The 112,922-nt window shown below is 71.6% G+C and carries 103 protein-coding genes and 1 riboswitch (2 of these 104 only partly in view); of the genes, 66 read left to right on the top strand and 37 right to left on the bottom strand.

The features are described 5' to 3' along the window. Positions 1–1,027 carry the 5' portion of a coproporphyrinogen III oxidase family protein gene (locus IPJ17_17690; GenBank protein QQR76250.1) on the bottom strand. Its footprint begins 11 nt before the window's first position, so only the first 1,027 of its 1,038 coding nucleotides appear in the window; the start codon lies at positions 1,025–1,027; the stop codon falls past the left edge of the window. A gap of 128 nt (positions 1,028–1,155) precedes the next feature. After that, a complete protein-coding gene (gene lepA, locus IPJ17_17685) occupies positions 1,156–2,958 on the bottom strand; it encodes an elongation factor 4 (GenBank protein ID QQR73295.1) in 1,803 nt (600 codons plus the stop codon). A 257-nt stretch (positions 2,959–3,215) separates the two neighbouring features. Here lepA and IPJ17_17680 point away from each other — a divergent pair, with 257 nt between their 5' ends. Then, positions 3,216–4,397 (top strand): glycosyltransferase, encoded by a 1,182-nt coding sequence (locus tag IPJ17_17680; GenBank protein ID QQR73294.1) that lies wholly within the window; start codon positions 3,216–3,218, stop codon positions 4,395–4,397. Next, on the top strand, positions 4,394–5,230 hold the full coding sequence (locus IPJ17_17675; GenBank protein ID QQR73293.1) for a glycosyltransferase family 2 protein: 837 nt from the start codon (positions 4,394–4,396) through the stop codon (positions 5,228–5,230). The genes IPJ17_17680 and IPJ17_17675 overlap by 4 nt, the downstream gene beginning before the upstream one ends. 50 nt (positions 5,231–5,280) lie before the next feature. Here the strand turns inward: IPJ17_17675 and IPJ17_17670 are convergent, their stop codons facing one another. From IPJ17_17670 to IPJ17_17655, 4 genes are read right to left on the bottom strand one after another with little or no spacing between them, the layout of a single operon-like run. Beyond that, positions 5,281–6,459, bottom strand: coding sequence for a glycosyltransferase family 4 protein (locus IPJ17_17670; GenBank protein QQR73292.1), 1,179 nt, complete (start codon positions 6,457–6,459; stop codon positions 5,281–5,283). A gap of 23 nt (positions 6,460–6,482) precedes the next feature. Continuing rightward, positions 6,483–7,841 (bottom strand): glycosyltransferase family 4 protein, encoded by a 1,359-nt coding sequence (locus IPJ17_17665; GenBank protein QQR73291.1) that lies wholly within the window; start codon positions 7,839–7,841, stop codon positions 6,483–6,485. Then, positions 7,838–8,905 carry a glycosyltransferase family 4 protein gene (locus IPJ17_17660; protein QQR73290.1) on the bottom strand — a complete coding sequence of 356 codons (1,068 nt, stop codon included), beginning with the start codon at positions 8,903–8,905 and terminating at the stop codon, positions 7,838–7,840. The genes IPJ17_17665 and IPJ17_17660 overlap by 4 nt, the downstream gene beginning before the upstream one ends. Further along, complete coding sequence (locus IPJ17_17655; protein QQR73289.1) at positions 8,902–9,381, bottom strand: hypothetical protein; 480 nt, start codon at positions 9,379–9,381, stop codon at positions 8,902–8,904. The genes IPJ17_17660 and IPJ17_17655 overlap by 4 nt, the downstream gene beginning before the upstream one ends. 245 nt (positions 9,382–9,626) lie before the next feature. Between IPJ17_17655 and IPJ17_17650 the strand changes: the two genes are divergently transcribed. Genes IPJ17_17650 through IPJ17_17640 form a run of 3 tightly spaced genes read left to right on the top strand, consistent with a single transcriptional unit; the run spans position 9,627 to position 11,324 of the window. Further along, a complete protein-coding gene (locus tag IPJ17_17650) occupies positions 9,627–9,824 on the top strand; it encodes a hypothetical protein (GenBank protein ID QQR73288.1) in 198 nt (65 codons plus the stop codon). After that, positions 9,802–10,044, top strand: a complete 243-nt coding sequence (locus tag IPJ17_17645) for a hypothetical protein (GenBank protein ID QQR73287.1) — start codon at positions 9,802–9,804, stop codon at positions 10,042–10,044. Before IPJ17_17650 ends, IPJ17_17645 begins: the two co-directional genes overlap by 23 nt. A 53-nt stretch (positions 10,045–10,097) precedes the next feature. Then, entirely contained in the window at positions 10,098–11,324 is a 1,227-nt protein-coding gene (locus IPJ17_17640; GenBank protein QQR73286.1) for a YcaQ family DNA glycosylase, read from the top strand. Positions 11,325–11,341: 17 nt separating this feature from the next. Here the strand turns inward: IPJ17_17640 and IPJ17_17635 are convergent, their stop codons facing one another. Genes IPJ17_17635 through hoxE form a run of 6 tightly spaced genes read right to left on the bottom strand, consistent with a single transcriptional unit; the run spans position 11,342 to position 16,625 of the window. Beyond that, a complete protein-coding gene (locus IPJ17_17635) occupies positions 11,342–11,791 on the bottom strand; it encodes a hydrogenase maturation protease (GenBank protein QQR73285.1) in 450 nt (149 codons plus the stop codon). Continuing rightward, positions 11,788–13,209 (bottom strand): Ni/Fe hydrogenase subunit alpha, encoded by a 1,422-nt coding sequence (locus IPJ17_17630; protein QQR73284.1) that lies wholly within the window; start codon positions 13,207–13,209, stop codon positions 11,788–11,790. The genes IPJ17_17635 and IPJ17_17630 overlap by 4 nt, the downstream gene beginning before the upstream one ends. Before the next feature lie 4 nt (positions 13,210–13,213). Further along, the gene (locus IPJ17_17625) at positions 13,214–13,768 is read right to left on the bottom strand and encodes an oxidoreductase (GenBank protein ID QQR73283.1); all 555 of its coding nucleotides are present in this window, start codon (positions 13,766–13,768) and stop codon (positions 13,214–13,216) included. Beyond that, complete coding sequence (gene hoxU / locus IPJ17_17620; GenBank protein QQR73282.1) at positions 13,756–14,472, bottom strand: bidirectional hydrogenase complex protein HoxU; 717 nt, start codon at positions 14,470–14,472, stop codon at positions 13,756–13,758. The genes IPJ17_17625 and hoxU overlap by 13 nt, the downstream gene beginning before the upstream one ends. 13 nt (positions 14,473–14,485) lie before the next feature. Continuing rightward, entirely contained in the window at positions 14,486–16,126 is a 1,641-nt protein-coding gene (locus tag IPJ17_17615) for an NAD(P)H-dependent oxidoreductase subunit E (GenBank protein QQR73281.1), read from the bottom strand. Next, positions 16,107–16,625, bottom strand: a complete 519-nt coding sequence (gene hoxE / locus IPJ17_17610; protein ID QQR73280.1) for a bidirectional hydrogenase complex protein HoxE — start codon at positions 16,623–16,625, stop codon at positions 16,107–16,109. The genes IPJ17_17615 and hoxE overlap by 20 nt, the downstream gene beginning before the upstream one ends. Positions 16,626–16,813: 188 nt before the next feature. On the opposite strand from hoxE, the gene IPJ17_17605 reads away from it, so the two are divergent. The 7 genes from IPJ17_17605 to IPJ17_17575 all read left to right on the top strand — a co-directional run bounded on the left by IPJ17_17605 (position 16,814) and on the right by IPJ17_17575 (position 21,210). Continuing rightward, positions 16,814–17,179: a hypothetical protein gene (locus IPJ17_17605; GenBank protein QQR73279.1), complete on the top strand. Its 366-nt coding sequence runs from the start codon at positions 16,814–16,816 to the stop codon at positions 17,177–17,179. Between the two features lie 198 nt (positions 17,180–17,377). Continuing rightward, entirely contained in the window at positions 17,378–18,013 is a 636-nt protein-coding gene (locus IPJ17_17600) for a hypothetical protein (protein QQR73278.1), read from the top strand. A 105-nt stretch (positions 18,014–18,118) separates the two neighbouring features. Beyond that, positions 18,119–19,006 (top strand): LamG domain-containing protein, encoded by an 888-nt coding sequence (locus IPJ17_17595; protein ID QQR73277.1) that lies wholly within the window; start codon positions 18,119–18,121, stop codon positions 19,004–19,006. Between the two features lie 91 nt (positions 19,007–19,097). After that, positions 19,098–19,397 carry a hypothetical protein gene (locus IPJ17_17590; protein ID QQR73276.1) on the top strand — a complete coding sequence of 100 codons (300 nt, stop codon included), beginning with the start codon at positions 19,098–19,100 and terminating at the stop codon, positions 19,395–19,397. A gap of 66 nt (positions 19,398–19,463) precedes the next feature. Next, positions 19,464–20,318, top strand: a complete 855-nt coding sequence (gene blaOXA, locus IPJ17_17585; protein ID QQR73275.1) for a class D beta-lactamase — start codon at positions 19,464–19,466, stop codon at positions 20,316–20,318. Positions 20,319–20,327: 9 nt separating this feature from the next. Further along, on the top strand, positions 20,328–20,678 hold the full coding sequence (locus tag IPJ17_17580) for a cupin domain-containing protein (protein QQR73274.1): 351 nt from the start codon (positions 20,328–20,330) through the stop codon (positions 20,676–20,678). Positions 20,679–20,757: 79 nt separating this feature from the next. After that, positions 20,758–21,210, top strand: a complete 453-nt coding sequence (locus tag IPJ17_17575; protein QQR73273.1) for an SRPBCC family protein — start codon at positions 20,758–20,760, stop codon at positions 21,208–21,210. Positions 21,211–21,281: 71 nt separating this feature from the next. On the opposite strand, the gene IPJ17_17570 is transcribed toward IPJ17_17575, so the two are convergent. Beyond that, a complete protein-coding gene (locus tag IPJ17_17570) occupies positions 21,282–22,634 on the bottom strand; it encodes a VOC family protein (protein QQR73272.1) in 1,353 nt (450 codons plus the stop codon). A gap of 101 nt (positions 22,635–22,735) precedes the next feature. Between IPJ17_17570 and IPJ17_17565 the strand changes: the two genes are divergently transcribed. The 33 genes from IPJ17_17565 to IPJ17_17405 all read left to right on the top strand — a co-directional run bounded on the left by IPJ17_17565 (position 22,736) and on the right by IPJ17_17405 (position 48,387). Further along, on the top strand, positions 22,736–23,509 hold the full coding sequence (locus IPJ17_17565) for an EFR1 family ferrodoxin (protein QQR73271.1): 774 nt from the start codon (positions 22,736–22,738) through the stop codon (positions 23,507–23,509). Between the two features lie 469 nt (positions 23,510–23,978). After that, complete coding sequence (locus IPJ17_17560) at positions 23,979–25,190, top strand: hypothetical protein (protein ID QQR73270.1); 1,212 nt, start codon at positions 23,979–23,981, stop codon at positions 25,188–25,190. A gap of 5 nt (positions 25,191–25,195) precedes the next feature. Further along, the gene (locus IPJ17_17555) at positions 25,196–25,768 is read left to right on the top strand and encodes a hypothetical protein (GenBank protein QQR73269.1); all 573 of its coding nucleotides are present in this window, start codon (positions 25,196–25,198) and stop codon (positions 25,766–25,768) included. Positions 25,769–26,017: 249 nt separating this feature from the next. After that, complete coding sequence (locus IPJ17_17550; protein ID QQR73268.1) at positions 26,018–26,437, top strand: DUF1801 domain-containing protein; 420 nt, start codon at positions 26,018–26,020, stop codon at positions 26,435–26,437. Between the two features lie 229 nt (positions 26,438–26,666). Continuing rightward, positions 26,667–26,942: a hypothetical protein gene (locus tag IPJ17_17545; GenBank protein ID QQR73267.1), complete on the top strand. Its 276-nt coding sequence runs from the start codon at positions 26,667–26,669 to the stop codon at positions 26,940–26,942. 295 nt (positions 26,943–27,237) lie between these two features. After that, entirely contained in the window at positions 27,238–27,789 is a 552-nt protein-coding gene (locus tag IPJ17_17540; protein ID QQR73266.1) for an NADAR family protein, read from the top strand. A gap of 363 nt (positions 27,790–28,152) precedes the next feature. After that, positions 28,153–28,896 carry an SDR family oxidoreductase gene (locus IPJ17_17535; protein ID QQR73265.1) on the top strand — a complete coding sequence of 248 codons (744 nt, stop codon included), beginning with the start codon at positions 28,153–28,155 and terminating at the stop codon, positions 28,894–28,896. 38 nt (positions 28,897–28,934) lie between these two features. After that, positions 28,935–29,333, top strand: a complete 399-nt coding sequence (locus tag IPJ17_17530) for a hypothetical protein (GenBank protein QQR73264.1) — start codon at positions 28,935–28,937, stop codon at positions 29,331–29,333. Between the two features lie 10 nt (positions 29,334–29,343). Next, positions 29,344–30,150: a DNA alkylation repair protein gene (locus tag IPJ17_17525; GenBank protein QQR73263.1), complete on the top strand. Its 807-nt coding sequence runs from the start codon at positions 29,344–29,346 to the stop codon at positions 30,148–30,150. After that, a complete protein-coding gene (locus IPJ17_17520; GenBank protein QQR73262.1) occupies positions 30,147–30,572 on the top strand; it encodes a hypothetical protein in 426 nt (141 codons plus the stop codon). The genes IPJ17_17525 and IPJ17_17520 overlap by 4 nt, the downstream gene beginning before the upstream one ends. A gap of 129 nt (positions 30,573–30,701) precedes the next feature. After that, the gene (locus IPJ17_17515) at positions 30,702–31,079 is read left to right on the top strand and encodes a hypothetical protein (GenBank protein ID QQR73261.1); all 378 of its coding nucleotides are present in this window, start codon (positions 30,702–30,704) and stop codon (positions 31,077–31,079) included. Further along, positions 31,069–31,659, top strand: coding sequence for an RNA polymerase sigma factor (locus tag IPJ17_17510; protein ID QQR73260.1), 591 nt, complete (start codon positions 31,069–31,071; stop codon positions 31,657–31,659). The genes IPJ17_17515 and IPJ17_17510 overlap by 11 nt, the downstream gene beginning before the upstream one ends. Further along, positions 31,649–31,936, top strand: a complete 288-nt coding sequence (locus IPJ17_17505) for a hypothetical protein (GenBank protein ID QQR73259.1) — start codon at positions 31,649–31,651, stop codon at positions 31,934–31,936. The genes IPJ17_17510 and IPJ17_17505 overlap by 11 nt, the downstream gene beginning before the upstream one ends. Before the next feature lie 128 nt (positions 31,937–32,064). Beyond that, complete coding sequence (locus IPJ17_17500) at positions 32,065–32,337, top strand: hypothetical protein (GenBank protein ID QQR73258.1); 273 nt, start codon at positions 32,065–32,067, stop codon at positions 32,335–32,337. Positions 32,338–32,426: 89 nt separating this feature from the next. Further along, positions 32,427–33,026: a histidine phosphatase family protein gene (locus tag IPJ17_17495; protein ID QQR73257.1), complete on the top strand. Its 600-nt coding sequence runs from the start codon at positions 32,427–32,429 to the stop codon at positions 33,024–33,026. Positions 33,027–33,144: 118 nt separating this feature from the next. Continuing rightward, positions 33,145–33,603 carry a hypothetical protein gene (locus IPJ17_17490; protein QQR73256.1) on the top strand — a complete coding sequence of 153 codons (459 nt, stop codon included), beginning with the start codon at positions 33,145–33,147 and terminating at the stop codon, positions 33,601–33,603. Between the two features lie 73 nt (positions 33,604–33,676). Continuing rightward, complete coding sequence (locus IPJ17_17485; GenBank protein QQR73255.1) at positions 33,677–34,132, top strand: DUF3592 domain-containing protein; 456 nt, start codon at positions 33,677–33,679, stop codon at positions 34,130–34,132. Between the two features lie 116 nt (positions 34,133–34,248). Further along, entirely contained in the window at positions 34,249–34,662 is a 414-nt protein-coding gene (locus IPJ17_17480) for a cupin domain-containing protein (protein ID QQR73254.1), read from the top strand. A gap of 144 nt (positions 34,663–34,806) precedes the next feature. Beyond that, entirely contained in the window at positions 34,807–35,178 is a 372-nt protein-coding gene (locus IPJ17_17475; protein QQR73253.1) for a VOC family protein, read from the top strand. 261 nt (positions 35,179–35,439) lie between these two features. Continuing rightward, positions 35,440–37,458: a hypothetical protein gene (locus IPJ17_17470; protein QQR73252.1), complete on the top strand. Its 2,019-nt coding sequence runs from the start codon at positions 35,440–35,442 to the stop codon at positions 37,456–37,458. Between the two features lie 173 nt (positions 37,459–37,631). Then, positions 37,632–37,787 carry a hypothetical protein gene (locus IPJ17_17465; GenBank protein ID QQR73251.1) on the top strand — a complete coding sequence of 52 codons (156 nt, stop codon included), beginning with the start codon at positions 37,632–37,634 and terminating at the stop codon, positions 37,785–37,787. 564 nt (positions 37,788–38,351) lie between these two features. Beyond that, positions 38,352–40,925 (top strand): TonB-dependent receptor plug domain-containing protein, encoded by a 2,574-nt coding sequence (locus tag IPJ17_17460; protein QQR73250.1) that lies wholly within the window; start codon positions 38,352–38,354, stop codon positions 40,923–40,925. A gap of 214 nt (positions 40,926–41,139) precedes the next feature. After that, entirely contained in the window at positions 41,140–41,781 is a 642-nt protein-coding gene (locus IPJ17_17455) for a hypothetical protein (protein QQR73249.1), read from the top strand. 173 nt (positions 41,782–41,954) lie between these two features. Then, positions 41,955–42,374 (top strand): dual specificity protein phosphatase family protein, encoded by a 420-nt coding sequence (locus tag IPJ17_17450; GenBank protein ID QQR73248.1) that lies wholly within the window; start codon positions 41,955–41,957, stop codon positions 42,372–42,374. A 60-nt stretch (positions 42,375–42,434) separates the two neighbouring features. After that, positions 42,435–42,893 carry a DUF488 family protein gene (locus IPJ17_17445; GenBank protein QQR73247.1) on the top strand — a complete coding sequence of 153 codons (459 nt, stop codon included), beginning with the start codon at positions 42,435–42,437 and terminating at the stop codon, positions 42,891–42,893. Beyond that, positions 42,890–43,504 carry a YdeI/OmpD-associated family protein gene (locus tag IPJ17_17440; GenBank protein QQR73246.1) on the top strand — a complete coding sequence of 205 codons (615 nt, stop codon included), beginning with the start codon at positions 42,890–42,892 and terminating at the stop codon, positions 43,502–43,504. Before IPJ17_17445 ends, IPJ17_17440 begins: the two co-directional genes overlap by 4 nt. 80 nt (positions 43,505–43,584) lie before the next feature. Continuing rightward, the gene (gene can / locus IPJ17_17435; GenBank protein ID QQR73245.1) at positions 43,585–44,286 is read left to right on the top strand and encodes a carbonate dehydratase; all 702 of its coding nucleotides are present in this window, start codon (positions 43,585–43,587) and stop codon (positions 44,284–44,286) included. Between the two features lie 9 nt (positions 44,287–44,295). Next, complete coding sequence (locus IPJ17_17430; GenBank protein ID QQR73244.1) at positions 44,296–45,039, top strand: DJ-1/PfpI family protein; 744 nt, start codon at positions 44,296–44,298, stop codon at positions 45,037–45,039. 46 nt (positions 45,040–45,085) lie between these two features. Further along, a complete protein-coding gene (locus IPJ17_17425) occupies positions 45,086–45,445 on the top strand; it encodes a DUF1304 domain-containing protein (protein QQR73243.1) in 360 nt (119 codons plus the stop codon). A gap of 197 nt (positions 45,446–45,642) precedes the next feature. Continuing rightward, the gene (locus tag IPJ17_17420; GenBank protein QQR73242.1) at positions 45,643–46,089 is read left to right on the top strand and encodes a hypothetical protein; all 447 of its coding nucleotides are present in this window, start codon (positions 45,643–45,645) and stop codon (positions 46,087–46,089) included. A 32-nt stretch (positions 46,090–46,121) separates the two neighbouring features. Beyond that, positions 46,122–46,592, top strand: a complete 471-nt coding sequence (locus IPJ17_17415; GenBank protein ID QQR73241.1) for a hypothetical protein — start codon at positions 46,122–46,124, stop codon at positions 46,590–46,592. Between the two features lie 120 nt (positions 46,593–46,712). Then, positions 46,713–47,621, top strand: a complete 909-nt coding sequence (locus tag IPJ17_17410; protein QQR73240.1) for an EamA family transporter — start codon at positions 46,713–46,715, stop codon at positions 47,619–47,621. 70 nt (positions 47,622–47,691) lie between these two features. Continuing rightward, on the top strand, positions 47,692–48,387 hold the full coding sequence (locus IPJ17_17405) for a VIT family protein (protein QQR73239.1): 696 nt from the start codon (positions 47,692–47,694) through the stop codon (positions 48,385–48,387). A 4-nt stretch (positions 48,388–48,391) separates the two neighbouring features. Here IPJ17_17405 and IPJ17_17400 read toward each other — a convergent pair whose 3' ends face one another. Continuing rightward, a complete protein-coding gene (locus IPJ17_17400; GenBank protein QQR73238.1) occupies positions 48,392–49,114 on the bottom strand; it encodes a YebC/PmpR family DNA-binding transcriptional regulator in 723 nt (240 codons plus the stop codon). A 370-nt stretch (positions 49,115–49,484) separates the two neighbouring features. Here IPJ17_17400 and IPJ17_17395 point away from each other — a divergent pair, with 370 nt between their 5' ends. From IPJ17_17395 to IPJ17_17385, 3 genes are all read left to right on the top strand, one after another. Beyond that, positions 49,485–49,652 (top strand): hypothetical protein, encoded by a 168-nt coding sequence (locus tag IPJ17_17395; GenBank protein ID QQR73237.1) that lies wholly within the window; start codon positions 49,485–49,487, stop codon positions 49,650–49,652. Between the two features lie 116 nt (positions 49,653–49,768). After that, the gene (locus IPJ17_17390) at positions 49,769–50,203 is read left to right on the top strand and encodes an RNA-binding protein (GenBank protein ID QQR73236.1); all 435 of its coding nucleotides are present in this window, start codon (positions 49,769–49,771) and stop codon (positions 50,201–50,203) included. Positions 50,204–50,269: 66 nt separating this feature from the next. After that, positions 50,270–50,944 (top strand): hypothetical protein, encoded by a 675-nt coding sequence (locus IPJ17_17385; GenBank protein QQR73235.1) that lies wholly within the window; start codon positions 50,270–50,272, stop codon positions 50,942–50,944. A 1-nt stretch (position 50,945) separates the two neighbouring features. Here the strand turns inward: IPJ17_17385 and IPJ17_17380 are convergent, their stop codons facing one another. From IPJ17_17380 to IPJ17_17370, 3 genes are all read right to left on the bottom strand, one after another. Beyond that, entirely contained in the window at positions 50,946–52,169 is a 1,224-nt protein-coding gene (locus IPJ17_17380; GenBank protein ID QQR73234.1) for a VWA domain-containing protein, read from the bottom strand. Next, positions 52,166–54,241, bottom strand: a complete 2,076-nt coding sequence (locus tag IPJ17_17375) for a tetratricopeptide repeat protein (protein QQR73233.1) — start codon at positions 54,239–54,241, stop codon at positions 52,166–52,168. Before IPJ17_17375 ends, IPJ17_17380 begins: the two co-directional genes overlap by 4 nt. 62 nt (positions 54,242–54,303) lie before the next feature. Beyond that, the gene (locus tag IPJ17_17370; protein ID QQR73232.1) at positions 54,304–55,995 is read right to left on the bottom strand and encodes a VWA domain-containing protein; all 1,692 of its coding nucleotides are present in this window, start codon (positions 55,993–55,995) and stop codon (positions 54,304–54,306) included. A 106-nt stretch (positions 55,996–56,101) separates the two neighbouring features. Here IPJ17_17370 and IPJ17_17365 point away from each other — a divergent pair, with 106 nt between their 5' ends. The 5 genes from IPJ17_17365 to IPJ17_17345 all read left to right on the top strand — a co-directional run bounded on the left by IPJ17_17365 (position 56,102) and on the right by IPJ17_17345 (position 62,048). Further along, positions 56,102–57,325 (top strand): hypothetical protein, encoded by a 1,224-nt coding sequence (locus IPJ17_17365; GenBank protein ID QQR73231.1) that lies wholly within the window; start codon positions 56,102–56,104, stop codon positions 57,323–57,325. Beyond that, positions 57,322–58,548 carry an HlyD family efflux transporter periplasmic adaptor subunit gene (locus IPJ17_17360; protein QQR73230.1) on the top strand — a complete coding sequence of 409 codons (1,227 nt, stop codon included), beginning with the start codon at positions 57,322–57,324 and terminating at the stop codon, positions 58,546–58,548. The genes IPJ17_17365 and IPJ17_17360 overlap by 4 nt, the downstream gene beginning before the upstream one ends. Then, positions 58,545–59,849 (top strand): efflux RND transporter periplasmic adaptor subunit, encoded by a 1,305-nt coding sequence (locus tag IPJ17_17355; GenBank protein QQR73229.1) that lies wholly within the window; start codon positions 58,545–58,547, stop codon positions 59,847–59,849. The genes IPJ17_17360 and IPJ17_17355 overlap by 4 nt, the downstream gene beginning before the upstream one ends. Beyond that, positions 59,846–61,081: an ABC transporter permease gene (locus IPJ17_17350; protein QQR73228.1), complete on the top strand. Its 1,236-nt coding sequence runs from the start codon at positions 59,846–59,848 to the stop codon at positions 61,079–61,081. The genes IPJ17_17355 and IPJ17_17350 overlap by 4 nt, the downstream gene beginning before the upstream one ends. 82 nt (positions 61,082–61,163) lie before the next feature. Continuing rightward, positions 61,164–62,048, top strand: a complete 885-nt coding sequence (locus IPJ17_17345) for a prohibitin family protein (GenBank protein ID QQR73227.1) — start codon at positions 61,164–61,166, stop codon at positions 62,046–62,048. A gap of 59 nt (positions 62,049–62,107) precedes the next feature. Here IPJ17_17345 and IPJ17_17340 read toward each other — a convergent pair whose 3' ends face one another. Continuing rightward, positions 62,108–63,874 (bottom strand): VWA domain-containing protein, encoded by a 1,767-nt coding sequence (locus IPJ17_17340; GenBank protein QQR73226.1) that lies wholly within the window; start codon positions 63,872–63,874, stop codon positions 62,108–62,110. 67 nt (positions 63,875–63,941) lie between these two features. On the opposite strand from IPJ17_17340, the gene IPJ17_17335 reads away from it, so the two are divergent. Then, the gene (locus IPJ17_17335) at positions 63,942–64,598 is read left to right on the top strand and encodes a lysoplasmalogenase (protein QQR73225.1); all 657 of its coding nucleotides are present in this window, start codon (positions 63,942–63,944) and stop codon (positions 64,596–64,598) included. Here the strand turns inward: IPJ17_17335 and IPJ17_17330 are convergent. Next, positions 64,576–66,312, bottom strand: a complete 1,737-nt coding sequence (locus IPJ17_17330; protein ID QQR73224.1) for a VWA domain-containing protein — start codon at positions 66,310–66,312, stop codon at positions 64,576–64,578. The genes IPJ17_17335 and IPJ17_17330 overlap by 23 nt on opposite strands. A 125-nt stretch (positions 66,313–66,437) precedes the next feature. On the opposite strand from IPJ17_17330, the gene IPJ17_17325 reads away from it, so the two are divergent. Together IPJ17_17325 and IPJ17_17320 are read left to right on the top strand one after the other, a co-directional pair. Then, complete coding sequence (locus IPJ17_17325) at positions 66,438–66,992, top strand: lysoplasmalogenase (GenBank protein ID QQR73223.1); 555 nt, start codon at positions 66,438–66,440, stop codon at positions 66,990–66,992. Positions 66,993–67,020: 28 nt separating this feature from the next. After that, positions 67,021–68,175 carry a pyridoxal phosphate-dependent aminotransferase gene (locus IPJ17_17320; protein ID QQR73222.1) on the top strand — a complete coding sequence of 385 codons (1,155 nt, stop codon included), beginning with the start codon at positions 67,021–67,023 and terminating at the stop codon, positions 68,173–68,175. Between the two features lie 18 nt (positions 68,176–68,193). On the opposite strand, the gene IPJ17_17315 is transcribed toward IPJ17_17320, so the two are convergent. The 4 genes from IPJ17_17315 to IPJ17_17300 are packed head-to-tail and all read right to left on the bottom strand — an operon-like array spanning position 68,194 to position 74,681. Beyond that, complete coding sequence (locus tag IPJ17_17315) at positions 68,194–69,537, bottom strand: hypothetical protein (protein QQR73221.1); 1,344 nt, start codon at positions 69,535–69,537, stop codon at positions 68,194–68,196. 50 nt (positions 69,538–69,587) lie between these two features. Then, positions 69,588–70,412, bottom strand: a complete 825-nt coding sequence (locus IPJ17_17310) for a carbon-nitrogen hydrolase family protein (protein ID QQR73220.1) — start codon at positions 70,410–70,412, stop codon at positions 69,588–69,590. A gap of 59 nt (positions 70,413–70,471) precedes the next feature. Then, on the bottom strand, positions 70,472–72,877 hold the full coding sequence (locus IPJ17_17305; protein ID QQR73219.1) for a transglycosylase domain-containing protein: 2,406 nt from the start codon (positions 72,875–72,877) through the stop codon (positions 70,472–70,474). A gap of 46 nt (positions 72,878–72,923) precedes the next feature. Then, positions 72,924–74,681 carry a FecR domain-containing protein gene (locus IPJ17_17300; protein QQR73218.1) on the bottom strand — a complete coding sequence of 586 codons (1,758 nt, stop codon included), beginning with the start codon at positions 74,679–74,681 and terminating at the stop codon, positions 72,924–72,926. Between the two features lie 133 nt (positions 74,682–74,814). Here IPJ17_17300 and IPJ17_17295 point away from each other — a divergent pair, with 133 nt between their 5' ends. The 3 genes from IPJ17_17295 to IPJ17_17285 are packed head-to-tail and all read left to right on the top strand — an operon-like array spanning position 74,815 to position 78,401. Beyond that, entirely contained in the window at positions 74,815–75,939 is a 1,125-nt protein-coding gene (locus IPJ17_17295) for an EAL domain-containing protein (protein QQR73217.1), read from the top strand. Further along, positions 75,936–77,903 (top strand): protein kinase, encoded by a 1,968-nt coding sequence (locus tag IPJ17_17290; GenBank protein ID QQR73216.1) that lies wholly within the window; start codon positions 75,936–75,938, stop codon positions 77,901–77,903. The genes IPJ17_17295 and IPJ17_17290 overlap by 4 nt, the downstream gene beginning before the upstream one ends. Before the next feature lie 21 nt (positions 77,904–77,924). Further along, a complete protein-coding gene (locus IPJ17_17285; protein QQR73215.1) occupies positions 77,925–78,401 on the top strand; it encodes a hypothetical protein in 477 nt (158 codons plus the stop codon). A 40-nt stretch (positions 78,402–78,441) separates the two neighbouring features. On the opposite strand, the gene IPJ17_17280 is transcribed toward IPJ17_17285, so the two are convergent. Continuing rightward, positions 78,442–79,740, bottom strand: a complete 1,299-nt coding sequence (locus tag IPJ17_17280; GenBank protein QQR73214.1) for a glutamate-5-semialdehyde dehydrogenase — start codon at positions 79,738–79,740, stop codon at positions 78,442–78,444. Continuing rightward, positions 79,737–80,918: a glutamate 5-kinase gene (gene proB / locus IPJ17_17275; GenBank protein ID QQR73213.1), complete on the bottom strand. Its 1,182-nt coding sequence runs from the start codon at positions 80,916–80,918 to the stop codon at positions 79,737–79,739. The genes IPJ17_17280 and proB overlap by 4 nt, the downstream gene beginning before the upstream one ends. Before the next feature lie 276 nt (positions 80,919–81,194). Between proB and IPJ17_17270 the strand changes: the two genes are divergently transcribed. The 4 genes from IPJ17_17270 to IPJ17_17255 all read left to right on the top strand — a co-directional run bounded on the left by IPJ17_17270 (position 81,195) and on the right by IPJ17_17255 (position 84,291). Beyond that, positions 81,195–81,845 (top strand): TlpA family protein disulfide reductase, encoded by a 651-nt coding sequence (locus IPJ17_17270; protein ID QQR73212.1) that lies wholly within the window; start codon positions 81,195–81,197, stop codon positions 81,843–81,845. Continuing rightward, on the top strand, positions 81,842–82,072 hold the full coding sequence (locus IPJ17_17265; GenBank protein QQR73211.1) for a DUF4266 domain-containing protein: 231 nt from the start codon (positions 81,842–81,844) through the stop codon (positions 82,070–82,072). The genes IPJ17_17270 and IPJ17_17265 overlap by 4 nt, the downstream gene beginning before the upstream one ends. After that, the gene (locus IPJ17_17260) at positions 82,063–83,358 is read left to right on the top strand and encodes a DUF3570 domain-containing protein (GenBank protein QQR73210.1); all 1,296 of its coding nucleotides are present in this window, start codon (positions 82,063–82,065) and stop codon (positions 83,356–83,358) included. The genes IPJ17_17265 and IPJ17_17260 overlap by 10 nt, the downstream gene beginning before the upstream one ends. A gap of 102 nt (positions 83,359–83,460) precedes the next feature. Beyond that, positions 83,461–84,291 carry an FAD:protein FMN transferase gene (locus tag IPJ17_17255; GenBank protein QQR73209.1) on the top strand — a complete coding sequence of 277 codons (831 nt, stop codon included), beginning with the start codon at positions 83,461–83,463 and terminating at the stop codon, positions 84,289–84,291. Between the two features lie 222 nt (positions 84,292–84,513). Here IPJ17_17255 and IPJ17_17250 read toward each other — a convergent pair whose 3' ends face one another. The 4 genes from IPJ17_17250 to IPJ17_17235 form a co-directional block, all read right to left on the bottom strand. Further along, complete coding sequence (locus IPJ17_17250; GenBank protein ID QQR73208.1) at positions 84,514–90,423, bottom strand: alpha-2-macroglobulin; 5,910 nt, start codon at positions 90,421–90,423, stop codon at positions 84,514–84,516. Next, positions 90,420–95,813 carry a hypothetical protein gene (locus IPJ17_17245; protein QQR73207.1) on the bottom strand — a complete coding sequence of 1,798 codons (5,394 nt, stop codon included), beginning with the start codon at positions 95,811–95,813 and terminating at the stop codon, positions 90,420–90,422. Before IPJ17_17245 ends, IPJ17_17250 begins: the two co-directional genes overlap by 4 nt. Before the next feature lie 135 nt (positions 95,814–95,948). After that, entirely contained in the window at positions 95,949–98,507 is a 2,559-nt protein-coding gene (hrpB, locus tag IPJ17_17240) for an ATP-dependent helicase HrpB (GenBank protein ID QQR73206.1), read from the bottom strand. A gap of 17 nt (positions 98,508–98,524) precedes the next feature. After that, positions 98,525–100,516 (bottom strand): hypothetical protein, encoded by a 1,992-nt coding sequence (locus IPJ17_17235; GenBank protein QQR73205.1) that lies wholly within the window; start codon positions 100,514–100,516, stop codon positions 98,525–98,527. 133 nt (positions 100,517–100,649) lie between these two features. Here IPJ17_17235 and IPJ17_17230 point away from each other — a divergent pair, with 133 nt between their 5' ends. After that, complete coding sequence (locus IPJ17_17230; GenBank protein ID QQR73204.1) at positions 100,650–101,093, top strand: PadR family transcriptional regulator; 444 nt, start codon at positions 100,650–100,652, stop codon at positions 101,091–101,093. Next, complete coding sequence (locus tag IPJ17_17225; GenBank protein QQR73203.1) at positions 101,090–102,043, top strand: sensor domain-containing protein; 954 nt, start codon at positions 101,090–101,092, stop codon at positions 102,041–102,043. Before IPJ17_17230 ends, IPJ17_17225 begins: the two co-directional genes overlap by 4 nt. Before the next feature lie 71 nt (positions 102,044–102,114). Here the strand turns inward: IPJ17_17225 and IPJ17_17220 are convergent, their stop codons facing one another. Then, positions 102,115–103,227, bottom strand: a complete 1,113-nt coding sequence (locus IPJ17_17220) for a methionine adenosyltransferase (GenBank protein QQR73202.1) — start codon at positions 103,225–103,227, stop codon at positions 102,115–102,117. A gap of 68 nt (positions 103,228–103,295) precedes the next feature. Further along, positions 103,296–103,428, bottom strand: a riboswitch (SAM riboswitch). A gap of 207 nt (positions 103,429–103,635) precedes the next feature. On the opposite strand from IPJ17_17220, the gene IPJ17_17215 reads away from it, so the two are divergent. After that, a complete protein-coding gene (locus IPJ17_17215; GenBank protein QQR73201.1) occupies positions 103,636–105,630 on the top strand; it encodes a cadherin-like domain-containing protein in 1,995 nt (664 codons plus the stop codon). 15 nt (positions 105,631–105,645) lie between these two features. Here IPJ17_17215 and IPJ17_17210 read toward each other — a convergent pair whose 3' ends face one another. From IPJ17_17210 to IPJ17_17180, 7 genes are all read right to left on the bottom strand, one after another. Next, on the bottom strand, positions 105,646–105,906 hold the full coding sequence (locus IPJ17_17210; GenBank protein ID QQR73200.1) for a hypothetical protein: 261 nt from the start codon (positions 105,904–105,906) through the stop codon (positions 105,646–105,648). 23 nt (positions 105,907–105,929) lie between these two features. Continuing rightward, positions 105,930–106,943 carry a glucokinase gene (gene glk / locus IPJ17_17205; protein QQR73199.1) on the bottom strand — a complete coding sequence of 338 codons (1,014 nt, stop codon included), beginning with the start codon at positions 106,941–106,943 and terminating at the stop codon, positions 105,930–105,932. Between the two features lie 71 nt (positions 106,944–107,014). Continuing rightward, the gene (gene lon / locus IPJ17_17200; protein ID QQR73198.1) at positions 107,015–109,489 is read right to left on the bottom strand and encodes an endopeptidase La; all 2,475 of its coding nucleotides are present in this window, start codon (positions 109,487–109,489) and stop codon (positions 107,015–107,017) included. 154 nt (positions 109,490–109,643) lie between these two features. Then, positions 109,644–110,357: a sulfite exporter TauE/SafE family protein gene (locus IPJ17_17195; protein QQR76213.1), complete on the bottom strand. Its 714-nt coding sequence runs from the start codon at positions 110,355–110,357 to the stop codon at positions 109,644–109,646. A 169-nt stretch (positions 110,358–110,526) separates the two neighbouring features. Further along, a complete protein-coding gene (locus IPJ17_17190; GenBank protein ID QQR73197.1) occupies positions 110,527–111,579 on the bottom strand; it encodes an FHA domain-containing protein in 1,053 nt (350 codons plus the stop codon). Between the two features lie 147 nt (positions 111,580–111,726). Then, positions 111,727–112,167, bottom strand: coding sequence for a DUF393 domain-containing protein (locus IPJ17_17185; protein ID QQR73196.1), 441 nt, complete (start codon positions 112,165–112,167; stop codon positions 111,727–111,729). Further along, a protein-coding gene (locus IPJ17_17180) for a hypothetical protein (protein ID QQR73195.1) crosses the window boundary here: on the bottom strand, positions 112,164–112,922 show its 3' portion. The gene runs 36 nt beyond the window's last position; the window shows 759 of its 795 coding nt (coding positions 37–795); its start codon lies beyond the right edge, outside the window; it ends in the stop codon at positions 112,164–112,166. Before IPJ17_17180 ends, IPJ17_17185 begins: the two co-directional genes overlap by 4 nt.

Genomic DNA, 112,922 nt, shown 5'->3' with positions numbered 1-112,922 from the left:
CGCGGAAGCGGCCCGCCAGGCCGTCGGCGACGGCGAGACCGGCGAGCGTCGGACGGAGCCGCTCGCCTTCGCGGCGCAGCAACTCCTGCCGCTCGAGCTCGGCGAGGAGTGCCGGGTTGGCGGCCGCGAGATCGAAGCGGTAGCGACTGCGGAAGTGGGCGAGGTCGATGCCGTCGACGGTGCGCAGGCCGAGGAGCAGCGCTTCCAGCCGCAGCGCCGGCAGATCGAGCGTCTCTTCTCCGGCGAGCGGCCGCTCGCCGCGTTCGACCTTCGCCGTCCAGTGCTTGATCTTCCGCTCGTTCCACCAGCGCCGCGCGCCCCGCTCGCTCCATGCGAACGAGTGGGCGCCGAGGCCGAGCCCGAGGTACGGCGTGTGATTCCAGTATTTCGGGTTGTGGCGGGAGCGGTGCTCGAGGCCGCAGGCGAAATTCGAGACTTCGTAGGCTCCGAAACCAAGACAAGGCAAAGACGTCTGGGTAAGGAAGAAGAGAGAGGCTTTCCGGGGCTCGGCGAGCTCGATGAGCTCGTGGCGTCCGGCTCGGAAGCCGAAGGGTGTGCCGTCGTGAACGGTGAGCTGGTAGCAGGAGAGGTGGTGCGGCGCTAGGGCGACGGCGGTCTCGAGGTTGCGCTGCCAGGAGGCTCTGGTCTGGTCAGGGAGGCCGTAGATCAGGTCGAGGGAGACCCAAGGGAAGCCGGCGGCGCGGGCGAGGCGAACGGACTCGCGGGCCTGCTCGGCGGTGTGCTCGCGACCGAGGAAGCGGAGCTCGGCGTCGTCGAACGACTGGACGCCGAGCGACAGGGCCTGCACGCCGAGCCGTCTCCAGGCGTCGCAGCTCGCGGCGGTGACGTGCTCGGGGTTCGCTTCGAGAGTGATCCAGGCGTCGGGGAGTGCGCCGAGAAGGTCGCGTGCGGCGGCGATCAGGCGGCCGAGGTCGTCGGGCTCGACGAGCGACGGGGTGCCGCCGCCGAAGTAGATCGTGTCGAACGCGGCGTCACGGAATGAGCCCTCGTCGCGCGCCAGCGCCATCTCGTCGAGCAGGCGGTCGACGTGCGCGCGGACGATGGCGCCGCGGCCGGGGAGGACGGCGAAATCGCAGTAGGGGCAGATCCGGGCGCAGAAGGGGAGGTGGAGGTAGAGCCCCGGCGAGGAGATGGCTACTCCTCCTCCTCGTCGGTGCGGAGCACCGCGACGAACGCCTGCTGCGGGATCTCCACCGCGCCGACCAGCTTCATCTTCTTCTTGCCTTCCTTCTGCTTCTCGAGGAGCTTGCGCTTGCGCGAGATGTCGCCGCCGTAGCACTTGGCGGTGACGTCCTTGCGGTAGGCGTTGATCGTCGTCCGCGCGATGATCTGGCCGCCGATGGCGCCCTGGATGGCGATCTTGAACTGCTGGCGCGGGATCGTCTTGGCGAGCCGCTCGCAGTAGCGGACGGCGCGCGGCCGGGCGAACTCGCGATGCACGAGCTGCGAGAGCGCATCGACCTTCTCGGCGTTGACCAGGATGTCGACCTTGACCAGGTCGGCCTCGCGCTCGTCGAGCAGCTCGTAGTCGAACGAGCCGTAGCCCTGGGTGATCGACTTCAGCCGATCGTAGAAGTCGAAGAGCACCTCGGCGAGCGGCAGCTCGCTGGTCAGCTCGACGCGGCCGGCGGCGAGGTAGTGGAAGGTGCTGTTGACGCCGCGCCGCTCGCGGCAGAGCTCCATCACCGCGCCGACGTAGCGCTCGGGGATGAGGATCGAGCCCTTGATGAACGGCTCGAAGGCCTGCTTGATCGAGCCCGGGTCGGGGTAGTAGCTGGGGTTGTCGACCTCGACCTCGCGGCCGTCGGTGAGGATGACGCGATAGCGCACCGACGGGGCGGTGAGGATGAGCGAGAGGTCGTACTCGCGCTCGAGCCGCTCCTGGACGATGTCGAGGTGGAGCAGGCCGAGGAAACCGCAGCGGAAGCCGAAGCCGAGGGCGGCGGACGAGTCTTTCTGGTAGATCAGCGACGCGTCGTTGAGCTTGAGCTTCTCGATCGACTTGGCGAGCTCTTCGTAGTCGTCGGTCGCCATCGGGTAGATCGACGAGAAGACGACCGGCTTGGCCTCGCGGTAACCCGGCACCGGCTCGGCAGCGGGGCGCGCGGCGTCGGTCAGCGTGTCGCCGATCGCCAGTCCCGAGAGGCTCTTCAACCCGGAGATGACGTAGCCGACCTCGCCGGCCCTGAGCTCGGGTGAGGGGATGCGCTTCAGGCGCAGCCGTCCGACCTCCTCGACCTTGTGCTCGACCTGCGAGTGCATCAGGCGGAGCTGCATGCCGGCGCGAATCGTCCCCTCCATCACGCGCACCACCAGCACGGCACCGCGGTAGGCGTCGTACTGGGCGTCGAAGAGGAGCGCGGCGAGGGGGGCGTCCGGGTCGCCGGACGGCGGCGGGAGCTTGGCGACGATCGCCTCGAGCAGGTCGGGGATGCCGGTGCCGTGCTTGGCCGAGACCGAGACCGACTCGAACGGGTCGAGTCCGAGGTCGCGGTCGATCTCCTCCATCGCCCGCTCGACGTCGGCCGAAGGGAGGTCGATCTTGTTGATCACCGGCACGATCTCGAGCTCGTGCTCGGTGGCGAGGTAGAGGTTGGCTACCGTCTGCGCTTCGACTCCCTGGGACGCGTCGACGACCAGCAGCGCCCCTTCGCAGGCCATCAGCGAGCGGCGCACCTCGTGGGAGAAGTCGACGTGGCCGGGAGTGTCGATCAGGTTGAGCTCGTATTGCCGGCCGTCGCGGGCGGTGTAGGGGAGCGAGATGGTGTTCGACTTGATGGTGATCCCGCGCTCGCGCTCGAGGTCCATCGTGTCGAGCACCTGCTCGCGCAGCTCGCGGCGGTCGACCGCGCCGCAACTCTCGATGAGCCGGTCGGCGAGCGTCGACTTGCCGTGGTCGATGTGGGCGATGATGCAGAAGTTGCGGATGTTGTCCACGGTTCGCGCCGGCCACCCCGTCGGGGAGCGGCCGGCCCGTGATGATATCGCCTCTCGCGAGCGGACCGTGCCGCTCCTCTCCGGTGGTCCAGGTCGAATGCGCGTCGGAGCTCGATGGGTCCTCCCGGTGCCGTCCCTCGGAGCTGCATCCCGGGGGAGTTTCGCGGCAACGCCGAGGATGCGGCGCCGCCTGCCGGCGACGACCTTCGCCGCCCGCCCTTGGCGCTTCACCGGCCGAGAGGCTAGCCTTGGCAGCGATGGCATCGCGGGTCGTGCGGGTCGGGGTGGTGGCGTACGAGATGGAGGGGCGGCCCTCCGGGGTGGGGCGCTTCCTCGAAGGACTGCTGTCGGGGCTGGCGGAGCTGGCGGAGGCGGAGGAGCCGGCGCGAACCGACCTCGAGCGCTGGTCGTTCCAGCTCTTCTTCAAGGGCGAGCCGTTCGAGCATCCGCTCTTCGCGGCGCGCGATCGACGTGGGCGACTCCTCTTCGAGCCGATCTTCGATCGCCGGCCGAGCTGGCGGCCGATCGCCTGGGAGCAGCTCCGGCTGCCGACGCTGCTGCGAGCGCACGGGGCCGGGGCGGTCTTCTCGCCGGGCTACAGCCTGCCGCTGCTCTCCGACCTTCCGGGTTTCCTCACCTTGCACGACCTCTCGTTCGAACGGCGTCCGGAGGAGTTCGCTCCGCGCGAGCGCTGGCGTCGACGTCTGCTGGCGCGCTGGGGGGCGCGGCGTGCGGCGCGCGTCTTCGCCAGCAGCCGCTTCGGCGGCGACGAGCTGATGCGGCTCTACGGCCTGGCCAGGCGACGGATCACGCTGCTCTCTGCCGCCGTGGCGCCGCGCTTCGCGGCGCGGCCTGCCGATCCTGAGGGGGAGGCGCTGGCGCTCGCCGGGCTCGGGGTCCGACCGCCCTATCTGCTCTGGGTCGGCACCCTGCTGCCACGCCGCCCGATCGGCTGGGCGCTCGCGGCGCTGGGGCGGGAGCGCGCGCGTCATCCCGAGCTGACCCTGGTGGTCGCCGGCGCGGACCGGATGCCCGGCCACGGCGTGTTCGCCGAGGAGCTGGCGGCGAGCGGTGTCGCCGACGCCGTCGTGCGGCTTCCGTTCGTCCCCGATGCGCTGCTGCCAGCGCTCTACCGCGAGGCCGAGCTGACGCTCTACCCCTCGGCGTACGAGGGGTTCGGACTGCCGCCCCTCGAGTCGCTCGCCGCCGGAACGCCGGCGGTGACCACGCCGGGGCAGGCGCTCGACGACCTCTGGCCCGGCGATCCCTACCGGGCCCCGTTCGAGCTCGAGGGCTTCTGCGCCATGGTGAAGACGGCGCTCGCCGATCGCCGGCGCGATGCCGTCGTGACGGAGGGGCAGGCACGCGTCGCGACCCTCTCCTGGCGCGCCAGCGCCGCGCGGCTGCTTGCCACGCTCGCCGAGGAGCTGCCGGCGTGATCTCGGCGCTGATCGTCAGCTTCAATACGCGCGACCAGTTGCGCGAGACCCTCGGTCGTCTCGCCGCGCTGCCCGACCCGCCCGACGAGGTGATCGTCGCCGACAACGGCTCGCGCGACGGGACGCTCGCGATGGTGGCAAGCGATTTTCCCGCCGTGCGGGCGCTCGATTTCGGCGCCAACCTCGGTTTCGGCGCGGCCAACAACCGGGCCGCGGCGGTGGCGCGCGGCGATCGTCTGTTGCTGCTCAACTCGGATGCCTGGCCGCTGCCCGGAACGCTCTCCCGGCTCTCCGCCGCGCTCTCCGCCGACCCGCGACGGGGGCTCGTCGGCCCGCGCCTGACCTATGCCGACGGCCGGCCGCAGTTCCACTGGGTCCCCGCGACCGGTGTCTTCGGCGAGGCGGCGCAGAAGCTGCGGAATCGCTTCGAGGGCAGCGACTGGGTCCATCGCCTGCGCTGGCCGGGTGGCTGGCATACCGCCGCCTGCGCGCTGGTGCGGCGCGAGGCGTTCGACGCGGTGCGGGGCTTCGACGAACGGTTCTTCCTCTACTTCGAGGACGTCGACCTCTGTGTGCGCTTGCGCCGCGCCGGTTGGAGACTCTCGAGCGTCGACGAGGCGGTGGCGGTGCACGTCAAGGGCGGCTCGCGCACCGGGCTCACCGAGGACCTCGAGTACCGCCGGAGCCAGCTGCTCTTCTATCGGCTGCACCGTTCGTGGTGGGAGAACCTCTTGCTCCGCGCACGTCTGCGCCACCGCGCGCGGCAGCTCGACCCGGCCCTCCGCGACGGCCTTCGGCGTCTGCTCGAGATGCGCGATCACGAGCCGCGCTAGTCCAAGGAGCTCGCCGGGATCCGCGGGGCGGGTGGGGGAGAAACGCGCGGCTAGCCGCGGGCGAGCGCCAGCATCTCGGCGTAGCCGGCCGCCGAGCGCTCGATCGAGTGCTCGGTCGCGCACCAGGTGCGCGCGTTCTCGCCGATCGCACGCCGTAGCGTTTCGTCGCCGAGGAGCGCCTCGAGGCTGGCGGTGAGCATCGGCTCCTCGAAGCTGTCGGCGGCCACCTTGACGCAGCAGGCGTCGGGGATCTCGGCGAACGGCCCACCGTCGGTGACGACGACCGGTTTGCCGAGGCCGAGGAGGCGGACGAGCGTGGCCGAGGTCTCGCCGCCGCTCGGATGACGCAGGTTGACCGCCACGTCGCACGCCTGCATGAAGAGCAGGAAGCGCTCGAAGTCGAGCCTGCCGGTGACTTCGACGCCCTCGGCGAGCGCGGCAGGCGGCCACTCGGCGCCGGCGAGCTCACCGGACGGCTCGCCGACGAAGATCAACCGCGCTTCGGGGCGCCGCCGGCGCCATTGCCGGAAGGCGCGCAGCAGGGCGAACGGCCGCTTCGCCGTGGAGATCACCCCGAACGCGGCGACGAGCGGAACGTCGGGAGCGAGGGCGAGCCGGCGGCGTGCCTCGCCGCGGTCGGGGAGCCCGGACGGCAGGCTCAGGTGGAGATGCACGGTGGCGACGCGTGCACCTGGCCGTCGGCGCAGCAGCTCCGCGCGCGCGAAGTCGCTGTGCACGATCACGCCGAGGCTGCGGTCGACGAGGCGCTCGAAGAGCGGCCAGCGGTACGGGTCGAGCGGCACGCCCGAGGCGACCGCCTGGCGCGCCGCCTCTTCCCCTGCGGCGCCGCCGGCGTAGGCGACCTCGGCGACGTAGGCCGCGGCGTTGCCGCGATGGAGCGTCGAATCGCGCACCAGGTGGTGCAGCGCGAGCTCGTGGAGCACGACGACGCCGGGAAGGGCGAGGGCGCGGCGCCAGATTCCGGCGTGGAAGCGGCTGTTGTCGCCGAGCTGGTAGAGCGGTAGGTCGACGTCGCCCCGGGCGACCGCCGCGGCGAGGTCGGGCGCGCGGCGACGCGGCCAGGCGGCGAGCTCGGCCGCCGGCCGGAACCCTCGCTCGACGACGAGCTCGACGTCGACGTGCCGGGCAAGCCAAGGCAGCAGCTCGGCGGCGTAGTCGGCGATCCCCGACGGTTGCGGCGGCAGCGGGCTGTCGAGGGCGACACGCATCGAGAGGATCGTCGCGCCGCGGGTCAGGTGCGCTCGCCCAGCTCGGCCGCCGCCCGGGAGACGGCGAGGAGCGTGGCGTCGTCGGCGTCGTCGACTCCGAGGTCGGCGAGCTCGCGTCCGGCGCGGCCGAGGACGCGTCCCCAGAGGTCGGTCGGGGTGACTCCGGGAAGCGCGGCCGTTGCGAGCTCCGGCGCGGGAGGGCGCGGGTCGCGCGCCACCACCGCGAGCAGCTCGGCATAGCCGCGCGCCGAGGCGGCCAGGGCATGGCGCCCGCCGCACCAGCGCCGGGCGTTGTCGCCCATCGTGCGCCGGAGCGGCTCGTCGGTGAGCAGAGCGAGGAGCACCGCGGCGAGCGTCTCCGCTTCGGTGATGTCGAGCGGGACCTTGGCGCAGCAGTCGTCGGGGATCTCGGCGAACGACCCGGCCTCGGTGACGACGACCGGCTGTCCCATGCCGAGCAGCCGGACGAGCGTCCCCGAGGTCTCGCCGGCGACCGGGAATCGCAGGTTCACCGCGACGTCGACCGCTCGCATGTGGAGGAGGAAGCGGTCGAGCTCCTGGCGGCCGGCGACGATGACACCGGGTTCGGCGAAGAGCTCGGCGGCGCCGTGGAAGTGCGGCGAGACCTCGCCGACGACCAGCAGCCGCGCCGCGGGCAGCCGCTCGCGCACCGCGCGCAGGGCCTGCAGGAGGACATGCGGTCGCTTGACCGGCGTCATCAGGCCGAAGGCGCCGACGAGCGGCACGTCGAGCTCGAGTCCGAGCGCCTGCCGCGCCTCGGCGCGCGACATCGCGGCCGCCGCGGGGAGACTCAGGTGATGGGGCACCACGGCGATCCGCGCGTGCGGGCGACTGCGCAAGACGCGGTCGCGAGCGAAGCGGCTGTGGACGAGCACGGCCAGGCTGCGATCGACGACACGCTCGAAGAGCGGCCAGCGGAAGGGGTCGAGCGCGGCGCCGGTCTCTCGGGCCCGCCGCGCGGCACGTCCGCCTGCCGGGCCGTAGGCGCGGAGGAGCTCGCGGTCGAGCAGCTGCGGGTCGCCGGCGTCCTGCGCCATGCCGCGCACCAGATGGTGCAGCACGAAGTCGTGGAGCACGACGACTCCCGGTGCGGCGAGGGCAGTCCGCCAGATGCCGGTGTGGAACTCGGCGTTGTTGCCGAGGTGGTAGAGCGCCAGGTCGACCTCGCCCCGGGAGAGTGCGGCCGGGAGCTCGGCGGCGGCGCGTCGCCGCCAGCGGTCGAGCTCGGCGGCGGGCGTCCACCCGGGCTCGACGACGAACTCGAGCTCGTGATGCTCGGCGAGCGCCGGCATCAGCTCGGCGGTGTAGTCGGCGATGCCCGAGCGCTGCGGCGGCAGCGGGCTGTAGACCGCGACTCTCACGCGTCGTCGAGCAGCGCCGCGACCACGCGGTCCCAGGAGATGTCGCGCACCGTCTCGGCACCCGCCGCGCCGAGCCGCTCGGCGAGGGCGCGGTCGCGGTAGAGCCGGTCGAGCCGCTCGGCGAGGTCGTCGATCGCGCCGCTCGAGCTCGGAGGGGCGCAGACGTAGCCGTTCTCGCCGTCGCGCACGAACTCGAGCACGCCGCCGGAATCGGCACAGGTGACGACCGGCCGCCGGGCGCGGAAGGCCTCGACGGTGACCAGGCCGTAGTCCTCGTCGAGCGGAGCGTAGAAGACGGCGAGGGCGCCGGCGTAGAGCTCGATCATCCGCTCGTCGGCGAGCCAGCCGGGGAGCTCGACGCGGTCGGCGACGCCGAGCCGCGCGGCGAGCGCGGCGAGGGCGTCGCGCTGCGGTCCGCGCCCGCCGATGACGCAGCGCACCGGCTCCTTCGTTCGCGCCAGCGCCCGGATGAGCAGGTCGAAGCGCTTCAGCGCGTCGAGTCGGCCGACGGTGAAGACCGTGTCGCCGTAGGCGCCGGCGCGCAGCCGCGTGTCGAGCGCCGGCGGCGGGTAGAGCGCCTTGGCCGGCAGGTCGTTGAAGCGTTGCAGGCGGTCGCGTGTGTTGCCGGAGATCGTGTAGATCGCTCGGGCCTCGCCGAGCGTCCGCCGGTCGATCTCGCGGATCGCCGCCACGAGCGCGGCGTCCTCCGCGTCGCGCTCCGGCCGGTAGTCGCTGTGGTCGCCGCCGAGCAGATCGTAGACCTGCCGCAGTTGATGGACGAGCCAGACGACCTTCCGCGGGTGCCGCACGAGATAGGAGGGGAACTTCGTCGCGATGACGCGGTCGACCGGTCGCCCGCCGGGGGCGGTGAGGTCGACGAGGCGCCAGGCGAGACAGGACTGGAGGAGCCCTTCGCGGGTCGTCGGCCAGGCGAGCGGCAGGCGCACCAGGTCGACCTCGTGGCCGCGTTTGGCGATCTCGTCGCGCAGCGACTCGGCGAGCAGCTCGGCGCCGCCGACCTCGAACGGCAACTGGGCGCCGCAGATGAGGACGCGCTGACTCAAGCGTCGCTCCCCGGTCCGGGCGCCGGGTGGGCCGGTGGCCGCGCCGCGGGCGACTCGCTGGCGATCCCGGCCCGCTCGAGCAGCGCCGCCTGCCGCCGCAGCTCCCCGCGCAGGCGCTCCTCGGAGCGCAACAGCTCCTCGATCAACTGGGCCGCCGTCTGGTTGAACTGGTTCTGCTGCGCGAGCAACGGCCGCACCAGCCACTTCAGGAACAGGTGGAAGGCGGCCTTGCGCGAGAAGACGACGAGTCGTCCGAGCCCCCGCCGCGGCGACACGGGCACCGGCTCACGCACCGTGTCGAGCTCGCGCAGGGCAAGCAGCCGGCTCTGCGCCGCCTCCGAGCCCGGCTCGAGCGTTGCCGCTTCGGCGGCCCGCTGTCGCACGGCCTCGCGCAGGCGCGCGAAGGTGGCGGCGACATCGACGGGCGCCTCGGTGGGACGGTCGCCGGTGGCGACGGATTCGGGGCGGTCTGCCATGCGGGAAGTGTAGCCGTTCGACCCCTGGCGGCGCACGAGGCTGCGGCTGCGGGCACGCATTCCCAGGGTGGCGCTAGGATGGGGAATGGAGGAGCGATGGACTTCGGCGGTTTCCTGAAACGGATCGCGACCCTGAACACTCGGAGTCGTCGCTCGGCAGGGTCGACTTCCTCTACCTCGATGCGGCGACCGCGCGGCAGCTCTTCGACGCGACCCGGGAGCTCGACGGTCCCGGCGGGTGGCGCGTGCGCGTGCCCTCGCCGGAGCACCTGGCGGCGATGAAGGTGGCGGCGATGCCAAGCGATCCGGAGCGCGCCTTCCAGGAGATGGCCGACATCCGTTTCCTGCTGCGGCTTCCGGGGGTGGACCGGGAGCAGGTGCGGCGCTGCTTTGTTCAGCACCATCTCGAGGAGAGGTTCCGTGAGCTCGCCGCGGAGCTCTGAGCCGTTTCTCCTGTTCGGCGTCGTCGCGACGCCGGAGGACGTCCTCGCGCAGCGGCGCATCGCGGCGGCCGGCCGGGCGCGCCCGCTCGTCGACTTCTCGCTCCTCGAGCCGCCCTTCCCGCGCGAGCATCTCCCTCCTCGAAAGACCGCCGAGGGGCGCGAGCCGTTCCGCCTCCCGAGCGCGGGAACGGACGGCGATCGCGACGCCGGAATCACCTGACTTGGCGCCGCCGAGCGAAAGCGGCAGCATCGAACCCGATCGTCTCGGCGGTCATGGCTGAGCGGCTTACCGACGACCTCACGGAGCTTTCGCTCGCCGAAGCGCGGCGGATCGCCCTCGCGGCGCAGGGACTCACCGGGCCGCGACCGAGCGGACCGGTCGACGCGAGCCGCCTGCTCGCCCTCGTCGAGCGTCTGGCCCTGCTGCAACTCGACTTCGTCAACGTCGTCGTGCCGTCGCACTACCTCGTGCCGTGGTCGCGGCTCGGAGACTACGACCGGGGCCTGCTCGACGCCCTCGGTGCCGCGGGGGGAGGGCTCACCGAGCAGTGGGCGCGCGAGGCTTCGCTGGTGCCGATGGATGCCTGGCCGCTGCTCGCGCACCGGCGGGCCGGGCACGAGCCGCGACCCGCGGGCTTCGCCCGTTTTCTCGAGGAGCGGCCCGACTACGTCGAGCTCGTGCGCGCCGCGGTGCGCGAGCGCGGACCGCTCGCGGCGAGCGCGCTGCCGTCGCCGGCGGGCACGCCGCGGCGACTCGACCATGCGTGGTTCGGCAGCGTGCCGCGCGCCGTGCTCGAGGCGCTCTTCGGGCGCGGCGAGTTGGCGATCGCCGGCCGGGGACAGGGCTTCGCGCGCCTCTACGACCTCGCCGAGCGTCTCGTTCCGAGGGAGCATCGCGCACGTGGGATCGCCGTGGAGGAGGCGCAGCGCGAGCTGCTGCGTCGAGCGGCGCGCGCACTCGGGGTGGCCACCGCCGGCGATCTTGCCGATGCCCTGCGCCTGAGCGTCGGCGAGACGAGGCCGCGGCTCGCCGAGCTCGTCGCGCAGGGCGGCCTGCGCCCCGTCCGCGTCGCCGGCTGGCGGGAGATCGCCTACCTCCACCCCGGCGCCGCCGCGCATCCGGGTCGCCTGGCCGCGCTGCTCTCGCCGTTCGATCCGCTCGTCGCCTGCCGGGCGCGGGCGCTACGCCTCTTCGACTTCGACTATCGCTTCGAGATCTTCGTCCCGGCGTCCGAGCGCCGCTGGGGTGCCTACGTGCTGCCCTTCCTGCTCGGCGAGCGGCTGGTCGCCCGGGTCGACCTGAAGGCGGAGCGCGAGGCGGGACGGCTCGCGGTGCTCGGGGCGTGGGCCGAGGCGGAGACGGACCCCGACGAGATCGCCGGCCCCCTGGCCGCCGAGCTGCGGGCCCTGGCGGCCTGGCTCGGCCTCGCCGCGGTGCGTATCGGCCGGCGCGGCAACCTGGCGAGGGCGCTCCGTCCGGCCCGGACGGCCAGGCCCTGACGTCCGGACCCCGAGGCTCAGGCCGACTCGGCGATCCAGTCGTCGGCGAGCCGGAGGATGCAGCGCACGGCCGTGGGGACGGCGTCGGCGACCGGCTCGGAGAGCTCTTCGCCGAAGTCGAAGCGTGCACCGGAGACGGCCACCAGCGCGGCGCGCGGGGCGCGCCCGTGCAACCGCTCGGCCAGGGCGAGCAACGACGGCGGGCTCATCGCGTGCGACAGCCCACCGGCCTCGGCCGCCGGCGCGAGGCGCTCGACGGTGACCGTGCCGGGCTCGCCGCCGTCGCGCGCGTCGACGAAGATCACGCCGCCGAGCCCCTCGAGCTCGGCGACGAGATCGGGGAAGAGCCCGGGAGCGCGGATCACCGCGAGCTCGGGGTCCTCCTGCGCCAGCGCTTCGGCGATCCGCCAGGCGACGGCGTCGTCTTCCCGCACCGGATTGCCGATCGCGACGACCGCCAGCTTCACCGCGAGCGCTCCGCGAGCAGGGTGCCGTCGGGACCGCGCAGCTCGATGCGCAGCGGCAGTCGGCCGACGGCATGGGTGGAGCAGGAGAGGCAGGGGTCGAAGGCGCGGATCCCCGCCTCGACGCGGTTGAACATCCCCTCCGGGATCTCCGTGCCGCGCACGTAGTGGCGGGCGATCTGCAGCACCGCCTGGTTCATCGCCAGGTTGTTCTGCCCCGTCGCGATGAGCAGGTTGGTCCACGTCACCAGGCCGCCCTGCTTGACCTTGTAGTGGTGGAAGAGGGTGCCGCGCGGGGCCTCGCTGACGCCGATCCCCTCGTAGCGGTTGCGCCGGGCGTGGGCGACGACGTCCTGCGCGAGGATCTCCGGATGGGCGAGCAGCTCGGCGACCCGTTCGAGGCAGAAGAGGATCTCGATCAGGCGCGCGTAGTGGTAGTGGAACGACGAGAGGACGGCGCCCCGGCCGAGCTGGCGGAACTCGGCGAGCTCGCGATCGGCCTCCGGCGTGCCGCAGTGCGAGGCGACGTTCAGGCGAGCGAGCGGGCCGACGCGGTACATGCCGCCCGGGTAGCCGTGCGGCTTGAAGTAGGGGAACTTCAGGTACGACCAGGGCTCGACCGCTTCGCCGAGGATCTCCTGGTAGCGCACGGTCGGGTGCTGGTCGACGACGACGGCGCCGGTGGCGTCGACGACGCGCAGCTTGCCGTCGTAGTGCTCGAGCCCGCCGTCCGGCGTCACCAGGCCGAGGAAGAGCGACGGGAAGTTGCCGAACAGGCGCGCTTCGTCGTGATGGCGGTCGAGCTCGCGCTTGAACCAGCCGAGCGTCGAGCGGACGGTGGCCATCGCCTCGTCCCAGCCGGCGAGCATCGCCTCGCGCCGACGTGCGTCGAGCGGGGAGTCGACGCCGCCCGGCACCACCCAGCTCGAGTGGATGCGCTGGCCGCAGAGCGCCGCGACGATCTCCTGCCCGTACTGGCGCAGGCGGATCCCCTGGCGGGCGATCTCGGGGCGCGCCGCGATCAGGCCGAAGAGGTTGCGCTCGGCCGGCGGGGCGTCGAAGCCGAGCAGCAGGTCGGGCCCGGAGAGGTGGAAGAAGGAGAGGGCGTGCGACTGGATGATCTGGCCGTAGTTGAGCAGGCGGCGCAGGCGCACCGCCGCCTCGGGGATCTCGACGGCCAGCAGCTCGTCGCCGGCCTTGGCCGAGGAGAGCATGTGCGAGACCGGGCAGATGCCGCAGATGCGCGAGGTGATGCCCGGCATCTCGCGGAAGGAGCGGCCTTCGCAGAACTTCTCGAAGCCGCGGAACTCGGTGACGTGGAAGAGGGCCTGCGCGACCTCGTTCTGGTCGTCGAGCAGCAACGAGATCTTGGCGTGGCCCTCGACGCGCGTGACGGGGTCGATGACGATGCGTTGGGCCATGGGGTCATCCGTACTTGAGCTGCCCGGCGAGGTCAGGAGTCCGCCCGGCCAGCAGCTCGGAGATCACGAAGTAGATGAGGTCGGCCGACGGCGGACAGCCCGGCAGGTGGGCGTCGACCGGGACGATCTCGTGCAGCGGCACGACGCGGTCGAGCAGGCGAGGGACGATCCCCGGCTCGGCCGGCCGGCGCGGATTCATGTCGGCGTTCTCGAGGTAGGCGCGCACCAGGGCGACGTCGGCTTTGCCGAGCGGGTTGCGCATCGCCGTGACGTTGCCGGTGACGGCGCAGTCGCCGAACGCCACCAGCACCTTCGTGCGCTGGCGGATCAACTGGATCTGGTGCAGGTGCTCTTCATTGGCGATCGCGCCCTCGACGAGCGTGGCGTCGACCGAGTCGGGGAACTGCTTGACGTCGAGGAGCGGGCCGTAGACGAGCTCCATCTTGTCGGCGAGCTCGATCAGCCGCTCGTCGAGGTCGAGCAGCGACATGTGGCAACCGGAGCAGCCGCCGAGCCAGACGGTGGCGACGCGCGGGCGTCCGGGGGTTAGCGGATCCATTGCCTCTTCTCCCGGGCGGTCTTGAGGTAGACGAGGAAGTCGCGGTTCTTCACCATCGCGGCGTGCGGGCGGACCTTCTCGAAGAGCGCGCCGGTGGGGCAGACCTGGATGCACTTGCCGCAGCTGGTGCAGGTCTGCGAGTCGCCCCAGGGGGCCGCGAGGTCGGTGATCACGTGGGTGTCGCGGCCGCGACCGGCGAGGTCCCAGGTGTGGGCGCCCTCGATCTCGTCGCAGACGCGCACGCAGCGCGTGCAGAGGATGCAGCGGTTGTGGTCGACGGCGAAGCGGCTGTGCGACGGGTCGATGGCGAGGGCCGGCGACTGGTAGGGGAAGCGGACGTGGTCCATTCCCACCTGGTAGCCGAGCTGTTGCAGGTCGCAGTGGCCGTTGACGACGCAGATCGAACAGACGTGATTGCGCTCGGCGAAGATCAGCTCGACGAGCATGCGGCGGTAGTCGACGAGGCGGGGCGAGTCGGTGGTCACCACCATCCCCTCCTCGACGCGGGTCATGCAGGCCGGCTGGAGCTTGCCCGAGCCGCCGACCTCGACGAGGCAGAGGCGGCAGGCGCCGACCTCGGTCAGCCCTTCGAGATGGCAGAGGCGCGGCAGCTGAACGCCGTTCTCGTCACAGACGTCGAGGACCGTCTGGTCCTCGCCGGCGCTGACCAGCTTGCCGTTGAGAGTGAGAGTCTTGACGCTCACGGTCGATTCCCTTCTAGCGCCCGATGGCGCAGACCCCGGCCGGGCAGCGCTTCTCGACGATGTGGGCGAGGTACTCGTCGCGGAAGTAGCGCAAGGTCGACAGCACCGGGTTCGGCGCCGAGGCGCCGAGCCCGCAGAGGCTGGTGTCCTTGACCAGGGTGCAGAGCTGCTCGAGCAGCTCGAGGTCGTGCGGTCCCGCCTCGCCGCGGGTGATCTTGTCGAGCAGGCCGTGCATCTGCACCGTGCCGGTGCGGCAGGGGATGCACTTGCCGCACGACTCCTCGCGACAGAAGTCCATGAAGTACTTGGCGACCTCGACCATGCACGAGCTCTCGTCCATGACGATGAGGCCGCCCGATCCCATGATCGAGCCGACGCCGGCGAGCGACTCGTAGTCGACCGGCAGGTCGAGGAACTCGGCCGGGATGCAGCCGCCCGACGGCCCGCCGGTCTGTGCCGCCTTGAACGCCTTGCCGTTCGGGATGCCGCCACCGATCTCGAAGATGATCTCGCGCAGCGTGATGCCCATCGGCACTTCGATGAGGCCGGTGCGGTTGATCGTCCCGGCGAGGGCGAAGACCTTGGTGCCCTTGCTCTTCGGCGTGCCGATTCCGGCATACCAGGCGCCGCCGCGCTGGACGATCTCGGCGATCGAGGCGAAGGTCTCGACGTTGTTGATCAGCGTCGGCTGACCCCAGAGCCCCGACTGCGCCGGGTACGGCGGGCGCGGGCGCGGCGTGCCGCGACCGCCCTCGATCGAGGCGATCAGCGCCGTCTCCTCGCCGCAGACGAACGCCCCGGCGCCGATGCGCAGGTCGACGCGGAAGGAGAAGCCGGTGTCGAAGACCCGGCCGCCGAGGAACTCGAGGCGCTCGGCCTGCTTGATCGCCGTGCGCAGCCGCTGGATGGCGAGCGGGTACTCGCCGCGCACGTAGATGTAGCCCTGGTCGGCGCCCACGGCGAAGGCGGCGATCGCCATCCCTTCGAGCACGCGATGCGGGTCGCCCTCGAGCACGCTGCGGTCCATGAACGCCCCGGGGTCGCCCTCGTCGGCGTTGCAGATGACGAACTTGCGCTGTCCTTTCGCCTTGAAGACGGTGCTCCACTTCAGGCCGGTCGGGTAGCCGCCGCCGCCGCGCCCGCGCAGGCCCGAGGCCGTGACCTCCTGGATCACCTCGAGCGGCGTCATCTCGGTGACCGCCTTCTGCAACGCCTCGTAGGCACCGTCGGCGACGCAGCTCTCGATGCGTTCCGGGTCGCGCCGGCCGGAGCCGGCGAGCACGATGCGCTGCTGCTTGGCGAAGAAGGGGTCGGCATCGACGAGCTGCTCGGTGACCGGCCGGTGGCGTGCCAGATGCTCGGCGGTGATGCGTCTCGCCGCGTCGGCGTCCACCTTCTGGTAGAGGTGGCGGGTCCCCGCCTCCTCGACCTGCATCAGCGGTCCGGCGTCGCAGAGGCCGAGGCAGCCGGTGGAGTAGACCTGCACCTCGCCCGCCAGCTTGTGGACGTCGAGCTCCTTGACCAGCGCCTCGCGGGCCGCCTGGGCGCCGGAAGAGAGGCAGCTCGCGGCGCCGCAGAGGCCGACGCGGCAACGCCGCGCCCCCTGGGCGGCGAGCTCCTTGTCCTGGATCTCCTTACGCGCTTCGCTGCTCATGACGATCCGTCCAGGAGCTCAAGCGGCCGAGCACCTGCTCGGGGCCGATCTTGCCCGCCATCTCGCCGTCGAACACCACGGCGGGAGCGAGGCCGCAGGCGCCGATGCAGCGCGCGGTGACGAGCGAGAGCCTGCCGTCGGCGGTGGTCTCGCCGGCCTTGATGCCGTGCGACCGTTCGATGGCGGCGAGGATCTGCCCGGCGCCCTTGACGTAGCAGGCCGTCCCCAGGCAGACGACGCAGGCGTGCTCGCCCGGCGGCTTGAGCTGGAAGAAGTTGTAGAAGGTCGCGACGCCGAAGACGCGGGCCAACGGCACCTTCAGGGCGCGACCGACATAGATGAGGACGTCGTTGTCGAGATAGCCGAACAGCTCCTGTGCCGCATGCAGCAGCTCGATCAAGGCGTCCTGGCGGAACTGGTGACGTTTGATGGCGACGTCGAGCAGTTTGAACCGCTTGTCGCCGCTGGGATGGGATGAAGGGGGGACTTCGGTGCTCATGCGGTTTCGATGGTACGCCCCGGCCCGGCGGCCCACCCCCACCCTGCCGGGTGGCGGTGCCGCTCCGTTCGGGTGTCGCCTTTTCGTCCGATGCGCCGGGAATCGCGACGCGACGCGTGCGCAGGGTGCGGCGTCGCGCCGGCTCCGGCGCGGGTGCGATACGCTCGCCCACCGAGGATCGCATCGCCATGGAACCGCAGACCATCTCTTTCGACGCCTTCTGGAACTGGATCGTCGGACACCCCAACTGCATCGTCCGTGCGGGGACGCCGGAAGCGGTGCTCTTCGACGACGACGACCTGCACTGGCAGTTCGAGAGCGAGGCCATCGACCGCTACGTCGTGCACTTGATCCGTGGCAAGCACCTCGTCGGCGAGCTCGCCGTCGAACCCGAGTCGGTCGCCTACGTCGAAGCCAGCGCCGGCGAGGCCGAGGGGGAGTTCGTCTTCGACCTGATCTCCGAGGCCGAAGACGAGCGGATCGTCGCCTGGTTCTTCGTCCTCACCCACGGCTACGAGCACGAGGACACCCACCCGCAAGCGCGCGTGCACTGAGCGCCTCCTGCCGTCCCTCGGCGCGGTCGCGAGGGATCCGCAGCGAGGTCGGCCGGAGCTCCCCAGGTTCGGCGGGCCACCCGCCCACCCAGCCCCTCGCTCTCGCTCGGGACGACGGTGGGGGGCGGCGTCGTCGCGGCGATGGGGAGTGGAGCGGTCTCGGCGGAGCGCGGTACGATCGAGTGCAGGGGGTCGACGATGAAATCGACCAAGCTCTGTCCGAAGGTGATCCTCGAAGGCACGCGGCTCACGCTCAAGACCGAGATCGCCTTCACCCTGAACGAGCACCCGCGCTTCGTCGGGGCGCGGCGCTATCGCTACCACTCGCCGGTCGTCTCGGCCGAGTGGTGCGGTTTCACCCCGTTCCCCTGGGGCCGTGGGCTGACCAACTACGCGCCGGAGGAGGAGGGGCGGGCGATGGAGACGTTCGCCACCTGGGCCCGTCTCTTCGAGCTGCTTCCGTACTACTCGTGGATCGTCGACCGCTTCCACCTCTCGGCGCGCGCCTTCCAGATCCAGGCCGGACGCGACGCCGACCTCGGATGGCTCGACGAGCGGCTCGCCGCGCTCGGCTTCCATCTCGTCGTCTGCACGCGTGACGAGTCGAGCTTCGCGGCGGCGCGCGAGGAGCGCTTGAAGGTCTCCGGCAACCCGTCGCAGTACGACGACCTCTCGCGCTTCGTGCGCGAGCAGGAGCTGCTGCGTCGCCTCGCCCGCGAATCACGGCTGCCGCGGCTCGAGCTCGACGTCTCGGACTCCGACGTGGCCGCCGCGGCGGACCGCGTCGTCGACTGGATGAGCGCCTCCGGCGGCCTCTGGCCCGATCTGCCCTGAAGCCCGAGTCGACGACCGGCCATGCGATGTCGCGGACCCGGAGTGGGACGAACGAACGCGAGGACACGGTGAAGCTCCTGCTCGCCTCGCCTCGCCCTGCTCGGCGTGCTGCCGCTCGGCGCCACGGCCGGCAGCTCGCTGTCGTTCGAGGGCAACGGCGTCGGGCAGATCGACCGGGTCAAGATCCTCGTTGACGACCCGGCGACCGCGCTGCCCGGACCCCCTGTCGACGTGGGCGCGACCGACTTCACGCTCGAGATCTGGCTGCGCGGGCGCGCCGCCGAGAACCCGGCCGCGGCCGTCGTCTGCGGCGACAACGACAACTGGATCGTCGGCCACGTCGTGCTCGACCGGGACCGCTTCAGCGCCCGCCCGAAGTTCGGTCTCTCGATCGCCGGCGGCAAGCTGGTCTTCGGTATCCCCGGTGCCGACGGGTTCGACAAGCGCACCTTCTGCAGCACCTCGACGGTGCTCGACAGCCACTGGCATCACGTCGCGGTCACCCGGAGGCGCAGCGACGGTTTCGTCCGGCTCTTCGTCGACGGCGCCCTCCAGGCTTCGGGCGACGGCCCCGATGGGGACCTCTCCTACGCCGACGACGACCTGCCCTCGGCACCGGGCGAGCCCTGGTGCCCCGTCGGCGTTCCCGGCGTCTGCGAGGAGAGCGATCCCTTCCTGGGGCTCGGCGCCGAGAAGCACGATGCGGGGGCGACCTTCCCGTCGTTCGCCGGGCGGATCGACGAGGTACGGCTCTCGACGGCCGAGCGCTACACGGTGCCGTTCGCTCGTCCCGCCGCTCCGTTCGTCGCCGACGGTGCGACGGCCGCGCTCTCCACGCTCGACGAGGGGTCCGGAGATGTCGTCGGCGACAGCTCGGGTGCGGTCGGCGGCCCCAGCCCGGGCGTGCTCGCCTTCGGCGGCTCGCCGCGCCACTCGGACCCTCTCTTTCGTGAATCACGCCGTCGCCTCGACGAGGCGTGCGGGTCGCGCTAGCGTGACGCCGTCCGCAAGTCGAAACGACGCGAGAGAGCGGGCACGGCGCCGCGGGAGTCGGCGCGCCGCGCCCGGTCTCCGAGGAGGAGCGATGTACGTGGTGCGCGATGTCTTTCGTTGCAAGCCCGGTCAGGCCAAGGAGATCGCCCGTCGCTTTCGCGCCGCTTTCGAGGCGCTCGAGGCGGCGGGAGAGCCGGGGAGCGGCCGCATTCTCGTCGATGCGGTTGCCGACTACTGGACGGTGGTACTGGAGAGCGAGGTGGCCGACCTCGCCGAGTTCGAGCGCCACATGGCGGCGTGGGGCAAGGTGCCGGCGGTGGCGGAGATCATGCGCGGCTACATGGACCTCGTCGACGGCGGCCGGCGCGAGATCTTCCGCGTCGTCGCCTAGCGCAACGTGACCTCGGGAGGGCGGCGCCGCTCGGGCGGTCGTCGCCTTCGCCCGCGAGGTGAAGCCATGCCCGTCCGAACGGTCCTCCACTCCGTCGTCGCCGCCGGCCTGCTGTCGCTCGTTGCGCCGGCCGCGAGCCCGGCGAGCGCTCCGCCTTCGCCGAGTGCGTCGGCGGCCTGGCAGGAGCGCGCCGACTGGGCGCCGTTCTTCGCGCCGGTCGGTGGGCGCGGCACGATCGTCGTCCTCGACGAGCGCACCGGCGCGCGGCTGGTCTTCAACGAGGAGCGAGCGCGCCGGCGCCTGCTGCCGGCATCGACCTTCAAGATCCCGCACGCCCTCATCGCGCTCGACGCCGGGGTGGTGCGCGACGAGTTCGAGGTTTTCCGCTGGGACGGTACGCCGCAGCCGATCGAGTCGTGGAACCGCGACCAGGACCTGCGCTCGTCGATGCGCAACTCGACGGTCTGGGTCTACCAGCGCTTCGCCCGGGCGATCGGCGAGGCCGGCGAGCGCGCGGCGCTCGAGCGGCTCGGCTACGGCAACGCCGACGTCTCCGGCGGCGTCGACCGCTTCTGGCTCGACGGCGGTCTGCGCATCTCGGCGCACGAGCAGGTCGAGTTCCTGCGTCGCCTCTACCGCAACGAGCTGCCGTTCAAGGTCGAGCACCAGCGGCTGGTCAAGGACGTGATGATCGTCGAGGCCGGACGCGACTGGATCCTGCGCGCCAAGACCGGCTGGGCCGCCCGCCTCGAGACGCAGCACGGCTGGTGGGTCGGCTGGGTCGAGCGCGGTGCCCCGAACGCCGGCGCGGTCTTCTTCGCGCTCAACATCGACATGCCGCACGGTGCCGACGATGCCCCGCGGCGCGAGGCGATCGCCCGCGCCGTGCTGCGTTCGCTCGGCGCGCTGCCGGCGGAGTAGGGAGGCACCATGGAGGCGATCGACCTCGCCGCGAAGCTCGCGACGTTCTCCGGACACTGGCAGCCGCGCGTCGTCGGGCAGTTCAACGGCCACGACCTGCTCGTCGCCAAGGTCCAGGGCGAGTTCGTCTGGCATCGCCACGAAGAGACCGACGACTTCTTCCTCGTGCTCGCCGGGCGCCTCACCCTGCGCCTGCGCGACGGCGAGGTGAGCCTCGGCCCCGGAGAGATCTTCGTCGTGCCGCGCGGTGTCGAGCACTGTCCGTTCGCCGAGGAGGAGACGCACCTCCTGCTCATCGAACGCGCCGGCACGCCGAACACGGGCGACCCGGCGACCGCCGCGCCCCGGCGGGAGATCTGACGCGCCCGCCGCTCGCCTCGCGCTGCCCGCCATCGATCCACCGAGCCTCCGACTCGACGACCCGACGAAAGGAGTCGCCATGCCGCCTCAGACGATCCGCCTCCACCGCGTGCTCAAGGCCCCGCCGGCGCGCGTCTACCGCGCCTTCCTCGACCCCGACGCGATGGCGAAGTGGCTGCCCCCGCACGGCTTCACCGGCAAGGTGCACGCCATCGACGCGGTGGTCGGCGGCGCCTACCGGATGTCGTTCACCAACTTCTCGACCGGACATTCCCACCACTTCGGGGGCCGCTACCTCGAGCTCGTCGAGGGCGAGCGCCTCCGTTACACCGACGCCTTCGACGACCCCGCGCTGCCCGGCGAGATGCTCACCACCGTGACCCTGCGCGCCGTCTTCTGCGGCACCGAGCTCACCGTCGTCCAGGAAGGCGTGCCCGAGATGATCCCCGCCGAAGCCTGTTACCTCGGTTGGCAGGAGTCGCTTTCCATGCTCGCCCAGCTCGTCGAGCCGGAGATCCCGGACCAGGGCTGAGGTGAGGCGGCAAGGGGAGAGGCCGCGAGGCGGATCGATTCACACCGGGCGCGCTTCTCGCCGCGCGGGGATTACTTGCCGAAGATCTGGACGATGTTCCCGTCCGGGTCGAGCAGGCCGAAGGTGCGGAGGCTTGACCCCTCCGGGGTGACGAGAGGGAAGAAGAGGGTCAGTTGCCGCGACTGCGCCGTGGCGTAGAGCGCATCGAGGTCCGCGACGACGAAGCCGATCTTCAGGATGCCGTGAAGCTCGTGGGCTTCAGCGTCGAGCCCCCAGCCCTGGCGGGACTTCGCGGTGGGGAATTCGAGGAGCTCGAGCCGAGCGCCGTCGCGCGACAGCAGCATCGCCTTCGGCCCTCCCGAGGCCGGCCGCCGGTCGATCTCCACGCTGAAGCCGAGGAGCTGTGTGTACCAGGCGGCGAGGCGATCGACGTCGCTCACCGACAGGGCCGCGAACGACGCGGTGACGAGCGGTGGAAGTGCGCGGCTCGTGAGCTGGTTCAGCCCCACCATCGCCGCCTTCTCGAAGCGTGGCGAGCCGATGCGCTGTGCGGTCTCGATCGCCTCCTCGTAGAGCGCCCGCGCCTGAAGGTCCTGGCCCTGCTCGGCAAGGACGTCGGCGAGTGCCGTGAGGGCAGGAGCGATGACGAGGGCAGCGCCAGCCGCGCGCCGCAAGGCGAGCGAGCGTTCGAAGCCGCGGCGAGCCGCGGTGAGGTCTCCGCGGTCCGCCGCGAGCCCGGCGAGGTGGCGCTCGGCGAACGACGCCTCGTAGAGGCATTCTGCCGACGTCGCGACGGCCAACGCCTCCTCGTAGTGCGCACGCGCCTGCGCGAGGTCGCTCGTCGTCGCTGGGTTGCGATGCTCGTGAACCAGGCCGAGGTGGAAGAGCGTCTCGGCAGTGTCGCATGCTCTTCCCGTGGCGCGGCGGGTGGCGAGCGCGCTCTCGAGGAGGGCGCGCGCCTCCGCCGCGTCGGAGCTCGGCTTGCCGCGCGAGTCGAGCGCCAGGGCGAGGAGGTCCTGCGCCTCGGCGACGAGCCCGCAATCGCCGGATTGCTCGGCGCGACGGAGAGCCGCTCGCAGAGCGTCGACGGCAGCGTCGTACGGCGGACCGACCAGGAAGGCGCGGGTGTAGACGAGCTCGGCCTCGGCGAGCTCGAGGGCCGCTCGATCGCTCGCCGCGAGCTCGCCGTCCCCGGCGAGCCCGCGAGCGATCGTCAGCAATGCCCCCGCCGTCTCCAGATGCCCGGCCCGCACTTCGGACCGCGCCAGCATCACGCTCGTGGAGATCCTGGCGGAGGCGTCCGGTTCCGCCGCTCGGGCACGACCTTCCACCGTGCCGGCGATCGCCCAGGCGACGAGCGTCAGCGTAAGCCGGGTTCGCGAGGCGCGCTGACACGACGAGCTGCGTAGCGGTGATGTTCGCACGGTGACCTCCGGGTTCTCCTTCGATTACGTGGCGGCGCGGCGCGAGGTTCTCGCGAGACGAGGCTCCGGCCACCGCCGAGACCACGCGCAGCGCGATCGCAATGCCCGGGCTGAGCGGCATCGCGCTGTGGCTCGCCGCGGTGGTCCTCCTTGCCAAGGGCTACCGGATCGCCGGCATGCGGCCGATCGACATGCCGTCGAACTGGCTGTCGATCCACCCGAGCCTGCGGTCGAAGGCGGTCGTGGCGATCAGCGACCGCTGCGAGGCGATCACCCGGCGCTTCGCCGCGCGCCTCGCCTCCGGGGGCACCGACTACCGCGCGCTTCTCGACCTCGTCCAGGACCTGCTCATCGCGCCGGTCAGCCTGGCCTACTCCCTCGTCGGCCGCTTCGTCTTCGCCAAGTCGTTCTACGCCAGCGCGGCGTGCAACGCCTGCGGCAGCTGCCAGACGCGCTGCCCGGTGCGGGCGATCGAGACGGTGCGCGGCCGACCGTTCTGGACCTTCCGCTGCGAGAGCTGCATGCGCTGCATGAACGAGTGCCCGGCGCGGGCGATCGAGACCGGACACGGCTACCTCGCCGCGCTGATCTTTCTCGTCGAGGCCTACCTCGCGGACTGGACCTGGACGGCGCTGACGGGAAGGCTCGATCTCGGTACCGGCGGCGCGCTCGTGGGGTGGACCCGTTTCGCCTTCGACAACCTCCTCCTTCTCGCGGCCCTGGCCGTGACCTACCGGTTGATCCACCGCATCGGACGACTCCCCGGGCTTCAGTGGCTCCTCGTTTCGACCTCGCTCACGCGGTACCGGTTCTGGGGTCGCTACCGGCTGACGAAGATCCTGAAGCAGGCGAAGCGGGCGGGGAGCGCGGGGTAGCCCGGAACCGGGCGCACAGCGCCTTCGCATTCATTTCGATCGTCTGGTTGTCGCGGGGAAGCCGTCGAGCCGCGAAATGGCGAGGCTGACGGCGTGGCATGGCGTCAACTCGTGCTATGGTGAGCAACACAAACGGAATGCAACGCGTGTGGAGGCGCCCGAGAGGGCGTCGCCTGGGCACTCGGTCGCCGCAAGAGCGACCGGACCGGCAGGGGAGAGGGTGTCGCCCCGTCGGTCATGCGGAAGCGAAGGACGAGGCGTACCTCTCCGGCCAAGGACCGAAGGGCTCGGCGGGGGGCGACTCGAGTGGGACGCGACGTTGGCCGAGAGACGGTCCGGGTCGCGGCTGGGCGCTTCACCCAACGCAGGCACTCGTGGAGGTAGCGATCGCCCGATGTCATCGCGCCAGGCCCGGCCTGACGATGTGCATGCCCCAGTCGTCGCACCCAGACCTCTCAAGGAGTCGCTCATGCGCCCATGGATGCTCGTTGCCGCTGCCCCCCTGCTCTTCGCTGCTGTTCCCGGGGCCTGTCTGGCCCAGAACCTGTCGATCGAACTGTCGCTGGAGCGCGAGAGCTATCGACAGGCCGACACCGTGCAGATCCGCTACACCGTGACGAACCACGAATCGCGCCCCGTCGCGATCCTGAAGTGGAATACGCCGCTCGAAGGGCTCATCGGGGATCCGTTCATCGTCCTTCTCGACGGCGAGGAGCGGAAGTTCCGCGGCGCGATGGCGTCGCGAACCGACCCGGTCGCTTCGAACTGGGCACTCCTGCCGCCGAACGGCTCCCTCACCGCCAGCATCGACCTGGCGGGGGCATACGACCTGACCGCGGCCGGCGCCTACGAGATCCGGGCACGGCACGGATTTCACCATGTGGCGTTCGACAAGATCCCGAACCTCCGCGTCAAGGCGCTGCAGGGCCGGGAGGTGCGATCCAACACGGTCCGCCTCCGCATGCTCGACCGTCGTGTCGCGCCGGAAGCGGCGCTCACTGGGCCTTCTGGCCAGGGCGCGATCAGCAGCTTCGTCGGCTGCACGGCGCCCCAGCAGACATCGCTGAACACCGCGTTCGGTGCGATGAGCACCAAGGCGGTAACGGTCACCTCGACCGTCGGGGGTTGGACCTGCTCGGACTGGGATCAGAGTGCCGCGGCGAAGACGATGTTCGGAGCGCCCTGCGCCGCCGCAGGCTTGACGAAGGTGCAAGGGGTGACGTCGACGGTGTCCACCCGAGCCGCAGGCACGGTCATCCTGGATTGCTCGGGGACCAACACGTGCTCGGGGCCGACGAGCTTCTGTCAGACCGCAGGGGTCGTCGCCTTCACCTGCCTCGGCGGAGCGAACTCGACCGTCTACGCCTGTCCGCTCGTCTTCTTCAACTATCCGCCGGTCAACCAGTTGGACTCTCAGGAGACGATCCTCTACCACGAGCTGAGTCACTGGGCCATGACCGCGGATACGGTGTACGGCTGCAAGGGCTGCGCCTCGCTGGCGGGGGGCGATCCGACAGCAGCGCAGAACAACGCCTCGAACTACATGTACTTTGCCGCGTTCCTCACCAACGGAGGCGCAGTGTCGTGCGGAGTGGAGCACCTGGCTGGCGCCGCCGCGCTGCTGGGCTTGCTGGTGCTGGTGACCGGCAGGCGGATCGCACGACGGATGCACGCTTCCTGAGTCGGATGAGCGCCACCGTCGTGTCGCACGAGAGGCGATTCGATCGCCGGATCCTCGTCCGAGTGCTCGGTGTTCTCGCGGGCCTCGCGGTCTACTACGCCTTCGACTGGGTCCCTCTGCAAGTGGCTTGGCACCGTGCGTTCGCGTTGGGTCTTGCCGCCATCGGCGACCCGGTCCAGACGGTCGGGAGGGGCACCGCGCTCCTCCTCCTGGTGGACGGCAAGACCTTCGCCCTCACGCCGAACTGCACCTACCTCGATCTGTCTCTCGTGCTCACCCCATTGCTCTGGAGGCCGGGTCGCCGGGTCGGATGGAACCTCGGACAGCTCCTGGCGATGGGCGCGGTGGTGGCGACGTTCAACCTGCTCCGGGTCGTCGGCGCGATTCACCTCACCGTCGCGAGCGGTCTCGGTTGGCACGCCGTCCACTTCTGGTCCGATCTCACGATCCACGTGGCGATGATCACCGCGGCGGCGCTCTGGGCCCTGCGGACGGACTGGCAGGAGTCCGTCGTCGATCCGCAACGTTCGGGCCGTGGCGCAGGGCTCGACCGGGGCTTGGCGAGCGAGGCTCGGTAGCTCGAGGTGCGCTCCAGGGGATTCGGGACCGCGACCTTCCCCGGGGGACTCCGGCGACTCGTCTCGTGCGCGGGTCCGCCGGGTTCGCCCGAATCGATGATCGAGGTCGAGACGGTGGCGGTGGAGGAGTGAGCGCATTCACCGGGGGCGGTCGGTGTGCATCAAGGTTGGCGGTGCCCTCGAGGGAGTCGTCGACTTCGCGATCCACAGGCGACTTGACCCTTCCGTCGGAAGCTCTAGGATGCGCCGATGACCGAGTCCAAAGAGAGCGAGGGCCCGTCGGCGTCGGAGCTCATTTCGCAGCGGATCGCCGAGCTCGGGGATTGGCGCGGGGCGACGCTCGCCCGGATGCGCGCGCTCATCCAGGCGGCCGACCCGGAGGTGGTCGAGGAGTGGAAGTGGATGGGCACGCCGGTCTGGTCGCACGACGGCATCCTCTGCACCGGCGAGTCCTACAGGAAGGTCGTCAAGCTCACCTTCGCCAAGGGCGCGTCGCTCGACGATCCGGCACACCTCTTCAACTCGAGCCTCGACGGCAACGTGCGCCGCGCGATCGACCTCCACGAGGGCGACGAGGTGGACGAGTCGGCGTTCAAGGCACTCGTTCGCCAGGCGGTCGCGTTGAACGGCGCGGGCAAGTCGAAGTCGGCGAGGAAGGCGAAGCCCTGAGGGGTTGCGGCCCCGCGGCGATCCCCGCGAGGCGTCGCGGTGGCGCCGGGCTCTGCGGGCGCAGTGCGCGGCGCCTGGGCGGGGAGAGCTCGCCGGCGACCGCGCTGCACCACCGAGCGGCCGACCTGGAGGGCTCTGAGGCCTCTCGCCCACACCGCCCGCGACGCGCCGGGCGTCGCAGCACCGGGGGATGACGACGCACCGACCCGAACCGTCCCCGGAGCGCACCGTGCCTTCGCCGCCGATGCGCTACCTGAAGAAGATCGGTTGGCTTCTCGGTCCCGTCTTCGTCTGGAACGCCGCGCTCTCTCCCCGGCTGCCGCCGGCCTTCTCGCCCGCGGTGTTCTGGCGCGCCATCCCGACCCTCCTTGCGGCGACCGAGAACGGGCTGCGAGTCGCCCACTTCGCGCTGCTGTTCTTCGCGCCGTTCGAGCTCGTCGCCAGGCCGCAGAAGGTCGGCCTCGCGCACGATGGCGCCGGGATCGCGGTCTGCTTCGCCAGCTAGATCCCGCGGATCGCTGCCCCCGATTTCACCGGGTCGCACTCGGCCGTCGGCTTCCTCGCGCCGACCGACACGCCGCTGCTTTGGCTACTCGGTCTCGCCCTGCTCACGCAGCGTCTGTTCTGGCGCTCGCCCTGCCGCTGGTGGCTCTGCCTCGCGATGGCGCTCGGCTTCCTCGGCGCCGACATGAGTCACGTTGCGATCGGCTTCTCCAGCTGGAGGCACTCCGATGGAGGTTGACGCCGCCAGCGAGCGGTCGGCGATCCGGACTCGCTTGCAGATATTCTCGACGTTCCCGATGCGCGACGAACAACGGCTCGACGACCTCCGTGCCCGCTTCAACGCCGGGGAGAAGCTGAAGTTCATCTTCTTCTGGAGCCACGAGAGCGCCGGCCGCGGCGTCGACGCCTCCTGTTTCAGCCAGTGGTACACCGCCCCGTTCGAACTCGACGGGGAGCGCTATGCGACGGCGGAGCACTTCATGATGGCCGAGAAGGCGCGGCTCTTCGGCGACGAGGGGGTGCGCCGCCGCATCCTCGCGGCTCCTCATCCGGGCGCAGCCAAGGCGCTCGGGCGGCAGGTGCAGGGCTTCGACGAGGCGACCTGGAACCGCCATCGTTTCGCCACCGTCGTCCGCGCCAACGAGGCCAAGTTCGCCCAGCACGCCGAGCTCCGGCGCTTTCTCGCAGAGACGCATGCCCGCGTCCTCGTCGAGGCCAGTCCGCTCGACCGGATCTGGGGGATCGGCCTCGCCCACGACGACGAGCGCGCCCGCGACCCGAACCTCTGGCCCGGCCTCAACCTCCTCGGCTTCGCCCTGATGCAGGTCCGCGCCGGCTTCGCCGCCTGAGGCGTCTCGTCCCTTCGCCGGCAGCGGTCCTCGCCTTCGCCTCGACACTCGCTGCCCGCTGACGCCGCCTCCTCACCAGGGACCCCGTCCGGCCGCGTGGGCAGCAGCCACCGCGGCGAGGCCTCCAAAATCCTCCGACAGCGGTTGGCCGGCCGCGTCGTCGAGGAGCAGCGGTGGGCGCCGTGGACCATGCGTCACCGTCTTCCACCGGATCCGCCGGCCATGTTGAGCCGGCGAGTTGGCGCCGGGTTGGGAGACGGTTCGAGGGGCACGGCCCGCCACGTGGCCGGTCGAGGTTTGCCGAGTCAAGCCCCTTGACCCGCTTCCCACGAACGTCGAATATCCCGAGTCGAGGAGGCTGAAATGGAGATTGCAGGGAAGGTCGCACTCGTCACCGGCGCGAGCCGCGGGATCGGCGCTGCCATCGCGCGGGCGCTGGGCCAGGAGGCGGTTCGCGTCGCGGTGAACTATCACCAGTCCGAAGCCAAGGCCCTCGTCGTGGTCGACGAGATCCGTGCCGCCGGCGGGCAGGCGCTCGCGGTGCGGGCCGATGCGCGCCACCCGGAGCAGCTCCAGGCGATGGCCGAGCGGGTGAAGGCCGAGCTCGGCCCGATCGGCATCCTGGTGCTGAACGCCTCGATCGGCTTTCCCGTGAAGGGATTCCTGGAGTACCCCTGGGAGGCCTTCGAGGCGAAGCTCAACGGCGAGCTGGCGGCAGCGTTTCACGGCTGCCGGGCCGTCGTGCCGCAGATGCTCGAGGCGAAGGAAGGCAGCATCGTGGCGATCTCCAGCAGCCTGGCGCGCCACCCGGGCTGGGGCTTCTGCGCCCACAGCGCCGCCAAGGCGGGGCTCGAGGGTCTCGTGCGCGCCCTGGCGCTTGAGCTCGGCCCCGCGGGCATCCGCGTCAATGCGGTCGCTCCCGGGCTGACGCTCACCGATGCGACCTCGTTCCTGCCGGAGGAGGCGAAACGCGCGGTCGCCGGGCACACGCCGCTGCGCCGTGTCGCGCTCGCCGAGGACATGGCCGAGGCCGTGCTCGGGGTGCTGAAGGCCGGATTCGTCACCGGTGTCACGGTGCCCGTCAACGGCGGGCTGCAGGTCAACTGAGGGTTCCCGAACCCTCGCATCCCCGCTACGATCCGCTCATGTTCGAGCTCGCCCTGCGGGTGCTCGCGCTCTGCCTCGCGCTCTCCGGCGCAGAGATGCTGCACGGCATCGCGCGCGTGCGCTTCCTTGTGCCGCGGGTGGGCAAGCGGCGGGCGCAGCAGGTGAGCATCGTCACGGGATGCCTGTTGGCGTTCCTCGTCTGCTGGTGGATCGTCCCGACGCTCGGCGTCACGGGGCGCGCGCCGCTGCTCGCGCTCGGGCTGGTGCTGGCGCTCTACATGGCGTCGTTCGACGTCGCGGTCGCCCGCCTGGCGATGAAGCGGCCGTGGGCATCCGTGGCCGAGGACTTCAACCCCCTCCGCGGCAACTACCTGCTCGTCGGCTGCATCGTCCTGGTGTTCATTCCGACCGTCGTCATGACTCTCGTCGAGCGCTAGGGTGGAGGTCTTGGAGAGCGCGCGAGTCGCCGCGCTCGTCGCCCGCCTGCAAGAGGCGCTCGACGGCGCGGCATCGGTGGCGACGCGACGCTGGTGGGAGGCGTACCTCAAGGGCGCCATCGCCTTCCGCGGCGTCGGCATCCCGCGCATCCGCACGGAGGTCGCCGCGTGGCGCGTCGCTCACGGCATCGACGCGTGGCGCGTCGCCGATCAGCTCGCTCTCGCCCTGCGGCTCTTCGAGGAGCCGCTCGCCGAGGACAAGCTCGCCGGCATCCTTTTCCTGCAGGAGTTCCTGGTCGACCGCGTCTCCTGGCGCGACGCCTTCGCGCGTTACGAGACGCTCTACCGGCGCCGGCTGATCGCCGACTGGAACACCTGTGACTGGTTCTGCGTGCGCGTCCTCGGCCCGACGGTCGCCGCCCACGGCGGACCCTGCGCCGCGGCGCTCGCGACGTGGAGCGGTTCGGCCGATCTCTGGCAGGCTCGCTCCTCGGTCGTCGGCTTCGTCAAGGGGATCGCCGAGCGGGAGCACCACCCGCTGGTGCTGCGCTCCTGCGCGGTCCTGATCCAGCGCGAGGAACGCTTCGCCAAGACTGCCGTCGGCTGGGTCCTGCGCGACCTGGGGCAGCACGATGCCGCCGCGGCGCTCGCCTTCGTCGAGGCGCACCTGCCGCACTTCTCGACCGAGAGCCTGCGCAACGCGCTCAAGCACGCGCCCGCGACGACGCGCGAGCGGCTGCTCGGCGAGCTCGCCGCCGGGCGTCGAGCGGCGGCTTCCGCGTCGAAGCCGAACCGCGCCAAGAGGAGCCGCCCGTGAGACACGCCGCCTTCGCCTGCCGCATCTGCTCGGCCGCACTCACCGATTTCCTGCGGGAGCTCCCGGCGTGCGAGGCGGTGAGCGCCGGCGAGCCGATGGTCGCCGCCGGGCATTTCGTCCGCGTCGACCGGCCTTGGTCGTATCGCGACTTCGTCACCGGGCGGCGAGCAGAGGTACGTTATCTCTCCGCCGACGGCGAGGTCGTCGCCTTCGCGACCGGCGACTTCCTGCTCGACGCCGCCGACGTGACGCACACGCTGAGCCCCGGCGCCCGTCACGGCTGCTGCGGCCCGCAGCCGCGCGGCGAGGCCAACGCCGTCTGCACCAACGGCCACGAGATCGGCACCCTGCACGGCGACGCCTGCTGGTCGCCCCTCGTCTTCCGCCTGCTGCGCGACGCGGTCGTCGAGATCGTCCTCTGAAGCGCCCGAGTGCCCGGCGGCCTCGTGCGGCGGGCTCGGCGCCGGGAGGGCGGCCAGCCGTTCACCTTCTGGTGGTGCGGTCTGCAACCGTGGAGCGTCTCCCCCGGTCTCAAGGGTGAGGAGAACGACATGGGACACTCATTCGGGGACGGCATCATCGTTGCGGCGCTCGCCGCAGCGTTCGTGGCGTATCTCTACTTCAAGCATGCCGAACGCCAGCGCCGCTTGGACATCCTGCACCAGGAGCGCCTGGCGGCAATGGAGAAGGGCATCCCGCTGCCCGAGCTGCCGCTCGAGCCCGCGCCGAGCGCCAGGCCGGGGGACCCGCACGCGCCGTTGCTGCACGGCCTCGTCTGGTCGGCTTTCGGCTTCGGCTCGATGCTGGCGCTCTACCTGCTCGACTGGCGCCTCCGCGGCGCTGCCCTCTGGCCGCTGCCGTTGCCGCTGGCGCTGCTCGGAGTCGGCCTGATGCTGTACTACGCGCTGTCCGTAGAACGTGAGCGCTGACCCGATCCCGCTCGCCGAGCGCGACGACGAGTGGCTCGTCGCGCAATGCCGCGAGCCGGGAAACGAAGCGGCCTTTGCCGAGCTCGTCCGGCGCTACCGCGAGCCGGTCTTCCGGCTCGCCGTCTCGCTGCTCGGCCAGGAGCTCGCCCCGGAGGCCGAGGAGGTCGCCCAGGAGGTCATGCTGCGCGTCCACCATGCGCTGCGCACCTTCCGCGGCGAGGCGAAGGTCGGCTCGTGGATCTACCGCATCGCCTTCAATCAGGCGCTCAACCTCAAGGCGCGCGCCCGGTTTCGCAAGGTTCACGTGAGCGAGCAGGTGCTGGTCGAGTCCCCGTCGCCGGAGCGCGGTCCGTACGATCGTCTGGCGGAGTCGGCCCGACGGCGGGCGGTGCACGACTGCGTCGGTGAGCTGCCGGAGGTCTACCAGTCGGCGCTGCGCCTGCACTATTGGATGGGAGCGAGCATGGGCGAGATCGCCGTGCTGCTCGACGTGCCCGAGAACACCGTGAAGTCCTATCTCCACCGCGCCAGGCGACTGCTGCAGGCGATGCTCCTCGAGCGAGGTTGCGATGCAAGATGACGATGCGATGGACGCCCTGTTGCGCCAGGCTCTGGCGGCGCCGGTGCCGCAGCTCTCGCCGGGCTTCGACGAGCGCCTGCGGCGCCGCCTCCGACCCCGCCGCCTGACGCCCGCCGGCCGCGCGGTGATGGTGGCCTACGCCCTGATGGCTCTCGCGGTCGCCGGGTGGCTGATGCGCGAGCTGCCCCCCGCGGCGCTCGCCAGCGCGGCGGCGAGCGGTGTCGTCGTCGCGGCGGGGGCGAGCGCCTACGCGCGGCGGCTGGTGTTCGGCGGGTGAGGCGACGCGTCGCGCGCCGGTCGGACACGCCGTGGCTCGCCCATCGGAGCCGCGAGCCGGTAGAGTGCGGGCAGGGGCGCATCGGTCGCAGGGGAGCGATCGACGAAGGCCCACGAGGCGAGACGACGATGGTCGAGTGTCCCTACTGCAAGCGTGCGGCGATGAGCACCTGGCGCAAGGCGGGGCTCGGCCCCGGCCGCGCAGTGCGCTGTCAATCGTGCGGCAAGATCGTGACGACGCACGCCGCGGCGATCTTCGCGGCGACCCCCGCCTTCCTCGGCGGCTTCGTGCTGATGCGCTCCGAGTCGCTTCCCGTCGGCATTGCGGCGATGGCGGCGGGGCTCCTCGCCATGGCCGTGATCCACACCTTTCTGATTCCGCTGGTGAAGAGCGACGGCTGAGCCCGAGCCTCGCGATGGCCGTGGAGCGAAGCGAGCCCTGGTGACGAAGGCGCTGATCGAGCCTCGACGCTCGAGGGCGCGTCGACGCCATGCACGGTGAGCTCGAGCAGGCAGCGCGGCAGATCGTGCTGATCCGCCACGGGCGGTCCGCTCATGGACAGACCGGGTGGATCGACGCCGCCGGCCTGCGCGCTTGGCGCGAGGCGTACGAAAGGGCGGGGATTCGCGAGGACGAGAGGGTGCCGTCCGCGCTCCGGGCGATCGTCGAGAGCGCGGACCTGGTGCTGGCGAGCGATGCGCCGCGTGCGGTGGTGTCCGCGAGGCTGCTGGCGCCAGGGCGCGAGGTCGTCCTCTCGCCTCGCCTCCGCGAGCTCGAGCTGCCGGGCCCGGAGCTCGGCGCGGTGCGGCTCCCGCTGATCGGGTGGGCCGTCGCCATCGGGCTGCGCATGCGGGGGATGGCCTGGCGGGGTCGGTTCCCATCGGCGGTGGAAGTCGAGCGGGTGCGTGACGCCACCGCGTGGCTCGACGAGCTGGCCGAGCGCCACGGTCGGATGGTCGTCGTCACGCACGCCTCCTTTCGCGTCGAGCTCGCCCGCGGTCTCGAACGGGCGGGCTGGGGGCACGAACCGGGCCGTCGCGGGTCGCGCCCCTGGAGCGCCTGGGTGCTCTCGCGACGCCGATTGAGGTAGCTTTCGCCAACGGATTCTCTCGCGGGTGATTCGGTGGCCTGGTCGGCCGGCGGCATGGGGCTGCCAGGCCGACCCGCACCGGACGGAGCGTGGAACGGAGATCCGGAAGGGAGCGGCGATGCCGGAGAAGGAATCGAAGCGTTGGAAGCGCGGGCGAGGGAAGCTCGGGCTCCTCGATCCGCTCCTCGGCGTCTGGTCGGCGACCGCGGATTCGCCGATGGGCCCGGTGGCCTGTCGCCGGTCGTTTGCCCGCGCGATCGGCGGTGCCTGGATCGTTCTCGAGGCCGAGTGGGACTTCTCGGGCAAGCGCTATCTGGAGCACGCGATCTACGGCGTCGGCGAATCGGGCGAGCTCACCTTCTGGTCGTTCACCTCCGACGGCAAGCGGTCCGTCGGCCGGCTCGCCGACGGCCAGGACGTCCACCCGTCGGCGATCGCCTTCGAGGCCGAGATGCCCGCAGGTCTCGCGCGGATGGTCTACTGGCCGGCCGACGACGACGGCCTGAGATGGGCGGTCGAATCGCGCACCCAGAAGGGATGGCGCCGCTTCACCGAGCATCACTACCGGCGCGCGTAGCGAGAGGCGGACGCGTGTCGAGCCATCGCGACCTGTCGCGCCGCCGGCGCGCCGGCGGGGAAGACTCAACCCGATGACGCGCCGCCGTGCCCTCGCCCTGGTCACCGCCCTGCTCGGCCTCGCCGTGGCGGCGTCGATCCCCGCGCTCCTCCGGGACGAGCTGCGCGCCCGCTCCGCCGACGCGCTCGGCGCGGTAGCCAACGGCACGGTCGTCGCCGTGGAGCGGGAAGGGGAGGGGTTCACCCTGATCGTCGAGCTCGCCGACGCCGCGGGCGTCACGCACCGCCTGCGGGTCCTCGCCGAGACGACGGGAGTGCTGGCGCCGCGGCCGCGACAGCAGGTGGGGGACCCGGTCCTCGTCGCCTACGATCCGAGCGATCTCTCGCGGGCGCGTCTCGTGAGCGTCCGCACACTGTGGCGCTCGATCGTTTCGCGCGGTCTCGCGGCGCTCGCATTCCTCGTCATGGCGGTCGGTCTCTGGCGCGACGCCGGGAAGGGCCGCGGCACGCCGATCCGCAGCGCCGCGTGACCCGCGACGCCGGGACGCGCTAGAGTCCGCCGATCATCCGCCAGAGGTCCGGCGATGTCGGACTTGCGAGAGGCCGGAATGGGCTCGCCCGCCAGGGCGTGCCGCAAGGAGGAGAGATGAGATCGAGAGCAACGAGTCGAGTCGCGACGATCCTGTCGCTCGTCGTGATCGGTCTGCTCGCTGGCGAGCGGGCGCGCGGGGAGCAGGCTCCGGCGGTGAAGAAACAGATCGTCCTCAAGGAGGCGACGAGCCTGCCCGATCGCGACGCGATCATGGCGCTCGTCGAGTTGCCTCCGGGGAGCTCGGAGGGCCGGCACACCCACGCCGGCGAGCTCTTCGGCTTCGTCGTCGAGGGGGCGATCACGCTCGTCAGCGAGGGGAGCCCGACGGCGAAGCTCACGGCCGGGGAGGTCTACCACGTCCTGCCGGGCCGCGTGCACGACGTGATCAACGAGGGGAGTGTCGTCGCGAAGACGGCGGTCGTGCTGGTCGCCGAGCGAGGCAAGGCCCCGACGACCGAGGTGAAGTGAACGCCAACGGCGTGGCGGCGAGCGGCTGGTTCGCCTAGCTCGCGAACGTCCGTCGACCGCTCGCGACACCAACGGACGCCGGTTCGGAGCGTCCACGTGCTCTCGGGCCCGGTGCAAGAGCAACCAACGACAAGGGGGCAGCTCATGGATCTCGGCGCGTTTTCGGTGAGTCTGGCGGTGAAGGACATCGCCGCCTCCCGGGCCTTCTACGAGAAGCTCGGCTTCACCGTGGCCGGTGGAAATCAGGAAAGGAACTGGCTCGTTCTCAGGAACGGCCGTCACGTCCTCGGGCTCTTCCAGGGGATGTTCGAGAAGAACATCCTGACCTTCAATCCCGGGTGGGACCAGAACGCTGCGCCGGTCGACGCGTTCACCGACGTGCGGGAGCTGCAGCGTCAGCTCAAGGCCCAGGGGGTGATGCTGGTCAGCGAGGCCGACGAGTCGACGACCGGCCCGGCGAGCTTCGTCGCGGTCGACCCGGACGGCAATCCGATCCTCGTCGACCAGCACCGCTGAGCCGCCGCCGGATCCCGCGCCGCCCGCGGTGACGTGGCGGCGGGGTGGGCTGGCTCCGCCCGGGGGGAGCGCGCTCCCGCTGCAGTGGCGGGGCACCGGCGGGCGGGTCGGAACCGGGTGGTGGGCCGCATCGAACGCGGGGGCCCTGGGGGCGGCCACGTGAGAAGATCGAGGAGCCTTCCGACCCCTCGAGCCTCGGAGCGGCCGACCGGTCGACGCGCGATGCGCTCCGAAAGCGCTGCGACAGGAGCCCCACAGACCATGTCCTCCACTCTCCTCAGCCTGCTCGTCGGCTATGCCTGGCTGCCCGCCGTGCTGGTCATCCTCGCCCTCGTCCTCTTGGTATCGACGCACCGCATCGGGCCGACGGAGATCGGCCTGGTGATCAAGAAGTGGAGCCTGTCGCGGCTCGGCAACGAGAACGTCATCGCTTTCGACGGCGAGGCGGGCTACCAGGCCGATCTGCTCATGCCCGGTCTCCGGTTCAAGTTCTGGCCGTTGTACAGCGTGGTCAAGTACCCGCTGCCGCAGGTGCCCGCCGGCCAGATCGGGGTGGTCATCGCCCAGGTGGGTGCGGCACCGCCGACGGGCGCCAAGAGCGTCCAGTACAAGCGCGAGTTCGGCAACTTCGCCGACCTGCGCGCCTTCGTCCGCGGCGGTGGCCAGAAGGGCACGCAACGGCCGGTCCTTCCCGGCGGTACGGTGGCGCCGATCCATCCCATCGGATTTCTCGTCATCACGGCGGACCGTGTCTACGGCGAGCCGATCGACAAGGAGCTGCTGCGCAAGACGCTCAAGGGCAGCCTGACCTGCGCGGCCTGGAACCTGGAGCGCTCCGACCTCATGGTCACCCGCATCGGTGCGGCGGAGAACGGCGTCGACATGATCGGCGTCGTCACCGCTCTGGACGGGCCACCCGTCGAGCCGGGGCAGATCGCCAGTCGGCTCGGCGGCTTCGACGACATCGAGGAGGAAGAGCGGAAGTCCCCTCCCGGCAGCTCGGCGGAGGAGATCCGCCGCGCCGACCAGCAGCTCATCGAGCTGGTGCTCGGCAGCAAGAACGCGCTACACAACAACTACCAGGACTTCCAGGCCTTCCTCGACGCCGGTGGTCGTATCGGGCGACAGCACGACCCGCTCCTGCCCGGTGCCTACAACCTGAACCCCTTCCTGGTGAAGGTGGAGACGGTGCCGATGCAGACGGTCAAGCAGGGTGAGGTCGCGGTCGTCAAGTCGTACGTCGGCCTGCCGACCGAGGACACCTCGGGCTCGGAGTTCAAGCACGGCTCGCTGGTGCGGCCCGGGCATCGCGGGCTCTGGCAGGAGCCGCTGCGCACCGGCAAGTACCCGCTGAACCCGCACGTCTACGAGGTCGTCATGGTGCCGACCTTCATCCTGACGCTCAACTGGGGCGCGGCGAACAGCCAGGCGCACAACCTCGACAGCGGCCTGTCGACGATCGGTGCGAAGAGCCAGGAAGGGTTCGAGTTCAGCATCGACCTGCAGGTGCAGATCCACGTTTCGGACGTGATGGCCCCGCGCGTCATCTCGCGCGTCGGGTCGATGACGAATCTCATCAACGAGGTGCTGCAGGCAGCGGTGGGCAACTACTTCCGCGACAAGCTGCAGGGCATGGCCGCGGTGCGGTTCATCCAGGCGCGTAGCACCGTGCAGAGCGAGGCCCAGGAGTACATCACCGGGCACCTCCGGAGCTACGACGTCGAAACGCCGGGCGCCTACATCCAGGACATCGTCCTGCCGCCGAACCTCGTCGCCGTGTTGCAGCAGCGCGAGATCGCCAACCAGGAGATCGCCACCTTCCAGAAGCGCCGCGAGGCCGAGGAGCAGCGCATCGCCATGGAGGCGGCGACCGGCACGGCCGACATGCAGAAGGAGCTCGCGGCGGCGCAGGTCTCGATCGGCATCAACGAGAACCGGGCGAAGGCGCGGATCCGCGAGGCGGAAGGCGAGGCGAGCTACCTGACCCAGGTCGGTCGCGCCCGCGCCGTCGAGACCGAGGCCCGCGGCCTCGCGCTCGCCGCCGGACTCAAGGCCCAGCGCGACGCGGTGGGCGAGGTGGGAACCACGGTGGTCAACGTGGTGAGCAAGCTCGCCGAAGGGGCGAATCGCTTCGTGCCGGAGATCCTCATCGTCGGCGGCGAAGGCGGAGGTCTCGCCAACGGCGTCGGGGCGCAGTTGATGAAGTTCCTCGGTGGTCTCGAGCGTGGCCGGACCGCACCGCCCGCCGCGCCCGAGGCGGGCGCGACGAAGGGGGCTTGAGCCGGCCGACCGCCTGCTGGAGCTAGCAGCTGAGGGCCATCCTCGGTCTGCACGACGACACGACCACGCCCGGTGCGCGCGACCGGCTGATCGAGCAGTGCGAAACACCGCACTTCGACCAGCCGGTGCGGCGCGGCGCCACCGTCGCCGGGGTATCACCGTTCCCGATCAGGATGCCAGGGGTCCGCTTCCCGCTCGGCGAGCCCTTCGCTCTGCACGAAAACGCCCCCGCGCTGCGTTTCTGGCGCGCCGTGCTCCCGGAGCACGCCGGTGCCTCGCTGCGCGAGACGTCGACCGACGACGGCGTGCTCTTCTCGTTCTCGACCTGACCTTTCGCGGCTCGCGGCCCTCGTCCTGCTCCGGGCACCGATCGACTCGGTGACCGGCGCTGGCGCCGGGCCGACGGCCTCGTCGGCTTCGCTCGATCGCCGCGCGAGGTCGATCCGCTGCCGGTGCGGCGGCCCACGCGCGTCGCGGTCTCCTTGCCTCGATCGAAGGCCCTGCCGTCCGCTCGCCGTGCTCGTCGATTGCTGGCGAAAGCGTCGATCTCTGTCACGCCGAGCCATCCTGCGGGAACTTACTTCTCGGAAGAGTTGTCTCCAGGGAACGGCTGCAGCTTGGCTCGAGGAGGTGTCGAGATGTGGGGAGAGTGCGCGCGGTCCGTCGAGAGCTCCACGTCGGATTCCGGTGGCACGAAGGGAGACGATCCGGGGCACCGCGTCGGTGACGAGCCGGGTCGTCGGCGGGCTCTGTCGGTCGTCGGAGTCCTGGCGATGGCGCTCCTCCTGGTCCGGTCGCCCGCCGCAGGTGGAGACGAACGCGACTCCGCGTCGACGGGCTCGTGCGCCCCCGCAACGGTCTCCGCGTCGAGCTCCCCGGACAGCGCGGATGGCATGCCCGCCGCGGTCGACGTCTCCCCGCGTCCAGAGACGGAGGCCGCCGTCGCCGTGCCGAGCCCCGCGGTGGCCTCGTCGTCGCCGGTCGACGAGACGGCGCCGCAGGCGGTCTTCACCGCGCCGGAGATCCTGGTGACGGCGCGGATGATCGAGGAGAACGCGCAGAAGGTCCCGATCACCGTCAGCCTCCTCGACACCGAGCAGCTCAAGCAACAAGGGATCGAAAGGGTCAGCGACCTCACCTACGCCGTGCCTTCGCTGACGATTCATCCCTACTTCAACACCCTGACCAACTCCTACTCGATCCGGGGCCTCTCGGCCGGTCAGGCTACCTACTTCTCGGAGTCCCCTTGTTGCTCCGGCAACGCGTCGATCCCCTTCACGGACATCGAATCCGTCCAGGTGCTCAACGGCCCGCAAGGGACGCTCTTCGGCAGGTCGAGCGCCTCCGGCGCCATCCTGATTCGGCCGGTCCACCCCGACCTGACCCGCTATGGCGAATTCGTCGAGCTCCGGGTCGGCAACTTCGGGCGAACCCAGCTCAGCGGCGGGATCAACGTGCCGCTGCTCAAGGACCGGCTGGCCGTCCGGGTCGCGGCGAGCTTCCATCACGTCGACGGCTACACGGAGGCGATCGGCTCGCGCTTGCGGTTCGACGAGCAGGCGAATCGGACCTTCCGTCTGGGGGCGACGGCCAAGGTCGGGAGATTCGAGAACTACGTCGTGGCGACCTACGTCGATCTCGATCAGTCGGCGACGAACCAGATCCTGAGCGGGGTGTACCCGGGTGCCGCCGGTGGGCTCTACAACCTGCCGGCCGAGGCCGCCTCGGCGGTCTTCGGTGCGGTCTGCACCAATGCCGTCGCGCTCGGGCTCGAGAGCAGCGTCAGCGCCTGCGTGACCTCGCGCTACAACCACCTGGTCGCGATCCGGACGGCCTTGCTGGCCGAGTACGCGCGGGTGTCGGCAGGGGGACGCGCGGTGCGCTTCGAGCCGACCCCCGTCAACGGCAATCCGGCACGACTGCGGCTGCGCAACTTCAATGTCGTCGACGTTGCCGAAGTCGATCTGACCGACCGTGGACCTCTCGCGCTCCGGCTGAAGAACATCTTCTCCTTCGAGTCGGCGGCGGATGTCGCGAGCAGTCCCGCCGACGGCATCGGGGGCCTGGCCGAGCAGGGCGGTGCGTCGACCCTCAGCGGCCTCGGGTCGAACAACCAGAGCGGGCGCCACGTCGTCGCCCGGCTCGGACCGCGTGCCGACACCTTCAACAACGAGCTCCAACTGCACGTCGACGCTCACGACGGGTTGATCGTCGGTACCTTCGGGCTCTTCTACAACCACTCGCGGCAGCCGGCGACGACCCTGGGAACGGGCAACGTCTACCAGATCTTCGGCGGCGTCTTCAACGAAAACCTCGGCTACAACTCGGCCCTGGGATTTTCCGCCGGAGGGAGCGGCGGCGAGACGGCGATCTACGCGCAGGCGACGACGGATCTCGCGCGGTGGATCCGCGGTCTCAAGCTCACCGCCGGGTACAGGTTCTCCTGGACGCGGACGACCTTCGCCTCGCGTCCCGCGGTCACCGACAGCCTCACCGGGGTGTTCTCCCCCGGCCCCTCGACGAGCGTCGTGAGGACGAAGTCGAGCGGCCCGAACGTGCATCTCGCCCTCAGCGAGGAGCTGAGCGACAAGTTGATGACCTATCTGTCGTTCTCGCGCGCCTATGTGCCCGGCGGCGTCAACGTCTACGACTCGGGCCAGGCTGGCGGCGACCCCGCGAGCGCGCTCCCGAACTTCGCCCCGACGTACGGACCGGAGAAGGTGTTCGCCACGGAGCTCGGCGTCAAGTGGGATTTCACCCTGGCGAAGGGCGCCGGGCGGATCAACGCCGACGTCTACCACTACGCGTTTCGCGACATCCAGGAGAACTTCTCGGGGACGTTCAACAACGTCGGCTTCTTCTACACGGCCAACATCGCCGCGGCGACCCACCGGGGCTTCGAGACGAGCGTGACGTTCGTTCCGTCGTCGTCGTGGGAGTTGCGCCTGGCTTACAACTACAACGACTTCTTCTACACACGGTGGACCGGACAGGATCCGGCCAACGTCGCCCAGGCCGGCGACGCGATCTGCGTCCCGACCTCCCCGGCCGGCTACTGCTTCCTCGACCTGCGGAATAACCCCGCGGTCGGGATGCCTCCGCACCAGGGTCACCTGACGCTCGTCTACCGCGTGCCGCTCGCGTTCGCGCTGGGGAAGCTGGACCTTTCCGCCACGCTCTACGGCCAGACGCGCGTCTACTTCCAGAGCGATGCCCACCGCGAGCTGCAGATCCTTGGCCCCGGCGCGCTGCAGGCGTACTCGCAGGATCCGTATTCGATCCTCAACCTGCGGGCGAGCTGGTCGAACATCCGCGGCAGCCGATGGGGAGTCGGACTCTTCGTCGACAACGTCGGCGACCGGGTCTACAAGGTCGGGACGACGGCGCAGGTGCTCTCGCTGGGCTTCGGCACCGCGACCTACGGTCCGCCCCGGATGTTCGGCGTCGAGCTGACGCGCCGGTTCTGAGTCGCGGGCACCGACATGGCAAACGGCGAGAGCGTACCGGACGAACGCCGCGGGTGGCGGCTCGAGAGCGCCCGACCCCGGGGGCCGCCCCCTCCGCTCCGGGCCGGGTGAATTCGTCGTGACACGAAAGTCCGGCTGACGAGCCGGGGCTCGCTCGAGCGCCCGTCGCGCCGGCACGGTCGTTGGCAGACAACAGCATCGAAAGGAGAAGGCGATGGCGGTTCTGGCGGTTTCGAGCTACTTGCCCGTGCAGGGAAAGGAAGGCGATGCCGAGGCGCTCCTGAAGGAAGCGCTCGAGATGATGAAGGGCTTCGGTGCACGGGGTCACGTAAGCACGCTGGTCCTCGGCGGGGTCCAGAACACGCTCAGCCTCGTGCTGGAATTCGAGAGCGCTGCAACCTACGGTGGCGCTCTGGACGCGGCCTATGCGCACCGCGACGCCCAGGCCTTCGTCGAGCGCGGTCGCGGCGCGCAGGCGCTCGTCCCGGCTGGCGCCGTGGACTACTGGGAGATCCCGGGGTTCGAGCTGCCCGGCGACGCGATCGGTTCGTACGGCGTCGTGGCCCTGGGGACCTACCGGGTCCATCACGGCAAGGAGTCGGAGGTGCATGGGTGGATGCGCGAAGGCAAGGCGATCAGCGAAGGGCTGGGCGCCAAGGTGCGGATGCTGCGCTCGGGGGCGAGTGACCCGCACGGCGTCACGGCGACGATGGCCTACTACCGGAACTTCACGGAGTGGGCCAAGCACTGGTCGACCCTGGCGGCGGACCCGAAGTGGCGGGCGTATGGCGAGAAGGTCGCCAGCAAGCCGCCGCATGCCGATTTCCTGAGCACGACGGTGATGCGGGTCATCTGACGGTCTGGAGATCGTTCGCCGCCCGCGCGGCCGGGACGAGGACGGCGAGGGTCGTCCGCGCCCGGCGCCGGGCGGCGATGTCCCGAGTCGCGCGGTCGGGGGCGCACCCCGGTCAGCGAGCGGACAGCCGCAGCCTGGCCCCCTCGTGACGGGTCGCGGATAGAATCCCGGCAATGCACCTCTTCCAGGTCGACGACGACGGGGCGCTGTTCATCTCGCCCGCCATTCGCGATTGGACACCGCTCGCCGAGCGAGGGATCGACGTGATCATCGACCTCGAAGGCGGATTGGACCACGGCGTGCCGACGGTCCCGAACGAGATCCTCTACCTCTACTTCCCGATCTACGACGAGGAGCTGCCCAACCTGGCGAAGCTGCATGCGGTGGCCGATCTCGCCGCGTCGCTGATCCGCGGCGGGCATCGGGTGCTCTCGCATTGCGGCATGGGGTTCAACCGCTCGGCGCTGGTCGCCGGTCTGACCCTCTGCCGTTTCGGGATGAGTGGCGCAGAGGCGGTGACCCGCCTGCGCGCCTGTCGGCCCGGAGCGCTCTTCAACGAGCGCTTCGCCGAATACCTCCATTCGTTCGAGTAGGCGCCGGGGCGCGCTCGCGCGACACGGCGTGCCGGGCGGCGAGCCCGGGAGGAGGTCGAGATGGCCTTGCGAATCGTCCGACTGGGAAGTCCACGCGCCGCCGGCGAAGGGACGAGGATCGGCACCGTGCGCCGCCCGCCGCGCGGCGTGCCGAAGCAGGAGTTCGCTTCGGGCGACTGGTACGACGTCTGGTTTCCCACGCTCGCGCCGAGCGCCGAGACGATGAAGCTCGGTCAGGTGGCGACGACGCCGGCGGAGTGGCAGGCGTTCCTGCGCCGCTTCCGCGCCGAGCTGAAGGAGCCGGCCGCCCAGCACGCTCTCGACCTGCTGGCAGCGCTCTCCCATTCCGCGAGCCTCTCGCTCGGCTGCTACTGCGCCGACGAGAGCCGCTGTCACCGCAGCGTCCTGCGAGCTCTGCTCGCCGAGCGGGGAGCGCACGTCGTGCCGGCCGACGGAGAGGAGAGCTCGGGTGCTCCGCGCGACGAGCCGATCGGGCCGGGGACGAGACCTCCGCGATGAGCGAGCGACCGTCGATCGGAAGACGGCAGAAGCGCACGCCGGCGCGCGCGACGCCGCGCTTCTTCCGCGATGCCGCGGCGCTGCGCGCCTGGTTCGTCGAGCACGCGGCGACCGCGCCGGAGCTCGTCGCCGGGTTCTACAAGGTCGGGTCGGGAAGAGCGAGCATCACCTGGCCGGAGTCGGTCGACGAGGCGCTCTGTGTCGGTTGGATCGACGGCGTGCGGCAGCGAATCGACGACGAGGCCTACCAGATCCGGTTCACGCCGCGCCGCGACGGGTCGATCTGGAGCGCGGTCAATATCGCGCGTGCCGAGGCGTTGATCGCCGCCGGGAGGATGACCGAGGCCGGTCGAGCCGCCTTCGATCAGCGGATCGAGCGCAGGTCGAGCGTTTACTCCTACGAGCAGGCCGGGGCGCTCGAGCTCGAGCCGGCGCTGCTTGCCGAGTTCCAGCGGCACGAGGCCGCCTGGGCTTGGTTCGCGGCCGCCCCGCCGAGCTACCGGCGGACGTTGACCTACTGGGTAGTGAGCGCCAAGCAACCGGCCACGCGAGCGCGCCGCCTCGCGCGGTTGATCGCCGCCTGCGCGGCCGGCCAGCGTCTGCTCGCCTGACGCCGACGTCGGCGCGAATTCCTGTATCGTTCGCCAACTCCGCCGGACCTGGGATTCGACCGCGAGGAGCCCAAGAGACCATGCGACGACTGCAACACCTTTTCGCCGGCAATCGCGCCTGGGCCGACGAGCTGCGCCGGCGCGATCCGCAGTTCTTCGACCGCCTCGCCGGGCAGCAGGCGCCGAGCTACCTCTGGATCGGCTGCTCCGACAGCCGCGTGCCGGCCAACCAGATCGTCGGCCTGCTGCCCGGGGAGATGTTCGTCCATCGCAACATCGCCAACGTCGTCGTCCACACCGATCTCAACTGTCTGTCGACGATCCAGTTCGCCGTCGACGTGCTGCATGTCGGTCACATCATCGTCTGCGGCCACTACGGTTGCGGCGGCGTGCTCGCCGCTCTGCGCGGCACCAAGCTCGGATTGGCCGACAACTGGCTGCGGCACGTCGAGGACGTCTGCTCGAAGAGTCGGTCGATCCTCGACGCGTTGCCCGACGAACGGGCACGTCACGACCGCCTCTGCGAGCTCAACGTCATCGAGCAGGTGGTCAACGTGGCACAGACGACGGTGGTGCGCGACGCCTGGGCGCGCGGCCAGGAGCTGGCCGTCCACGGCTGGCTCTATGCGCTGAGCGACGGGCTGTTGCGCGACCTCGACCTCTGCCTCACCGGCGAGTCCGAGGTGGCGAGCGCCGCGGAGTCGGCCCGACAGCGGCTGGCGCGGCTCGCCGCGGCGGTCGAGCCGCCGACGATCGCCGCCTCGCTCGCCGCAGGGATCTGAGCTCCGCTCATGGCTGTCGTCCTCCTGCCGCTGCCGGCGGCCGACGTCGACCCGACCGAGAGCGGGGTGCCGTGGCGCACGCTCTCCGAGCGCGGACACCACGTCGTCGTCGCGACCCCCGACGGACGACCGGCGCAGGCGGACCCGCGGATGCTCACCGGCCGCGGGCTCGGCCCGTTCGCGCCGTTTCTCGTGGCCGATCGCCACGGCCGGGAGGCGTACCGCGCGATGGCGGCGAGCCGGGAGTTCGCCGCGCCGCTCCCCTGGGAGGCGATCGCTGCGCTCGCCTACGACGCGCTGCTGCTCCCGGGCGGGCACGCGCCGGGGATGCGCCCTTACCTCGAGTCGCCGCTCCTGCAACGCGCGGTGGCCGAGAGCTTCGCCGCGGGCAAGCCGGTGGCGGCGATCTGTCACGGGGTGGTGCTCGCGGCGCGCTCCCGCCGGACGGACGGTCGCTCGGTCCTCCATGGTCGACGGACGACGGCGTTGCCGCGACGGATGGAGCTCGCCGCGTGGTGGCTCACTCGCGCCTGGTTGGGGAGCTACTACCGAACCTACCCCGTGACGGTCGAAGGGGAGGTGACGGAGGCGCTTGCCGCGCCGGCGCATTTCGAGCGCGGTCCGGCGAGCCTGCGACGCGACGCCCCCGGCCAGCTCGACCGCGGGTTCACCGTCCGTGACGGGCACTATCTTTCGGCCCGCTGGCCCGGCGACGCGCATCGCCTGGCCGCCGAATTCGCCGCCATGCTCTGACATCGGACGCGACCGCTGTCGCGGCCGAGACCGAAAGGGAGAGTCGATGTCGACCTTCGCCACCGTTGCCGTGCTCGTCGTCGCTGCGCTGCATCTCGGCTTCCTCGTGCTCGAGATGTTCCTCTGGACGAAGCCGATCGGCCGTCGCGTCTTCGGACTGCCGCGCGAGGTGATGTCCGCGGCCGCTCCGCTTGCCGCGAACCAGGGTCTCTACAACGGCTTCCTCGCCGCCGGCCTCGTCTGGGGTGTGACCCTCGGTGCGGCGGGGCAGGCGGTGCGGGTCTTCTTCCTGGTCTGCGTGGTCGTGGCCGGTCTCTTCGGTGCGGCGACGGCGAAGCGCACCATTCTCTGGGTCCAGGCCCTCCCCGGTGCGATCGCGCTGGCTGCCACCTGGCTGGCCCGCTGAGCAACGACCCGAGGCGCAACCGGGGCGCCCTCCGCGACAAGCCGCTCCTCCCGATGCGCGACCGCCTGTCCCCCGATCGCCGGCCGCGGCGCATCAGAGGGCGGGGTGGGAGAGCCGGTCGCTGCACGTCGGTCGGGGTCGGGTCCGGTGGCGGTGCCACGGCAGGTTCTCTCTCCGCGTGCGGCATCGGAGGGAGGATGGAGATCACGCTCACGGGACAGGTGGCCGCCGAAGGGGCGCTGCGCGACATCCTCTTCCTCTACGCCGACATGGTCGAGCGTTACGGCGGGTTCGGACACGGGATCGACACCGGGTACTTCGCCCCGCTCGATTTCGTCGATGCGCGCCTGGCGACCGGCGAGCGTCTCGCCCTCGACCTCGACCTGCTTCGGAACGGGGCGGCGATCGCGCTGCTCTGTGCGATCGTCGACTGGATGGACGAGGGCGACGCGGCGCAACCGGCCTGGCCGATCGTCGAAGGAGCGAGGGTGGCCTGGCTCGCCGGCGTGTTCGTCGATCGTCCGGAGATCGAGCGGGCGTTCGCCCTGGCGTTCTCCGGGGAGGAGGGGGATTTCCGCCGGCAGCTCGCCATCGTGTACGAACGCGACGTGCGCGGCACCTTCCGGCGCCTGGCGGGGGGCTGACGGCGCCGTTGGCGCCGGGGAGGAGGACGGGGATGTCTCTCGACTACTACTTCTGCGTCGCCGGTCTCACGGCGGCGAGTTGTGCGGAGCGGCTCGTTCGCGACACCGGCCTGGAGCTGCAGTCGGCGAGCGAGGCGCGTCTCGGTCTGCGTCTGTCCGGGCCGGGTCTGGCGGTCTGGGTCAACGACGACCTCGAGGAGTCGAGTCGCGCCTGGGCGGCGCGGCACGGCGTCGCCGCCGATGTCGAGATGCTCCTGACGCAGGCCAAACAGCTCGATCCGGCACCGATCCACCGGCGTATCGCCCTGGTCGTCGGGACGGCGCTGCGCGCCACGGCGGGCGACGCGCTGTTTCACTTCACCCAGGGCCCGCGGCTCGAGCTGATGCGGCGTGACGGCGTGGTGCGGGTCGACGACGACCCCGGAGGGTTCTGGCACACCTTCCCCGGGACCCTTCGCGGGCTCGGGCTCGCCTGTTCCTTCGCGCGGCTGCCGGGGATCTGAGCGGGCCGCCCGGTCGCGGAGCGTCCGGCGAGACGAGGCCGACCCTCCTCGGCCTCGCGCGGGGCGGCGTCCGATGCCGCGCCTCGGCGCGGCGCGGACGATTCCCGGCAGAATAGGCGGATGTCGTCGCGTCGTGCCGCGGTCGCCCAGGCGCTCTTCGTCACCTTCCTCTGGTCGACCTCCTGGGTCTTCATCAAGCTCGGGCTGCGCGGCCTGCCGCCGCTCGCCTTCGCCGGGTTGCGCTACGGCCTCGGCGCCCTGCTGCTGTTGTCGCTCCTGCTGTGCGACCGGTCGGAGCGGGCGGCGTTGCGCGGGCTCGGTGGGCGGGATTGGCTGCGTCTCGGCGCCCTCGGCCTGATCCTCTTCGCCCTCACCCAGGGAGCGCAGTTCGCCGCGCTCGCGCGCCTGCCGGCGGCCTCGGTGAGCCTGGTGCTGGCGTTCACGCCGCTGGCCGTGGCGCTGGCGAGCGCGCCGCTGCTCGGCGAGCCCCTCGCGCGTCGTCAGTGGGGGGGGATCGCCGTCTTCCTGCTCGGCGCGAGCCTGTACTTCGGCCCCGGGGCTCTCTCGGCGGGACACGGGGTGGGGCTCGCGATCGCGGCGGTCGGCCTCGTCGCGAACGCGGCGGCGGCGCTGCTCGGTCGCGCCGTGAACCGCCGGCGGGAGCTCTCGCCGCTCGCGGTCACCGCGGTGAGCATGGCCTGCGGCGCCGCGGCCCTGCTCGCCGTCGGCTTTGCGAGCGAAGGGCTGCCTCGTCCGACGGCGACGGGATGGGCGATCGTCGCCTGGCTCGCGACGGTGAACACGGCCTTCGCCTTCACCCTCTGGAACCGCACGCAGCGGACCCTCTCGGCGACCGACTCGAGCCTGCTGAACAACACGATGCTGGTGCAGGTGGCCGTTCTCGGCTGGCTCGCGCTCGGGGAGCGGCTCGGTCCGCCGCAGGTGGCCGGCGTCGCCCTCGCGGCGGTCGGTGTCGCCTTCGCCCAGGGCCTGCTCGCGCGGCGGGCAGGGGCGCGAGAGACGCGGTGAGATACTGACCCGGGTGGGCTCGTCGTCGGCGCACCGCCGACGGGCGGTGTCGCCCGTCAGAGAGGTCCGCATGCGTTCCGTTCATCTCGAGACCCATCGCGCGCACCGCGTGGGCTGGCTGCGTGCTGCGGTGCTGGGGGCCAACGACGGCGTCGTGTCGGTCGCCAGCCTGGTGGTCGGTGTCGCCGCCGGCGGCGCCCCACGATCGGGAATCCTGCTCTCCGGCATCGCCGGGCTCACGGCCGGGGCGATGTCGATGGCCGCCGGTGAGTACGTGTCGGTCCAGTCGCAGGCCGACACCGAAGAGGCCGACCTCGGACGCGAGCGGCGCGAGCTCGCCGACGAGCCGGAGGCGGAGCTTGCGGAGCTGACGAAGATCTACGTCGAGCGGGGTCTCGACGCCGAGCTCGCCGGCCGGGTGGCGGCGCAGCTGACGGCGGGCGACGCGCTGACTGCGCACGCACGCGACGAGCTGGGAATCACCGAGACATTGCGCGCCCGGCCGGTCCAGGCCGCTCTGGCGTCGGCGGCGGCATTCGCGGTGGGCGCGGTGCTGCCGGTCGTGCCGGCGATCGTCGCGCCGGCCGAGTGGGTGACTCAGCTGACGGTGGCGACGACGCTCGTCGCCTTGACGCTGCTCGGCGGCGTCGCGGCCTACGCCGGGGGCGCCTCGGTGGCGCGCGGAGCCCTCCGGGTGACCTTCTGGGGGGCGCTCGCCATGGCCCTGACCGCCGGGGTCGGGAAGCTCTTCGGCATCGCGCTCTAGCGCGTCAGCCGAGGTTGTGGAAGACCTTCTGGACGTCGTCGTCCTGCTCGATGACGTCGATGAGCTTGAGCACCTCGGTGGCGTGCGCTTCGGAGAGCTCGACCGGGGTGTTGGGGATCCACTCCGACTCGGCCGAGATCGGGGTGATGTGCCGGTCCTCGAGCGCCTTCTGCAACTGGCCGAACTCGGCGAAAGCGCAGCGGATCACCAGGAGCGGCTCGCCCTTTTCGCCGACGCTCTCGCCCATCTCCTCGAGCCCGTGGTCGATCAGCTCGAGCTCGAGCTCTTCCTGCTGCAGCCCTGCCGGATGGAGGCGGAAGACACCCATCTTCTTGAAGCCGAAGGCGACGCTGCCCGGGGTGGCGAGGTTGCCGTTGTGCTTGTTGAAGTGGGTGCGCAGGCTCGAAACGGTGCGCGTCGGGTTGTTCGTGGCGGTCTCGACGAGAACGGCGACGCCGTGCGGCGCGTAACCCTCGTAGAGGATCTCGTCGTAGCTCTCCGCCTCCTTGCCGGCGGCGCGCTTGATCGCCGACTCGACCTTGTCCTTCGGCATGTTGACCGCGCGGGCATTCTGGATCACCCGGCGGAGGAGCGGGTTGGCGGCGGGCTCGGGCCCGCCCGCCTTCACGGCGATGGTGATTTCCTTGCCGATCCGGGCGAACTGCTTCGCCATCCGGTCCCAGCGGGCGAACATCGTGTGCTTGCGAGTTTCGAAAATGCGTCCCATGGTCTCTGGCCGTACAGGGGTCGTCGAGGCTGATCGGCCCGGCCGGGCCGGGCTGGAAGTGCGGCAGGCGCTCCGCCGATGCCCTCAATCTAGCCCGACTCTCGCGGCTGAGTAAAGGCGGGAGGTCGGACGGGAGGCATCTGCGCGGCGTAGCTGGTACGATTCGCCCAACGGTTGCCCGGGAGAGGGTCGTGCCGCCGCCCGATCGGCCGGGGCGTCGGGATCAGAGCCCGCCGTCGGTTCGGGACGGTTCTCTCCGGGGTGTCGGGTCTTCCCGGTCGCAGCGGTCGGCCGGTCGAGTCGGTAGGGCGGGGGCTGCCCGGAGGGGAGACCCCGTCGGAGCATCGGACAAATTGGGAAAGGGAGACTAGTGGCCACACGCAACTACCAGCACGAGAAGCGGCAGAAGGAGTTGGCGAAGAAGGCCAAGAAGCTCGAGAAGCAGCAGCGTCGGGCCGAGCGTCGCGACGTCGGTGAGGATGGCGAGCCGACCGAGTCGGCCGGCGCCGAGGGCGAAGGCGCTCCGGCCGCCGACTAGGCAGCGCCGGCAGGCAGTCGGTCCTGCGATACACTCCGGAGTTCAGGCGAACCGGTGGGCACGACGCCTACGCTGGATGCCTCGGCGCGGCGCGGCCGCAGAAAGTGGGAGCTCGAATGGCTTCGAAGGTTTTCGTCGGGAATCTCGACTTCAACACCACGCGTGCGGAGGTCGAGGCCCTGTTCGGTCAGGTCGGCACGCTCCGGGACGTGTTCCTGCCCACGGATCGCGCCACCGGCCGTCCGCGCGGTTTCGCCTTCGTCGAGTTCGAGACGGAGGAAGAGGCCGAGCAGGCGATCGAGCGCTTCAACGGTCATGAGCTCTCCGGACGGGCGTTGCGAGTGAACGTCGCCGAGGGCCGTCCGGCCGGGGGCGGCTTCGGCGGCGGCGGCTTCGCCAGCGGCGGCTACTCGGGTGGCGGCGGCTTCGGCGGCGGGGGCGGTTTCGGCGGCGGTGGGGGCGGCTTCGGCGCGAACAAGCCGCCGTTCGGTGGTGGCGGCAAGCCGAAGGGCAGTCGGCGCAACATCCGCGCGCGCAAGCGCGGGCTCTGACGAGGGCCCGCGTCCGGATCCGCGCCGCGGACTGCGGCGTCGTCGAGCGACTTCGGCGATTCAGCGATGTTCATCGGACACTACGCCGTCGGTCTGGCCGGCAAGCGGTGGGCCCCCTCGGCCCCCCTGTGGGCTCTCCTGCTCGCCGTCCAGCTGCCCGATCTCCTCTGGCCGACCCTGGTGCTCCTCGGGGTCGAGCACTTCCGCATCGTGCCGGGGACGACGGTGGTCACGCCGCTCGACTTCGTCAGCTACCCCTACTCGCACAGTCTCCTCTTCGACCTGCTCTGGGCCGTCGCTCTCGCGGTCGTCTGGTGGCTCCTGCGCCACGACCGGCGCGCCGCGCTCGTCCTCGGATTCGGCGTGCTGAGCCACTGGGTCCTCGACGTCGTCTCGCATCGCCCGGACATGCCGGTCCTGCCCTCCGGGCCGTGGATCGGGCTCGAGCTCTGGCGCAGCCTCGGGGCGACGCTCGTCGTCGAAGGGGCGCTCTTCGCGGTCGGTCTCGCGCTCTACCTGAAGTCGACCCGGGCGCTCGACCGCTTCGGCCGCCTCGGTCCGGCGCTGCTCGTCGGCCTGCTGCTCGCGGCCTACCTCGGTGCCCTCTTCGGACCGCCGCCACCCGACGTGGAGACCGTCGCCTGGGCGGGGCAGGCGAGCTGGATCGCCGTCGCGCTCGCCTGGGGGATCGACCGGCATCGCTCGGCGGCGGACGCCATCCGCAGCGTCGAGCGCTCCTGACTCAGTAGTCGTAGTAGCCGGCGCGGGTGCGCAGCGAGTAGCCGCTGCGGTGCGGCAGCCGCACCTGGATGTCGTGCCACTTGCCGTCGTTCTTCGAGCTCGCCGGATAGAAGCCGAGGACGACCTGCTCGCGCAGCTCACGCAGCACTTCACGGAAGGCCGACTCCGAGTCTTCGACCCGGGCGAGCTCGAGGATCCGACCGCCGCTGTCGGCGACGGCCTTCTCGAGTTGGGCGAGCTCGGCGGCGTGGAAGGACGCGCCGTGCCAGACGGAGAGGTGCCGATCGCCGGTCGCCGCGGCGGGATCGCGCAGCCGGAGCCAATAGACGATCGCCTGGCTGCGCCGGACCGACGAGAGCACCTGCGACATTTCGAGCACGCTTTCGACGTCGATCCCGTCCGAGAGCAGCACGACGACCCGCCGGCCCTGCCGCCGTTCGAGCAGTTGCAGGGCGAGGAAGAGGTGGTCGTTGAGGGCCGTTCCCCCTTCCGCCTGGATGCGATCGAGGCCGTCGAGCAGGGCCCGTGCGTCGCCGGAGAAGGCGGTGCGGTGGACGATGTGGTCGCCGAACAGGAGCAGCGCGGCCTCGTCGAGCCCGGCCATCCCCTTGGCGAAGGCGCGCACGCCGCCGAGGGCGGCGCGCAGCCGGTCGCCCTGCATGCTCTGGCTCGAGTCGACGAGCAGCACCGCGGCGATCGGCACGTCGCCGTGCTCGAACGTCACCAGCGTCTGGGTCTCGCCGTCGTCGCGCACTTCGAACTCTTCGCGCGGCACGTCGAGCACCCGCTCCCCGCCCTTGGTCACCGTGACGTAGAGCTGTTGCAGCTCGAGGTCCATCGCCAGGTCGACGCGCACGGCCGGGGCGGTGAGCGTCGATTCGGCGCGCGCGCCGTCCCGCCCGTAGGCGACGACGCGGAAGACCTTCTCGCTGTTGGTCTCGCCGGTGTCGATCTCGATCTCCCACGGAGGCGCCGTGCGCTCGCCCACCTTCCGACCGCCGAGGAGGAACTCGACGCGGACGATCGGTTCGGTGCCGCGCGGCATGGCGATGAAGCGGATCCGCCCGAAGGCCGGGACCCCGGAGGCCGGGCTGAGGATCCCGACCTCGAGCGCCGGCTCCGCCAGTGCAGTGCCGCCGCCGCCGAGAAGCGCGAGAGCCATCGCGACGACGGCCAAGCTGCGGCGAGATCGCGCGGCGCGGAGGAGCGTCCGGAAGGGGTTCATCGCGAGCCTTTCGCGTCGTCGGTGAGCATCCCCTCGGGGAGTCGGGAGAGGGCCTCGTGCAGCGCCCGCAGACGGGTCTGCGCCGCCTGTTCGGCTTCGCGGCGGGCTTCGCGGAAGGTCTCGCGCGGCCAGGCGCTGTAGCGCCGCCGCGGCGGGGCCACGGAAGCGGCGGAGAGCAACGGGTCGAGGGCGGCGAGCGCGTCGCCGGGGTGGCCGCTCTGTTGCAGCGCCCAGGAGAGCTGGAGGCGCAGCCCGGGGTCGCCGGGCAGGCGGCGCAACGCCTCGCGGGCGCGTTGGGCGGCTTCGTCGAAGCGGCGGTCGGCGAGGTCGCGCCGCACCAGCTCCTGGGCGGCCACGGCGCCGACCCAGTCGGCGCCCGGCTCGGCGACGAGCGTCCGCAGCGCCTTGAGTCCGCCGGACTCGCCGAGGGCGAGGTCGCAGAGCGCCAGGCGCAGGCGCGCCTCGCGGTCGGTCGGGCGCCGCTCGAGGAGCCGACGCAGTCGCCGCGCCGCCTCCTCCCGTGCGTCGTGCCGTTCGTCGATGAACGCGGCGAGTCGCGCCGCCGTGCCGTCGCCCGGGTCGAGACTGTCGGCCTGGTCCAAGAGACGCTGGGCGCGGCGCGGCGACCCGAGGTCGTAGAGACGTCCGGCCAGGGCGAAGGCGGTGCGGGCCGCGAGCGCCGAGGCGCCTTCGCCGCGGCTGCGTTTGGCGTACTCCTCGGCGAGCTCGGCCGCGGTCTCCTGCGCGAGTCGCGAAAGCGCCGGGCGCCGGGCGAGGGCGGCCTTCTCGGCGAGCTCGGCGTAGGCGGTCGAGAGCGGCAGCAGCGTCTCGGGATCGGTCGCGATCACCGCCTTGCGAAGCTGGGTGTGAGCCTCCTCGATCCAGGTCAGGGCGCGTCGCGGGGTGCGCTCGAGGACCGCGGTCTCGATGGCGAGCAGGGCGCTCGTCGCCCCGTCGAGGTCGCCGTCGGCGACCAGGCGGAACCCGCGCGCCAGTCCGGCGCGCAGACGGGCGACCTCCTGCTCGCGTTCGGCCCGGCGCTCGGCCGGTGGCTCGGGCTCGACCTGGGCCGTCGAGGCGGCGGCGCTCGAAGGAGAGGAGCCGCTGCGCGTGGCGGCGATCCAGGAGGAAGGGAGTCGCTCACCGGCGGCGGGTCGCAGCAGGACGAGACGCACCGCTCCGCGGCCGGCGGGGTCGGCCTCGCTCGCCACGCGAAGCGCGTAGCCGCCGGGGGGGGCATCCTCGGCGTCGAGCGTCGCGTCGATGGCTTCGAGCCCACCACCGAGCGGGCTCGAGGCGCTGCCGACCTCGATCGCCACGATGCGCTCCTCGCCACCGGCGAAGGGCGCAAGGCGGGCCGGCAGGGTGGCCGCCGGGCGGGTCTTCTGCGGCACGGCCAGGCGCAGGGTGATCTTCGGATCGAGCGCCCGCACCGGGAACGCCGACGGCCATCCTCCGCCAGGCAGGTGCGGCGGCTCGTCGGCGGCAAGCGAGGGAGAACGAACGTCGATCCAGGGGCCCGAGGATGCCGGCCAGATCGGAATCGCCAAGAGCGGCGTCCCCGGCCCGCCGGGTCGGGCGGCGGAGGCCAGGCGCACCTGGGTGGCGCGCAGGCCGAACCCGCCGCTCGGACGGAGCTTGGCGAGCAGGCGCACGCTGTAGTCGCCCGGGGGCACGTCGAACGCCGTGGCGTAGCGCAGACCGCTGCCGGCGAGGGCGGCGCGTTCCTCGGGCGGCGGCAGGCGGATGCCCTCGCTCGCGTGGGTCACCACCTTGCCCTCGCCGTCGAGCACGTAGGCCGAGAGCTCGACGCCGAGCGGTCCGGGCGGGGCGTCGCGCAGCAGGCTCTCGCCGGCGAGCTCGGCGTAGAGAAAGAGCCGCGGGGCGCCGTTGGCGCGGTAGCCGGGCAGGGCGAGCAGCGCGAGTCGCACGGGCCCGCCTTCGCCGCCGGAGAGCAGCAGCGCCGCCGAGTCGGCGCGCAGCGCGGCGAGCGGGCGCGGAACGTAGGGCGCCGGAGCTTCCGGCGCCTGGGCGGCGAGCGAGGCGCCCACCGCGGCCAGGGCGAGCGCCACGAGCGGCGCCCGGGCAGAGCGGCCTGGCGCAGCAGCGCGGTGCGGAGAGCGCAGGGCGGTTGTCACGGTGTTTCCGGAATCTCGACGTTGACCGCCGCCGCGCCGCGCACGCCACCGATCCGGTCCTGCACGGCGACGGCGAGACGGTAGGAGCCCGGCGTGAGCTGCAGCTCGATCTCGTAGGCGAGCGCCTGCCGCAGCGCCCCGGCGAGTCGGGCATTCGGCACCTGGAGCGGCAGCTCGCGTGCGTCGTAGCGGGTGAGCTGCCCGGAACGGTCGCGGGTGGCGAACTGCAGCTCGAGACGGCCGACGTGCTGCGCGCTCTCCGGAACGAGGGTGAGGCGGCCGAGCGGAATGCGGACGACCACCGGCACGCGCCGGGCGCCGCCACTCTTCTTTCCCTTGCCGCTCTCGGCCGGCGGGAGCGGCTTGATCTCCACGGTGAAGCCGAGCGGATTCTGCTCGGGTGCGCCCAGGCTTGCCGCGGCGAGCACCGCCTCGGCGAGCGAGTCGCCCTCGCCGCGGCGCAGGAATCCGGCGCGATGGCGCAGCGTGATCCCCGGCCGGCGGCAGCGCAGCTCGATGCGGTGCCAGCGCTCGTCGGTCGGCCCGCTCGGCGTGAAGCCGAGCGAATAGCGGGTCGAGAGCTCGTCGGACACCTTGGTCAGCGTCGTCCCGAGCTCGGGGGAGAGGGTGAGTTGCCGCCCGCCGCTGCCCTCGGCGAGATCGGCGAGGCTGCGCGTCGCTTCGCCGCCGACGCTGGTGTCGCTCCGCTCGGCCTCGGCGTTGACTCCGCCGCTGGCGTTGTCCGGGTCGTCGAGCACGAAGAAGGTCGAGCGGCTGGCCTGGGCGGCGCGGGCCACGGCGAGCCGGGCGCGCCGCAGGCGCTGGACGTCAGGCTCGACGTCGATGGTGCGCGAACCGATCTGGATGAGGTCGGCGAGGCGACGCTCCCAGCGATTGGCGAGCGCGGTGATCGGGCGGTCCGGCACGCTCTCGCCCACCCAGAGGACGGTCTTCGGACCGTCGACCGCGGCAAGGGTGCCGAGCAGGTCGGTCATCGCGCCGAGCACGCGCTGGTAGCGATTGGTCTCGGCCGTCGCCAGGTTTTCGAGCTCGCCCTGCAACCGCTGGGCCTCGTTCGGAGCGTTGGGATCGTCGAGGTCGACCATCTCGATCTCGCGTTGCAGGTTGCGACTCTGGATCCGCTCGTGCAGCGCCTTCGGAGCGCTGCGCTCGATCTCGGCGAGAGCGGCTTCGACCGCCGCCGCATCGCTCGTCGCGTCGCTCAGCAGGCGCAGCGAGCCCTGGAAGACCGCGACGAGCACCCGGTCGCCGGACGTCAGGCGCGCGGCGACGAGCGGGCGGACCTGGCGCAGCACGTCGTTACGCGGTCCCGGTCGCATGTCCTCGAGGTCGACGAGCAGCGCCAGGATCGCCGCGTTTTCCACCGGCGCGGCCGCGGCCGGCTGCGGCGCGTTCGGCGCGGCGAAGTAGCCGATCGACATCGGAGCGCCGTCGACCCGCAGATCGAAGTCGTCGAGCGTCAGATCGGTCACCGGCTGACCGGAGCCGTCGAGCGCCAGCACGTCGAGATTGACCACTTCCACCTCGACGGTTTCGAAGAGCTCGTCGGCCGGCGGAGAGCTGCTCTCGGGAGGGCGCGGCGTCGGGGTCTGCGCCCGGAGGATCGAGTTGTCCAAGGAGCCGAGGCATGCCACGGCGGCAAGAAGGAGGATCGGGAAGCGCTGCATGAAATCTCCAGCCCGCGTGCGAGTGCACGACGAGCCCATGATAGTCGGTGTACGCGCGGGTCGTCGCCAAGGTTCTTGCGGTTGGCCGCCCGGCGGAGGCGCCGGCTTGGACGCGCGGAGCGTCGGCGTCGTATTGTCATGTAGCTTGCGATCTTTGTTCGTGTGGATACTCGTGGGGCTGCTGATCCCTCTGACGACCGCCTGCCGGGAGGGGCGCCGTTCCGTCAGCTCTCGCGCCGTGACGCGAGGAGAGATCACCTCGACCTTCCTGCTCACGGGCGAGATCGAAGCGGCGTCGTCGGAGCCGATCGTCGTCCCGGTCACGCCCTCCTGGCAGATCCAGCTCCGCTGGCTTGCCGAGGACGGCATCGACGTCGCGCCCGGCGACCGCCTGGCAGAGTTCGACAGCGGTGACCTCACGCGGCGCCTCGCCGACGCGGAGCTCGATCTAGCGCAGGCGCGCGAGGATCTCGCCCGTCTCGCGGCCGAAGCGGCCCAGGACGACGCGGTCAAGCGCTTCGCCGTGGACGAGGCGAGATCCCGGGCGGCCTCCGCGGAGCTCGACGCCGCGGTTCCGGCCGAGTTGCTCGCTGCCCGCACGTTCCAAGAGCGCCAGTTGGCGCTGGCGCGTGCGCGGGCTGCGCTCGAGAAAGCCGAGGGTGGGCTCGGCGTGACTCGAGTGCAGATCGAAGCGGATCGAAGCGTGGCCGACCTCAAGCGTGCCAAGGCGGAGAGGGCGCGGGCGACGGCGGCGTCGGCCTTGTCGTCGCTGATCGGCCGCGCACCGCGGGCAGGAGTCTTCGTCGTCAGCCGCCATCCATGGGAGGCGCGCAAGGTGCAGGTGGGAGACGATCTCTATCCGGGCCTCGAGGTCGGCGCACTGCCCGACCTCGGCTCGCTTCGTGTGCGCGCCGTGCTCTTCGACGTCGATCGCGAGGTGTTGGAGGTCGGGCAGGAGGGTACCTGCACGCTCGACGCGTTTCCCGGAGAACCGATCCCTTGCCGAGTCGCCGACATCTCCCCGTTGGCACGAGAAGCCGATCGCCAGTCGTTGCGGCGCACCTTCCTGGCGCGGCTGGTGCTCGCGCGAGTCGACCCGGGTCGGATGCGGCCAGGGCAGTCGGTGCGAGCGGAGATCACGATCGGCCGGGCGGTCGATGTCGTCACGGTACCGCGCTCGGCGCTGGACTTGACCGGCGATCCGGCCGCCGCGCTCTTGGCGACGGGTGAACGACGTGCCATCCAACTCGGACTGTGCGATGCCGCGAGGTGCGCCGTCGAGAAGGGCCTCGCCGAGGGCGAGCGGCTCGCGATGGGAAGCGGACAGTGAGCTCCCGGACACAGGTGGCGCTCGTCGGGAGCGGCATCGCCGCGGCCTGTCTCCTCGTCGCGGGCCTGTCTTCGCGCGGGCTCGGTCGCGACGTTCCGCTTGGCGAGGTGCAGCGGGGCGACCTGCCCCTGACGGTTCCGGTCACCGGGACGCTCGAGGCCGTCGACGACTCGTCCCTGGGCCCGCCGGCGGTGGCCGACAAGTGGGACTTCAAGATCGCATTCATGGTTCCGGAAGGGAAGAAGGTGAAGGCGGGCGAGAGCGTGTTGCGCTTCGACTCGTCGGATCTCGAACGTGAATTGGCGGAGCGCCGAAATGAAGCCGAGAGTGCGCGCCAGGAGATCGCCAAGAAGGAGGCCGACCTCGAGGTCGAGGAGCAGCGTCGCGACCTGGCGCGAGCCGAAGCGATGGCGCGTCAGCGCAAGGCTTCGCTCAAGGTGGACATCCCGGCCGACCTGCTGGCGGGGCGCGAGATGACCAAGGCGCGAAACGACGCCGCACTCGCCGACCGGGAGGTGGAGTTCCGTCGCGGTCAGGTCGAAGCGCTCGAGCGCCGTCGTGCGGCGGAACTGGCGGCTCTCCGCCATCGGCTCGAGCGGGCCGAGCTCCGCGTGGCTGAGCTGAGCGCTGCTGTCGAGGCGGTGAACGTCCGAGCGCCCCGTGACGGCACGGTCGTCTACCTGGCCAACTGGCGTGGCGAGAAGAAGAAGGTCGGCGATCCGAGCTGGCGCTCGGAGAAGGTCATGTCGGTTCCCGATCTGTCGCGCCTGCGTGCCCAGGCCGAAGTCGACGAAGGCGATGCCGGGCGCCTGGCGACCGGCCAGCCGCTCCGCTTCCGGCTGGATGCGCATCCTGACGTGGAGCTCCGGGCGACGGTTTCGGCAGTGGGCAAGACCGTCCAGCGGGCCTCACCCACGAGCCCACTCAAGGTGGCCCGCGCCGAAGTGGCACTCGATCGGGTGGATGTCGAGCGGATGCGCCCAGGGATGCGCTTCCGCGGCGAGATCGAGGTGGATCGAGTCGTCGGAGCGCTGTTGCTGCCGTTGGCGGCGTTGGTCGACACGCCGGAAGGCGCGCGGGTCTTTCGCCGAAGTCTTACCGGCTTCGCGGAGGTGGCGCCGCGCCTGGGTCGTCGAGGCTCACGTCAGGTCGAAGTGCTCGGTGGGCTGGAAGTCGGCGATCAGGTCGCCCTGGTCGACCCGCGATCGGAGGGGCAGCGATGAGACGCATCCGGCGGTGGTGGCTCGCCGGACCGCTGGCGTTGACCTTCGCGGCGGCCGCAGCATGGCGGCTTCCCTCACGGGATGCCGGAGTGCCGACGATGCGCCTTGTCCGGGCGCCCTTCGTCCACGAAGTCGCGGCGGAGGGCGTGCTCAAGGCGCGCCAAGCGACAGCGATCCAGGCGCCGGCAGAGGCCGCCAGGCCGATGCGTGTCTCCTGGTTGCTCGCCGACGGGACGCGGGTGCGCGCTGGCGACCTCCTGGCCTCGCTCGACGGGAGCGAGTGGACGCAGGCCCTGGCAGACGCACGCGGTGGCTATTCGGACGTCGAGTGGCGACAAGCCAAGCAACGGGCAGCAGCTGCGGCGGGTGCGCACGATCTCGAACGGGACGCGCAGTTGGCGCGTAGCGAGCTCGAAGCGGCCAGCCGATTCGCCGCCACCGACGAGGTCGTCTTCTCGCGCCATCAGCGGATCGAATCAGCGATCGACGGCGAGCTGGCGGCCGTGCGTGAATCGACGGCGCGCCGTGTGCTGGAGACGCAAGCCCGCGTCGTGGCGTCGGACGACCGCTTGCTCGCGCTCGAAAGAGAGAAATGGAGCCTGGAGATCTCCCGCGCGGAGCAGGGGCTTTCCTCGCTTGCCATTCGATCGCCACATGACGGGATCTTCGCGCTGCGCACCGATTGGCGAGGCAATTCGACACGCCAGGGAGACACTCTCTGGCCCGGCCAGGCTTTCGCCGAGATCCCCGACCTCGCCGTGCTGGACGCCGAAGTCTGGGTGCTCGAGGCGGACGCCGGCGGGCTCTCCGTCGGCCAGTCTGCGACGGTCGTGCGCGAGGCCGCCTCGGCTCTGTCGCTCGAGGCGAAGGTCACCCGCGTCGACGCCGTCGCCAAGCCGCGGCAGCGGGGCGTTCCCGTGCAGTACTTCGGCGCGACCCTGGCGGTGCAGGCGGCCGACGGCGAGCGGATGCACCCAGGGGAGCGCGTTCGAGCGCGCATCCGTCTCGCCGGGGTCGAGTCGGCGTTGGCGGTGCCGCGCCAGGCGATCGTCGAACGGGAAGGGCGCCTGGTGGTTTTCCGCCGCCGCGACCTGCCGTTCGGTCGTTCGGTCTTCGAGACGGTCCCCGTCGAGATTGGCGCGCAGGGTCTCGGGGTGGTGGTCGTGGCCGCAGGGCTCAACGAGGGTGACGAGATCGCGTTGTGCGACCCCGGCGCGCCGGCCCGCCTTCGCGGCTCGCCGGGACCGGGTGGAGCGACGTCGGGCACCGGTGGCTTGCGCCTGCCGGGAGGTGGCGGATGACCTTCGGCGAGGCGTTCGGCTCGGCTCTAGGCAACTTGCGGGCTCATGCGCTGCGGTCGGCATTGGCCATGCTCGGGATCGTCTTCGGCGTCGGCGCCGTGATTGCCATGCTGGCGATCGGCGCCGGAGCGGAACGGCAGGCTCTCGAGATGATCGACCGGTTGGGGCGACGGAATCTCCTGGTGCGAGCACGCGAGGCGCGCCCCGACCAAGTCCAGGAACAACTCAAGCGCTCGGCCGGTCTCGCCCGCCGCGACGGGGAAGCGATCGCCAATGCGATTCCCGGCGTGGCGCGCGTCAGCGCCAAGGCGAAGGTCGCGACCTATCGCGTGGCCTCGAGCGAGCGGAAGGCCGAGGTCGAAGTGTTCGGTGTCGAGCCGATCTACGCCGCGCTGGCCGGTCTGGTGCTCGCCGATGGCCGGTTTCTCGATGCGCGCGACGAGCGAGAGCATGCTCAGGTCGTCGTGCTCGGCGCGGGCGCACGCCGTGAGTTGCTCGGTTACTCCCCGGCAGTCGGCAACCTTGTCAAGGTCAACGACGTCTGGCTGCGGGTCGTCGGCGTGCTCGCCGCCCGCGGCGGCGACGAGGACCGTTTCGAAGGCGTGGCGCTCGGACCGAGCGCGCGCGTCGCGTTCGTGCCGCTCTCCACGGCCGAGCGAAAGTTCGATCGCGATACGACGAAGCCGGCGCTTGCCGAGCTGATCGTCGAGCTGGACGACACCGCCGATGTGCCGGCGGCAGCGGTGGGTGTTTCGACGCTCCTCGATCGCCTCCATGCGGGCGCGGAAGACACCGAGCTGGTCGTCCCGGAAGCGCTCCTCGAGCAGCGGCGCAAGACGCAACGGCTGTTTCGGGTGGTGATGGGGTCAATCGCCGGCATTTCGCTCCTGGTGGGCGGCATCGGCATCATGAACATCATGCTGGCGAGCGTCCTCGAGCGCACCCGGGAGATCGGCGTGCGGCGTGCGGTCGGCGCCCGCGAACGCGACATCCGATTTCAGTTTCTTCTCGAGTCGTTCGCCCTGGCGGCTGCCGGGGGAATTGCCGGGATCCTTCTCGGCGTCCTGCTTTCCGCGGCGGTGGCGGCCGCGGCGGGCTGGCCGACGGTCGTCTCTGCCGCGTCGATGCTGCTGGCGGGCGGCGTGGCAACGGCGGTGGGCGTTCTCTCCGGGCTCTATCCCGCGGCCCGCGCCGCTCGCCTCGACCCGATCGACGCTCTCCGCTACGAATGAAGTCGCCGCGTCGATGTCGCAGTTTCGTCACGGCGACGCGCTAGGCTACGAAGGAACAACCTGAGACGGATCGGAGGCTCTCATGGCGTTCTTCGTCAACCTCGTGTTGCTGGCGGTCGTGGTCGTCGTCTTCTTCGCCGTGGCTCGTCGTGCCGGTGTGCCGTCGGTGGCGGCGGCCGGGCGGGCCGGGGCGCTGGTCGCGGCGGTGGTGCTGGGACTGATTGCCCTGGTGCAGTGCGTGACCGTCGTGCCTGCCGGGCACGTCGGTGTCGTCGACGTCTTCGGCGTGGTGCGCCCGGGAAGCTTGAAGTCGGGCATCCATCTGGTCAACCCGCTGGCGCACGTGATCAAGATGTCGATCAAGACCGAAGAGCTGAAGGAGGTCATGGAGGTGCCCTCGAAGGAGGGGCTGACCATGCAGCTCGAGATCAGCGTGCTTTACCACCTCGACCCGGAGAAGGCGCCGGAGATCTACCGCACGATCGGCCCGTCCTTCGTCGAGGTGCTGCTGCAGCCGCAGTTCCGCTCGGTGGTCCGCGGTGTGACCGCGAGCTACGAGGCCAAGGCGCTCTACACCTCGGAGCGGCAGCAGCTCGCCGACACGATCGCCAAGGACCTGCGCGACCTGGTGAGCGAGCGAGGCCTGGCGGTCGAGAACACGCCGCTGCGCCGGCTCACCCTTCCTGATCGGCTCGCTGCGGCGATCGAGGAGAAGCTCTCGGCCGAGCAGGAGAGCCAGCGGATGGAGTTCGTGCTCACCAAGGAGAAGCAGGAGGCCGAGCGCAAGCGGATCGAGGCCTCGGGTGTCGCCGACTTCCAGCGCATCGTCTCGCAGGGGATCTCGGAGCAACTGCTCAAGTGGAAGGGGATCGAAGCGACGGTCGAGGTCGCCAAGTCGCAGAACGCCAAGGTGGTGATCGTCGGCGCCGGCAAGGACGGTCTGCCGCTCATCCTCGGCGGGCAGTAGAGACGAGAAGAGCCGACCGCCGCCGAGCGGCGATCGGCTCTCGTCCGCGGTGCGGCCGGTCAGCGACTGCCGGGGACGGTGAACTCGGCAGCCGCGGTGGTGCGGGTGCCGCCGACCGCGTCGAGAATCGACGCCGCGAGCCGGTAGGTTCCCGGCACGAGGTGCATCTCGATGCCGTAGGCGACGGGGCGGCCAAGCGCCTCGGCCACCTTGTCGGCGGCGAGCTTGAACGCCTGTTCGCGCCGCTCGTAGCGCGTGACACGCCCGTCCGGGTCCCGCAGTGCGAAATCGAAGACCAGCTTGCCGGACTGCGAGGTGCCGTTCGGCATCAAGGTGATCAACGACAGGGGAACCTTGGCGAGCACCTTGACGATGCGCGCCTTCCCCTTGGCAGCGCCGCCCACCGCGACGTCGACCCGCGCGGCGAGCGGGTTTTGCGTGGCCCCGAAGCTGGCGGCGGCGATCGCCGCGTCGGCGAGCTGATCCTCGGTGCTGCGCCGGCGGTAGCCTTCGCGATGGCGCACGGTCACCCCTTCGCGCTTCACCTTCACGGTGACCGAGTGCAACCTGTCGTCGGCCGTTCCGGCAGGCGTGAAGCCGAGTGAATACGTCGAGGCGAGCTCGCTCGCCACGTCGCCGAGAGCGCCGTCGAGGCCCGGACCGGCCATCAGCTTGTGGCCGCCGCTGCGCTCGGCGAGGCTGGCGAGGTTCGAGCTCGCCTCGGCCGCGCCGAGGACGCCGGGAGCGTCGCCGCTCGATTCGACCTCACCCTGGTCCTCGGCGCTCAGCCCTTCGGCGAGGCGGTCGGCGCCGTCGACGGTGTAGATCACCGCGCGGCTGGCCTGGGCGGCCCGGGTGATGCGCTGCAGCTCCCGCTGCAGGATCTGCGCGTCGGGATCGCCACCGGTGCGGCGATGGTCGAGGTCGCTGCTCACCGACGAGCCGAAGCGGCGCTGCCAGGCGGAGTAGAGGTCGTCGGCCGGCTGCACCGGGAGGCCTCCGCTCAGATGGAAGACCGCCTTCGGCCCGTCGATTCCGGCGAGCGTGGAGAGCAGGTCGGCAAGCGCCACCATCGCGGCGCGACGCTCCTGGGTCTCGGAGGTGGCGTAGGCCTCGATGTCGTGCAGGAGGCTCTCGGCCTGCGAGTTCCCGGCCGAGTCGCCGGCGAAGGTGCTCTGGATGTCGGCGAGCAGCGTCCGGCGTCGCGTCTGCATGCCGATGCCACCCGGGTTGATCGTCGCCAGCTCGTCGAAGGCCCGGCGGACGAGCTTGCGGTCGTCGGTCACCGGGGTGAGCAGTCGCAGGTTCCGGTCGAACGCCGCCAGCAGCACGCGGTGGCCGATGATCATCCGATCGTCGACCAGCCGGGCGAGGCGCTTGAGCGAGTCGTTGCGCGGACCGGGGCGCAGGTCGAGCCCGTCGACGTAGATCACCAGCACCGGGCGCTGGATCGGCGGCACCGGCGCGGCGGTGGGTTGGACGGTCGGCGTCGGGGCGGCGGGAGCGGCTGCGGCCCCCGGCAGCGGCACGAAGACGGCGCCCGGCTCGGGGCCGGAGAAGAACTCGATCGGAACCGACCGGCCTTCCTCGAAGAGGGAGAAGTCGTCGCGCGTCAGCCCGACGACCGGTCGGCCGTCCTTGTCGACGACGACGACGTCGATGTTGACCAGGTTGACCTCGACCGATTCGCCGAAGACCGGAGCCGAAGGGGGAGGGGTCTGGGCGGCGGCCGCGTGCGTGGAGACGACGATCAGGCCGGACGCGACGACGAGGTGGGCCAGGGCGCGGGCGAAGCGCGCGACGTGGGGTCGGATGAGCGGGTTCATGAAGAGCTCCTGGTCGTGACGTGGCGCAAGGATGGCTTGGCGGGAGCCGGCGCGATCGGTTGAGCCGATGTCCCGACTCGTCGATGTCGTCTGGTTGTTAGCAAAACCGATGCCGGCCCTGCTGCTCGCCGGCGTCGTGGCACGGCGGGAGCCTACCGCGTTCGCTCGCCGGCTCTCCGCCGGCCTCGTGCTCTCCGCCGGAGGCGATCTGCTCCTCGAGCTTTCGGGCGGGTTCGTGGCCGGGCTCGGTCTCTTTCTCTTCGCCCATCTGACCTACGCCGCGGCCTTTTTCGCCGAATCGCGCCGGCCGGCGCTGCTTCGCGCCCTGCCGTTTGCCGCGTTCGCGCTTGTCGCCTTCGCCGTCTTGCGACCGGGGCTCGGCGAGCTGCTCGTGCCGGTGGCTTTCTACGTCACGGCCATCGCCCTGATGATGTGGCGTGCGGCCGCCGCCATCGGCGTGCCGGGACGGTCCGGCACGGCTCGCGTCGCCGCGCTCGTCGGTGCGGTGCTCTTCGCGGTGAGCGACCTGCTCATCGGCCTCGATCGCTTCCGCGCGCCGATTCCGCACGGCGCGGAAGGGGATCGAAGCGACGGTCGAGGTCGCCAAGTCGCGGAACGCCAAGGTGGTGATCGTCGGCGCCGGCAAGGATGGGCTGCCATTGATCCTTGGCGACCAGTGATCTCGCGGGCGCCGGCGGCGCTCAGCGTCTGCCCGGGACGGTGAACTCGGCGGTGGCCGTCGTGCGGTTGCCGCCGATGCCGTCGAGGATCGAGGCGGCCAGCCGGTAGCGCCCCGGGTTGAGCCGCATTTCCACACCGTAGGCGACCGGGCGGTTGATCGCCGCGGCGAGGTTGGCGGCAGGGAAGGTGAACGACTGCTCGCGCCGCTCGAAGCGACTCACGCGGCCGTCCTCGTCGCGCAGCGCGAACTCGAGGACGAGCTTGCCGGTCTTGGTGTCCTTGGCCGGCATCAACGTCAGCTCGGTGAGCGGTACCTTGGCGAGGGCTTGGACGATCCTTGCCTTGCCGTTGCCCTTGGACGCGGCGCCGACGATCACCTCGAGTCGTGCGGCGAGAGGGTTCGGCGCCGCCCCGAGGCTGGCCGCGGCGACCGCGGTGTCGGCAAGTTGATCCTCCGTGCTGCGGCGTCGGTAGCCCTCGCGATGGCGCACCTTCACGCCTTCGCGTTTGACCCGCACAGTGACCTTGTGGAACTTGTCATCGACCGTTCCATGCGGTGTGAAGCCGAGCGAATAGGCCGAAGCCAGCTCGCTCGCCACGTTGCCGAGTTCGGCGTCGAGGCCGGGACCGGCGAGGAGCTTGCGGCCGCCGCTGCGCTCGGCCATGCTGGCTAGATTGGATGCTGCCTCGGCGGCGCCGAGCACGCCCGGCATGTCGCCGGTCGACTCGACCTCACCCTGGTCTTCCGCGGTGAAACCTTCCGGCAGCCGATCGGCGCCATCGACGGCGTAGATCACCGCACGACTTGCCTGCGCCGAGCGGGTCACGCGCGTCAGCTCGCGCTGCAGCATGGTCGCGTCGGGGTCGCCGCCAGCTCGCCGGTGGTCGAGATCGCTGGCGACCAACGAGCCGAAGTGGCGCTGCCAGGCGGAATAGAGCTCGTCGCCGGGCTGCACGTAGAGGCCACCGCTCAGGTGAAGGACGGCCTTGGGGCCGTCGACGCCGGCGAGCGTGGCGAGCAGGTCGGAGAGCGCGACCATGGCCGCGCGCCGTTCCACGGTCTCGGCCGCAGCGTAGGACTCGATGTCGTGGAGCAGGAGTCCGGCCTGGGCGATGCCGGTCGGATCTCCCGCGAACGTACTCTGAATTTCGGCGAGCAACGTCCGCCGGCGGAGTTGCAGCCCGGTGCCGCCGGGGTTGATCGTCTTGATCTCCTCGATCGCCCGCTGGACGAGCTTGCTGTCGTCCGTCGCCGGGGTGAGTACACGGAGCTGATGATCGAAGGCGGCGACGAGGGCGCGGTGGCCGATCTTCATGCGGTCCTCGACCAGGCGCGCGAGTCGCTTGAGGGAATCGTTGCGTGGACCGGGCCGGAGGTCGAGACCGTCGACGTAGACCACCAGGAGAGGACGCTGCGGCGGGAGAGTGACTTCTCCTGAGGGCGCCACCACGGGCTCGGGGGTGGCGGTGGCCGGGGCGCCGGGAAGCGGCACGAAGACCGCTCCGGGCTCGGGCGCCGAGAAGTACTCGATCGGCACTGGCTTGCCTTCTTCGAGGAGCTCGAAGTCGTTGCGACCGAGGCCGACGACCGGGCGGCCGTCCTTGTCGACGACGATCACCTCCACGTTGACCACGTTGACCTCGACCGTCTCGCCGAAGATCGGCGAGGAGGGAGGAGGTGGCGTCTGGGCCCCGGTAGCGAGCGGAAGCAGCGAGAGCAGGAGCGAGGCGGCGAGTCGTCGAAGGGGAGTTGGCATATGGGCTCCATCATTCGGATCGCGTTCAGACAGCTCTGATGGCTGCGAAGCGGTCGACGCGATAGGTTGGGGGAGTGTCGATCTCCCCCGGTGTCCTCTGGGTACTCTGGTTGGTAGCAAAACCGATGCCGGCCGTGGTCCTCGCTGGCCTCGTCTCGCGCCATGAGCGTACTCCCTATTCACGCCGGCTCACGATCGGTCTCGCCCTCTCGGCGGTAGGCGACGTGCTGATGGAGCTTCCCGGGGCCTTCCTCTTCGGTCTCGGCGTGTTTCTCGGCGCCCACCTGGCCTATGCGGCGGCGTTTCTCGCCGAGGCCCGTCGGGCGGCGCTGCTTCGCTCCCTGCCGTTCGTCACCTTCGCCGTTGCGGGCTGGCTCGCCCTGCGCCCCGGCGTCGGCGAGCTGGCGGTGCCGGTCGCGCTCTACGTCGCGGCGATCGGCGCGATGATGTGGCGAGCGGCCGCCGCCATCGGCGTGCCGGGACGGTCCGGCACGGCTCGCGTCGCCGCGCTCGTCGGTGCGGTGCTCTTCGCGGTGAGCGACCTGCTCATCGGCCTCGATCGCTTCCGCGCACCGATTCCGCACGGCAAGGTGGCGATCCTCACCCTCTACTGGCTCGGACAGCTCGGCATCGCCGGTGCGGTGCTCCTCGCCGGCCGGCGAGCCGAGGCGACGCGCTAGGATCGGGCCCCGTCGGAAGGAGCCTCCCATGCCGAAGCACCCCGAGGTCGCGCGCAGCGTCACCGCCATCCGCGGTTCGATCTACTCGACGATCGCCCACGGGATCGAGGGCTATCGCGGCGAGGTCTATCCGTTGCACGTCGGCGACACGTGGATGGAGCCGGCGCCCGGCTGCCGGATGGAGGACCTCACGGTCGAGCAGTACCCCGGACTGCACCGCTACGCCTCGCCGCACGGCATGCCGCTGCTGCTCGACGCGGTGGTCGAGCGCCAGCGGCGCCTCACCGGGGTGCCGACCGAGCGGTCGCACCTGCTGATCACCGCCGGGGCGACCGGCGGGCTCGGGGCGGCCGTCGGAGCGATCTGCGATCCGGGCGACGAGGTGCTCATCCTGGCGCCGCACTGGCCGTTGATCGAAGGGATCGTCCGGTCGTTCCACGGCGTGCCGGTCGCGGTGCCGTTCCACGGCCTCGCCGACTCGCCGGAGAGCGCGCGGGGGATCGTCGAGCGATACCGCACGCCGAAGACGGTGGCGCTCTACTGGAACACGCCGAGCAACCCCACCGGACGACTGATCGCACCGCACGTCCTCGCCGCTCTCGCCGACTGGGCGTCGAGCCACGGGCTGTGGATCCTCGCCGACGAGGTGTACGAGGACTACGCCTACGCCGCGCCGCACGTCTACTCGCGCCCGCTTGCGCCGGATCGCACCTTCGCCGTGCACTCCTTCTCGAAGGCTTACGGCATGGCGGGAAATCGCTGCGGCTACGTCGTCGGGCCGCCTGCGCTGATGGGCGAGCTGCGCAAGGTGTCGACCCACACCTTCTATTCGACCCCGACTGCGGCCCAGGTCGCCGCGGCGCGAGTGCTCGCCGAGGGGGTCGGCGACTCCTGGGTCGCCGAGGCACGCCAGGCCTATCGCGAAACGGGAGCGCGGGCGGCGCGCCGTCTGGGCCTTCCGGAGCCGGAGGGGAGCACCTTCCTCTTCCTCGACGTGGCCGCACGGCTCGACGAGCGCGGACTGCTCGGCTTTCTCGAGGACTGTGCGGCGCGCGGCCTCTTCGTCGCGCCCGGTCCGAGCTTCGGGCCGTACCCGACGCACGTCCGCATCTGCACGACGGCTGCCGCGCCGCCGGTGGTGGCGCGTGGCGTCGAGCTGCTGGCGCAACTGGTCGGGCGCTGACGGCGCTCCGGGCCCGCTTCAGCGCAGCGGCAGGCGCAGTACGACCGGGGCGACGAGCTGCTCCGGGGCGCTCGGTCGTCCCGCCTCGCCGAACGCTTCCCATTGGCTGTTGGCCACGTAGTAGAGGTCGTTGCCGACGATCACGCCGAGCGTCGGCTCGCGATGCTCGGGACGGGCGCGTTCGAGGATCTCGAATCGCGCCACGGCCGAACCGTCCGGCGTCAGCTCGAAGCGCAGCACGCGGGCCGGCTCGAAGGCGTTCTGGATCGCCACGAAGCCTCCGCGGTCGGCCACCAGGCCGTCGAGACCGACCGGGAAGAGCTCGGGCGGCGTCTCGACCCAGTGCCAGCTGCGGTCGGCGAGCTCGACGAGCGCGAGCCCGCGCGACCAGTCGGCAACGAGGAGGCGGCGACCGCTGGCATCGAGAGCCAGGCCGCCCGCCGATCGCAACGACCTGGGGGCGAGAACGGGCTCGAGAAGGCTTGCGCCCGGTGCCAGCGTCCAGACCGCGCCGGTCTGTCCGTCACTGACGTAGACGCGCCCGTCCGCCGCGAGGACGAGGTCGTTGAGCGCTTGGCCGTCACCTGCCGGCGGGGCGATGCGGGCGACCTCGCGGCCGCTCGCCAGGTCGAAGGCGAGCAGGAAGGTCGCACCCTGCAGGGTCGCCTCGCGCTTCGCCAGTTGCGGGAGATCGGCGGCCACCGCCCAGAGTCGATCGCGTGCCGCGTCGACGGCGAGGCCGAGGGGCGCAAGGCCGGCGAGGACGGCGAAGGTCGAGACCGCCCCGCTGGCGTCGCGGCGCACGATCTTGCCCTGGTGCACCGAGCCGAGGAGGAAGTCGCGGCGTGCTGGATCGAAGGCGATCCCCTCGACCAGCAGGTCGCGCTCGCCGAGCCGGAAGGCGACGACGCCCTGGCCGAACGGCTGGCGCAGCGCGGCGAAGCGCTGCAGCAGCCCGTTCCAGCGCGGCGAGCCGCGCAACGGTGCGAAGTCCGGCTCGGCCGCGAGATCGCGCCAGATCCCGAGTGCGGCGATCGCCTCGAGCCGCGCGATCGCCGCGTCGGACTTACCGCTGAGCGCCAGCGCCCCGGCGAGCCGGAAGCCGAGCTGCCGTGGCTCGGGGTGGACGCGGGCCGCCGCCTCGAGCCGTGCCAGGTAGGTTGCCGCATCGCCGGCCTCGCGTGCGGCCATCGCCTGCCGGAAGAGCTCGCGGTAGTCGCTCCCCTGCGGCGCCGTCGGCGCGGGAGCGGCGGGAGTCGGGCTCGGCGCGGCGACCGGCGCCGGGATCGGCGCCTCGGCGAACCCGAGGGTCGGTGAAGCGAGCAGTAGCGCGACGAGGCTCGCGCGGGTCGATCGGCGCATCGGTCGTCCTCCCGCAGGGAGATACGCGAGCGCCCGCCCAGGGTTGTCGGTCAGAGCCGCCGGTGGCGCGCCATCGGGATCCCGGAACGGACCCGAGCCACACGATCGAGGTCGATCTCGGCCACCGCCACACCGGGACCGTCCGAAACCGAGGCCACCACCTGTCCCCACGGGTCGACGATCATCGCGTGCCCGTGGCTCTCGCGCAGGCCGTTGTCGTCGTGCTTGCCGCACTGTGCGGCAGCGAGGACGTAGCACTGGCTCTCGATCGCCCGGGCGCGGACGAGCGGCTCCCAGTGCGCCTTGCCGGTGACGGCGGTGAAGGCGGCGGGGATGGCGATCATCTCCGCGCCGCCGTCGACGAGCTTGCGGTAGAGCTCGCCGAAGCGCAGGTCGTAGCAGATCGACAGGCCGATCTTGCCGAGCGGCGTCTCGGCGACGACCACCTCGCCGCCGGGTTCGACGGTCGCCGATTCGAGAAAGCGCACCGCGTCGGCGACGTCGACGTCGAAGAGGTGGATCTTGCGGTACACCGCCAGGATCTCGCCCTCCTGGCCGAACAGGACGCTGGTGTTGCGGCACCGCCCCGGTTGCGAGCCGCGCTCGTTGAACGAGCCGAGGAGGAGATGGATGTCGAGCTCGTCGGCGAGGTGCGCGAACTTCGCGCAGGTCGGCCCTCCGAGCGGTTCGGCGCGGCGCACCTTCTCTTCGTGGGGTCCGAGGTAGTTGGTGTTCTCCGGGGTGACCACGAGTTGGGCGCCGAGCTGCGCGGCGTGCTCGACGAGCGACTTGACCTGCCGCCAGTTGCCCTCCTCCGAAGAGGTCGAGCTCATCTGGACGACAGCGGCGAGGAAGGGACGATCGGCGCGATCCATGGCACGGCAACTCTAGCCGACCCATCCCGTCGTGGCGAACCGCGAGCGGTGCGGCCGAGCTACTCGACGGTGATCCGCACCAGCGGCGAGCGTGCCTCGCTGAACGGCACGCGGGCCTGGAAGACGTGTTCGCCGGGCTCGAGCTGCCAGCGCAGCGTGTACGGCCTCTCGACCGTCGCCAGGGGGCGGCCGTCGAGATACCAGACGAGCTGCGGCACCGGCGGCTCGACCGCCGCCGCGAGGCGGAGCGTGTTGAGCTCGGGCGGTGTCTCCGGATCGCGCAGCATGCGCGTGCCGGGCTCGGGGGCGGTGATCTCGACCCGCGGCAGCTGGCCGGAGAGATCGAGCACCTGGGCCTCGGCGCGATGCGCCGCGTCGGCGAGCGCCTGCGGCAGGCTCGGCACCCCCTGGTGGATCAGCCACGCGGCGTAGCGCGTCGGCAGGTCGACGAAGGTGCGCATCTCCACCTCGGCGGGCGGCGTGGCGGCGTTGGCGATCGCCCCGTTGCGGCGATCGATCCCCACCTGACGGTGAGCGCGGCAGTCGCCCGGGGCCGGGATGCCGTCGGGCAGCCACTCGAGCAGCACGCGATCGCAGGCCGCGGTGGCGCGCGCGCCGGTGAGCGCGCAGAGCCGTTCGGCATGCTCGCCGGCGGGAGGCGGGAACGAGCGGCCGGACTGGCCGTCGAGCTCGTCGCGGTGCAGTCGCTCGAGCAGCGTCTGGGTGAGCCGGGCGGCGATGCGATACCCGGAGAGCGCGCTCATCGGCCGCTCGTCGGGGTGTCCCACCCAGACGCCGACGAGGTAGCGCTCCGACCAGGCGACGGTCCAGGCGTCGCGGTAACGCGACGACGTGCCGGTCTTCACGGCCACCGGGAACGGGTACTCGGAGAAGCCCATCCGCGGGAAGGTCGGAAGCCGGGCCTGCGGATCGGCGAGGAAGAGGGTGATCCGCCGCGCCGTCGCTTCGCTCACGCGGCGTGGTGCCTCGGGGCTCGGGGCGCCGGCGAGCCAGCGCAGCTCCTGCAGCCGTCCGTCGCCGGCGAGCACGGTGTAGGCGGTGACGAGCCGCTCGAGCGTGACGGGCAGCGAGCCGATCGCCAGGCCGAGACCGTAGTGCCGTGCCGTCTCTTCGTGGGCATGCAGGCGCAGATCGGCGAGGAAGCCGTAGAAGGCGTCGAGGCCGAGACGCGACAGCAATTCGACCGCCGGCACGTTGCGCGAGTTGGCGAGCGCCAGTCGCGGCAGCAGCGGGCCGAGGTAGCGCTCGTCGGAGTTGAGGATCCCCCCCGGCCCGGGCTCGAGATCGTCGAGCACGGTGTTGGGAGCGATCGTCCCGCGCTCGAGCGCCTGGGCGAAGAGCAGCGGCTTGAGCGTCGACCCGGAAGAGCGGGGCAGCCGCAGGTAGTCGATGGCGCCGCCGCGTCGCGTGTCGAAGTACCCGGTCGAGCCGACCGCCGCCCGCACCTCCCAGCTCGCGCGATCGACGATCAGCACCGCGGCGTTGCCGGCGCCGCGGTCGGACTCGTCGGCCACCGTGCGGTAGGCGAGCCATTCGGCCTCGCGCTGCAGCTCGAGCTCGAGCGTGGTGGCGAGGAGCGGACGGCTGGCGCGCCAGGCCTCGGGCACCTGGCGGGCCAGAGCAAGCAGCGGGTGGATCGCCGCGGCCGGTCGCTCGCCGCGCCAGGGCAGGCGCAGGTGCTCGATCTCGTCGAGCGCCACGGCGAGATCCCGGGCCGGGAGGTCGCCTCGTTCGGCCAGTCGTCCGAGGATCTCTCGCCCGCGCTGGATCGCCCGCAGGCGCCCGCGCGGGTCGTAGGGGTTCATCCGAGCGGGCGACTGGGGGATGGCGGTGAGGAAGGCCACCTCGGCCCACGAGAGGTCGTCGACCGGCTTGTCGAGGTAGCGCCGCGCCGCGTAGGCGATCCCGTGGATGCGATTGCCGTAGGGCACGATCCTCAAGTAGTGGGCGAGCACGGCATCGCGGCCGTAGCGCGCCGTCAGGAGGAGCGCGGTGGCGGCCTCGAGCGCCTTGCGCCAGTAGCCGCGGGAGCCGGGGCGCTGCATCCGGGCGACCTGCATGGCGAGTGTCGAGGCGCCGGAGACGCGGCGACCGGCGGTGAGGTTCTGGCGCAGGGCGCGGAGCAGGGCGAGCGGGTCGACGCCCGGATGGAGACGAAAACGACGGTCTTCGATCGCCAGCGTCGCGGCGGCGACGCGCTCCGGGATCGGTGTCGCGGGCCAGAAGCCGAGCCGGTCGTCGTCGCCGGCCGGCAACTCGCCAAGGTACTGGCCGCTCCGGTCGCGGGCGAGGAGGGTCGGCGCGGGCGACTCGAGCCGGGCGCGCGACAAGGCGAGGGCCGCGAGCGCCGCGGCGCCGACGCCGGCCAGAGCGAGCGCCGAGCGTCCCAGCACGCGACGCGACGGCAGACGACGCCGCAGGCGGGCGAGCGCGCCCGTCTTCATGCCGCGGTCGTCTCGCGTCCGCCGCCGATCGTCGAACCCGCGGCGCTCAATCGGGACGGACTTCGAGCGTCAGCACCCGGCGATTGCCGAGCCGGTCGGCGCTGTCGAAACGGAGCACGAGGATCTGCCGATCGCCCTCACGCCGCTGTTTCGGCCGCAGTCGGAAGGTCGCGACCCCGGATCCGGCATCGCGTGCGGTGAAGGCGAGCGACGGGCCACCGGGAATCGCCTGCGTGCCATCGCCGCTGACGTGCGGCGTGCCGCGCCACGCGAGCGAGAGCGTCGGCTCGCCGCCCCCGAGGCTCCAGGCCCCGCGGACGAGGTCGCGGTGCAGGCGACGCTCGCCGGAGATCCAGCGCCAGGCGCTCCATCCCTGATCGGCGGTCCACGAGAGCTCGCTGAGCATCCGCCAGACGCCGTTCGAGTCGGATCCCGCGGTCGCCGGTTCGAGCTCGATCTGCGGGGCGTCGGCGTCGACGGTGAAGATCAACGGCCCGACGACCGCTTCGTTGCCGGCGCGGTCGGCGACGCGCGCCTCGACCCGATGCTCGCCGCTCGCCCACGGTCCGCGCAGCCGCGACTCCTCGGCTGCGGTGCCGTCGACGAGAAGCGTCCGCCGTGCCACGCCGCTGCCCTCGTCGCTCGCCGTGAGCTGGACGATCGCCTCGCCGGAGAAGACCGGTTCGCCGTCGATCTCGACGTGGGGGCCGCCGACTCCCAGGCGCGCCTCGGGAGCCAGCGTGTCGGGCTCGTGGTCGAGGGCGCTCAGTGCTTGGGCCGGGGCCGCGAAGCCGTCGAGCCCCGAGGGGGCGACCGCGCTGGCGCGCCAGTAGTAGTCGCCGGGTTCGATCGGCTCCGGCCGCCAGAGCGGCTCGGCGAGGGCCGTCACGCGTTGCAGGACGACGCCGCAGGCGGAATCCGGGCAGAGCTCGGCGATGTAACGGGCCGCGCCCGGCACCGCCTCCCAGGCGAGCTCGAGATGGGCCGCGACCGTCGCCGAGCCGTGGGTCGGTCGCAGCGCCGGCGCCGGGAGCAGGGCCTCGGGCGGCGTCGGCGGAGACTTCGCGGCGACCGTGCTGCCGGTGCCGGCGGCGAGCTCGACGCGCTTGCCGCCGGCGGCGAGCGTCGCGTCACCCTGGTAGATCATCCACTGCGAACCGCCCGCGACGGCGCGTCGCGTGCGCGAGGAGGCCTCGGAGCCGGGCGCCGTGCGCAGCGCGGCGCGCGCACTGCCGGCCACGACCTCGACCTCGCGCCGTGCCGCTCCGGCGTCGCCGAGTTGGAGGTCGGCTTCGCCTTCGACGATCTCGACACCGCGGCGGGCGCTGGCGACAGACTGCGTGGGGCGGACGAGGAAGACCAGCGAACGCTCGGTCAGGCGCAGATGGCCGCCGTCGGTGAAGGCGAGCTCGGTCGAGGCGCCGTCGAAGGTCCGCACCGCGTCACGGTCGAGCAGCAGGTCGCCCACCTGAGCGGGACCCCACGGCTGCGGCGCGGGCTTGCTCTCGACGCGTCGCGCGAGCTGGACGAGCTGTGCCGCGGGCCGCGAGTGCGCCGGCTGGAGGAGCAGGCGCAGGCGCCAGCCGGGCTGCAGCAGGTCGGGATCCTGCACGAAGGTGTTGAGCCCCCAGTTGTCTCTCCAGGGGTCGGTCGAGCCGGTGTAGGTGCGGGTGAGATCGAGGAGTGTGTCGCCGGGGCGCACGACGTGCCAACCCTGGGGCTGGAGCTCGCTCGCGCCGGCCGCGAGCGCTCCGCCGAGCAGGAGGAGAAGAGCCGGGCAGATCGTCGCGTGAGCTTGGCGCATGGAGGTCTCCTCGTCGTCGGAGCATGGACCGGCAAGCGCGGTCCGGCACCCGGCCTGACTCGAACGGTTGCCCTTATGATAAGCCAGTCGATCGACGTGGGCAGCGTTCGCTCACCTCGTGTGGCAGCCTCCGATGACGAGCTCCGGACCCGCGTCGTTCGAGTGGTACCTCGAGGGAATCGAGCCCTCCTCGCGTCAGCTCTGGCGGCTCGCGCTGGCGCGCCTGCCCTGCCGCGTCGGTCGTCGTTCCGATCTCGACCTCGCACTGCCGTCGCCGCAGGTCTCGCTCGAACATGCCGAGATCCGTCGCGGCCCGGCCGCGCTCCTGCTGCGCGACCTCGGCTCGACGAACGGCACCTACCTCAACGGGGTCCGGCTGACCGGCGAGACGGTGTTCGCCGAAGGAGACATCGTCCACTTCGCCGATCTCGAGTTCCGGCTCGGGCGGTTGACCGGCGAGCAGGATCGTGTCTGGCTCGAGACGACGACGCTGAGCTCGCCGCCCTGCGCCATGCCGCGCCTGCGCAGCCGGATCGAAGAGGCGCGAAGCCTGCGCCGGCTGATCGACGAGCGGCGGGTCGAGTCGCGCTTCCAGCCGATCGTGCGGCTGCCGGAGGGCGAACGGATCGGCTACGAGGCGCTCGGCCTCGGACGGGACGAGGACCTTCCGGAGTCCCCGCTCGGGCTCTTCTCGATCGCCGAGGAGGTCGGCCTCGACGTCGAGCTGACCGAGCTCCTCCGCCAGGACGCGTTTCATGCGGCCCGCCATCTCCCGCCGGAGTCGCTGCTCTTCCTGAACGTCAACGCCGGGGAGCTCGAGACGCGCCGTCTCGTCGCCTCGTTCCGCGCGATGCGGCGCGCTCACCCCGGGCGCCGTGTCGTCGTCGAGATCAGCGAACAGCTGGCGATGCCGGTCGAGCGCCTGCGAATCCTGCGCGAGGAGCTCGCGGCACTCGACATGGGCCTGGCCTACGACGACTTCGGCGCCGGCCTCGCCCGCTTGCAGGAGATCCTCGAGGTGCCGCCGCAGTTTCTCAAGTTCGATCTCCAGCTCGTCCGCGGGATCGATCGTGCCGGCGAGCCCCGGCGGCAGTTCGTCGCCGCCCTGGTGGACGCGGCGCGCCGGCTCGGCCTGCAAACCGTCGCCGAGGGGATCGAGACGGCCGGGGAGGCGCGCTGCTGCGCCGAGCTCGGCTTCTCCCATGGTCAGGGGTTCCACTTCGGCCGTCCGGCGCCCTTGCCGGAGGAGCTGCCGTGAGCTGGCCACGGCGCCGGGGTTCGGGGCTGCTCGCACGCGTCGCGGCGGCGCTCGCGCTCGTCGCGCTGCTGCCGCTCGGGCTCGTCTCCTGGCAGCTCGTCTCGCTCAACCGGGAGGCGATGACCGAGCAGGTCCTGCGCAGTCACGTGGTGGCGGCGCGGGCGACGGCCGAGCGGGTCGAGTCCTGGCTCGCCACCCGCTCCGCCCTCGTCTCCTCGCTCGCCGCGCGCCCGGAGCTCGCCGAGGCCGACGGGACGGCGGCGCGACGTCTTCTCGGCGAGAGCCTCTCGTCGTGGGCCGACCTCGGCGCGCTCGCGCTCGCCCTGGTCGATGGCGAGGGGCGGGAAGGGGTGCGGGCGCAGCTTGCGTCGCCGGTCGCTCGCGCGGCGGGTGAACGGGTGCGCGGCCTGCCGCTCCAGCCCGGGGTCCGTGGGCTGGGCGAGCGCGCCGACCTGCTGGTGATCGTCGACCGTCCGAGCGGTGGCGGGGCGGTGCGTCTCGTCGCCGCGGGTGGCGGACTCGGGGACCTGTTGCGTCCCGAGGAGCTCGGCGACGATGCGGTGCTGGTGCTCGCCGATCGCTCGGGGGCGGTGCTCGCCGGGCCGCTGGAAACGCTCGACGAAATGCCGCCCACGGTGGTTCAGATGGCGCTCGCCGGCAGGGCGCGCGGAGCCCAGCAGGCAGAGAGCCGGGGCGGCGATCGTCAGCTCGGGGCCTGGGCGCCGGTGGCCGGATCCTCCTGGGTCGTGCTGTCGCGGCAGAGCGCCGCGGTCGCCGAGGCGGCGGCGTGGCGCATGCGGCGGCGCGCTCTCTTCGCCATCGCCGCGGCGTTGGCGCTGGTGGCGCTCGCGGCGCAGGGGGCGTGGATCACCATCGTGCGCCCGGTGCGGCGGATGCTCGAGGCGCAGCGGGCGGCCGGCGGCGCGGCGGCCAGCGGCTCGGAGATCGAGCAGCTCGAGGCCGGCTTCGCCCGGCTGGCGCGCGGCGTGGCCGATCGCGACGACCTCTCGCGCGTCTTCCTCGGCCGCTACCAGGTCGTCGAGGCGCTCGGCGTGGGCGGCATGGGGATGGTCTATCGCGGCTGGGATCCGCGCCTCGAGCGACCGGTGGCCCTCAAGACGTTGCGTCTCGACTCGGCCGTCGCCCAGCTGGAGCGCGACGAGCGGATCGCCGCGCTGTTGCGCGAGGCAACGACCATCGCTCGCTTCACCCACCCGCACGTCGTGGCGGTCTACGACGCCGTCGCGTCGCCGAGCGGTGCCTTCATCGCCATGGAGCTCGTCGAAGGCAAGACGCTCGAGCTGCTGCTCTGGGAGGTCGGCCGCCTCGGCGCCGATCCCGCCGCCTGCCTCGGCCTCGCCGTTGCCCGGGCGCTCGAGCTGGCGCACGCGCAGGGCGTCGTGCATCGCGACATCAAGCCCGGCAACGTGCTGCTCGGGCGCGATGGCGCGATCAAGGTCGTCGACTTCGGGCTCGCGGCGTTCGTCGCCTCGGCGGCCCGTGCCGAGCCGGGACGGATTTTCGGCACGCCGGGTTTTGTGCCGCCCGAGGTCTTTCTCTCCGAACCGTTCACTCCGCGCGGCGACCTCTTCTCGCTCGGCGTCGTGCTCTACGCCGCCCTGTCCGGCGAGCAGCCGTTCGCTGCGCCGCGCACTTCGGAGGTGATGGAGCGCACGCTGTCGGCGCGGATCCGTCCGCTCGCCGATCTGGTGCCCGGAATTCCGCCGCGGCTCGCGTCGCTGGTCCATCGCCTGCTCGAGCGCGACCCGGAGAAGCGACCCGAGGCGGCGGAGACCGTCGCCGAGCTCGTCGACTGGGTGCGCGTCCGCGACGCCGTCTGGAAGCTCCCGGCCTCTCCGGTCTCGACCCGGCCCGACGACGCCTTCGCCACCGCTGCCCACACGCAGTGGCTTCCGACGGGCGGGTCGAAAGGCGGTCCGCCGTCCGGCGCGGCGCGCACCTGATCACGATCGGAGGAGGGCTCGGTGAGGGAGGCCTGGGGAGCGCAGAGCAGTCCCGCCAAACAGACCGGCACGGCCTTGCTGTCGACCGCGGTCGGCCTCCTGCTGGTGGTCGGCTTTCGCCACCTCGACGCCGGAGGCCCGAACGCGCGTGCCGGATTCGCGCTGGGTCTTCTCCTGTTGGCGATCGGTGTCGCCGGTCTCGTCACTGGAGGTCGGCAGCGCGTGACGATCGACCCGCGCGAGCGTCGGATCACCATCGAGGACAGCGGTCGTTTCGCCACGAAGCGCCGGACGATCGAGTTCTCGGAGGTGCTCGGCGTCGGGGTCGGCTCGCTCGGGAAGCGGTCGAGCGACGTCATGCAGCACTTCCTGGTCCTGACGCTGCGCGGTGGCGAGAAGCTCTCACTGTTCGCCCCGGGGCGCTTCTATCCCGGCGCCTCGGATCGCTCGACCGTCGAAGGCTGGCGCTCCCGACTGGAGCAGGACCTCGCCGAGTAAGCGGCGCAGCGCCGGCGGGAGCCGTTCGACAACCGAGAGGTTACGGTGCGGGCGCGAGCGGCCGGTGGCGGAAGGTGCGTCGACCGGGAGCGTAGTCGCCGGCAACGTGGCCATCGCCCTCGAGCAGCCAGCGCGTGGTGAGCAGACCCTCGACGCCGACCGGGCCGCGGGCGTGGAGGCGTGAGGTGCTGATCCCGACCTCGGCGCCCAGTCCGTAGCGGAACCCGTCGGCGAAGCGCGTCGACGCGTTGACGAAGACCGAGGCCGAGTCGACCTCGGCGAGAAATCGGGCGGCGGCGACGCGGTCTTCGGTGACGATCGCGTCGGTGTGCGCCGAGCCGTGCTCGTGGATCCACGCCACCGCCTCGTCGAGCGAGCTGACGGTGCGCACGGCGAGAATCAGGTCGCCGTACTCGGTCGCCCCGTCGCGCTCGCCGGCCGGCATGGCCACCGGCAGCACGGCGAGTGCCTCGTCGTCGGCCCGCAACTCGACGCCGAGGGCGGCGAACGCCGCACCGAGCGCCGGCAGGAGCGGCAGGAAGGCGCGATGGACCAGCAGCGTCTCGGTGGCATTGCAGGCCGACGGCGCGTCGCACTTGCCGTCGATGGCGAGGCGCAGCGCCTTGTCGGGGTCGGCCGCCGCGTCGAGGTAGAGATGGCAGATGCCCTCGGCGTGTCCGAGCACGGGAATCCGGGTGGCCGCCTGCACCGTGCGCACGAGCTCGCTCGAGCCCCGCGGGATCACCAGGTCGATCTCGTGGTCGAGGGCGAGAAGGCCGTGCACGGCGTCGCGACCTTCGACGAGGGTGACGGCGGCGGGGTCCAACCCTTCGTCGGCCAGCGCGGCGCGCAGGCAACCGACGAGGGCGCGATTGGAGCGCGTGGCCTCGGCGCCCCCCTTGAGGAGGACCGCATCGCCGGCGCGCAACGCCAGCGCGCCGATCTGCACCACGGCGTCGGGGCGGCTCTCGAAGATCACCAGCAGCACGCCGAGCGGGCTCGTGACCTGGCGCAGGACGAGGCCTTCGTCGAGCTCGGTGGCGCGCAGGACGCGACCGACGGGGTCGCCAGCCGCCGCCAGGGTTTCGAGGCCCTGGCCGAGGACGGCGAGCTTGCCGGCGCCGAGCCGCAGGCGGTCGAGCAGCGGCCGCGCCAGGCCCTGGCGCTCGGCCTCGTCGACGTCGGCGCGGTTCTCCGCGATCAGCTCCTCCTGGTGCGTGGTGAGCCGTTCGGCCAGGCGGCGCAGCACCGCGGTCCGCCGCTCGCCGCCGCCGGCGGCGAGCCGACGCTGGGCGCGTCGAGCGTCACGAGCGAGCGCGACGAGCTCGGCCGGGCTCATGGCTCGAGCACCAGATGATCGCGGTGGATCAGCGCGTGGTGGTTGCGCACCCCATCCGGCGCCTGGCCGGCGCTCCAGGCGCGAGCGGCGGCGGCGTCGCAGTAGACGATGCCGCGGCCGACGCGGCGGCGGTCCGGGCCGACCAGGTCGACTGCCTCGCCGCGCTCGAACTCGCCGTCGACGCGGGTGACGCCGCGAGCGAGCAGCGACGCGCCGCGCTCGCGCAGGGCAGCGACGGCGCCGGCGTCGAGATGGAGGACGCCGCGCGGCGCGGTGGCGAACGCCAGCCAGCGGTGACGAGCCGGCAGCGCCCCGGCGTGAGCCGGGAACCACGTCCCGACCGTCGCGCCGTCGAGCACCGCGTCGAGCGCGCCGGGCCGGCGCCCCGAGGCGATCACCGCGTGGCAGCCTGAGCGCGCGGCGATCCAGGCCGAGTCGACCTTGCTACGGATGCCGCCGCGCCCGGAGCCGCCGCTCGCCGCTCCCGGGAGGACGCCATCGAGCGTCGCCGGGTCGTCGAGCCGTTCGACGAGACGGGCGCCGGGCTCTCGTGGGTCGCGGTCGTAGAGGCCTTCGACGTCGGTGGCGAGCAGCAGCAGCTCGGCGCCGAGCTTGGTGGCGACGAGCGCCGCCAGTCGGTCGTTGTCGCCGAACACCGGGCGTTCGCCGTGAGCGGCGCCGACGAAGGCGAGCTCTTCGGTCGAGACGGTGTCGTTTTCGTTGATCACCGGCACCACGCCGTGACGCAGCAGTGCGGTCAGCGTGTCGCGCAGGGCGAGATAGCGGGCGCGATCGTCGAAATCGCTCTGGGTGAGCAGCACCTGGGCGCAGACCAGGCCGAGCCGGGCGAAGCCCGCGTCGTAGAGCGCCATCAGCCGGCACTGGCCGACGGCGGCGCAGGCCTGACGCTCGGCGAGCTCGAGCGGGCTCGTGGCGAGACCCAGTGCGTCGCGCCCGAGCCCGACGGCGCCCGAGCTGACGATCAGCACTTCGCGCCCGCGACGTCGCAGCCGCGCCGCCGTCTCGACGAGGGCGAAGAGACGCGACAGCGCGAGGCCGCCGTCGTCGCCGGTGAGCACGCGCGTGCCGACTTTGATCACGACGCGCTGCGCGGCGGCGATCTCCGGGCGGTCGGCCAGGTCTCGGTCCGCCGCTTTCGGGATTGCCGATCCGTTCATTTCGGGTTCACTCCGAGAAACTAAAAACCCCCGGGTGCTCGTCGTTCCCGGGGGTTGCGATTGGCGCGATCGCCCGCATGGTCAACCTGCCGCTCGCCCTGGGCTCCGCGGACCAGGTGCGAAGAGCTCGGCAAGAGGGCGCGACCCGGGCGACATCGCCAATCAGCGTAGAGGAGGACCACCATCCGGTCAAGACGGCTCGACCCTTCCGCCATCGCGAGATCGACCTGCTGTCCCTCGATGCACCGTCTCGAAAAGCGACGGAGCTGTCCCGGGATGACGACATCGGACCCCGCGAGCGGTGCCCTTTCGGCGTCGTCGGCCTGGCACCGCTCTTGCTCGCCGCGCCAACCCGTGCGCACCGCTCTCTTTTCCTCCACCCGATCGCTTCGCCGCGAAGCCCACGGGATCCGCTCGCTCGCCAGACTCACCCTCCTGCTCCTCACGACGCTCCTGGCGCCGCCCGCCGAGGCGCGCCGCCGTCCTCCGGAGGGGGCCGCGGCAACCGTGCCGGCGTCCGCGGCGGCCTTCGACCTGCCGACCGAGCGCGGACCGGTCTCGCTCGAGTCGCTGCGCGGCAAGGTGGTCTTGATCGACTTCTGGGCCTCGTGGTGTGGACCGTGCCGGCAGTCGTTCCCCTGGCTGTCGACGATGGCCGAGCGCTACCGCTCGTCCGGTCTGGTGGTCGTGGCGATCAATCTCGACAAGCGGCGGGAGCCGGCCGCGGCCTTTCTGCGCGAGTTCTCGCCCAGCTTCACCGTGGCCTTCGACCCGGCAGGCACGACGGCGGAGGCGTACGGCGTCTCGACCATGCCGTCGAGCTATGTCGTCGACCGCCACGGCCGGATCGTGTTCGAACATGCCGGATTCGCCGTGCGAGACGAGGAAGCGATCGAGAGACGGATCGAGGAGGCCGTCGCGAGATGAGAGACCTGTCGACCTGGCTGCCGCGTGCAGCCGCCACGCTGCTTCTCGCCGGTGCGCTCGCCGGGTGCGCGAGCGTGCGTCCGTGGGACCGTGACCTGCTCGCCGAGAAGGGGATGCGGTTCAATCCCTGCCCGATGCTGCGCGGCATCGACGACCACATCTACTTCAGCAAGGAGGCGTCGATGGGCGGTCAGGACGTCGGAGGCGGAGGCTGCGGATGCAACTAGAGGAAAGAGACGCCGCAGCCGCCACCGCGCCGGCTCCGGGCGGCGAGGTCACGCCGTCGCTCCGCGACCGACTGGGCAAGGCAGCGCTCGCGTTGCTGCTGGTTCCCGCGGCCGCCTCGGCCGAGTCGACGCAGCCGGCCAACCAGCTCGACATCACGACCCTGCTCTACGGCGAGCAGGGCCGGGCGCAGGTCTACGAACCGATCGTGCGCGCGTCGCGCCTGTTCGGCAACGGGCAGTCGCTCTCGGGGCAGCTCACCGTGGACGTGATCACCGGCGCCTCGCCGACGGGCGCGCTGCCGTCGGGCAGCGTGCAGACGCACACGAGTGCCTCCGGTCGCGTCACCACCTCGGCCGCCGGAGAGATCCCGTTGAACGACTTTCAGGACCAGCGCGTGGCGCTCGACGGCGAATGGCAGGCGCCTCTCGGCAGGCTCGCGGCCTCGACGATCGGGTTGCACGCTTCCCACGAGAAGGACTACGAGTCGCTCGGGGCGAACGGCAAGGTCACCTTCGACCTGATGCAGAAGCTCTTCACCCTCACCGTCGGAGCCGGCGTCAACGAGGACCGCGTCTCGCCCCTCGGCGGGACACCCGAGGGTCTTTCCGACGGCAACGTGCTCGTCGACCGGAACAACTCGAAGCGCTCGACGAGCGTGCTGTTCGGCCTGTCGCGCATCCTCTCGCGCCGCTGGATGGTGGCGCTCGACGCCTCGCGCACCGCCGAGCGGGGCTACCTCACCGAGCCGTACAAAGTGATCAGCCTGATGGACCCGCGCACCGGCGTTCCGGTCGGCCAGCTCACCGACAAGCGGCCGTCGACGCGCGACCGCAACTCGCTGCTGCTGAGCTCGGTCTACCATCTGACCGACGACATCTTCTACAGCACCTACCGCTATTACTGGGACTCGTGGGACGTGCGCTCCCACACCCTCGAGCTGAAGTACCGACACGACCTCGGCGACGGCTGGTACCTCGAGCCGCGGCTGCGGCTCTATCAGCAGACGGCGGCCAACTTCTTCACCGCCGGGCTGGTCCAAGGGGCCGATCTGCCGGAGTTCGCCACCGCCGATTACCGGCTGGGCAAGCTGAGCTCGGTCACCCTGGGAGCCGCCTTCACCTTCCGGGCGTTCGAGAGCCCCGGGGAATGGACGGTGCGGGCGGACTACATCCGGCAACAGGGGGACGGCTCGCCGGACGGCGCGATCGGCGTGCAGCGCCGATTCGACCTGGCGCCGGGAGTCAACAGCGTCGCGCTGGTCGTTGCCTACTCGCGCCGCTTCTGAGGGCCGCTCCTGTCCGCTCGCCCGCACGACGTCGCCCGGTCGCCGGAGCTGCCTCCGGCGACCGAGCGCGTCGAGGACTACTTCGTCGGACGGTTCTCGGCGATGGCGAGCCCTTGCTCGGTCCTCGTCGACACCGACGATCGCGAGGAGGCGACGGCGCTCGTCGCGATCGCGGCGGAGGAAGCGCGGCGCGTCGAGCGCAAGTTCAGCCGTTATCGTGATGACAGCGTCGTCCACCAGATCCATCTCGCAGGGGGCCGGCCGGTCTGCGTCGACGAGGAGACCGCGCAGTTGCTCCACTACGCCGCCACCTGCTGGGAGCTCTCGGGCGGGCGGTTCGACATCACCTCGGGAGTCCTGCGGCGGATCTGGTCGTTCGACGGTGGCACGCAGATCCCGTCGGCGCGGGCGATCGGCGAGTGTCTCGCGCTCGTGGGGTGGTCGAAGGTCGGCTGGAGCGATCCCGAGCTCACGCTGCCGGCGGGGATGGAGATCGACTTCGGCGGCCTCGGCAAGGAGTACGCCGTCGACCGGGTGGCGGCGCTGCTCGCCGCTCGCTCCTCGGCCTCGACGGTGGTGAACTTCGGCGGCGACCTCTGCGTCGGCCATCTCCGACGGGGCGGCCGCACCTGGAGCATCGGGATCGACGACCCGGAACGCTCCGGCCGGGCTGCCCTGGTTCGCCTCGACCTCGCCTGCGCGGGGTTGGCGACCAGCGGCGATGCCCGACGCTTCGTGCGTTGGCGCGGCAAGCGCCTCGGCCACATCCTCGACCCACGCACCGGCTGGCCGGTCCAGGGCGCCCCGCGGTCGGTCACCGTCGTCGCCCGTTCCTGTCTCGAGGCCGGTACGCTCTCGACCCTCGCCTACCTCCAGGGCAGCGGAGCGCGGAGCTTCCTCGAGGAGCAGCAGGTCAGATTCTGGATTGTCTGAGGCCGCGGGCCTCGATCCTTCTTGGCGATCTTCCGCCAGGTGACCGGCATCGGCCGGGTTGCTGGAGAACGGGACGGGAGGTGACCGCGAGCGTCGACCTCAGCCCGCCAAGAAAGGTGCCAGGGACTTGGCAAGTGGAGCTACGTCAGTCATTTGCGACACGGCGACGGCGGTGCTGGACGAGAGGCCCCGCGCGAGCGACGCCCCTCGTCCAGCCGCTCGCTACGGCTTCGGCCTCACTTCCACCCGCGCGCCGGGGCTGGTGCCGATCTGGCTGGCGTCGTACATCGCCTCGGCCTTGGCCGGCGGCTGGATGAAGCTGCCGGGGATCTGGGCACGAACGCGGAAGTAGAAGTCGTAGGTGCCCTTCGGCAGCGAGTCGAAGTACCAGGTCACCTGGTCGTCGAGGTACGAGGCGTAGGTCGGCGCCAAGGTGAGCTGGCCCGCGGGCTTGGCCTCCGGCGGTGCCGTCTCGAGGTTCGGGTTGAGCGGCTCGAACCCCGCGGCGAGCGGCACGGCCACGGCGACGTAGGTGCGGTCCTGCGGGTTGACGACCTGCACGTGCTCTTCGACCACCTCGCCGACGGTGAGTGCCACGCTCTTGCCCGGCTGGTCGAGAGCGATCCGCTCCGGCACGATCGCGCTGCCCGGGGCCGCTTCGCCGCGCAGCACCAGCTGCTCGCGGGTGACCACGAAGCCGTCCCGCCGTGCCGCCGCCTGGCTCCCGTCGGCGGCGGGCAGGTAGCTCGCCTCGGCGCGCGCCAGGACCTTGCCGGCTCCTGTCGCGGCGAGCATCAGCTCGGCGGCTCCCGGCCGCGTCGACGTCCAGTAGGCGGTCGGCTCGCGCTCGGAAAGCGCGAGGTGCCGCTCGCCGTCGACGGTGCGCAGTGTCGCGCTCGCCTCCGGTGCGCCGGGCCGTCCGTGCGCGAGGAGCTCGGAGAGGGCGAGGATCGCCGCGGCGTTGGCGTTGGTCGAGCCCCAGCCATCGCCGCGCCCGAGCGCGACGAGGGCGTCGCTGAGGATGGCCAGCCGCTTCTCCTCTTCGGCTCCGGAAGCACGCGGAACGAGCGCGCGCGTCATCTCGGCGATCGTCCGGGTCTCCGAAGGAAGGATGAGCGAGCTTGCGGCGCGCCGGCCGGTCTGCAGCCCGCCGTAGGTCTCCCGACCCTGCCAGAGCCGCACGACGAACCCCTTCCACAACGTCTCTTCGAGCGGCGGCAGCGCCGGCGAGTCGCCCTTGCCGGCGCGGTCGAACGCGGTGAGCACGCTCGCCACGTTCTCGAGGTCGAGCATCTGGGCGCGTCGCGCGAGCTCGTTGCCGTAGGCCGGGTCGAACTTGCCGGAACGCGCCAGCGCGCGTAGCGCCCAGGTGCGCTCCGCCCAGGCCTCGCCGTCGAGGAAGCCGGAGTAGTCGGAGCGCAGCGCCTGGGCCAGTGCGCGCAGCGCCCGCTCCTCGACGCCCGCATCGACCGTGTAGCCGGCGTCGCGCGCTTCGGCGAGGAACTCGGCGGCCCACGCGGTCAGCGACACCGAGGCGGAGCCGCCCGGCCAGTACGACAGGAGCCCGCTCGGCTGCTGGACGAGCGGCAGCCAGGCCATCGTGTCGGCCACCGCGCGGTCGAGCTGCTTCTCTCCTCCCTCGAGATGGAGCAACTCGCGGAACCGCTTGAGCGCCACCTGGGCGCGCGTGGTGGCGAGCCGTTGCTCGGTGCAGCCGTAGGGGTAGGCGAGGAGGAAGTCGAGGCCGGCGGACATGGCGGCGAGCGCCGGGTCGTTCGACACCAGGAGCTTGCGCTTGAGCGAGCCGGGTCGCGTCGCTTCTGTGGGCTCCGGGAGCTTCCACGCCTCGCCCGCCTTGAGCTCGCCGAGGGCGCGCAGGACGACGCGATCGCGGTCGTCGCGGATCGGCAGGCGGACCTCGAAGGCATCGCCGGCGTTATCGCTCGTCCGTTCGGCACCCATGCGCACGACCACCTCGCGTCGCGTCAGCCGGCCCTCGGCGTCGTAGCCGGGTGTGGGCACGGAGACCGGGAAGTCGAGCCGTGTCGGGCGATTGGCCGTCCACTCGAAGGTCGCGTGCGTCTCCCCTCGCGGTTCGAGCCCTTCGAGTCGCGCCTCGGCACGTCCGGCGCCGGCGGCCCCTTCGAGCAGGCGGCCGACGGCGGTGGCCGAGAAGAGGTCGCCTGGCCGGACGAAGCGGGGCAGCGAGGGTTGCAGGACGACCGGTTGGCGAACCTCGATCTTGCCCGTGGCGAAGCCGAGGCGCTCGTTGCCGGCGACCGCCTTGGCGCGCAGCATGAAATTGGTCAGGTCGTCGGGGAGCTTCACTTTGACGCGGGCGACGCCGTCCGGCCCGACGGCGATCGCCGGGTTGTAGTACGGCACCGGCTGGAAGTTCTTGCGCACCGTCTGCCGGTCGAGCAGCGACTTGCTCTCTTCGCCCTCGTCGCCGCCGGGCTGCTTGGCGAACGGCAGGTAGCCGAAGACCAGCGAGCGCGTGTCGCGAGCCGAGAAGTAGCTCGTCACGGCGGTGAGGAAGCTCGGTACCGGGTCGAGCCGCTGCTCGCGACCGAGCGCCAGGACCGCCTGGTCGACGAGCCAGAGCGTGACCTCGCCGGCGAGCGGTTTGCCGGCCGGGTCCTTCAGGGTGATGGCGACGTCGATCTCCTGCGCCGGCCGTGCCTGCGCCGGGTAGGCGAGCTCGAGGGAGAGCCGATGAGCCGTCGGCTCGACATCGAGCCAGACGGTGGCGCCGAAGGTCGCCGGGCGCCCGAGGTCGGTGGCGTTGCCGGGAACCGGCGCGCTTCCGGGCAGGCGTCCACGCAGCAGCAGGAAGTGAACGGGAACGCGCGGCGTGAAGCTGCCGTCGACCGGGAGCTCGAAGACCGCCTGTCCGCCGCGCACCGGCAGCCAGGAGTAGCGGTTGCCGTCCGGTGCCTCGACGACGCAGAGCGCCTCGCCGCTCTGGAACGGGCTCTGCAGGACCAGTCGTGCGGTCGTGCCGGGCTCGTAGCGAGCCTTGTCCGGGGTGACCTGGAAGACGGCGGTCGCCGGCTTCGGCCAGGCCACCGGCTCGCCACCGCCGGCGAAGAGGTCGACGGCCATCGTCTGGGCGCGACCGAGCCGATCGCGCGCTTCGAGCTCGACGACGTAGACGCCGGCCTCGGGCAGTTCGAGCGGAACGTCGAGGGCGTCCGTGCCACTGGTGACGACGGACTCCGAGAGCTTCTCGTCGACCACTTCGGTGATGTAGCGCGCCACGCCGTCGGAGAAGTCGGAGGCGCGCAGATAGGAGTGCCAGCGCCGTTGCGAGAGCCGTACCGTCACCGACTGGCCGGCCACCGGCTTGTCGTCCGGACCGAGCACGAGGATCTGCGGACGCAGCGTCCCGGCGCGTTCGACGTAGCGCGGAACCTTCAGTCCCAGGAGGATCGGCGGAAGCGCGACGACCTGGCGCGTGGCGCTGACCGTCATGTCGTCGGCATCGACCACCGTCGCCTCGACGACGTAGGTGCGAGGCTGCGAGGTCGGTTCGATCGCCGGATTGATCGTCAGCTTGGCGCCGCCGTCTTCGTCGGTCACCCCTGCCTGCTCGATCGCCGGGGTCGACTCGAAGCGGCTCTCGCGCGAGAAGCGCGAGTCGGACGAGAAGAGGAATCCCGGGCGCGTCTTGGGCGACCAATCGTAGGGGAACTGCGTGACCCGCCATTCGATCGGTCGCGCGGCGACCCGGCCACCGGCGTAGTAGGTGGCGGTGAGCTTGACGTCGAGCTCGCGATCGAGCGGTGCGCGATCGGGTCCGTCGAGTCGCACCTCGAAGCGCGGGAGACGGTAGGCCTCCTTGCGGAACGCGACGGCACCGGAGACCTCCTCGCCGCCGTCGAGCGGCTCGAAGTGGGCACGGTAGGTGCCGGTCGGCAGGTCCTTCTCGTCGAACTTCCAGTAGACCGAGCCGAGCGCGTTCGGCGTGACGCGATAGCGCCAGACGAGATCGCCCGGTCCTTCGATCACCAACTGCAGCTCGTCGGCGATCGGCTCGAGGTGACCCTCGCTGCGGGTGCGCAGGAACGCCTTGACGTGGACCGGTTCGTCCGGGCGATAGACCGGTCGCTCGGTGAAGAGGTGCGCGAGCCGCTCCGCGTGGGCGCCACGATCGTCGAGCGACTCCTGCGTCCAGGCGAGCCAGTCGCCGTAGGTGCGCGACCAGCGGTTGTCGGCGAAGCCGTCCGGCGCCTGTTCGGGGTCGAGCACCAGAGTGTCGTTGCCGCGACTGACGACGATGCGCCGCACGCTGCGGCGACCCCCTTCCATCGGTCCCGGGGCGGTCCAGACGACCTGCCCCGTGCCGTCCGTCGAGCCGCGGAAGAGCTCGACCCAGGACGCCTTGCTGCCTGCCCACTCGGTCCCTTCGACGGTCACCTGGGCTCCGGCCACCGGCAACGCCGAGGCGAGCGAGGTCACGGCGAAGACGACGCGGTGCGGCTCCTCGAGCGTGGTGAGCGCGAGATCGGAGACCTGCAAGCGCATCCAGGAGCGCTTCTCCGAGGCGCCGAGGCGGCGCAGGCCGACGAGATAGGTGCCGGGCTCGCCGGCGCCAGCCAGCCGCGCGAGGTGCGGCCCGAGGTCGAGGCCGAACGACGCGGTGCCTCCGTCGCGACGCAACGGCAGGTCGACCAGCGCCGAGATCGGCGGCGAGCCGAGGGCGGCGATGCGCCGCGCCAGCTCGGCCTGCGGCGGACCGCTGTCGGCGCGCTTCCACGGCTCGGGCCGCTCGCCCGGTCCCGGCGGGCGCTCGCCCTCGTCCACCTCGACGGGCACGTCGCCGAACGGCCAGAAGGAGCGATCGAGCGGCTCGATGCGGTGGAGGCGCAGGTCGACGCGCTCGTCCCCGCGCCCGGTGACCGGGATCATCTGCGGGCCGTTCCGCTCGGCGAGTCCGAAGCCCGAGGCCAATCGGAGATAGGAGGGAGCGCGCGGGAAGGCGAGGGTGAGCTCGTTGGGTCCCTGCAGGTCGAGCTTGCGGCCTCGCTCGTCGGTGAGCGGCGTCGGCGCGAGCGACACGCGATAGGCGGTTTCGCGCGCGAAGTCGCCGCGCAGCTCGAGCCGCTTGCCCGAGAGCTTGGCCTCGAGGTTCGGCACGGTGGGGGAGAGGCGCACCAGATTGCGTGCCGCCACGGGACCGAGCTCGCGCGGCAGGGCGGAGAAGTCGACGACCACCGCCGGGTCGCCGTCCTCACAGGCGAGAGCCTGCTCGGCGGTGTAGCGCGCCCCGCCGGGGACGACCGGGAGTTGGGCGATCCGGCAGCCGAAACGCAGGGCGCGGAACGGTTCGGCGGTGGCGAAGACGAGCTCGGCGAAGGTCTTGTCCGGCGCTTCGTCGAGCGAGAGCCGGAAGCGCACGGTGACGCGCTGGCCGAGGGCGATCGGCTGGCGCAGCGACAGGACGTAGGTTGCCGGATCCGAGGGCTTGCCGCGCTCCAGCCGCTTGACGGCGAAGTCGTCGCGCGCCAGAGCACGAGCGCCGCCCTCACCGAAGCCGGGGAGCGGTCGGATCTCGATGGCGAGGGCGCGGGCCAGCGCTTCGTCGGGGAGCGGCTCGGAGAAGGTCAGCGCGATCTCGTCGACCGGCGCGAGACCCTCCGCGCCGGCGCTGGGCTGCGAGGCGATCGGCGGCGACAGCAGCGTCGACAGGCGGAACGTCCCCTCCGCCGCCTTGACGGTGACGCGGGCGAGCGCCGGCCACGGCTCGGCGGGTTGGAACTGGAGGGTGCGGGCGTCGAGCCAGGTGAAGGCGCCGGGCTGCGCCGGCGTGATCGACACGACGCGCTCGGGATGATCCTCGGGGCCGCCGGACGAGGGGCCGAGATCGGCGGCGAAGAAGACCGTCAGCGGATCCCACCGACGCAGGAAGCGGTCCGGCACGACGACGGTCGATCCGGTGGACGCCGCAGGACGGGCCGGGCGCGTCGGCGGCGTCGCAGGGGATTCGGCGGCCTGGAGCCACGGGCCGCTGGTAAGCACCAGCGCGGCAGCGAGGAGGGCGACGCGGGCGGAGCGCCGCGACGTCGCTCCGCGCCAGGGACCGGCGACGCTCGCGCGGTCAACGGGGTGGATCGAGGTCTCGGCGTTCATCGGTCACCTCCGCTCTCGTCGGACTCGTCTGCGGACGGCTCGTCCGTCTCGCCTTCCTGTTCCTGTTCCATCTCACGGTTGGCGTTGCGGCCGAACGGGAACGCCACGTCCTCCTCTCCGGTCACCCCACGACCCTCCGGTGGCGGGCCGCCGCGGTCGAGCTCGAGGAGCTTGCGGACGACATCGCCCGGCGGTCCCTCCCCGGGCTTGGAGATGCCGACGAGCGCCGGCCGGGCGAGCGCCGGGCTCGCCTCCGCCGGACCGACGAGCGCCATCGTGTACGGGCCGGGCGAAAGCTCCAGCCACTGCACCACGCCGCGGCCGAGCGGCGTCCCCGTCGAGTCGAAGACCACCGTCTCGACGTTCCCCGCATCCGCGTGGGCGCCGACACCGACAGGTCCCTGACGCTCGACCTGGAAGCGATAGCCACGGGCCTCGCCCGGGGCGAGGAGAGTCGCCGCACCGAGCCCTTCGCCGAGCGGCGCGAGCTCGCCGAGCGAGACCTCGAGTCGTCCGGTGAGCGGCTCGCCGGCGAGCGCCCGGACGACGAAACGTGTCGTGCCGGGAGCCAGAGGCGCATCGAAGGCGACCTCCCGCTCGAACGGCACGAAGCGTCGGACCTCGCCGTGCTCGTCGAGCAGCGCGACGGCGAGCGGCGAGGCCGAGCGCAGCGACAGCAGGGCGGGGGTCGCCACCTGGAGCTCGACGAGCCGGGCCGCGCCGTCGAGCTCCAGGGTCAGCGGCGGAGCCGCCTGCTGGGGAGCGCTGGCGGCGAATCCATAGCTGGCGAGGGTGTGGTCCTTGCCCTCGACCCAGAGCGTCATCAGTCCGGGCGGATGCTCGATCCGCAGTGTCCCGCCGCCGGCCGGCAGCGCCAGCTCGTGACCCCGGGCGACCGAGCCGTCGGCGCCGATCAGCACCGCCTCGGCGCCGCGCAGGTGGAGACGGGCCGCACCGCTTCCGGCCTGGACGGGGAGCTGCAGGCCGCCGCCGCGACGGAATCGCCGTTCGAGTCGAGCGCCGGGGCCGATCGCGACGCTCGCGTCGTCCGGGTCGGGCGCGCGCAGGTCGAGCCGGGCGGCGATCTCGACCTCGGTCGGGTTGACCAGGACGAGGGCCGGTGCGGTCGTCGCGAGACTCACCTCCCCGGTCTCGTCGGACGCCCATCCGAAGGCCTCCGGAGCGTTCTCGCTGCCGATCCAGGCCGCCGCGCCCTCGCCGAGCGCAAGACGGACCGACTTCGCCGCACTGCCGAGCGGGATCGTCTGCAGGCTGCGAGCCGCGAGACGGAGCTCGTGGGCGCCGGGCGAAGTCGACGGCCGCGCTGGCGCCGAGGAGAGCGCCACGGCGGTGAGACGCAGCTCGATCGGTGTGTTGCCGGCGTTTCTCGCGACCACGCTGTGACTGCCGGAGCGGGCCAGGGTGGACGCCCGGTGCCGGCCGGTCAGCGTGACGCGCTCGAACGCCGGCGGCTGACCGTCGCTCGGTGCGGCGACGAGCGGCTCGCCGGCGAGCGCCTGCGCCTCGACGAAGGAGAGACCCTTCGAGGGCGCGAGGTCGCAGCGCACCTGCTCGCCGGCGGCGAGCCGCAGCGAAAGCGCCTCGCGGCCGATCGCGGCGCGACGCGCGGTGACCCGGATCGCACCCGCGGATTCCGCCGGCGCGGCGAGCCAGAGGAGCGTTCCGTCGGCGACGAGGGCGCCCGGCTGTGCGGCGAGCGGCTCACCGGCGCGCCGCGAGTGCAGGAGCTCCTCCGGTGCGGCCTCCAGGGCGAGGCATCCCGGTCGGTCGAGCGTCACCGCGGCGGCGGCGACCGGTGGGAGCAGTCCGGGAAGGCGCGGCAAGTCGAGACCCGATGCCAGGGTCTTCTCGTTGGCGCGTGGGGCGCGGCCGGCGAAGGCGGCGAGGCGGACGCTGCCGGGTCGACGGTCGAGGGAGCGCAGGCGGAGCCGGAGCTCCGGTCGGCTGCCGGAGGCGAGTGGCAGGAGCAGGCGCGGCGTCGTGCCTTCGGCGCTCGAGAGGAGCCGCCAGGCACCAGACTGGCGCTGCTCGAGCTCGAGACCGAGCGGCTCGGCGGCGACGGCCACGATTGCCAGCAGGTCGGCATCGTTGCCGAGTCGCAGCGGAATGCGCACCGCCTCGTCGGCGAGGTCGATCTTCAGCGGCTCGGGGAGCTTCCAGGTCTCGGCGTCGCGCTCGTGCGGCATGCGCATCGAGACGGTCGTGTCGGCGGTCGCCGAACCGACCGGGTCGACGCGCAGGCGGTAGTTGCCGGGCGCGAGCTTGCGGGCGACGACGAAGTTCCAGTCTCCCGGCCGGTCGTCGCCGCTCGCCAGGAGCTCGTCGTTGGCGTCGACCAGGCGGGCGCGCACGTCGGCGCCGCCGAACGAGGCGAGCTCGACGAGACCCTCCTCGCCGACCGCGACCGGCAGGACGGCCGGCGCGGTGATCAGGCGCGAGAGACCGTCGACGAGTGCGTCCGGAGCGACGCTCAGCCGGTAGCGCACCTGGCTGTTGCGTCGCGAGCAACGAACCGCGAGCTCGTAGCGGCCGGCGGCGAGCTCGCCGGCGAAGCCGCGACCCGGCGCGACGAAGGCGAGGCGTTCGCCGGTCGCCGGTGCGCGGTCGAGGCGCCGGAGGTCGCCTTCCATCTCGGCGTCGAGCGAGATCTTCACGCCGGTGGTTGCCGGCAGCGTGAAGCGCCAGCGGTCGGGATCGCGCGGCGACGACTCCTGCTCGGGTTCGAGCCAGAGGTTGCCGTCTTCGCGCGTCAGGGCGAGCTCGAACGGGCCGTGTCCGCTCCGTTCGACCGCCTCGACCCGGCGCTCGACGACCGTGACCGCGCGAGTCGGCACCGCCTGGGGCAGGACGAAGAGGCGATAGTCGCCCGGCAGGAGATGGACCGTCGAGTCGCCGGACATCACCGGAGCCGCCGGGGGGAAGCCCTGGTCGTCCTCGAGCCGGACGTCGAGATGTCCGCCGAGTCGCACGGCGTGGAGGTGGTAGTCGCCCTCGCGATCGACGCGGAAGCGGTAAGCGATCGACTCGCCGGCCGGAAGCTCGGTGCGAGCGGCGATGCCGTCGACGAGCCGTCCCCCTTCGCGTACCTCGGCGCGACGCAGCCGGGCACCGAGATGCCCCGCCGATTCGCCGAGCGCTCGTACGGTGAACTGATAGCTGCCCTCGCGCAGATAGGAGCGCAGCGAGACGTTGCGTCCGCTGCCGTTCTTCTCCTCGCTCGCTAGGCGCGGCTGGACCCGTGTGCGGACGGCGCCCGAAGTGGCGAGCAGTCCGGTGGTCTCGAGCGTGTAGAGGGCAGGCGACGCCGCCTCGACCAGCATCGTGCGGCTCTCGCCGCGCGCCAGGTCGAAGGCCGCCGGCGCCGGCTCGGTGAGGGTGGTGAAGGCCGGGAGTGCGGCGAGCGCGGCCGGGTCGAGTCGCGGCATCGGGGTGTCGGACGCCTGTTCCTCGGACACGAGCGCCAGCGACGCGGCGAGCGTGTCGGTGGCCCGGGAGCGAACGCGGACGCGATGGGTTCCGGGCTCGACGGTCGCCATGCCGGCGAATGCCGCGCCGTCGACCGCCACCTCGAGCGCGGTGCCGTCCTCGGCGGGTGCGGTGAGTCGGCCACGCGAGGTGGCACGGAATGGCACCTCGATCTCCTGCCCAGGCACGAGCGACAAGGGCAGCGGCTCGGTGAGATCGAGCGGCAGCTTGCGCACGACCGGTCCCACGTCGACTCCGGGCTGGGTGGCGACCAGCAGGGTGTAGTCGAGCTTGCGGGACAGCCGGATGGCCGTCATCTGCGCCGCGCCGAGCGCCGCCGTCGCCGGCGGCTCCTGGTGCAGGCCGACCCAGTCGAACATCGGGTCGAGCAACCCCTTGCGACGCATGGCGACGTCGACGATTCCTGCCTCGGTCGGCACGAGGGTCAGGACGTAGAGGCCCTTGTCGAGCGTCCAGGTGGTCGGCGCGGTGCGCAGCGGCGGCACCTGATAGCCGTCCGGCGCGGAGAGCAGCAGCGGCTCGAGGCGCACTTGCGCCGCGCCGTTGAGATCGAGCGCGTACACGGCGCGCTCGGCGACCTGCAGGAAGAGCGTCGCCTCGGCGAGCAGGTTGAAGCGGCGGGCCCAACCCTGGCTGGACGAGAGCACCGGCATCGAGCCGGCGAGTGCGCTCGTCCGCTTGGCGCCGCGTTCGAAGATCACGGCGGAGGCGTCGATCGAGTCGGTCGCCGTTCCGGAATGAACGGTGCCGACCCAGAAGTCGCCGTCCCCGGTGAGCTCCACCTGCCGTTCGGCGCGGAAGTGTTGCAGGGTGTAGGCCTGACCGACCGCGCCGCGCACGGTCAGCAGCGCGTTGCCGTCGGTCGACTCGCGGGTGAGCTGCGCGAGCGGCGGCACGGACTCGGGGGTGATCTCGCCGGTCTGTCCCCAGGCCTCGAACGGCCGTGCCGGGTCGAAGTCGGCGAGCTCGAGCGTGGCGCTCCCGGCCTCCGGCAGCTCGAGCTGGGCGAGCGTCGCGCTGCCGGGCAGCAGGAAGCGTTCGTAGCCGAACGGCCCGACGCTCATCCGTTCGCGTCCGGCCTCGCCGCGACGTGGGATGCCGTAGCGCAGGAGGAGCGGCTTCTCGCGACCGCCGCGCGCCCAGGCGGTCTCCGTGCCGCCGTAGGCGACGAGCCGATAGAGGCCGGGCTCGAGGTCGGCCGTCAGGCGGCAGAGGTGCAGCGGGCGGCCGGCAACCGGCTCGATCTGCGAGTGCTCGGGCGGAGCGTCGACGAGCCAGGCGCCGCCCTGCCAGAGGCGCAGGTCGGCGAGGTAGCGCCCGGCCGCCTCGAGGACCACCTGTTTGCGTTCGGGCAGCTCGATCCACCAGGAGGCCTGCTCGAGGTCGCCGAGCTCGTCGGTGACCAGGCGCAGCTCTGGGAGACGCGGCGCTTCGGGGGCGTGGATCTCGCGAAAGCCGGAGACGGCGATCCGCACGTCCCCGCGACCGAGCTTCGGACCGAAGGTGAGCAGGCGCACGGCGCCGCGATCGAGGAAGAGGTCGAGGCGGCCGTCGCGCTTGCCGGTCTCGCCGGTGAGCTCACCGGGACCGCTCATCCGGTCGACGAGCTGGAGGGCGACGCCCTGCTTGCTCTCGAGACGGATCGAATAGCGGCCGAATTCGCCGACGACGAGCTCGGTTGCCTGGCGACCGGCGGCTGGGAGCTTCTCCTGGGCGAGATGCGGCGGAGCGGCAGGTGTCGCCGTGGGGGGCGAGCCGGGCTGTGCGGCGGCGATGCCTCCGGCGAGCCAGGAGGTCAGGGCGAACAGCGTCAGGCGAGCGAGACGCCCCGCGCCGCAGCCACTTCTCGTCCGCAACAGAGCACACTCGAGATCGGTCGACATGTCGCGCTCCTGCCCGCTTCGGGCACTGTCCAAGAGATGGTACGGATTCTATGCGGCGCCAGGGTCGTCGCAGCGGCGCGAAGGCCTCTTTTTGCGCGCTTCGTCGCGTCGGGCGCGAGGCGTAGTGCGGTCGTCTCAGCGGCGACGAGCACCGCGCAGCGGCTCGACAGCGAGCGGGTCGTCGGGCCAGGCGTGTTTCGGATAGCGACCGGCGAGCTCGCGGCGGACCTCGCGGTAGGTCGTGCGCCAGAAGCTCGCCAGGTCGTCGGTGACCTGTTGCGGGCGGAAGTTCGGTGCGAGCAGGTGGAGCAGCACGGGCACCCGCCCACCGGCGACGCGCGGCGTCTCGGCGAGGCCGAAGAGCTCCTGGATGCGGGCGGCGAGCACCGGAGGGCGCCCCACCTCGTAGCGCAGGCGGATGGCGCTGCCGCTCGGCACGACGATCCGCTCGGGTGCTTCGCGTGTCAGCGCCTCACGCTGGGCATGGGTGAGCGTCCCGAGCAGGATGTCCGCCAGGGGGAGCGCCCGCAACTCGGCGAAGGAGCGTCGCCCGGTGCAGAGGGCCGGCAGCAGTGTGGCGAGCGCGGCGTCGTCGAAGGCGGGCAGGGCGAGCTCGCCCCGCCATTCGCGCAGGCAGGCGACGCGGACGAGGAGGTCGGCGGTGGAATCGGTGACGGCGAGCGCCCGACGCGGGTCGGCGGTGGCGGCGCGCGCCAGGAGCTCGGCCGCGGCCTCGGCGTCGCGGACCGGCACCTCCCGCTCGTCGAGGAGCAGGTCGGCGAAGCGCCGGCGACGCCGGCAGGTGACCCGCTCCCGCAGGTCGTCGAACTCGAGCTCGTCGCGCTCGGAGAGCTGGGCGGCCGGCAGCCACTCCGGCCGTACGGCCGATGCGAGACGGACCAGCGCCTCGCTCTGCGGCCCCTCGCGTCCGGCGTCGAGGTCGACGGCGACGAAGAGCTCCTCCTCGACGACGGCCGAGGTCGGCGCGAGCCGCAGGCCGCGGCCGCCCACCATCACCGCCCGCGGACTCCCGGGCTCGCGTCGGCGGGCGACCCGGTCGGGATAGGCCTCGACGAGCGTGGTGAGCAGCGCCTCTTCGGGGCTGCTCGAGGGGTCCCCCTCGGGGGGACCGAGGTCGGCCTGGCGACGGGCCAGGGATTCGAGCTGCTCTGCGGCGCGAAGGACCTGCCGCGCCGCGCCGGCCTGGATCGTCAACTCGTCGCTCGTCCGCTGCCGGCGGGAGAAGGCCTCGAGCGCTTCGACCCGGTCGACGAGATCGGAACGACTCGCCGTGCGCCGGGAGCCGAGATCGGGCCGGCGCCCCGGCGATCGTTCCGCGCGGAACGGGTCGCGCTCGGCGAGCAGCGCCGCGGCGATCGCCGTCTCGTGCAGCGCGCCGCGGGCTCGGCCGGCGAGCAGGAGCCGGGCGAGTCGCGGGTGCAGGGGCAGGCGGGCGATCGACCGACCGAGCGGCGTGACGTGTCCGTCAGCGAGTGCCCCGAGGGCGGCGAGAAGGTCGAGCGCCCGGGCGAGAGCGGCCGGGTCGGGGGGCTCGAGCCAGCCGAAGCTCGTGAGGTCCCGTTCTCCCCAGGTGAGGAGCTGGAGCGCCGGCCAGGCGAGATCGACGCGGGCGATCTCCGGTCGTTCGAAGGCGAGCAGTGCGCGCTGTTCGTTCTCGGTCCAGAGCCGCAGGCAGCGGCCCGCCGCCTGCCGGCCGGCTCGTCCGGCACGCTGGTCGGCGGCAGCACGGCTCACTCGGCCGAGCTCGAGCCGGTCGAGGCCGACCCCGGCGTCGTAGCGCAGCGTCCGCGCCAGCCCGGAGTCGACGACTGCCCGCACCCCGTCGACGGTCACCGAGCTCTCCGCGACGTTGGTCGCCAGGACGACCCGCCGGCGCCGCTGCGGTCGCAGCGCCGCATCCTGCTGCTCGGCCGGAAGGTCGCCGAAGAGCGGTGCGAGCGCCAGGTTCCGTTCGAGGGCGAGCGGCGCGAGCGCCTCCTCGGCGGCACGGATCTCGCCCACACCGGGCAGGAAGACGAGCAGGTCGCCGTCGAGGTCGTCGAGGGTGCGTCGGACCGCTCCGGCGACCTGGGCCGCGAGAGGTCGCTCGTCGGGTCGTGCGAGGTAGTCGATGGCGACCGGAAAGAGCCGGCCGGTGCTCTCGACGACCGGACAGTCGCCGAGAAAGGCGGCGAGCGGTGCGGCCTCGAGCGTGGCCGACATGGCGAGCAGGCGCAGATCGGGTCGGGCGTCGCATTGCACTCGCCGCGCTATGGCGAGGGCCAGGTCGGTGAACAGCGACCGCTCGTGGACTTCGTCGAAGACGAGCGCGCCGATCCCGTCGAGGAACGGGTCGGTTTGCAGCATCTGCACGAGGATCCCTTCGGTGACGACGAGCAGCCGGGTGTCGCGGCCGGCACGCCGTTCGAAACGCACCTGGTAGCCGACCTCGCGGCCGACCTCCCAGCCGCGCTCGTCGGCGATCCGTCGCGCCGCGGCGCGGGCGGCGATGCGCCGCGGCTCGAGCATCACCAATCGGCCTTCGACGAGGCCCGCCTCGAGCAGTGCCGGCGGCACCCGCGTCGTCTTGCCTGCCCCCGCCGGGGCGCGGAGCACCGCGTTCGGTGCACCGCCGAGTGCGGCGAGCAGCGCCGGCAGCGCCTCGTCGATCGGCAAGGGGGCGAGCGGGGGCATCGTGCCGATGCTACCGGCTACGGGTGGGACACGGCGGCGGCTTCGCTTCGCGGCGACTTGGGTACGAAGGTGATGTCGACGAAGCGGACCCTTCCTCGGCGGTCGACCTTCAGCAGGAGCGACTGGTACGGCTGGAATTCCAACCGGACGACGCTCGACCTGCCGTTGGCGCGGATGCGGACGGTGCGCTCGAGCGGTGAGGTCATCCGCGACTGTCCGTAGCGCAGCGGCAGCGTCAGGTGCTGCGCCAGCGGCTGGGCGAAGAAGATCAGCAGCTCGCCGTCGACGTCGCGGGCCCAGAAGTCGGGGAGGCCTTCGCCTTCGACCAGGGGCGCGGAGATCGTGAGCCGGGACGAGACGCCGGGCTGCGCCGCGAGCTCGGCGAGCAGCGACGCGTAGTCGCCGGCGGGGCGGAGCCCGGGCTCCTGCGGGTGGCGCTTGAGCGTCACGCGAGCGCCGGCCTTCGCCAGGCGCACGATCGCCGCGAGCGCGTTGCGGTCGAGGTACTCCACGTCGAGATAGAGCTGTCGGAAGGTGAGATCGCCGATGCGGATCCGTCCGTTCGCGACCCGCGCCCGCTCGAGCTGTTCGCGGTCGACCCAGAGCGGCTGGTAGCCGTCGAGCTCGCGCGGCGGTCGCGCGGTGCGGAGCTCGTAGGCTCCCCACGCCCCCCACGGCAGCTGCTCCTCCTGCGGCAGCTCGCCCCGCACCCAGGCGTCCTCGGTGGGCAGGTAGACCGCGACGTCGGCATAGGTCCGTCCCCGTTTGAGGTAGCCCGAGACGGTTTCGAGATAGCGGTTGAACGCCTTGAGCTCCGAGGCGAGTGCGCCCTGCCGGCCGACGTGCACGCTGGCGTAGAACTCGTTGTCGTGTCCGGGCGCCTGGGGGTCGAACGGCGCACCGTGCCAGACGATCTGGTTGACGCCGTTGGCGAAGACGGCATCGGCGATCAGCTTGAGGTCGGCGGTCTGCTCCTCCTTGTGGTGCACGCGCGGGAAACCGTAGGCACAGGTGAAGGTCTCGGAGGTGACGTCGCGCCGGCCGGCGAGCGCCGCCGCCGACGCGACGATGCGGGCGAACGGCGGCTCGAAAAGGAGCGCCTCGGTTTCCGGGACGTCGACGCGCGAATAGGCGGCGATCAGATCGACCGGGGCGCCGGCGACCTGGACGCGCGAGAAGGCGCCGAGGCGGTGGCTGGCTTCGGTGAACGGGACGTAGAACTCGCGGATCACCGTCTCCGAGACGAGCTTCATGTAGTCGTAGCGCGGGCCGGCGTTGCCAGGCGACAGGATCTCGTTCATGTACGGCTCGATTGCGTAGCCGTACCGCCGGGCGAACGCCTCGCCGAGGCCGTCGGTCCAGATCTTGCGGGTTTCGACCTCCCAGGAGTCGCAGAAGAGGCCGGAAGGCGCTCCGGTCCGCGTTGCCTTCTCGAGCGCGCCACCCATTCTCGCGGCGTAGCGCTCGAAGGCCGGGCGGCTCAGATGGTCGAGGACCCGGCCGGTCTGCGGGTATTCCCAGGAGATGACGATCTCCTGTTGGAACGCCGGATCACCATAGACCTTGGCCGAGTCCTCCGGGGTCACCCGACTGTCGCCGAACGGCCAGGCGCTGCCGAAGGTGAAATCGCAGCCGAGGCCGATGCGGTCGGCGTACCGCTTGGCGAAGGCGACCCGATCGGACCATTCGGGCGAGAGCCAGGCGGCGCGGGGCTCGACGCGTGAGCGCTGCTCGTCGCTCACCCAGGGGTAGAAGCGCTGGTAGCGGGGGATGTTGAGCGGGTAGACCCAGGCGATCTCGACGCCGCCGAACCCCTGCGCCTTGAACCAGTCGAGCTGGCGGGCGATCGCCTCGGGCTCCATTTCGGCGGCGAACCACCACCAGCGGGTGTACGGCCGGGCATCCCGATAGAACGACGGAGAGGTCTGCGGCGGCGCCGGCGCGCAGCCGCCGACGAGGGAGGCGACGGTCAGGGCGAGCACGGCTCCGGCGGTGGGGGCGTGGCGCATCAGGTCAGCTCCGGGGGACTTGAACGGGGGTTGCGGCCGGTCTCCGAGCCGAACGATCTTCGCACCTTCCCCCGAAACCTTCTCTCATCCTTCACGTAGTACGAAGTCAAGACTAGTGGGAGGTGACAACTACATGATCCAGGACACTAGCGGAAGCCCGGTCACCCTCGAGGAGGCGGACCTCGGAGAGCTCGACCGGAAGCTCCAGAAGGAGCTGAACGCCGGAGCGGTCTCCCTGGTGCTGCTCGCGCTGCTGGCGCGGGAGCCCGGGCCGGCTTACGGTTACGGGCTCGCTCGCCGCCTCGAGGAGCTCACCGGAGGCGAGCCGATCGTGCGGCCGGGAACGCTCTATCCGGCACTGCGAGCGCTCGAAGGACAGGGTTTGGCGGGGAGCTCGGTCGAGCCTTCGGTCGCCGGACCGCCGCGTCGCTACTACGCGATCACCGACCTTGGCCGCGCCACGCTGGCGCGCTGGCGCCCGCTCTGGGAGCGGACACGGACCCTGGTCGACAACGTTCTCGCCCTCGGGGCGGGGGATGAGGCGGCGGCCCCGGCCGCCGCGGAGGAGCCGCAATGAACCCGCTAACGACGATCGAAGACTACCTCGCGGCGCTCCGCAACGGGCTCGCCGGCTGCGATCCGGCGATGGTGCAGGACGCGCTGGCGGATGTCGACGAGTTCGTGCGCGAAGAGCGCGAGGCGCTGCGCAAGGCCGCCGAAACCGAACCGTCGGAAGCGGAGCTGGTCGCCCGGCTGCTTGGCCGCTATGGCGAGCCGGCCGAGGTGGCCGACGCCTACCGCCAGAACGAGGTGCGGGTGGCGCGCGCTCTCTCCCCGCGGGCCTTATCGCCGGTGCTGGCGGCGGATCCCGAGCCGGCGGTGCCCGCCATCGCGGCCGCCCCGCCGAAGCGTTGGCGCGAGCGGCTCTTCGGCGTCTTCGTCGACCCGCATGCCTTCGGCGCGCTCGCCTACATGTTCCTTTCGCTCGCCACGGGCATCGTCTACTTCACCTGGACGGTGGCCGGGCTCTCCCTCTCGCTGGGACTGGCGATCCTGATCGTCGGCGTGCCGTTCTTCCTGCTCTTCGTCGCCTCGGTGCGTGGCATCGCGCTGCTCGAGGGACGGATCGTCGAGACGCTCCTCGGCGAGCGGATGCCGCGACGGGCGCCGGCACGGGTCGAAGGCACCTGGCGCGAACGGGTGGTGTTCTGGCTGCGCGACCGCCGGACCTGGTCGACGATCCTCTACCTGCTCCTGGCGCTGCCGCTCGGCGTGCTTTATTTCACCCTCTTCGCCATCGTTCTGACGCTGACGCTCGGTCTCTTCGTCGGGCCGCTCGCCGGGCTGTTCCTCGGCCAGCCCAGCTTCATCCATGCCGAGGGCTTCCACCTCGACTTGCCGATCTGGCTGACGGTTCCGTTGCTCTGGTTCGCGTCGGCCTTCGATCTCTTCGTCGCGCTCCACCTGGCGCGAGGGATCGGTCGCCTGCAGGGCAAGCTCGCCAAGGCGCTCTTGGTAGAGCGGTAGAAAGGAAACGGGCGGCCGCGCCGTGAATCCGGCGCCGGCCGCCCGAGCCGTCGATCGAACGTGGTGCGGTCTCAGGCTTCCCAGGGGAGGCCGGGCCGACCGAAGTGGCCGTAGTTGGTGGTCTGGCGGTAGATCGGGCGGAGCAGGTCCAGCCGTTCGATGATCGCCCGCGGGCGGAAGTCGAAGCTCTCCTCGACGAACTTGGCGGCGCGTTCCTCGGATCCGGTGCCGAAGGTGTTGACGTTGACCGAGACCGGATTGGCGACGCCGATGGCGTAGGCCACCTGCACCTCGGCGCGCTTGGCGAGGCCGGCCCGCACGACTTCGCGCGCGACGAAGCGGCAGAAGTAGGCGCCGCTGCGGTCGACCTTCGACGGGTCCTTGCCGGAGAAGGCGCCGCCGCCGTGCCGGCCCATGCCGCCATAGGTGTCGACGATGATCTTGCGGCCGGTGACGCCGGCGTCGGCCGAGGGCCCGCCGTGCGAGAAGGCGCCGGTCGGGTTGACGAAGATCTGCATGTCGTCGTGGTACCAGTCGCCCAGGCAGCGGGGGGCGAGGACCTTGCGAACGTACTCGTGGATCCGTTCCTGCGGCGTGTCGGCGGAGTGCATGGTGGAGACGACGAGGCGCTCGACGCGCTTCGGGTGGATCCCCTCGTATCGCACCGTCACCTGCGTCTTGCCGTCCGGTCGCAGCCAGCCGTGCTGGCCGCTGCGGCGGTCGTCGGCGAGGCCGCGCGCCAGCTTGTGGGCGAGGGAGATCGGCAGCGGCATGAGCTCCGGCGTCTCGTCGGTGGCGAAGCCGAACATCATCCCCTGGTCGCCGGCGCCCTGCTCCTTGGCCTTCTCGCTCTTTTCGTCGACCCCTTGGGCGATCTCGTTCGACTGCTGCGTGAAGGCGAGCAGGATCGAGGTCGTCTGGTGGTTGAACGGCTCGGTTGCGTCGGTGTAGCCGATCTCCTCGATCGCCTTCTTGGCCACCGCGGCGTAGTCGAGGCGGGCGTTGGTGGTGATCTCGCCGGCGAGCACCAGGTTGTGGCTCTTGGCGAGCACCTCGCAGGCGACGCGGCTCTTGGCGTCCTGCTCGAAGCAGGCGTCGAGCACCGAGTCGGCGATGAAGTCGCAGACCTTGTCCGGATGCCCCTCGGTCACGGACTCCGAGGTGAAGACGTAAGAGTGGGCCATGGAGCGAATCTCCTCCGGGTGCCGAATGAAAAAACCCGCTCGTCCATCGGGAGAGCGGGTCGCGTTCGCGCCGGACAATTGGTTGCCGCCAGGTCACCTGCTCGACGGCCACATCCCCGCGTCGCCGCGGGTTGGCACCTTGGGTGTCCGACCCCAGGTTGCCGGGCCCGGCTCCCGGCCGGGCCGCTCCCGATGTCGCGACGAATCCTCTCACCCGGTCGCGCGGGCTGTCAACGAAGTCGGGGTAACGGGCTCGATTCCGCACCCGCGGTCGCCGGCGGGAACCGGATCGAGCGATCGAGACTCGAATGGAGTGGTGCTCAGACAGGCGGAGGAGCGCTCCACGGCGAATTCCTGCGAACGACTGCAGGATTTCCCGACTTTGCGAACCGAGAAAGGAGACCGACGATGCGAGGACGCCGAGGCCTTCCCGAGACCCTGTTCCTGCTCGCCGCGCTCTTCCTCGTTTCGCTCCCGGCCTCCGGTCAGGCGACGCGCTACAAGCTGCTCGGTTGGAACAACCTGGGGATGCACTGCATGGATGCCGACTATCAGGTGATGTCGATCCTGCCCCCTTACAACACGATCCATGCCCAGCTCGTCGCCGTTCCCGGCGGCCTCGTGGCCGGAGGGACGGGCTTCACCGTCACCTACGAGGCGGTGGCCGACGCCGGTGGCTCGATCAACAGCACCTCGGCGGGGAAGACCAACTTCTGGGACCAGGTGGCCAACCTGTTCGGCGCCTCGCCCCCGGTCGACACCGGCCTGACCGGCGTCAAGATGCCTGGGCTGGCCAACCAGGCTCAGCCGATGAGCTGGGACGCGGCCCATCAGTGGTGGGTGGCCGAGGGGATTCCGATCACTCCCTGGGACGACGCCGGAGCGCGCAATCCCTATCCGCTCTTTCGCCTCGTCGCGCGCAATGCGAGCGGAACGGTGGTGGCCGAGACGCAGATCGTGCTGCCGGTCTCGGAGGAGATGAACTGCTCGAGCTGTCACCGTTCGCAGGGCGGCTCGGAGGCGGCGCGACCGGCGGCGGGGTGGGTGAATCACCCGGATCCCGAGCTCGACTACCGACTGAACGTCCTGCGCCTGCACGACGGTCGGCAGGCGGGAACGCAGCTCTATGCGGACGCGCTGGCCGCTGCGGGATACGCGGCGGACGGTCTCTATCCGACCGCGCTGCGCGACGGCCACGCGATCCTCTGTGCCAAGTGTCACGCCTCGGAGGCGCTCCCGGGCTCGGGTCACGCCGGTGTCCCGCCACTGACTCGTGCCGTGCACAGCCTTCACGCGGGGGCGGTCGACCCGGGGAACGGGCTGCCGCTGGGTTCGTCGCAGAACCGTTCGGCTTGCTACCAATGCCATCCGGGCTCCACGACCCGGTGCCTGCGCGGGGCCATGGGAGCCTCGGTCGGAACCGACGGCCAGCTCGCCATGCAGTGCCAGAGCTGTCACGGGACGATGAGTGTGGTCGGCGGCGCGAACCGGACCGGCTGGTTGAACGAGCCGGGTTGCCAGAGCTGTCACACCGGGACGGCGGTGAGCAACAACGGACAGATCCGCTACCTGTCGGTCTTCGAGGCCAACGGCGTGGAACGGCAGGCCGTCAACGCCACCTTTGCGACGAACGCGAACACTCCTGCCGCCGGCCTGTCGCTCTATCGCTTCTCACGTGGCCACGGCGGGCTCGCCTGCGAGGCCTGTCACGGTCCGACCCATGCCGAGAGCCCCAGCTCGCACGCCAACGACGAGGTCCAGTCGCTTCTCTTCCAGGGACATCGCGGGATGATCGTCGATTGCGGCACCTGCCACACCTCGCTGCCGGCCTCGACGACCGGGGGGCCGCACGGCATGCACCCGATCGGATCGGGATGGGTGAGCGCCCATGGCGATGCGATCTCGTCGACGACGGCCTGCCGCGCCTGCCACGGAACCGACTACCGCGGCACCGTGCTCTCGCGCTCGCAGGGCGATTGGACCGCCTCGACTCCCTGGGGTCAGAAGGTCTTCTGGCGCGGCGCCAAGATCGGCTGCTATGCCTGTCATCGGGGACCGAACAGCGAGAACGGAAACTCGAACCGCGCTCCGGTAGTGACGAACGCCGCGCTGGTCACCGAGAGCGCGCCGGTTACCCTCACCCTCGCCGCCACGGACGCCGATGGCGATCCGCTCGAGCTGCGCATCGTGAGCCAGCCGGCACACGGTACGGTCGGGCTCTTGGGCCGCGTGGCCACGTTCTACCCCGAGGCTGGCTACGACGGTCCCGATGCCTTCACCTTCGCAGCCTGGGACGGCAGCATCGAGTCGAATCTCGGCACGGTGACGGTCGAAGTCCACGCTGCGAACGGTCTCTTCAGCGACGGCTTCGAGACGGGAACCAAGGGCCGCTGGAACGGATGAGCGGCGCGAGCGTCGCTACTCGCGGGGCGTGACGTTCTTCTCGGGCGGCTTGGTGCCGAGCGGTGCGGCTGGGCGACTCGCGGAGGCTTCGGGCTCGCGCCACATGCCGAAGAGCGCCGCCGCCAAGCCGAGCAGGATCTCGTCGGCGAAGGGGATCAGGTCGGGGATGAGCAGGTCGAGGAGGAAGAGAGCGACGAAGACCCCGAAGGCCTGGGGGAACTTCAGCTTCGTCGCCACCTTCTCCACGATCTGTCGGGGCGTGCCGGCGCCGGTCATTCGCTCATCCTATCCGGTGCCGTTCAGCTCGCCGGCGCGGCGAGTCGGGCGTAGCGGGCGGCGCCGAGGAGCGCCGCGCTGCGATGGGTCACGACTCGTACGGGGATCCGCTCGAGCAGCTCGCGCATCGGCTCCTTGCCGTGGAACGCCTCGAGGAAGGCGCCGCTCTGCAGGCGTCCGAGCATCTTCGGGGCGATGCCGCCGCCGAGGAAGACGCCGCCGGTTGCTTTCATCTTGAGGGCGAGGTTGCCGGCCTCGACGCCGTAGAGCCGCACGAAGAGGTCGAGAGCGTAGATCGCCTCCTGGGAGCGCCCCTCGCTGGCGGCAGCCGAGATCGCCGCCGCCGGATCGCTGTGGTCCCGCGCTTCGGTGAACCAGACCGGGGCCACGGCGCCGGCCCGGGCCAGGAAGAACTCGAAGAGGCTCACCAGCCCGGGTCCCGAGAGCACCCGTTCCCAGGTCACCCGTCCGCCACGGCGGCGCAGGAAGCGCAGCAGCTCGATCTCGAGCTCGCTCTCCGGTGCGAAGCCGGCATGACCGCCTTCGGTGGCGAACGGCCGCCAGCCGGTGCCGTCCCAGAAGAGCCCGGCTTCGCCGAGCCCGGTGCCGGCGGCGATCAGGGCCGCGTTGCCCTCCGGCCGCTCCTCGCCGGGAGAGATCAGGGCGAAGTCGCGCGGGGCGAGCTCGGAGAGCCCGTAGGCGAAGGCCTCGAGATCGTTGAGCAGCCAGGCGTGGTGCAGGTGGAGGCGCGCGGCGAGCTCGCCGGCGTCGACGACCCACGGCAGGTTGGTGACGGCGCAGCGCCCGTCGCGCACCGGGCCGGCAACACCCAGACAGAGGCGGTCGCTGCGGAAGAAGGACTCGTCGAGGAAGCGCTCGAGGATCTCGGCGACGCCGCGGTGCTCGCGGCTCGCGTAGTTGCGTTCGACGAGCAGCTGCAAGTCGTTGCCAGCCGACTCGTAGAGGGCCAACCGCACGTTGGTCCCGCCGACGTCGCCGACCAGAAGCTGCAGACCCCGGGCGCGTTTGGCTGACATTCCGAGCGCTGATCGTAGCGCGAGGCGACGGCGTCCGCCACTCGTCGGGGCGAGGGCGGACGCCGGAAGGGTCAGTGGGGGAAGGCGGGCTTGCCCTCGCCGCTCTCGCGCGGATCCTCGCCGAAGAGCAACCGCCCCTCGCGGAACGAGGCGCCGCGCAGGGCGATGGCGAGCACCTCACCGAGCTCGGAGACCGGATAGGCGATCACCTTGGCGCGCACCTCCTCGGGCAGGTCCTGGAGGTCGGCCTCGTTCTCGCGCGGCAGGACGATCTCCGTGATCCCGGCGCGCACGGCGCCGAGGACCTTCTCCTTGAGCCCGCCGATCGGCAGCACGCGGCCGGTGAGGGTGATCTCGCCGGTCATCGCCAGGTCGAATCGCGCCGGTCGGCCGGAGAGCGCCGAGACGAGCGCCGTCGCCATCGTCACGCCCGCCGACGGGCCGTCCTTGGGAATCGCCCCGGCGGGCACGTGAACGTGCACGTCGCGTTCGAACGACTCCTCGTCGATGCCCAGCGCCGCCGCGTGGGCGCGAGCGTACGACCAGGCGGCACGCGCCGACTCCTTCATCACGTCGCCGAGCTGGCCGGTCAAGACGAGATCGCCCTTGCCGCGCATCGTCGAGGCCTCGACGAAGAGGATGTCGCCGCCCACCGGGGTGTAGAACATGCCGGTGGCGACGCCCACCTGGTCGGCCTTGGCGGCGCGCTCGGGATGGACGCGCGGACGGCCGAGCAGGTCGCGCACCTCGGCCGGGCCGGCGGCGACCGCCGAGGTCTCGCCGAGCGCGATCTTGCGCGCCGCCTTGCGGGCCAGCTTGCCGAGCTCGCGCTCGAGCTGGCGGACGCCCGCCTCGCGGGTGTAACCGTTGATGATCTCGGAGAGCGACTCGTCGGTCAGCGAGAGCTCCTCGCCCTTCAGGCCGTTCTCCTCGAGCTGGCGCGGCACCAGGTACTGCCGGGCGATGGCGCGCTTCTCGAGCTCGGTGTAGCCGGCGAACTCGACCGTTTCCATGCGGTCGAGCAGCGGCGCCGGAATGTTCTGGATGTAGTTCGCCGTGGTGACGAACAACACCTCCGACAGGTCGAACGGCACGCCGAGGTAGTGGTCGGTGAAGCTGTCGTTCTGCGCCGGGTCGAGCACCTCGAGCAGCGCGCTCGCCGGATCGCCCTGGAAGCTCACGCCGAGCTTGTCGATCTCGTCGAGCAGGAAGACCGGGTTCTTGGTCCCCACCTGGCGCATGCCCTGGATGATGCGCCCGGGCATCGCGCCGACGTAGGTGCGACGATGGCCGCGGATGTCCGCCTCGTCGCGCGCGCCGCCGAGCGAAATGCGGACGTACTCGCGCCCCATGGCGCGGGCGATCGAGCGGGCGATCGACGTCTTGCCGACGCCGGGAGGTCCGACGAGCAGGAGAATCGGCCCCTTGCCCGGCCGGCCGTGCGGATCCTTGCCGGACCGAGCATCCTTCTTCTCGGCCGGCGGCTCGACCGCCGTCGCCTCGGCCCCCGACTTCGCGCGATCGCGAAGCTGGCGGACGGCGAGGAACTCGAGCACGCGGTCCTTCACCTCGGAGAGGCCGTAGTGGTCCTCGTCGAGGATCCTCGCCGCGCGCGCCAGGTCGAGGATGTCGTCGCTGCGCTTGCCCCACGGCAATTCGGCGACGGTCTCGAGGAAGGTGCGGATGACCTGCGACTCCATCGACTCGCGGCCGATGCGACGCAGGCGCGTGTGCTCGCGGTCGATCTCCTTGCGCGTCGTCTCGGGCAGGTCGAGAGCGTCGAGCTTCGACTTGAGCTCGTCGGCGTCGCTGGCCTCGTCGCTCTCGCCGAGCTCCTTCTGGATCGCCTTGAGCTGCTCGCGCAGATAGGCCTCGCGCTGGCGGCCGCCGAGCTCCTCGCGCACTTTGCTGCGGATCTCCTCCTGCGCCTCGAGCACGGAGAGCTGACGCTGGACCAGCACCAGGACGCGCCGCACGCGCGCTTCGACGTCGAGCGTCTCGAGCAGAGCCTGGCGCTCGGCGGTGGCGGTCTCGACGTAGGCAGCGACGAAGTCGGCGAACTGGCCGGCCTCCTCGAAGCCGGCGATCACCCGCTGCACCGCCTCTTCGGGAAGTCCGGAGCGCTTGCCGAGCTCGGCCGAACGCTCGCGCAGCTCGCGCACCAGGGCGACGAACGCCGGCTCGCCGGGGTGTTCGACCGGAACCTCCTCGGCGTCGACCAGGACCGCCTGCAGGAAGCCGTCGTGCTCGAACAGTCGCAGCGCCGCAGCGCGCTGTTCGCCGTGCAGCACGAGCTGGAAGCCGGCGAGCCCGCGCTGCACCTGCGACATGGTCGCCACCGTGCCGATGGCGTAGAGCCCGTCGGTGGTGACCTGGTCGAGGTTCTGCCGCTGGGCGAGGACGAAGATGCGCTTGCTCGGGCTGGCGAGCGCCGCCTCGATCGCCTTGAGCGTCGAGGGTCGTCCGGCGCCGATCGGCATGGCAAGGCCGGGGAACAGAACCGAGTCGCGCAGCGGCAACACGGGGAAGGTGTGAGTCTCGGTCATCGCGAGTCCTTTCGTCGTCCGCACGGCCTGGAGCGGAGTCCGCCCCGTACAACCGAGCGGTCGAAGGTGAAATTCCAGCGGTAACCGGAGGCGTCGCGAGGTCCCCGCTCGAGGGACGGAGGTCGGGTGGCGGCCGCTCGTCGTCGTGTCGGGCTCAGCCGTAGCGTTGCCAGAGCAGAACGGCGAAGACGAAGAAGCCGATGCCGACGACGGCGAGACGGGCCTTCTCGCGACCGATTCGGCGAGCGAAGTGAGCCCCGGCGAAGCCGCCGGCGACCGCGCCGGCCAGCATCACCAGGGCGAACGGCCAGAGCACGGCGCCTTTCCAGATGAAGTAGCCGGCGGCGAGGCTGTTGATGCAGATGCCGAAGAAGTTCTTCAGCCCGTTCATCGCGTGGATGTCGGTCAGGCCGAGGAACCCGAGGATGACCAGCATCAAGATGCCGATGCCGGCCCCGAAGTAGCCGCCGTAGAGCGCCACGCCGAACTGGCCAAGGGTGGCGAGGAGGAAGCGCGTGGGTGTCTGCGGATGCTCGCGGGCGACCTCGGGGTGCCGTGAGCGGATCGCCTGGAAGAGGAAGAGCAGCGTGGCGAAGAGCACGAGCCAGGGGGCGAGCGACGCGAAGAGCTTCTCCGGTGTGGCAAGCAGGAGCATCGAGCCGAGCGCGCCGCCGACCAGACTGGGAACGAAGAGCGTGCGCAGCCAGGCGCGATGCGTCGCCACCTCGCGACGATAGCCGGCGAGGCTCGCCGCGGCCCCGGGCAGGAGTGCCACGGTCGACGTCGCGTTGGCCTGAATCGCCGGCACGCCCAGGAGGATGAGCGTCGGGAAGGTCAGGATGGTGCCGCCGCCCGCCAGGGCGTTCATGAATCCGGCGGCCGCGGCGCTGGCGAGCAGGGCGAGGAGTTGGGGTGTGGTCACGAGCCGGGAGTCCGCAGCGGTCAGTGAGCAGCCGGTCGAGACGGCGCGGCGATCGCCCGCCGCGAGCCTAGCAGGGCGCGTCGCCGCGCGGGGCGGCGGGCGCCCCGGCAGCGGCTCATCCCGCCTTGTAGAGGAAGCGCACGGTGCCGAAGGCGACGAGGTCGCCGTCGGCAAGCCGCTGCTCGGTGACCCGCACGCCGTTGACGTAGGTGCCGTTCTCCGAGCCGAGGTCGACGACGACGTGCGTTCCGTCCGGAGCGAGATCGAGCCGGGCGTGGCGCCGCGAGACCGCCGGTCGGGCGATGCGGATCTGGCACTCCTGCGTGCGTCCGACCGTCACCGAAGGGCCGAGGTGGAACTGCTCCTCGAGCCCTTCCTCCTGGCCGACGAGCCGGGCCGTCGGCAGAACCATCGTCGCGCCGAGCTCGGCGGAGGAGTCCGGAATCGGCGTCCCGCGACGCGGGAGGATCACCGTGCCGTCCTCCTCGACGTCGTCCGGGAGAGGGATGGGCAGTGGCGGCGGCGGAGGCGGCTCCGGCGTCGTGGCCATCGGACGGGTGATGCCGTCTTCCTCGGGGCTCTGGGTTTCCGCGACCGTGGAGAGCGGCGCGATCTCGGCCGGAGACGGAGCCGGCGGCTCCTCGCCTCCCGTCGCCGGCGCCGCTTTGGTGCCGTCGTCGGACGACGCTTGCGCGGGAGCCTCGACCGGATCGGGCCGTTCGAGCTCGTCGGGGCGATGGAAGGCGGCGAGGAAGCGCTGGCGCAGCGCCTCGGCGGCGGCGAGCGCCTGCTCGCGTTCGGCCAGCCGCTCGGCGCCCTCTCGCGTCTGCTCGGCGAAGCGCGTGTCGTCGTACTCGCCGATGCGATGGCGGAACTCGCGCTCTTCGGATTCGAGCTGCGCCGTTTCGAGCTCCGCCTCAAGCGCCTGGTGGATCGACTGCAGGCGCCGGTACTCCTCGCGCGCGCGTGCCTTGAGCGGGCGAGCGCGTTCGTCCAGCGCTTGCTCCCGTTGGCGGTAATCCTGCTCGACGCGGGCGTAGACGATCGGCGAGACGGTGCTCCTCAGGTCGCCCATGCGGCGGAGCCGCTCGGCGAGTTGCTCCTCTTCCGCCTTGACCAGCATGAGCTCCTCGATGGCCGAGGTGTCGATTCCGTCGAGTGGGTTCATTCCTCTTCTCCTCTCCCCGGCGTCATGCGCGGTGAATCGAGGTGGAAGGCACGGCAGGTCGTCGAGCAGGCGGCCATTGTAGAGGCGAGCGCGCGGCCGACTCAAGGATCGGTCGCTGTCGCGGCGGCGGACCGGCCGTTTCTCGGCTCAGGGGAGCAGGCGGCCGCCGGGCGCTCGGTGGCTCCGAGAGCAGGCTCGGACCGGTCCGAACCAGCGCCGCCGACTCCATGCCACGACGTCGTAGAGGCGGTCGGCGAGCGCCGTGGGCAGCAGGCAGAGCAGCGCGCCGGCGAGGCGGCACGGACCGCCGATGGCTCGCAGGATGGCGACGACGGCCCGGGAACGGCGGAGCGGTGCGCCGCCTCCGGCGGGGAAGAAGAGGATCGAACCGGCGTCGCCCGGCGGCTCGGCGACCGCCAGGTGACGGGCGGTCGCTCCGTGGAGTGGCGCGAAGGCGAGCCGCTCGTGGCGGTCGAGGCGGAGGAGCAACCGGACGGCGTGGTCGCACAACGCGCATTCGCCGTCGAAGAAGACGAGGTCACGACCTCCCGTCGAGATCGCAGGAGCCGGCCGGTCGACCTCGCTCACCGCGGCGTGTTCTTCTCCCAGGAGCCGTAGACCGGGTTGGGAAGGACGAAATAGCGCTCGCCGAAGAGAGCGAAGGCCGAATCGTCGGCGTCCCGCGCCGATTGGTCGAGTCCCGGGAAGTCCCCGACGTTGTCGCCGACCCAGACGAGGATTTCGAGCGGGCGCAGGCCGGGCACGGCGGTTCCGCTGGCGATCGCCTGCCAGCGACCCTCTTTCTCGCCGTTCGCTCCCTCGGCGCGGCAGAGCACCAGATCGAAGGGGATCGATCGACTGCGCAGGTTGGCCCGCGTGTCTTCGCACTGATCTTCGCCGCGGTTGGTGACCACGGCCACCCGTCCGCCGAGGTTCTGGACCTTCTGCAGGAAGGCGATCGCCCCCGGAACGGCGGCTGCTTCGCGCCGCTTCACCCAGTCGGCCCAGCTCGGCAAGGCATACGCATCGGCAGCTCGAGCCCGCTCGTAGGCGTAGAGAGAGTTGTCGATGATCGTCTCGTCGGCGTCGACCGAAACCGCCCAGGTTCCTGGAGCCCGCCCGGCGGCGAGACGCTCGAGGGCTTCGCCCGCTTCGCGGAAGACCTGGAGGTGGATCGCCCGGTACTCGGCCGCGGTCCGCTGCCAGAGGACAGCGGACGGGAGGGCCGGCGTCGGCGCCGTCTTCGGGGTGGGCTTGGCCGCCGCGGTGGCCGCTACGGGCGTGGCCGAGGTTCGAGGTGGTGCGGCCGTCCGGGCAGAGCAGGCGGCCAAGGCCAGGAGGAC

The sequence above is a fragment of the Holophagales bacterium genome (genome assembly GCA_016699405.1).
Lineage (GTDB): Bacteria > Acidobacteriota > Thermoanaerobaculia > Multivoradales > JAGPDF01 > JAAYLR01.
Note: the sequence above shows the minus strand (reverse complement) of the source record. Positions and strands in the feature narration are given on the sequence as shown.

Bases quoted from the DNA above. Each gene is read 5' to 3' on its own strand.
- IPJ17_17495 (QQR73257.1), top strand. From the start codon at position 32,427: ATGCACGGTGAGCTCGAGCAGGCAGCGCGGCAGATCGTGCTGATCCGC.
- IPJ17_17600 (QQR73278.1), top strand. From the start codon at position 17,378: ATGAAATCGACCAAGCTCTGTCCGAAGGTGATCCTCGAAGGCACGCGG.
- IPJ17_17320 (QQR73222.1), top strand. From the start codon at position 67,021: ATGCCGAAGCACCCCGAGGTCGCGCGCAGCGTCACCGCCATCCGCGGT.
- IPJ17_17250 (QQR73208.1), bottom strand. From the start codon at position 90,423: ATGAACGCCGAGACCTCGATCCACCCCGTTGACCGCGCGAGCGTCGCC.
- IPJ17_17220 (QQR73202.1), bottom strand. From the start codon at position 103,227: ATGGCCCACTCTTACGTCTTCACCTCGGAGTCCGTGACCGAGGGGCAT.
- IPJ17_17465 (QQR73251.1), top strand. From the start codon at position 37,632: ATGCCAGGGGTCCGCTTCCCGCTCGGCGAGCCCTTCGCTCTGCACGAA.
- IPJ17_17310 (QQR73220.1), bottom strand. From the start codon at position 70,412: ATGGATCGCGCCGATCGTCCCTTCCTCGCCGCTGTCGTCCAGATGAGC.
- IPJ17_17640 (QQR73286.1), top strand. From the start codon at position 10,098: ATGGCTGAGCGGCTTACCGACGACCTCACGGAGCTTTCGCTCGCCGAA.
- IPJ17_17415 (QQR73241.1), top strand. From the start codon at position 46,122: ATGTCTCTCGACTACTACTTCTGCGTCGCCGGTCTCACGGCGGCGAGT.
- IPJ17_17255 (QQR73209.1), top strand. From the start codon at position 83,461: ATGGCGAGCCCTTGCTCGGTCCTCGTCGACACCGACGATCGCGAGGAG.
- IPJ17_17235 (QQR73205.1), bottom strand. From the start codon at position 100,516: ATGCGCCACGCCCCCACCGCCGGAGCCGTGCTCGCCCTGACCGTCGCC.
- IPJ17_17560 (QQR73270.1), top strand. From the start codon at position 23,979: ATGCGCCCATGGATGCTCGTTGCCGCTGCCCCCCTGCTCTTCGCTGCT.
- IPJ17_17305 (QQR73219.1), bottom strand. From the start codon at position 72,877: ATGAAGACGGGCGCGCTCGCCCGCCTGCGGCGTCGTCTGCCGTCGCGT.
- IPJ17_17535 (QQR73265.1), top strand. From the start codon at position 28,153: ATGGAGATTGCAGGGAAGGTCGCACTCGTCACCGGCGCGAGCCGCGGG.
- IPJ17_17340 (QQR73226.1), bottom strand. From the start codon at position 63,874: ATGAACCCGCTCATCCGACCCCACGTCGCGCGCTTCGCCCGCGCCCTG.
- IPJ17_17335 (QQR73225.1), top strand. From the start codon at position 63,942: ATGTCCCGACTCGTCGATGTCGTCTGGTTGTTAGCAAAACCGATGCCG.
- lon (QQR73198.1), bottom strand. From the start codon at position 109,489: ATGACCGAGACTCACACCTTCCCCGTGTTGCCGCTGCGCGACTCGGTT.
- IPJ17_17245 (QQR73207.1), bottom strand. From the start codon at position 95,813: ATGTCGACCGATCTCGAGTGTGCTCTGTTGCGGACGAGAAGTGGCTGC.
- IPJ17_17440 (QQR73246.1), top strand. From the start codon at position 42,890: ATGAGCGAGCGACCGTCGATCGGAAGACGGCAGAAGCGCACGCCGGCG.
- IPJ17_17400 (QQR73238.1), bottom strand. From the start codon at position 49,114: ATGGGACGCATTTTCGAAACTCGCAAGCACACGATGTTCGCCCGCTGG.
- IPJ17_17470 (QQR73252.1), top strand. From the start codon at position 35,440: ATGTCCTCCACTCTCCTCAGCCTGCTCGTCGGCTATGCCTGGCTGCCC.
- IPJ17_17355 (QQR73229.1), top strand. From the start codon at position 58,545: ATGAGACGCATCCGGCGGTGGTGGCTCGCCGGACCGCTGGCGTTGACC.
- IPJ17_17445 (QQR73247.1), top strand. From the start codon at position 42,435: ATGGCCTTGCGAATCGTCCGACTGGGAAGTCCACGCGCCGCCGGCGAA.
- IPJ17_17505 (QQR73259.1), top strand. From the start codon at position 31,649: ATGCAAGATGACGATGCGATGGACGCCCTGTTGCGCCAGGCTCTGGCG.
- IPJ17_17345 (QQR73227.1), top strand. From the start codon at position 61,164: ATGGCGTTCTTCGTCAACCTCGTGTTGCTGGCGGTCGTGGTCGTCGTC.
- hrpB (QQR73206.1), bottom strand. From the start codon at position 98,507: ATGCCCCCGCTCGCCCCCTTGCCGATCGACGAGGCGCTGCCGGCGCTG.
- IPJ17_17420 (QQR73242.1), top strand. From the start codon at position 45,643: ATGGAGATCACGCTCACGGGACAGGTGGCCGCCGAAGGGGCGCTGCGC.
- IPJ17_17330 (QQR73224.1), bottom strand. From the start codon at position 66,312: ATGCCAACTCCCCTTCGACGACTCGCCGCCTCGCTCCTGCTCTCGCTG.
- IPJ17_17530 (QQR73264.1), top strand. From the start codon at position 28,935: ATGTTCGAGCTCGCCCTGCGGGTGCTCGCGCTCTGCCTCGCGCTCTCC.
- IPJ17_17485 (QQR73255.1), top strand. From the start codon at position 33,677: ATGACGCGCCGCCGTGCCCTCGCCCTGGTCACCGCCCTGCTCGGCCTC.
- IPJ17_17190 (QQR73197.1), bottom strand. From the start codon at position 111,579: ATGAACCCACTCGACGGAATCGACACCTCGGCCATCGAGGAGCTCATG.
- IPJ17_17670 (QQR73292.1), bottom strand. From the start codon at position 6,459: ATGCGTGTCGCCCTCGACAGCCCGCTGCCGCCGCAACCGTCGGGGATC.
- IPJ17_17270 (QQR73212.1), top strand. From the start codon at position 81,195: ATGACGACATCGGACCCCGCGAGCGGTGCCCTTTCGGCGTCGTCGGCC.
- IPJ17_17590 (QQR73276.1), top strand. From the start codon at position 19,098: ATGTACGTGGTGCGCGATGTCTTTCGTTGCAAGCCCGGTCAGGCCAAG.
- IPJ17_17625 (QQR73283.1), bottom strand. From the start codon at position 13,768: ATGGATCCGCTAACCCCCGGACGCCCGCGCGTCGCCACCGTCTGGCTC.
- IPJ17_17455 (QQR73249.1), top strand. From the start codon at position 41,140: ATGGCGGTTCTGGCGGTTTCGAGCTACTTGCCCGTGCAGGGAAAGGAA.
- IPJ17_17540 (QQR73266.1), top strand. From the start codon at position 27,238: ATGCGCGACGAACAACGGCTCGACGACCTCCGTGCCCGCTTCAACGCC.
- IPJ17_17265 (QQR73211.1), top strand. From the start codon at position 81,842: ATGAGAGACCTGTCGACCTGGCTGCCGCGTGCAGCCGCCACGCTGCTT.
- IPJ17_17315 (QQR73221.1), bottom strand. From the start codon at position 69,537: ATGCGCCGATCGACCCGCGCGAGCCTCGTCGCGCTACTGCTCGCTTCA.
- IPJ17_17350 (QQR73228.1), top strand. From the start codon at position 59,846: ATGACCTTCGGCGAGGCGTTCGGCTCGGCTCTAGGCAACTTGCGGGCT.
- IPJ17_17370 (QQR73232.1), bottom strand. From the start codon at position 55,995: ATGCAGCGCTTCCCGATCCTCCTTCTTGCCGCCGTGGCATGCCTCGGC.
- IPJ17_17325 (QQR73223.1), top strand. From the start codon at position 66,438: ATGCCGGCCGTGGTCCTCGCTGGCCTCGTCTCGCGCCATGAGCGTACT.
- IPJ17_17215 (QQR73201.1), top strand. From the start codon at position 103,636: ATGCGAGGACGCCGAGGCCTTCCCGAGACCCTGTTCCTGCTCGCCGCG.
- IPJ17_17480 (QQR73254.1), top strand. From the start codon at position 34,249: ATGAGATCGAGAGCAACGAGTCGAGTCGCGACGATCCTGTCGCTCGTC.
- IPJ17_17390 (QQR73236.1), top strand. From the start codon at position 49,769: ATGGCTTCGAAGGTTTTCGTCGGGAATCTCGACTTCAACACCACGCGT.
- IPJ17_17515 (QQR73261.1), top strand. From the start codon at position 30,702: ATGGGACACTCATTCGGGGACGGCATCATCGTTGCGGCGCTCGCCGCA.
- IPJ17_17605 (QQR73279.1), top strand. From the start codon at position 16,814: ATGGAACCGCAGACCATCTCTTTCGACGCCTTCTGGAACTGGATCGTC.
- IPJ17_17450 (QQR73248.1), top strand. From the start codon at position 41,955: ATGCACCTCTTCCAGGTCGACGACGACGGGGCGCTGTTCATCTCGCCC.
- IPJ17_17580 (QQR73274.1), top strand. From the start codon at position 20,328: ATGGAGGCGATCGACCTCGCCGCGAAGCTCGCGACGTTCTCCGGACAC.
- IPJ17_17425 (QQR73243.1), top strand. From the start codon at position 45,086: ATGTCGACCTTCGCCACCGTTGCCGTGCTCGTCGTCGCTGCGCTGCAT.
- IPJ17_17195 (QQR76213.1), bottom strand. From the start codon at position 110,357: ATGAACGCCCTGGCGGGCGGCGGCACCATCCTGACCTTCCCGACGCTC.
- IPJ17_17405 (QQR73239.1), top strand. From the start codon at position 47,692: ATGCGTTCCGTTCATCTCGAGACCCATCGCGCGCACCGCGTGGGCTGG.
- IPJ17_17550 (QQR73268.1), top strand. From the start codon at position 26,018: ATGACCGAGTCCAAAGAGAGCGAGGGCCCGTCGGCGTCGGAGCTCATT.
- IPJ17_17680 (QQR73294.1), top strand. From the start codon at position 3,216: ATGGCATCGCGGGTCGTGCGGGTCGGGGTGGTGGCGTACGAGATGGAG.
- IPJ17_17210 (QQR73200.1), bottom strand. From the start codon at position 105,906: ATGACCGGCGCCGGCACGCCCCGACAGATCGTGGAGAAGGTGGCGACG.
- IPJ17_17430 (QQR73244.1), top strand. From the start codon at position 44,296: ATGGCTGTCGTCCTCCTGCCGCTGCCGGCGGCCGACGTCGACCCGACC.
- IPJ17_17575 (QQR73273.1), top strand. From the start codon at position 20,758: ATGCCGCCTCAGACGATCCGCCTCCACCGCGTGCTCAAGGCCCCGCCG.
- IPJ17_17475 (QQR73253.1), top strand. From the start codon at position 34,807: ATGGATCTCGGCGCGTTTTCGGTGAGTCTGGCGGTGAAGGACATCGCC.
- can (QQR73245.1), top strand. From the start codon at position 43,585: ATGCGACGACTGCAACACCTTTTCGCCGGCAATCGCGCCTGGGCCGAC.
- hoxE (QQR73280.1), bottom strand. From the start codon at position 16,625: ATGAGCACCGAAGTCCCCCCTTCATCCCATCCCAGCGGCGACAAGCGG.
- IPJ17_17410 (QQR73240.1), top strand. From the start codon at position 46,713: ATGTCGTCGCGTCGTGCCGCGGTCGCCCAGGCGCTCTTCGTCACCTTC.
- IPJ17_17500 (QQR73258.1), top strand. From the start codon at position 32,065: ATGGTCGAGTGTCCCTACTGCAAGCGTGCGGCGATGAGCACCTGGCGC.
- IPJ17_17630 (QQR73284.1), bottom strand. From the start codon at position 13,209: ATGGCCCAACGCATCGTCATCGACCCCGTCACGCGCGTCGAGGGCCAC.
- IPJ17_17460 (QQR73250.1), top strand. From the start codon at position 38,352: ATGCCCGCCGCGGTCGACGTCTCCCCGCGTCCAGAGACGGAGGCCGCC.
- IPJ17_17615 (QQR73281.1), bottom strand. From the start codon at position 16,126: ATGAGCAGCGAAGCGCGTAAGGAGATCCAGGACAAGGAGCTCGCCGCC.
- IPJ17_17225 (QQR73203.1), top strand. From the start codon at position 101,090: ATGAACCCGCTAACGACGATCGAAGACTACCTCGCGGCGCTCCGCAAC.
- glk (QQR73199.1), bottom strand. From the start codon at position 106,943: ATGTCAGCCAAACGCGCCCGGGGTCTGCAGCTTCTGGTCGGCGACGTC.
- IPJ17_17260 (QQR73210.1), top strand. From the start codon at position 82,063: ATGCAACTAGAGGAAAGAGACGCCGCAGCCGCCACCGCGCCGGCTCCG.
- IPJ17_17385 (QQR73235.1), top strand. From the start codon at position 50,270: ATGTTCATCGGACACTACGCCGTCGGTCTGGCCGGCAAGCGGTGGGCC.
- IPJ17_17295 (QQR73217.1), top strand. From the start codon at position 74,815: ATGACGAGCTCCGGACCCGCGTCGTTCGAGTGGTACCTCGAGGGAATC.
- blaOXA (QQR73275.1), top strand. From the start codon at position 19,464: ATGCCCGTCCGAACGGTCCTCCACTCCGTCGTCGCCGCCGGCCTGCTG.
- IPJ17_17565 (QQR73271.1), top strand. From the start codon at position 22,736: ATGCCCGGGCTGAGCGGCATCGCGCTGTGGCTCGCCGCGGTGGTCCTC.
- IPJ17_17280 (QQR73214.1), bottom strand. From the start codon at position 79,740: ATGAGCCCGGCCGAGCTCGTCGCGCTCGCTCGTGACGCTCGACGCGCC.
- IPJ17_17655 (QQR73289.1), bottom strand. From the start codon at position 9,381: ATGGCAGACCGCCCCGAATCCGTCGCCACCGGCGACCGTCCCACCGAG.
- IPJ17_17300 (QQR73218.1), bottom strand. From the start codon at position 74,681: ATGCGCCAAGCTCACGCGACGATCTGCCCGGCTCTTCTCCTCCTGCTC.
- proB (QQR73213.1), bottom strand. From the start codon at position 80,918: ATGAACGGATCGGCAATCCCGAAAGCGGCGGACCGAGACCTGGCCGAC.
- IPJ17_17230 (QQR73204.1), top strand. From the start codon at position 100,650: ATGATCCAGGACACTAGCGGAAGCCCGGTCACCCTCGAGGAGGCGGAC.
- IPJ17_17380 (QQR73234.1), bottom strand. From the start codon at position 52,169: ATGAACCCCTTCCGGACGCTCCTCCGCGCCGCGCGATCTCGCCGCAGC.
- IPJ17_17490 (QQR73256.1), top strand. From the start codon at position 33,145: ATGCCGGAGAAGGAATCGAAGCGTTGGAAGCGCGGGCGAGGGAAGCTC.
- IPJ17_17555 (QQR73269.1), top strand. From the start codon at position 25,196: ATGAGCGCCACCGTCGTGTCGCACGAGAGGCGATTCGATCGCCGGATC.